Origin of the sequence: Salinarimonas sp. NSM (assembly GCF_052380005.1) — a bacterium.
Classification (GTDB): domain Bacteria; phylum Pseudomonadota; class Alphaproteobacteria; order Rhizobiales; family Beijerinckiaceae; genus Salinarimonas.
The window spans coordinates 1-92,888 of sequence record NZ_JBQTCJ010000009.1 but is presented as its reverse complement, the minus strand read 5'-3'; the positions used below and the strand labels follow the sequence as shown (position 1 = coordinate 92,888).

At 72.2% G+C, this 92,888-nt stretch carries 99 protein-coding genes and 1 riboswitch; of the genes, 52 read left to right on the top strand and 47 right to left on the bottom strand.

Going from position 1 to position 92,888, the window contains the following annotated elements:
- Nucleotides 1-223: 223 nt before the first annotated feature.
- The 3 genes from ACTZWW_RS06055 to ACTZWW_RS06045 all read right to left on the bottom strand — a co-directional run bounded on the left by ACTZWW_RS06055 (nucleotide 224) and on the right by ACTZWW_RS06045 (nucleotide 2,147).
- Entirely contained in the window at nucleotides 224-658 is a 435-nt protein-coding gene (locus ACTZWW_RS06055; RefSeq protein WP_444780041.1) for a PRC-barrel domain-containing protein, read from the bottom strand.
- 114 nt (nucleotides 659-772) lie between these two features.
- Entirely contained in the window at nucleotides 773-1,645 is an 873-nt protein-coding gene (locus tag ACTZWW_RS06050) for a patatin-like phospholipase family protein (RefSeq protein ID WP_444780040.1), read from the bottom strand.
- 25 nt (nucleotides 1,646-1,670) lie between these two features.
- Complete coding sequence (locus tag ACTZWW_RS06045; RefSeq protein ID WP_444780039.1) at nucleotides 1,671-2,147, bottom strand: MarR family winged helix-turn-helix transcriptional regulator; 477 nt, start codon at nucleotides 2,145-2,147, stop codon at nucleotides 1,671-1,673.
- Between the two features lie 286 nt (nucleotides 2,148-2,433).
- On the opposite strand from ACTZWW_RS06045, the gene rpsF reads away from it, so the two are divergent.
- From rpsF to rplI, 4 genes are all read left to right on the top strand, one after another.
- Nucleotides 2,434-2,904, top strand: a complete 471-nt coding sequence (gene rpsF, locus ACTZWW_RS06040; RefSeq protein ID WP_444780038.1) for a 30S ribosomal protein S6 — start codon at nucleotides 2,434-2,436, stop codon at nucleotides 2,902-2,904.
- A gap of 2 nt (nucleotides 2,905-2,906) precedes the next feature.
- The gene (rpsR, locus tag ACTZWW_RS06035; RefSeq protein ID WP_029032376.1) at nucleotides 2,907-3,152 is read left to right on the top strand and encodes a 30S ribosomal protein S18; all 246 of its coding nucleotides are present in this window, start codon (nucleotides 2,907-2,909) and stop codon (nucleotides 3,150-3,152) included.
- Between the two features lie 123 nt (nucleotides 3,153-3,275).
- A complete protein-coding gene (locus ACTZWW_RS06030; RefSeq protein ID WP_444780037.1) occupies nucleotides 3,276-4,241 on the top strand; it encodes a DUF2232 domain-containing protein in 966 nt (321 codons plus the stop codon).
- 5 nt (nucleotides 4,242-4,246) lie between these two features.
- The gene (gene rplI, locus ACTZWW_RS06025) at nucleotides 4,247-4,852 is read left to right on the top strand and encodes a 50S ribosomal protein L9 (protein WP_444780036.1); all 606 of its coding nucleotides are present in this window, start codon (nucleotides 4,247-4,249) and stop codon (nucleotides 4,850-4,852) included.
- An 87-nt stretch (nucleotides 4,853-4,939) separates the two neighbouring features.
- On the opposite strand, the gene ACTZWW_RS06020 is transcribed toward rplI, so the two are convergent.
- Both ACTZWW_RS06020 and ACTZWW_RS06015 read right to left on the bottom strand, forming a co-directional pair.
- Nucleotides 4,940-5,128, bottom strand: a complete 189-nt coding sequence (locus ACTZWW_RS06020; protein ID WP_444780035.1) for a DUF3008 family protein — start codon at nucleotides 5,126-5,128, stop codon at nucleotides 4,940-4,942.
- Nucleotides 5,129-5,252: 124 nt separating this feature from the next.
- On the bottom strand, nucleotides 5,253-5,510 hold the full coding sequence (locus tag ACTZWW_RS06015; protein WP_444780034.1) for a DUF1127 domain-containing protein: 258 nt from the start codon (nucleotides 5,508-5,510) through the stop codon (nucleotides 5,253-5,255).
- A 118-nt stretch (nucleotides 5,511-5,628) separates the two neighbouring features.
- Between ACTZWW_RS06015 and ACTZWW_RS06010 the strand changes: the two genes are divergently transcribed.
- Nucleotides 5,629-6,510, top strand: a complete 882-nt coding sequence (locus ACTZWW_RS06010; protein ID WP_444780033.1) for a LysR family transcriptional regulator — start codon at nucleotides 5,629-5,631, stop codon at nucleotides 6,508-6,510.
- Between the two features lie 274 nt (nucleotides 6,511-6,784).
- On the opposite strand, the gene ACTZWW_RS06005 is transcribed toward ACTZWW_RS06010, so the two are convergent.
- The 5 genes from ACTZWW_RS06005 to yajC form a co-directional block, all read right to left on the bottom strand.
- Nucleotides 6,785-7,678: a phytoene/squalene synthase family protein gene (locus ACTZWW_RS06005; RefSeq protein ID WP_444780032.1), complete on the bottom strand. Its 894-nt coding sequence runs from the start codon at nucleotides 7,676-7,678 to the stop codon at nucleotides 6,785-6,787.
- Between the two features lie 34 nt (nucleotides 7,679-7,712).
- Nucleotides 7,713-8,114 carry an Mth938-like domain-containing protein gene (locus tag ACTZWW_RS06000; protein WP_444780031.1) on the bottom strand — a complete coding sequence of 134 codons (402 nt, stop codon included), beginning with the start codon at nucleotides 8,112-8,114 and terminating at the stop codon, nucleotides 7,713-7,715.
- Between the two features lie 13 nt (nucleotides 8,115-8,127).
- Nucleotides 8,128-9,087 (bottom strand): protein translocase subunit SecF, encoded by a 960-nt coding sequence (gene secF / locus ACTZWW_RS05995; protein ID WP_444780030.1) that lies wholly within the window; start codon nucleotides 9,085-9,087, stop codon nucleotides 8,128-8,130.
- Nucleotides 9,088-9,102: 15 nt separating this feature from the next.
- On the bottom strand, nucleotides 9,103-10,707 hold the full coding sequence (gene secD / locus ACTZWW_RS05990) for a protein translocase subunit SecD (protein WP_444780029.1): 1,605 nt from the start codon (nucleotides 10,705-10,707) through the stop codon (nucleotides 9,103-9,105).
- A 97-nt stretch (nucleotides 10,708-10,804) separates the two neighbouring features.
- Nucleotides 10,805-11,101 carry a preprotein translocase subunit YajC gene (gene yajC, locus ACTZWW_RS05985; RefSeq protein WP_372426049.1) on the bottom strand — a complete coding sequence of 99 codons (297 nt, stop codon included), beginning with the start codon at nucleotides 11,099-11,101 and terminating at the stop codon, nucleotides 10,805-10,807.
- Nucleotides 11,102-11,862: 761 nt separating this feature from the next.
- On the opposite strand from yajC, the gene ACTZWW_RS05980 reads away from it, so the two are divergent.
- The 3 genes from ACTZWW_RS05980 (at nucleotide 11,863) to ACTZWW_RS05970 (ending at nucleotide 14,975) form a co-directional block, all read left to right on the top strand.
- Nucleotides 11,863-13,566: a glycine/sarcosine N-methyltransferase gene (locus ACTZWW_RS05980; RefSeq protein ID WP_444780028.1), complete on the top strand. Its 1,704-nt coding sequence runs from the start codon at nucleotides 11,863-11,865 to the stop codon at nucleotides 13,564-13,566.
- Between the two features lie 91 nt (nucleotides 13,567-13,657).
- Nucleotides 13,658-14,542 carry an ATP-binding protein gene (locus ACTZWW_RS05975; RefSeq protein ID WP_444780027.1) on the top strand — a complete coding sequence of 295 codons (885 nt, stop codon included), beginning with the start codon at nucleotides 13,658-13,660 and terminating at the stop codon, nucleotides 14,540-14,542.
- Between the two features lie 115 nt (nucleotides 14,543-14,657).
- Nucleotides 14,658-14,975: a hypothetical protein gene (locus tag ACTZWW_RS05970; RefSeq protein WP_444780026.1), complete on the top strand. Its 318-nt coding sequence runs from the start codon at nucleotides 14,658-14,660 to the stop codon at nucleotides 14,973-14,975.
- A gap of 21 nt (nucleotides 14,976-14,996) precedes the next feature.
- Here the strand turns inward: ACTZWW_RS05970 and ACTZWW_RS05965 are convergent, their stop codons facing one another.
- Entirely contained in the window at nucleotides 14,997-15,395 is a 399-nt protein-coding gene (locus ACTZWW_RS05965) for a DUF2306 domain-containing protein (protein WP_444780025.1), read from the bottom strand.
- Nucleotides 15,396-15,534: 139 nt separating this feature from the next.
- Between ACTZWW_RS05965 and ACTZWW_RS05960 the strand changes: the two genes are divergently transcribed.
- The 4 genes from ACTZWW_RS05960 to groL all read left to right on the top strand — a co-directional run bounded on the left by ACTZWW_RS05960 (nucleotide 15,535) and on the right by groL (nucleotide 18,829).
- Complete coding sequence (locus ACTZWW_RS05960; protein WP_444780045.1) at nucleotides 15,535-15,648, top strand: helix-turn-helix transcriptional regulator; 114 nt, start codon at nucleotides 15,535-15,537, stop codon at nucleotides 15,646-15,648.
- A gap of 74 nt (nucleotides 15,649-15,722) precedes the next feature.
- Complete coding sequence (locus ACTZWW_RS05955; protein ID WP_444780024.1) at nucleotides 15,723-16,631, top strand: DMT family transporter; 909 nt, start codon at nucleotides 15,723-15,725, stop codon at nucleotides 16,629-16,631.
- Nucleotides 16,632-16,781: 150 nt separating this feature from the next.
- A complete protein-coding gene (gene groES, locus ACTZWW_RS05950; RefSeq protein WP_029031320.1) occupies nucleotides 16,782-17,072 on the top strand; it encodes a co-chaperone GroES in 291 nt (96 codons plus the stop codon).
- Between the two features lie 101 nt (nucleotides 17,073-17,173).
- Nucleotides 17,174-18,829, top strand: a complete 1,656-nt coding sequence (gene groL / locus ACTZWW_RS05945; protein ID WP_444780023.1) for a chaperonin GroEL — start codon at nucleotides 17,174-17,176, stop codon at nucleotides 18,827-18,829.
- 110 nt (nucleotides 18,830-18,939) lie between these two features.
- Here groL and cobU read toward each other — a convergent pair whose 3' ends face one another.
- The gene (gene cobU / locus ACTZWW_RS05940) at nucleotides 18,940-19,476 is read right to left on the bottom strand and encodes a bifunctional adenosylcobinamide kinase/adenosylcobinamide-phosphate guanylyltransferase (RefSeq protein WP_444780022.1); all 537 of its coding nucleotides are present in this window, start codon (nucleotides 19,474-19,476) and stop codon (nucleotides 18,940-18,942) included.
- A gap of 32 nt (nucleotides 19,477-19,508) precedes the next feature.
- Nucleotides 19,509-19,698, top strand: a riboswitch (cobalamin riboswitch).
- A 114-nt stretch (nucleotides 19,699-19,812) separates the two neighbouring features.
- Here cobU and ACTZWW_RS05935 point away from each other — a divergent pair.
- The 8 genes from ACTZWW_RS05935 to cobJ are packed head-to-tail and all read left to right on the top strand — an operon-like array spanning nucleotide 19,813 to nucleotide 28,821.
- Nucleotides 19,813-20,451, top strand: coding sequence for a HupE/UreJ family protein (locus tag ACTZWW_RS05935; protein WP_444780021.1), 639 nt, complete (start codon nucleotides 19,813-19,815; stop codon nucleotides 20,449-20,451).
- 8 nt (nucleotides 20,452-20,459) lie between these two features.
- Entirely contained in the window at nucleotides 20,460-20,876 is a 417-nt protein-coding gene (locus ACTZWW_RS05930; protein WP_444780020.1) for a DUF1636 family protein, read from the top strand.
- A 10-nt stretch (nucleotides 20,877-20,886) separates the two neighbouring features.
- Nucleotides 20,887-21,933, top strand: a complete 1,047-nt coding sequence (gene cobW / locus ACTZWW_RS05925) for a cobalamin biosynthesis protein CobW (RefSeq protein ID WP_444780019.1) — start codon at nucleotides 20,887-20,889, stop codon at nucleotides 21,931-21,933.
- 19 nt (nucleotides 21,934-21,952) lie between these two features.
- Complete coding sequence (cobN, locus tag ACTZWW_RS05920; protein ID WP_444780018.1) at nucleotides 21,953-25,270, top strand: cobaltochelatase subunit CobN; 3,318 nt, start codon at nucleotides 21,953-21,955, stop codon at nucleotides 25,268-25,270.
- Nucleotides 25,267-26,673, top strand: coding sequence for a precorrin-3B synthase (gene cobG / locus ACTZWW_RS05915; RefSeq protein WP_444780017.1), 1,407 nt, complete (start codon nucleotides 25,267-25,269; stop codon nucleotides 26,671-26,673). Before cobN ends, cobG begins: the two co-directional genes overlap by 4 nt.
- Nucleotides 26,670-27,299 (top strand): precorrin-8X methylmutase, encoded by a 630-nt coding sequence (locus ACTZWW_RS05910; RefSeq protein WP_444780016.1) that lies wholly within the window; start codon nucleotides 26,670-26,672, stop codon nucleotides 27,297-27,299. Before cobG ends, ACTZWW_RS05910 begins: the two co-directional genes overlap by 4 nt.
- Entirely contained in the window at nucleotides 27,296-28,045 is a 750-nt protein-coding gene (locus tag ACTZWW_RS05905; RefSeq protein ID WP_444780015.1) for a precorrin-2 C(20)-methyltransferase, read from the top strand. The genes ACTZWW_RS05910 and ACTZWW_RS05905 overlap by 4 nt, the downstream gene beginning before the upstream one ends.
- A gap of 11 nt (nucleotides 28,046-28,056) precedes the next feature.
- A complete protein-coding gene (cobJ, locus tag ACTZWW_RS05900) occupies nucleotides 28,057-28,821 on the top strand; it encodes a precorrin-3B C(17)-methyltransferase (RefSeq protein WP_444780044.1) in 765 nt (254 codons plus the stop codon).
- Here the strand turns inward: cobJ and ACTZWW_RS05895 are convergent.
- Complete coding sequence (locus ACTZWW_RS05895; protein WP_444780014.1) at nucleotides 28,803-29,552, bottom strand: cobalt-precorrin-6A reductase; 750 nt, start codon at nucleotides 29,550-29,552, stop codon at nucleotides 28,803-28,805. The two genes, cobJ and ACTZWW_RS05895, sit on opposite strands and share 19 nt — an antisense overlap.
- Between ACTZWW_RS05895 and cbiE the strand changes: the two genes are divergently transcribed.
- Genes cbiE through cobM form a run of 3 tightly spaced genes read left to right on the top strand, consistent with a single transcriptional unit; the run spans nucleotide 29,551 to nucleotide 31,918 of the window.
- Nucleotides 29,551-30,774 carry a precorrin-6y C5,15-methyltransferase (decarboxylating) subunit CbiE gene (gene cbiE / locus ACTZWW_RS05890; protein ID WP_444780013.1) on the top strand — a complete coding sequence of 408 codons (1,224 nt, stop codon included), beginning with the start codon at nucleotides 29,551-29,553 and terminating at the stop codon, nucleotides 30,772-30,774. The two genes, ACTZWW_RS05895 and cbiE, sit on opposite strands and share 2 nt — an antisense overlap.
- Nucleotides 30,771-31,151 carry a cobalamin biosynthesis protein gene (locus ACTZWW_RS05885; protein WP_444780012.1) on the top strand — a complete coding sequence of 127 codons (381 nt, stop codon included), beginning with the start codon at nucleotides 30,771-30,773 and terminating at the stop codon, nucleotides 31,149-31,151. The genes cbiE and ACTZWW_RS05885 overlap by 4 nt, the downstream gene beginning before the upstream one ends.
- Nucleotides 31,148-31,918 carry a precorrin-4 C(11)-methyltransferase gene (gene cobM / locus ACTZWW_RS05880; RefSeq protein ID WP_444780011.1) on the top strand — a complete coding sequence of 257 codons (771 nt, stop codon included), beginning with the start codon at nucleotides 31,148-31,150 and terminating at the stop codon, nucleotides 31,916-31,918. Before ACTZWW_RS05885 ends, cobM begins: the two co-directional genes overlap by 4 nt.
- A 161-nt stretch (nucleotides 31,919-32,079) precedes the next feature.
- On the opposite strand, the gene ACTZWW_RS05875 is transcribed toward cobM, so the two are convergent.
- Nucleotides 32,080-33,264, bottom strand: coding sequence for a cobalt-precorrin-5B (C(1))-methyltransferase (locus ACTZWW_RS05875; RefSeq protein ID WP_444780010.1), 1,185 nt, complete (start codon nucleotides 33,262-33,264; stop codon nucleotides 32,080-32,082).
- A gap of 74 nt (nucleotides 33,265-33,338) precedes the next feature.
- Between ACTZWW_RS05875 and cobA the strand changes: the two genes are divergently transcribed.
- Nucleotides 33,339-34,136 (top strand): uroporphyrinogen-III C-methyltransferase, encoded by a 798-nt coding sequence (cobA, locus tag ACTZWW_RS05870; RefSeq protein WP_444780009.1) that lies wholly within the window; start codon nucleotides 33,339-33,341, stop codon nucleotides 34,134-34,136.
- Nucleotides 34,133-35,464: a cobyrinate a,c-diamide synthase gene (locus tag ACTZWW_RS05865; protein WP_444780008.1), complete on the top strand. Its 1,332-nt coding sequence runs from the start codon at nucleotides 34,133-34,135 to the stop codon at nucleotides 35,462-35,464. The genes cobA and ACTZWW_RS05865 overlap by 4 nt, the downstream gene beginning before the upstream one ends.
- Here ACTZWW_RS05865 and ACTZWW_RS05860 read toward each other — a convergent pair.
- The gene (locus ACTZWW_RS05860; RefSeq protein WP_444780007.1) at nucleotides 35,427-37,283 is read right to left on the bottom strand and encodes a cation:proton antiporter; all 1,857 of its coding nucleotides are present in this window, start codon (nucleotides 37,281-37,283) and stop codon (nucleotides 35,427-35,429) included. The two genes, ACTZWW_RS05865 and ACTZWW_RS05860, sit on opposite strands and share 38 nt — an antisense overlap.
- Before the next feature lie 170 nt (nucleotides 37,284-37,453).
- Between ACTZWW_RS05860 and ACTZWW_RS05855 the strand changes: the two genes are divergently transcribed.
- Nucleotides 37,454-37,849 carry a VOC family protein gene (locus ACTZWW_RS05855; RefSeq protein ID WP_444780006.1) on the top strand — a complete coding sequence of 132 codons (396 nt, stop codon included), beginning with the start codon at nucleotides 37,454-37,456 and terminating at the stop codon, nucleotides 37,847-37,849.
- Between the two features lie 20 nt (nucleotides 37,850-37,869).
- Here the strand turns inward: ACTZWW_RS05855 and ACTZWW_RS05850 are convergent, their stop codons facing one another.
- Both ACTZWW_RS05850 and ACTZWW_RS05845 read right to left on the bottom strand, forming a co-directional pair.
- A complete protein-coding gene (locus tag ACTZWW_RS05850) occupies nucleotides 37,870-38,850 on the bottom strand; it encodes an ATP-grasp domain-containing protein (protein ID WP_444780005.1) in 981 nt (326 codons plus the stop codon).
- 106 nt (nucleotides 38,851-38,956) lie between these two features.
- Nucleotides 38,957-40,126 carry a mandelate racemase/muconate lactonizing enzyme family protein gene (locus tag ACTZWW_RS05845; RefSeq protein ID WP_444780004.1) on the bottom strand — a complete coding sequence of 390 codons (1,170 nt, stop codon included), beginning with the start codon at nucleotides 40,124-40,126 and terminating at the stop codon, nucleotides 38,957-38,959.
- A 189-nt stretch (nucleotides 40,127-40,315) separates the two neighbouring features.
- Between ACTZWW_RS05845 and ACTZWW_RS05840 the strand changes: the two genes are divergently transcribed.
- The 3 genes from ACTZWW_RS05840 to ACTZWW_RS05830 all read left to right on the top strand — a co-directional run bounded on the left by ACTZWW_RS05840 (nucleotide 40,316) and on the right by ACTZWW_RS05830 (nucleotide 41,752).
- The gene (locus tag ACTZWW_RS05840) at nucleotides 40,316-40,543 is read left to right on the top strand and encodes a hypothetical protein (protein WP_444780003.1); all 228 of its coding nucleotides are present in this window, start codon (nucleotides 40,316-40,318) and stop codon (nucleotides 40,541-40,543) included.
- Complete coding sequence (locus ACTZWW_RS05835; RefSeq protein ID WP_444780002.1) at nucleotides 40,533-41,021, top strand: hypothetical protein; 489 nt, start codon at nucleotides 40,533-40,535, stop codon at nucleotides 41,019-41,021. The genes ACTZWW_RS05840 and ACTZWW_RS05835 overlap by 11 nt, the downstream gene beginning before the upstream one ends.
- Nucleotides 41,022-41,167: 146 nt before the next feature.
- A complete protein-coding gene (locus ACTZWW_RS05830; RefSeq protein WP_444780001.1) occupies nucleotides 41,168-41,752 on the top strand; it encodes a hemerythrin domain-containing protein in 585 nt (194 codons plus the stop codon).
- 59 nt (nucleotides 41,753-41,811) lie between these two features.
- Here the strand turns inward: ACTZWW_RS05830 and prfB are convergent.
- From prfB to ACTZWW_RS05815, 3 genes are all read right to left on the bottom strand, one after another.
- Nucleotides 41,812-42,940 (bottom strand): peptide chain release factor 2 gene (gene prfB, locus ACTZWW_RS05825; protein ID WP_444780000.1). Its coding sequence is split into 2 segments (ribosomal slippage): nucleotides 41,812-42,870 and nucleotides 42,872-42,940, totalling 1,128 coding nucleotides; the frame shifts between segments, so codons are not numbered across the junction.
- 109 nt (nucleotides 42,941-43,049) lie between these two features.
- Nucleotides 43,050-43,442 carry a hypothetical protein gene (locus tag ACTZWW_RS05820; RefSeq protein ID WP_444779999.1) on the bottom strand — a complete coding sequence of 131 codons (393 nt, stop codon included), beginning with the start codon at nucleotides 43,440-43,442 and terminating at the stop codon, nucleotides 43,050-43,052.
- Nucleotides 43,443-43,481: 39 nt separating this feature from the next.
- Nucleotides 43,482-45,275, bottom strand: a complete 1,794-nt coding sequence (locus ACTZWW_RS05815) for an ABC transporter ATP-binding protein (protein ID WP_444779998.1) — start codon at nucleotides 45,273-45,275, stop codon at nucleotides 43,482-43,484.
- 370 nt (nucleotides 45,276-45,645) lie between these two features.
- Here ACTZWW_RS05815 and ACTZWW_RS05810 point away from each other — a divergent pair, with 370 nt between their 5' ends.
- A complete protein-coding gene (locus tag ACTZWW_RS05810; protein WP_444779997.1) occupies nucleotides 45,646-46,866 on the top strand; it encodes a urate hydroxylase PuuD in 1,221 nt (406 codons plus the stop codon).
- 135 nt (nucleotides 46,867-47,001) lie between these two features.
- On the top strand, nucleotides 47,002-48,108 hold the full coding sequence (locus ACTZWW_RS05805; protein ID WP_444779996.1) for an AbrB family transcriptional regulator: 1,107 nt from the start codon (nucleotides 47,002-47,004) through the stop codon (nucleotides 48,106-48,108).
- Here the strand turns inward: ACTZWW_RS05805 and ACTZWW_RS05800 are convergent.
- Nucleotides 48,077-49,777: a SulP family inorganic anion transporter gene (locus ACTZWW_RS05800; RefSeq protein WP_444779995.1), complete on the bottom strand. Its 1,701-nt coding sequence runs from the start codon at nucleotides 49,775-49,777 to the stop codon at nucleotides 48,077-48,079. The two genes, ACTZWW_RS05805 and ACTZWW_RS05800, sit on opposite strands and share 32 nt — an antisense overlap.
- 147 nt (nucleotides 49,778-49,924) lie before the next feature.
- On the opposite strand from ACTZWW_RS05800, the gene ACTZWW_RS05795 reads away from it, so the two are divergent.
- The 7 genes from ACTZWW_RS05795 (at nucleotide 49,925) to pncA (ending at nucleotide 57,100) form a co-directional block, all read left to right on the top strand.
- Nucleotides 49,925-50,896: a quinone oxidoreductase family protein gene (locus ACTZWW_RS05795; RefSeq protein ID WP_444779994.1), complete on the top strand. Its 972-nt coding sequence runs from the start codon at nucleotides 49,925-49,927 to the stop codon at nucleotides 50,894-50,896.
- Nucleotides 50,897-50,909: 13 nt separating this feature from the next.
- Entirely contained in the window at nucleotides 50,910-52,502 is a 1,593-nt protein-coding gene (locus ACTZWW_RS05790; RefSeq protein ID WP_444779993.1) for an ABC transporter ATP-binding protein, read from the top strand.
- Nucleotides 52,502-53,581, top strand: coding sequence for an ABC transporter permease (locus tag ACTZWW_RS05785; RefSeq protein ID WP_444779992.1), 1,080 nt, complete (start codon nucleotides 52,502-52,504; stop codon nucleotides 53,579-53,581). Before ACTZWW_RS05790 ends, ACTZWW_RS05785 begins: the two co-directional genes overlap by 1 nt.
- Nucleotides 53,578-54,495, top strand: coding sequence for an ABC transporter permease (locus tag ACTZWW_RS05780; protein ID WP_444779991.1), 918 nt, complete (start codon nucleotides 53,578-53,580; stop codon nucleotides 54,493-54,495). The genes ACTZWW_RS05785 and ACTZWW_RS05780 overlap by 4 nt, the downstream gene beginning before the upstream one ends.
- 15 nt (nucleotides 54,496-54,510) lie before the next feature.
- The gene (locus ACTZWW_RS05775; RefSeq protein ID WP_444779990.1) at nucleotides 54,511-55,251 is read left to right on the top strand and encodes a 3-keto-5-aminohexanoate cleavage protein; all 741 of its coding nucleotides are present in this window, start codon (nucleotides 54,511-54,513) and stop codon (nucleotides 55,249-55,251) included.
- Between the two features lie 37 nt (nucleotides 55,252-55,288).
- On the top strand, nucleotides 55,289-56,362 hold the full coding sequence (locus ACTZWW_RS05770; protein ID WP_444779989.1) for a BMP family ABC transporter substrate-binding protein: 1,074 nt from the start codon (nucleotides 55,289-55,291) through the stop codon (nucleotides 56,360-56,362).
- Nucleotides 56,363-56,449: 87 nt separating this feature from the next.
- Entirely contained in the window at nucleotides 56,450-57,100 is a 651-nt protein-coding gene (gene pncA, locus ACTZWW_RS05765) for a bifunctional nicotinamidase/pyrazinamidase (protein ID WP_444779988.1), read from the top strand.
- 24 nt (nucleotides 57,101-57,124) lie between these two features.
- Here the strand turns inward: pncA and ACTZWW_RS05760 are convergent, their stop codons facing one another.
- On the bottom strand, nucleotides 57,125-57,562 hold the full coding sequence (locus ACTZWW_RS05760; protein WP_444780043.1) for a PaaI family thioesterase: 438 nt from the start codon (nucleotides 57,560-57,562) through the stop codon (nucleotides 57,125-57,127).
- 132 nt (nucleotides 57,563-57,694) lie between these two features.
- On the opposite strand from ACTZWW_RS05760, the gene ACTZWW_RS05755 reads away from it, so the two are divergent.
- Together ACTZWW_RS05755 and ACTZWW_RS05750 are read left to right on the top strand one after the other, a co-directional pair.
- Nucleotides 57,695-58,507, top strand: coding sequence for an enoyl-CoA hydratase (locus ACTZWW_RS05755; RefSeq protein ID WP_444779987.1), 813 nt, complete (start codon nucleotides 57,695-57,697; stop codon nucleotides 58,505-58,507).
- Nucleotides 58,504-59,061: a CoA-binding protein gene (locus ACTZWW_RS05750; RefSeq protein ID WP_444779986.1), complete on the top strand. Its 558-nt coding sequence runs from the start codon at nucleotides 58,504-58,506 to the stop codon at nucleotides 59,059-59,061. The genes ACTZWW_RS05755 and ACTZWW_RS05750 overlap by 4 nt, the downstream gene beginning before the upstream one ends.
- 33 nt (nucleotides 59,062-59,094) lie before the next feature.
- Here the strand turns inward: ACTZWW_RS05750 and ACTZWW_RS05745 are convergent, their stop codons facing one another.
- From ACTZWW_RS05745 to ACTZWW_RS05710, 8 genes are all read right to left on the bottom strand, one after another.
- Nucleotides 59,095-60,054, bottom strand: a complete 960-nt coding sequence (locus tag ACTZWW_RS05745) for an HpcH/HpaI aldolase/citrate lyase family protein (RefSeq protein WP_444779985.1) — start codon at nucleotides 60,052-60,054, stop codon at nucleotides 59,095-59,097.
- Entirely contained in the window at nucleotides 60,051-61,130 is a 1,080-nt protein-coding gene (locus tag ACTZWW_RS05740; protein ID WP_444779984.1) for a cysteine protease StiP domain-containing protein, read from the bottom strand. Before ACTZWW_RS05740 ends, ACTZWW_RS05745 begins: the two co-directional genes overlap by 4 nt.
- Entirely contained in the window at nucleotides 61,130-61,903 is a 774-nt protein-coding gene (locus tag ACTZWW_RS05735) for a hypothetical protein (protein WP_444779983.1), read from the bottom strand. Before ACTZWW_RS05735 ends, ACTZWW_RS05740 begins: the two co-directional genes overlap by 1 nt.
- Nucleotides 61,900-63,012 (bottom strand): phosphoribosyltransferase domain-containing protein, encoded by a 1,113-nt coding sequence (locus ACTZWW_RS05730; RefSeq protein WP_444779982.1) that lies wholly within the window; start codon nucleotides 63,010-63,012, stop codon nucleotides 61,900-61,902. Before ACTZWW_RS05730 ends, ACTZWW_RS05735 begins: the two co-directional genes overlap by 4 nt.
- 7 nt (nucleotides 63,013-63,019) lie before the next feature.
- Entirely contained in the window at nucleotides 63,020-63,559 is a 540-nt protein-coding gene (locus ACTZWW_RS05725; RefSeq protein WP_444779981.1) for a DUF1523 family protein, read from the bottom strand.
- Nucleotides 63,556-63,804: a hypothetical protein gene (locus ACTZWW_RS05720; RefSeq protein ID WP_444779980.1), complete on the bottom strand. Its 249-nt coding sequence runs from the start codon at nucleotides 63,802-63,804 to the stop codon at nucleotides 63,556-63,558. The genes ACTZWW_RS05725 and ACTZWW_RS05720 overlap by 4 nt, the downstream gene beginning before the upstream one ends.
- 173 nt (nucleotides 63,805-63,977) lie before the next feature.
- Entirely contained in the window at nucleotides 63,978-64,364 is a 387-nt protein-coding gene (locus tag ACTZWW_RS05715; RefSeq protein ID WP_444779979.1) for an excalibur calcium-binding domain-containing protein, read from the bottom strand.
- A gap of 66 nt (nucleotides 64,365-64,430) precedes the next feature.
- Complete coding sequence (locus tag ACTZWW_RS05710) at nucleotides 64,431-65,165, bottom strand: HAD hydrolase-like protein (protein ID WP_444779978.1); 735 nt, start codon at nucleotides 65,163-65,165, stop codon at nucleotides 64,431-64,433.
- Nucleotides 65,166-65,315: 150 nt separating this feature from the next.
- Between ACTZWW_RS05710 and ACTZWW_RS05705 the strand changes: the two genes are divergently transcribed.
- On the top strand, nucleotides 65,316-65,846 hold the full coding sequence (locus tag ACTZWW_RS05705) for a VOC family protein (protein ID WP_444779977.1): 531 nt from the start codon (nucleotides 65,316-65,318) through the stop codon (nucleotides 65,844-65,846).
- A 63-nt stretch (nucleotides 65,847-65,909) separates the two neighbouring features.
- On the opposite strand, the gene ACTZWW_RS05700 is transcribed toward ACTZWW_RS05705, so the two are convergent.
- Complete coding sequence (locus ACTZWW_RS05700) at nucleotides 65,910-66,668, bottom strand: alpha/beta hydrolase (RefSeq protein WP_444779976.1); 759 nt, start codon at nucleotides 66,666-66,668, stop codon at nucleotides 65,910-65,912.
- 352 nt (nucleotides 66,669-67,020) lie between these two features.
- On the opposite strand from ACTZWW_RS05700, the gene ACTZWW_RS05695 reads away from it, so the two are divergent.
- The 9 genes from ACTZWW_RS05695 (at nucleotide 67,021) to ACTZWW_RS05655 (ending at nucleotide 75,275) form a co-directional block, all read left to right on the top strand.
- On the top strand, nucleotides 67,021-68,187 hold the full coding sequence (locus ACTZWW_RS05695) for a cysteine desulfurase family protein (RefSeq protein WP_444779975.1): 1,167 nt from the start codon (nucleotides 67,021-67,023) through the stop codon (nucleotides 68,185-68,187).
- Between the two features lie 62 nt (nucleotides 68,188-68,249).
- The gene (sufB, locus tag ACTZWW_RS05690) at nucleotides 68,250-69,722 is read left to right on the top strand and encodes a Fe-S cluster assembly protein SufB (RefSeq protein WP_444779974.1); all 1,473 of its coding nucleotides are present in this window, start codon (nucleotides 68,250-68,252) and stop codon (nucleotides 69,720-69,722) included.
- Between the two features lie 110 nt (nucleotides 69,723-69,832).
- Nucleotides 69,833-70,585 (top strand): Fe-S cluster assembly ATPase SufC, encoded by a 753-nt coding sequence (gene sufC / locus ACTZWW_RS05685; protein WP_444779973.1) that lies wholly within the window; start codon nucleotides 69,833-69,835, stop codon nucleotides 70,583-70,585.
- A complete protein-coding gene (gene sufD, locus ACTZWW_RS05680; protein ID WP_444779972.1) occupies nucleotides 70,585-71,889 on the top strand; it encodes a Fe-S cluster assembly protein SufD in 1,305 nt (434 codons plus the stop codon). Before sufC ends, sufD begins: the two co-directional genes overlap by 1 nt.
- Nucleotides 71,890-71,942: 53 nt before the next feature.
- Nucleotides 71,943-73,196: a cysteine desulfurase gene (locus tag ACTZWW_RS05675; RefSeq protein ID WP_444779971.1), complete on the top strand. Its 1,254-nt coding sequence runs from the start codon at nucleotides 71,943-71,945 to the stop codon at nucleotides 73,194-73,196.
- Nucleotides 73,197-73,212: 16 nt separating this feature from the next.
- Nucleotides 73,213-73,614 carry an SUF system Fe-S cluster assembly protein gene (locus ACTZWW_RS05670; RefSeq protein ID WP_444779970.1) on the top strand — a complete coding sequence of 134 codons (402 nt, stop codon included), beginning with the start codon at nucleotides 73,213-73,215 and terminating at the stop codon, nucleotides 73,612-73,614.
- A gap of 104 nt (nucleotides 73,615-73,718) precedes the next feature.
- Complete coding sequence (locus tag ACTZWW_RS05665; protein WP_444779969.1) at nucleotides 73,719-74,048, top strand: hypothetical protein; 330 nt, start codon at nucleotides 73,719-73,721, stop codon at nucleotides 74,046-74,048.
- Nucleotides 74,049-74,500: 452 nt separating this feature from the next.
- The gene (sufA, locus tag ACTZWW_RS05660; protein ID WP_444779968.1) at nucleotides 74,501-74,890 is read left to right on the top strand and encodes a Fe-S cluster assembly scaffold SufA; all 390 of its coding nucleotides are present in this window, start codon (nucleotides 74,501-74,503) and stop codon (nucleotides 74,888-74,890) included.
- Nucleotides 74,891-74,906: 16 nt separating this feature from the next.
- Nucleotides 74,907-75,275 carry a TfoX/Sxy family protein gene (locus tag ACTZWW_RS05655; protein ID WP_444779967.1) on the top strand — a complete coding sequence of 123 codons (369 nt, stop codon included), beginning with the start codon at nucleotides 74,907-74,909 and terminating at the stop codon, nucleotides 75,273-75,275.
- 10 nt (nucleotides 75,276-75,285) lie between these two features.
- Here the strand turns inward: ACTZWW_RS05655 and zigA are convergent, their stop codons facing one another.
- Nucleotides 75,286-76,512 (bottom strand): zinc metallochaperone GTPase ZigA, encoded by a 1,227-nt coding sequence (gene zigA / locus ACTZWW_RS05650; RefSeq protein WP_444779966.1) that lies wholly within the window; start codon nucleotides 76,510-76,512, stop codon nucleotides 75,286-75,288.
- A 113-nt stretch (nucleotides 76,513-76,625) separates the two neighbouring features.
- Between zigA and ACTZWW_RS05645 the strand changes: the two genes are divergently transcribed.
- A complete protein-coding gene (locus ACTZWW_RS05645) occupies nucleotides 76,626-77,843 on the top strand; it encodes a hypothetical protein (RefSeq protein ID WP_444779965.1) in 1,218 nt (405 codons plus the stop codon).
- A gap of 42 nt (nucleotides 77,844-77,885) precedes the next feature.
- Here the strand turns inward: ACTZWW_RS05645 and xth are convergent, their stop codons facing one another.
- The gene (xth, locus tag ACTZWW_RS05640) at nucleotides 77,886-78,668 is read right to left on the bottom strand and encodes an exodeoxyribonuclease III (RefSeq protein WP_444779964.1); all 783 of its coding nucleotides are present in this window, start codon (nucleotides 78,666-78,668) and stop codon (nucleotides 77,886-77,888) included.
- A gap of 193 nt (nucleotides 78,669-78,861) precedes the next feature.
- On the opposite strand from xth, the gene ACTZWW_RS05635 reads away from it, so the two are divergent.
- Nucleotides 78,862-79,650 carry a ceramidase domain-containing protein gene (locus tag ACTZWW_RS05635; protein ID WP_444779963.1) on the top strand — a complete coding sequence of 263 codons (789 nt, stop codon included), beginning with the start codon at nucleotides 78,862-78,864 and terminating at the stop codon, nucleotides 79,648-79,650.
- A gap of 38 nt (nucleotides 79,651-79,688) precedes the next feature.
- Here the strand turns inward: ACTZWW_RS05635 and ACTZWW_RS05630 are convergent, their stop codons facing one another.
- From ACTZWW_RS05630 to ACTZWW_RS05565, 14 genes are all read right to left on the bottom strand, one after another.
- Nucleotides 79,689-80,876 carry a pyridoxal phosphate-dependent aminotransferase gene (locus ACTZWW_RS05630; protein WP_444779962.1) on the bottom strand — a complete coding sequence of 396 codons (1,188 nt, stop codon included), beginning with the start codon at nucleotides 80,874-80,876 and terminating at the stop codon, nucleotides 79,689-79,691.
- Between the two features lie 99 nt (nucleotides 80,877-80,975).
- Nucleotides 80,976-82,205: a cell wall hydrolase gene (locus tag ACTZWW_RS05625; RefSeq protein WP_444779961.1), complete on the bottom strand. Its 1,230-nt coding sequence runs from the start codon at nucleotides 82,203-82,205 to the stop codon at nucleotides 80,976-80,978.
- A 300-nt stretch (nucleotides 82,206-82,505) separates the two neighbouring features.
- The gene (locus ACTZWW_RS05620) at nucleotides 82,506-83,330 is read right to left on the bottom strand and encodes a hypothetical protein (protein WP_444779960.1); all 825 of its coding nucleotides are present in this window, start codon (nucleotides 83,328-83,330) and stop codon (nucleotides 82,506-82,508) included.
- 30 nt (nucleotides 83,331-83,360) lie between these two features.
- On the bottom strand, nucleotides 83,361-84,482 hold the full coding sequence (pufC, locus tag ACTZWW_RS05615) for a photosynthetic reaction center cytochrome PufC (protein ID WP_444779959.1): 1,122 nt from the start codon (nucleotides 84,480-84,482) through the stop codon (nucleotides 83,361-83,363).
- Complete coding sequence (pufM, locus tag ACTZWW_RS05610; protein WP_444779958.1) at nucleotides 84,479-85,456, bottom strand: photosynthetic reaction center subunit M; 978 nt, start codon at nucleotides 85,454-85,456, stop codon at nucleotides 84,479-84,481. The genes pufC and pufM overlap by 4 nt, the downstream gene beginning before the upstream one ends.
- A gap of 16 nt (nucleotides 85,457-85,472) precedes the next feature.
- Nucleotides 85,473-86,300, bottom strand: a complete 828-nt coding sequence (pufL, locus tag ACTZWW_RS05605; protein WP_444779957.1) for a photosynthetic reaction center subunit L — start codon at nucleotides 86,298-86,300, stop codon at nucleotides 85,473-85,475.
- Between the two features lie 141 nt (nucleotides 86,301-86,441).
- Nucleotides 86,442-86,624, bottom strand: a complete 183-nt coding sequence (gene pufA / locus ACTZWW_RS05600) for a light-harvesting antenna LH1, alpha subunit (RefSeq protein ID WP_029031395.1) — start codon at nucleotides 86,622-86,624, stop codon at nucleotides 86,442-86,444.
- Between the two features lie 11 nt (nucleotides 86,625-86,635).
- Entirely contained in the window at nucleotides 86,636-86,866 is a 231-nt protein-coding gene (gene pufB / locus ACTZWW_RS05595) for a light-harvesting antenna LH1, beta subunit (RefSeq protein ID WP_444779956.1), read from the bottom strand.
- A 190-nt stretch (nucleotides 86,867-87,056) separates the two neighbouring features.
- Entirely contained in the window at nucleotides 87,057-87,314 is a 258-nt protein-coding gene (locus ACTZWW_RS05590) for a hypothetical protein (protein ID WP_444779955.1), read from the bottom strand.
- On the bottom strand, nucleotides 87,311-88,762 hold the full coding sequence (gene bchZ, locus ACTZWW_RS05585; RefSeq protein ID WP_444779954.1) for a chlorophyllide a reductase subunit Z: 1,452 nt from the start codon (nucleotides 88,760-88,762) through the stop codon (nucleotides 87,311-87,313). Before bchZ ends, ACTZWW_RS05590 begins: the two co-directional genes overlap by 4 nt.
- Entirely contained in the window at nucleotides 88,762-90,360 is a 1,599-nt protein-coding gene (gene bchY / locus ACTZWW_RS05580; RefSeq protein ID WP_444779953.1) for a chlorophyllide a reductase subunit Y, read from the bottom strand. Before bchY ends, bchZ begins: the two co-directional genes overlap by 1 nt.
- Nucleotides 90,361-90,373: 13 nt before the next feature.
- Nucleotides 90,374-91,318 (bottom strand): chlorophyllide a reductase iron protein subunit X, encoded by a 945-nt coding sequence (locus ACTZWW_RS05575; protein WP_444779952.1) that lies wholly within the window; start codon nucleotides 91,316-91,318, stop codon nucleotides 90,374-90,376.
- Entirely contained in the window at nucleotides 91,315-92,271 is a 957-nt protein-coding gene (bchC, locus tag ACTZWW_RS05570; RefSeq protein ID WP_444779951.1) for a chlorophyll synthesis pathway protein BchC, read from the bottom strand. Before bchC ends, ACTZWW_RS05575 begins: the two co-directional genes overlap by 4 nt.
- Before the next feature lie 137 nt (nucleotides 92,272-92,408).
- Complete coding sequence (locus tag ACTZWW_RS05565; RefSeq protein WP_444780042.1) at nucleotides 92,409-92,843, bottom strand: methyltransferase; 435 nt, start codon at nucleotides 92,841-92,843, stop codon at nucleotides 92,409-92,411.
- Nucleotides 92,844-92,888: the final 45 nt, after the last annotated feature.

Sequence of the window (92,888 nt, the reverse complement as noted above, 5' to 3'; positions counted from 1 at the left end):
CGATCGTCCCGATGTTGCAGTGCGGCTTGGTACGCTCGAATTTCGCCTTGGCCATCGCTCTCTTCCTGACGTGCGCTCGATGTGCCCTGCGCACGCGCGCGCTCGCGCGGCTTCGGGCGACGTGGCCGCCCGCTTAGCCGCGTTCGATCCACGATTCAAGGGGGTTGTTCACGTGGCGTGCCCGCGTGCGCGGGCACCCGCGGTCGGCCGTGGCGGCGCGGTCTCAGCCGTCCGTCCCTTCCGGCATCGCCTCCTCGAGGACCTCGAACCCGTCGCTCGCGGTCACCTCCGACAGCGGCCGGGAGAGGGTCGCCCGAGCCGTCTCGCCCCGATCCGCGAGCTTGATCGCCGGGAAGGGCACCGGCACCCGTGCGCCGTCCGGCGTCTCGACCAGCGCCGCGACGAGGCGCCCGCCCGGGACGACGACGAAGTCACGCACGGTGCCCGCCGTCTCGCCGGAGGGCTCCGCCAGCTCCATGCCGAGCAGGTCGCGCACCAGGAGCGCGTTCTCGCCGGCGTCCTCGAGCGCGGAGGCGGCGTCGGAGATCGCACCCCCGAGGTCCTGCAGCGGCCTCGCGTCCTGGGCGAGCGTGGGCGCGGCGGCGAGCGGCGCGGCGCCGGCGAGGAGCGCGGCGAGGAGCAGGCGGCGGGCGGGCATGGGAGGCTCCATGTCTCTCGGGAAGAGTTCATCTCGGGATCAGGCCTGCCAAAGCGCGCCGCCCCGACGAGTTCCCGCTCGCCGCTCGACGCCGCCCCTCGCCCCTGCCCGGCCTCACCCGGCGGCGTGCGCGCCCTCCCCGGCCCGCAGCCCGGCGACGAAGGCCGCGCCGTCCGCGCGCCCGAGCGCATACGTCTCCTCGATCGCCTCGGGGCGCGTCACGTCGAACTGGCCCACCGCGATGCGCCGCGACGGCTGAACATAGGTGCGCCCCGGCACCTGCGGGAGCCGCGCGTAGCGTCGCGTGACGAGCACGAGCGTGCGCCCGCCGCGCGCCTCCACCGCGGTGAGCGGCTCCACCGGCACGTTGTCGACGAGCCCGCCGTCGAGCGCCGGCGCGCCGGCGACGAGGCCGACCGGCATGATCGGCGGGACGCTCGCGCTCGCGAGCAGCGCGGCCACGAGCGCCTGCGGGCTTTCGAGATCGCGCACGCGCACGAACTCGGAGCGGAAGCCGAGCCAGCGCCCGCCGCGCGGGTGGACCGGCTTGGCGACCGCCTTCTCGAGCTGGTAGACGAGCATGCCGAGCGGCACCGCCAGCGACAGCGGCAGCCGGCGCGGCGGGCGCGCGACGGCGATCAGCACGTCGGGCGCCTCCTCGGCCGTCAGCCGCGCGAAGGCGTTCGTGTCGAGGATCTCGGTCAGGAGCTCGGTGTACATGGCGCGCACCGGGAACGCCGGCTCGCCACGGCGGAGCGCCGAAAAGTCGAGGTTCGGCGCGCCCCGCGAGCAGCCCTCGACGACCATCGTACGCACGCTCTCGCCGAAACCGAGCATCGAGTAGCAGGCGGCCCAGGCGCCCGCGCTCACGCCCACCGCGAGCGCGGGTGCGCCGAGCGCCGGGCCGGCGACGTCCCAGAACCCGCCCTGCCAGTAGCAGCGGTTGCCCCCGCCCGCGAAGGCGATCGCGTCGAACGTGCCCGGCATCGCTCCCGTTCCCTCGCCCCCGCCTTCAGAGCGTCTCGCGGGCGACGTCGCGCCAGGCGCGCAGGATGCGGTCGAGCTCCGCCACGTCCTCGTCGGGCAGGCACCCCAGCGTACGCGCGACGAAGGCACGCTGCGCGGCGATGCCTTCGGTCGCCCGCGCACGCCCGGCGGGCGTCAGGTGGAGCGCGTGCGAGCGCCGGTCCCCGGGGATCGGCCGCCGCTCAACGAGCTCGGCTTCGACCAGCCGGTCGACGAGGCCCGAGACATTCCCCTTCGTGACGTAGAGGCGCTGCGCCAGCTCGCCCTGGGTGATTCCCTCCCGCTCGGAGAGTGTCGAGATCAGGTCGAACTGCGGGATCGACAGCCCGATCCCGCGCAGCTCCGCGGCGATGCCGTTCGAAAGCCGCTGCTGCAGCCGCACGAACCGCAGCCAGACGCGCAGGGCGTCGGGCGTCTCGCCGGAAGCGGGCGCGGGCTTGTCGATCATCTGCGTCGCGGTCATGCCGCACTCTAGGCGGGAGGATGGTTCACGTCAAAACCGATGCACCGGTCGAGCGGGCCGGTCGCAGGCCTTGCAAACCGCGCCCGGTTGGCGTATGCCCGCCGCCTCGCGTTCGCTCCGGCCGGGGGCTGAACGGACGGTCGCTCGCGTCCACTCGGCGTCGGCGGCAGGGGTGCAGGTGCCCCGTCGTCCCGTGTCTCCGCCTTCGAACAATCGCTTTGGGCCTTAGGCAGGCTCGGAGGGCTTGGCGCCGATCGGACGCGCGAGAACGAGAGAAAGGCCACAGATGGCATTGTACGAGCACGTCTTCCTGGCACGTCCCGACGTGACGAGCCAGCAGGTCGAATCGATGGTCGAGACCTTCAAGGGGATCATCGAGGGCAACGGCGGCAAGGTCGAGAAGGTGGAGCCCTGGGGGCTCAAGACCCTCGCCTACCGCATCAAGAAGAGCCGCAAGGCCCACTTCACCCTCCTCAACATCGACGCGCCGCACCCTGCGGTGGCGGAGATGGAGCGTCAGATGCGCCTCTCCGAGGACGTCCTGCGCTTCATGACCATCAAGGTCGAGGCCCTCGATCCCGAGCCCTCCGCCATGATGCAGAAGCGCGACCGTGACGATCGCGGGGAGCGTGGGGACCGCGGCCCGCGCGGCGACCGGGATCGTGGCGAGCGCGGTGATCGCGATCGCGGCGAGCGGTTCGGCGGCGAGCGCCGCCGGCGCGACGAGGAGACGACGACCCAGGGCGAGGAGAGCTGATCATGGCCGGTGGTGCTGCCGGGGGCCGTCGCCCCTTCTTCCGCCGTCGCAAGACGTGCCCGTTCTCGGGCGCCAACGCGCCGAAGATCGACTACAAGGACGTCAAGCTGCTCTCGCGCTACGTGTCGGAGCGCGGCAAGATCGTCCCCTCCCGCATCACGGCGGTGTCGGCCAAGAAGCAGCGCGAGCTCGCCCAGGCGATCAAGCGCGCGCGCATCCTCGGCCTGATCCCCTTCGTGATCAAGTGAGCGCTTCTCGAGGCGCATGACCCCCCTCGCCCGGCGTCCGCGCCGGGCGCGCTGGGGCGGCCGGGCCCGGTGTCGGGCCTTCGAGCCGTCCCTAACCTCGCGACACCGCGACGGGACAGCGACGTGCATCATTTCATCCCCATCGGCATCGGCGCCGGGCTCGTCTCCGCGCTGCTCACCGCGACGGTGATCCAGGGCAGCGCCATCGCGCTGCTCCTGTACCTGCTCGCGCCGATCCCGATCCTCGTCGCCGCGCTCGGCTGGGACCACCGCGCAGGCCTCGTCGGCGCCGTGGTCGGCGGCATCGCGCTCGCGATCGCGCTGGAGCCGGTTTCCGGGCTGGGCTTCGCGCTCGCGAGCGGCCTGCCCGCCTGGTGGCTCGCCTATCTCGCGCTGCTGGGCCGCGCGAATGCCGACGGCACGATGGAATGGTATCCGCTCGGCCGGCTGCTGGCGTGGATCGCCGCCGTCGCCGCGCTGACCTTCGTCGCCGCCGCCGCCGTCCCCGACTTCGACTACGCCACCTACCAGGAGCGCGTGCGCGAGGCGACGGCCACGTTCTTCGCCGCCGACCCGTCCCTTTCGGGCGCCGAGGGCGTCGATCCCGACGCGCTCGCCGGCACGATCGCGGAGCTCGCGCCGGTGTTCGCGGCGCAGGGCTTCACCGTCATCCTGGTGCTCTACCTCTGGCTCGGCGCCAAGATCGTGCAGATCTCCGGGCGCCTCGCCCGGCCGTGGCCCGACATCCCCTCCACCCTGATGCCGCGCGCGTCGGTCTTCGCCTTCCTCGGCGCGGTCCTCGTCGCGAACCTCGTCGGAGGCTTCGTCGGCGTCTTCGCAGCCGCGCTGACGGGGGCCTTCGTCATGGCCTTCGCGCTGCAGGGCCTCGCGGCGATCCACGACATCAGCCGCGGGCGTCCCGGCCGCGGCTTCCTGCTCTTCGGCACCTACCTGCTGATCCTGTTCAGCCAGGGGCTGATCCTCATCGCGATGCTGCTGATCGGCATCGCCGACAGCGCGTTCCGGCTGCGCCGGCGCTGGTTCTCGGGCGGCCCGCCCACGATCGTCAGAAAACCTCCCAAGGAGTGAGACCGATGGAAGTCATCCTTCTCGAGCGCGTTCCCAAGCTCGGCCAGATGGGCCAGACCGTGCGCGTGCGCGACGGCTACGCCCGCAACTACCTGCTCGCGCAGGGCAAGGCGCTGCGCGCCACGGCGGACAACAAGTCCCGCTTCGAGCAGCAGCGCGCCCAGCTCGAGGCCCGCAACCTCGAGCGCCGCAAGGAGGCCGAGGAGGTCAACGCCAAGCTCGACGGCGAGAGCTTCGTGCTCATCCGCTCGGCGGGCGAGTCCGGCGTGCTCTACGGCTCGGTGGCCACCCGCGACCTCGCCGACGTGATCACGGGCGCCGGCTTCACGGTCTCGCGCCAGCAGATCCAGCTCTCGCAGCCGATCAAGACGCTCGGCCTGCACAAGGTCGCGATCCTCCTCCACCCGGAGGTCGAGGCCAAGGTGACCGTCAACGTCGCCCGCTCGCCCGACGAGGCCGAGCGCCAGGCCCGCGGCGAGGACGTCTTCGCCCGCGAGGAGCTCGATCTCGACGAGCTCGGCCTCGAGGTCGGCGCCGCGCTCGAGGAGTACGAGCGCCCGGGCCGTGGGGGCTCCGACGAGGACGCGCCGCAGACGGGCGAGGAAGCCTGATCCCGCGTCCGCGCAGGGTCATGATGATGCGTGCGAGGGCGGCCTGAGGGCCGCCCTTTCCGTTTGCGCATCGCCGGCGCGCGACCGTCAGTCCTCGGAGGCCTTCTCCGGCAGGTTCTTGCGGTCGGTGTGGGCCATCTTCTCGAGCTCCTGCTCGCTCATCGAATTGACCATCGACTTGGAGGCGCCCTGGAGCTCGGACTTCTTCTTCTCTCCCCGCTTTGCGGAGAGCGCCGCACCAGCGGCCATCTGCTGCTTCTTCGACTTGGCGGGCATGCAGAGCCTCCCTCGTGAGGCCGCATCGCTGCGGCGACGATCGGGAACGCGGTGCCCCGCGCGAGGGTTCGCGCGCTGGCGCCCGCTCCACGAGCCGATCGCCGCGACCTGCGCGGGGAACGCCTCAGCGGCGATCCTCGCGCCAGGCGCGACCGTTGCGAATGGCATCCGGGATGTCCCCGCGGGCGAGGCCGATGTCCGAGAGCAGATGATCGGGCATCGCCTCGAGCGTGCGCGCGGCCCGGCGCAGCCGGATCTCCCGGAACATGCGGGCGATCAGGCCGGCGAGCAGGCCCGGCTCCCCGCGCAGCCGGCGGGGCACCAAGGGCACGCTCGTCTGCACGCGATCCGAGCAGGTATGTGACAGGCAGGTTGCGGACATGGCTCGTCTCCTCTGGCTCGCCCGTGCGGCGATGAGGAAAGGCTAGCGAAGGCGCTTGCATCATGGAAACGAATGGTCATGATGCACATGATAACGACCCATTATCCCGGAGCGCGTCATGGCCCGCAACCTCGACACCGCCTTGCTGCGCGCCTTCGTCGCCGTCGCCGAGACCGGCGGCATGACCGCGGCGGCGGGCGTGCTCAACCTCACGCAGGCGGCCGTGAGCCAGCAGATCAAGCGGCTCGAGGAGAGCTTCGGCGGCCTGCTGTTCGAGCGCGAGCGCCGCGGCCTCGCCCTGACCGCGCAGGGCGAGCGCCTGCTGGGCCTCGCCAAGCGCCTCCTCGCCATGAACGACCAGATCTGGGCGGAGATGACCGCCCCCGTCGAGACCGGCGAGATCCGCCTCGGCTTCCCCTACGATCTCGTGCCCGGCTACGCGGCACCCGTGCTCAAGCGCTTCGCGCGCTGCTGCCCACGCGTACGCGTGCGCCTGTTCAGCCACGCCTCGCGGGAGATCAGGGAGGCCGTCGAGCGCGGCGAGATCGATCTCGGCATCGTCGAGGAGGTGGCGACCGAGCCGCACGGCGAGACGCTGATGGTCGACCGCCTCGTCTGGGTCGGCGCCCGCGGCGGGGACGCGTGGCTGCAGCGGCCGGTGCCGATCTCCATCGGCTCGGAGACCTGCTCGATCCGCCCGCCGACGCTCGCCGCGCTGCGCGCCGCGGACGTCGATTGGCGCCCCGTCGTCGAGATCGCCAACGTCGACGCGCTCAACGCCACGGTGCAGAGCGACCTCGGCGTGACGACGATGCTCGCCTCGGCCGTGCCGTCCAACCTCGAGATCCTGCCGCCGGACTGCGGCCTGCCGCCGGTGCCGCCGCTGTCCGTGAGCCTCTACCAGCGCCGCGACCACGGCATGCGCGCCGTCGACGACCTCGCCCGCATCATCCGCGAGACCTTCTGTCGCCGACCGTCGGCGGCGGCCGTGGCGGCGTGAGCGCCGACGTCAATCGGGCGCGAACAGGGGCGCCAGCGCACGGCTCTCGCGCAGGGGCCGCTGTGGAGCCAGGCGCTGCTGCTCGGGGCGACGACGAGCGGGCTGTGCCTCGTCCTCTACTTCGCCGCCGGCCTCTTCGCGGATGCCGGCAGCCGGCGCTGGGTCGGAAGCCCGCGCCGCCGTCGGCTGGTGGCGCGGGGCGCCGGCGCCGTGCTCCTCGTCGCCATCGTCCTCGTCGCGACGACGCGCTTCCCCGCCGCGTGAGGCGCGGACCTCACATGCGCCGCGACGCCCACCACAGCGCGACCTGCCGGCGCCATTGCGGGATCTCGACGACGCTGCGGTAGGGGTCGAAGCCGGGCCGCTCCATCGCCTTCAGGGTCGGCTCGACGAGCGCCAGCGGCAGGAACGCGGGCGCGATCGACCGGGGCGCGCCGACGAGCGCCGCCCTCGCGTCGGCGAGGTGGCGGCGCGCCAGCGCGCGCATGTCTTGCAGCGCCGCCTGGAGCGGCAAGCCGCCCTCCCCCGCCAGCACGCGCTCGCGGGTCAGCCCGTGGCGCGCGAGCGTCTCGACCGGCGGCACGTAGAGCCGGCCGTCGCGGACGTGCCAGGGGAACGAGCGCATCAGCCCCGCGAGCGCATAGGCGACGCCGCCGTGCCCTGCCGCGTCCGCGTGGCCGGGGTCGGCGCCGCCGGCCAGGATCAGGCTCGCGAGGCGAATCAGCACGGAGGACGTCTCGCCCGCGTAGCCCTCGAGGTCGTTCACGGTGGCGATCGGGTCGTCGTAGAGGTCGTGGATGCGCGCCTCGACGAGGCCGACGAGCGGCGCGCGCGGCAGGCGATGGCGTGCGATCGTCTCCTCCAGCTCCGCGAAGACGGGGTTGGCACGCGCCTCCTCCGCCCGCGTCCCCTCGAGCGCGTCGCGCCACCATTGCAGGCGGATCTCGCCCGGCAGGGGCTCGCGGGCGCGCTCGGGCACCCGCGCGACCTCGGCGGCGAAGGCGTAGAGGGCGAAGAGCGCGGGGCGGGCCTCGGCGGGGGCGAAGAGCGTGGCGAGCCAGCGGTCGCGGTCGTCGCGCCGCACGATCCGCTCGCATTCGCGCGCGTGCGCAGCGGCGTCCGCCGGGAGCACGCCGTCGGCCGGAGGCCCGGCCGCGTCCGCGCTCATGGTGACCTCCGCGGGATCCGAAGCGGGCCGGTCCTCAGGGGACGGCGAGCAGCGCCGCGCCGACGCGGCGCCTCTCGCCGAGCAGGATCGTATAGGTGCGCGCCGCCGCACCCGTCTGCATCACCTCGACCCGCAGGCCTCTCTCGCGCAGTCCCCACATGACCTCCTCCGGCAAGAGCACGAGATCCGCCCCGACGCCGACGAGCAGGAGCTCCATCGCGTCCGCCTCCCGAAGAGCTGGGGCGAAGGCGGCGAGCGTCAAATCCGCGGGCGTCGCCGGGTCCCAGGCGTGAACGCCCGACGGCAGCGCCAGGATCGAGCCGCGATGCGACATGTCGGCGAAGCGGAAGCCGCCCGCTCCGTAGGCGTCGATCGCCCAGCGACCGGGGACGAAGCCGTCGTGCAGCGAGGCGCCTCGGCGGTCGTCCGCGGGCATGGCGTCGCGCCCCTTACTCGGCCGGCTGCGCGCGCGCCGCCGCCTCCGCCTCGGCGATCTCGCTCGCCGGGCGCACGCCGAGATAGATCAGGATCGGCGCGGCGATGAACACGGACGAATAGGTGCCGACCACGAGGCCGAAGATCATGGCGTAGGCGAAGCCCTTGATCACCTCGCCGCCCAGGATCGCGAGCGCCATCAGCGCCAGGAAGGTGGTGACGCCGGTCAGGATCGTGCGCGAGAGCGTGGCGTTGATGGCGACGTCGAGCACCTGGTGGACGGTGAGCCGCTTGTACTTGCGCAGCGTCTCTCGGATGCGGTCGTAGACCACCACCGTGTCGTTGAGCGAGTAGCCGAGGATGGTGAGGATCGCGGCGATCGAGGTCATGTTGAACTCGATCTGCGTGATGGCGAAGAAGCCGATCGTCAGCACGAGGTCGTGCAGCGTGGCGATGACGGCACCCACCGCGAAGTGCCACTCGAACCGGAACCAGAGGTAGACCAGCACGCCGAAGATCGCGAACACGACGCCGAGCGTCCCGGACTGGACGAGCTCGCCCGAGACGCGCGGGCCCACCACCTCGACGCGGCGGAAGGTGTAGTCGTCCTCGAAGGCCGCGCGCAGGTCGGCGACGACCTCCTGCTGGACCTCCTCCTCGGTGAGGCCGTCCCGCGCCTCCTGCACCTGGACGCGCAGCGAGACGTCGCGCGGGGTGCCGAACTCCTGCACCTCCACCTGCCCGAAGCCGAGCGCGTTCGCCTCGTCGCGGATCTGGGCGATGTTCGCCGGCCCCTCGCGCGACTGCAGCTCGACGAGCGTGCCGCCGCGGAAGTCGATGCCGAAGTTCATGCCCAGCCCGAAGAAGGCCGCGACGCACAGGATCGAGAGTGCCGCCGAGAACGGGAAGCTCCAGCGCCGATAGCGCATGAAGGAGTACTTCGTCTCGACGGGGATGTAACGGACGAGCCACATGGCCGGTGCTCCTCCTCAAACCGCGAGCGACTTGGGCCGGCGGACCCGGAACCAGGTCGCGACCATCAGGCGGGTGAGGGTGTAGGCGGTGAAGACGGTCGTGATGATGCCGAGCGACAGCGTCACGGCGAAGCCGCGCACCGGGCCGGTGCCGAGGAAGAACAGCACCGCAGCGGCGATCAGCGTCGTGATGTTGGCGTCGAGGATGGTGCCCAGCGCCCGCGAGAAGCCCGTGTCGAGTGACGACACCGCCGAGCGGCCGAGCCGTTCCTCCTCGCGCACGCGCTCGAAGATCAAGACGTTCGAATCGACCGCCATGCCGATGGTCAGCACGATGCCGGCGATGCCCGGAAGCGTCAGTGTCGCGCCCAGCGCCGAGAGCAGGCCGAGGATCAGGATCACGTTCACCGTGAGCGAGATCGTCGCCAGCACGCCGAAGAAGCCGTAGGACGCGACCATGAAGACCACGACGAGGAGCGCGCCCACGATCGCGGCGGTGACGCCCGCGCGGATCGAATCGGCGCCGAGCCCCGGCCCGACGGTGCGCTCCTCGACGATCGTGAGCCGCGCCGGCAGCGCGCCGGCACGCAGCAGCACCGAGAGGTCGTTCGCCTCCTGGACGGAGAACTGACCGGAGATCTGCCCCGAGCCGCCGGTGATGGGCGACTGCACCCGCGGGGCGGAGATCACCCGGTCGTCGAGCACGATGGCGAGCTGGCGGCCGACGTTGCGCGTCGTCGCGTCGCCGAAGCGCTGCGCGCCGGAGACGTTGAAGCGGAAGTTGACGATCGGCTCGTTGGTCTGCTGGTCGAAGGCGGGCTGGGCGTCGATCAGGTCCTCGCCGCCCACGATGATCTGCCGCTCGACCGCGACGGGCTCGCCGCCCAGATCCTCGGAGGGCAGCATCTCGACGTCGCTGTCGCCGGGGTTGGCGAGGAAGCGGAACTCGAGCTGGGCCGTCTCGCCGAGGATGGTCTTGAGCCGCTCGGGATCCTGCAGGCCCGGCACCTGCACGAGGATGCGGTCCTCACCCTGGCGCTGGATGTTGGGCTCCGTCGTCCCGAGCGCGTCGACGCGCTGGCGCAGCACCTCGATCGCCTGGGTGACGGCGCGCGACACCCGCTCGACGACACCGGCTTCCGTGAAGCTCGCGCTGATCAGCCCGCCCGGCCCCTCCGTGACGACGACGGCCGTGCCCGCCTGGCCGATGGCGGCGTTCTCGAGCGGGACCTCGAGCTCCTCCAAGAGCGGCAGCAGCTGGGCGCGCGCCGCGTCGTCCGGCACCCGCACGCTGACGCCCTGCGTCGTCGTCTGGATGCCGCCCTCCAGCGGCGTGCGGGTCTCGCGCAGGGTCTGGCGGACCTGGTCGCGCAGGTTCTGCGCCTCGCGGCGCATCAGCTCCTCGACATCCACCTCGAGCAGGACGTGCGATCCGCCCTGGAGGTCGAGCCCGAGCACGATGCCCTGGGTCGGCACGAGGAAGGAAGGCACGAAGCTCGGCGTCGCCGCCGCGAGCGCGTCCCGCTGGCTCTGCGACAGCAGGTTCGGCATGGCCAGCAGCATGCCGAAGGCGACCGCCGCCAGGATGGCGATCGTGGTCGAGGTCTTGAAGCGCAACATTCCCGAACGAACCTTCCTCTCGCGCCCGAGGCCCGAAGCCGACGCATGGACCCACGGGCGGTCCCGGGCGCCCGGCCTCAGCGGGCCGAATCGACGCTCACTTGTCGATCTTCACCGGCTCGCTCTTCGAGCGGACCTCGGTCACCATCCCGCGCACGATGCGAACCCGCACGCCCTCGGCGATCTCGACCTCGATCTCGGCGTCGTCGACGACCTTGGAGATCTTGCCCACGATGCCGCCGGAGGTGACGATCTGGTCCCCGCGGCGCAGCGCCTTCACCATCTCCTGATGCGCCTTCACCCGCTTCTGCTGCGGGCGAATGATCAGGAACCACATGATGACGAAAATGAGGATGAAGGGGACGAGCTGCAGGAAGACGTTGGGTTCACTCATGGCACGCTGGCTCCATTTCGGAAGCGCGCGGCGCGGCCCGCGCCGGCGGCGCTGATCGGAGGGACGCATCCGCTCGACGAGGTCGGAAAGCGGCGCGGACTATAGCGACCGAGCGCACGAAAGCAATTCGCGAGCGCCGCGCCGCGGTGGACGGGTCGCGACCCGCGCGCGCGGGTCGCAGGCGCCCGGCCGCGGGGACGCCCGCGCCGGGCGGCGCGAGCCGGAAAACACGCTCCGCATGCCGCAGAAGAGCCGCACCGGGCAAGCGCTTTCGCCGGCTTCGCATCACGGCCCCAGGCTATCCGCAGAGAACGCGCGAAGTCTCCTTCAGCGCTTGCTCTGTAATGGATTCGCGGCAGCCTCGGCGCCACAAGGCGCGTCTCCGCGCTCGACTTCGCTGCGGCGCGACAAATTCTGTGTGATCGTCCCTCATAGCACAAAGAAATCGCAGATGTAAGCCTGACAATTCCTGTGAAGCGGCGTAGTGTCCTATCCGTCCAGCGCGTGGTTCGCGCCGCCCCGTCGAGCGGGCGCCGTCCGGCGGCTCCCTCGAGGTCGTCCTACCAGTGTGTCCGTGGCTTCGCCGCGGCCACGTCGCCCGCCTCGATCGGCCCGTTCCGGCCGCCACGCGCACCCGCCGATGCGCGGCAGACGCCGCGTTCCCCAAACGGCCGTCCGGCCGCGTCCGCAGCAGCGGGCGCGGTGGATCTCGGCCGCCCCGAGAACGACCGCTCGAAGAACGACGACGGAAGGAAGACGCCATGAACGCCCGCACGACGGCAGCCCGCATGCTCGGCAACGCGGACATCGTCCCCGACGAGCAGCTCTACGGCGACGACCCGATCGCCAAGCGCGAGACCGGCCACTACAAGGCCGAGTACGTGAAGAGCTTCGTCGAGAAGTGGGACGAGCTGATCGACTGGGAGGCGCGCGCCGAGAGCGAGGGCGACTTCTTCATCGACGTGCTGCGCTCGCGCGGCAAGCACAAGATCCTCGACGTCGCCTGCGGCACCGGCTTCCACTCCGTGCGCCTCGCGCAGGCCGGCTTCGACGTCACCTCCGTCGACGGCTCGGCCGCGATGCTGGCGCAGGCCTTCGAGAACGCCAGGGCCCGCGACATGATCCCCAAGCTCGTCCAGGCGGACTGGCGCTGGCTCAACCGCGACATCCAGGGAAAGTACGACGCCATCATCTGCCTGGGCAACTCCTTCACCCACATCCACGACGAGGGCGACCGGCGTCGGGCATTGGCGGAGTTCTACGCCGCGCTCAAGCACGACGGCATCCTGATCCTCGACCAGCGCAACTACGACGCCATCCTCGATCAGGGGTTCTCGACGAAGCACAAGTTCTACTATTGCGGCGACAAGGTCAGCGCCGAGCCGGAATACGTCGACGACGGGCTGGCGCGCTTCAAGTACACCTTCCCGGACGCGTCCGAGTACACGCTCAACATGTTCCCGCTGCGCAAGGCCTACACGCGCCGCCTGATGGAGGAAGCCGGCTTCCAGCGCATCCGCACCTACGGCGACTTCCAGGAGACGTTCGAGGACACCGAGCCGGACTTCCTCATCCACGTCGCCGAGAAGGCCTTCCTGCGCGCCGACGCGCCACCGACGCCGACGGCGATCTCGTCCGCGGCGGAGAAGTCGGTGAGCCGGATCACCGAGGACTATTACGACAGCCCGGAGGCGGACAATTTCTACTTCAACATCTGGGGCGGCGAGGACATCCACGTCGGCATGTACGAGGAGACGGCCGACATCCGCACCGCCAGCCGGCGCACCGTCGAGGCCATGGCCGAGCGGCTGACGAGCCTGTCCGAGCGCACCCGCGTGCTGGACATCGGCGCCGGCTACGGCGGCTCGGCGCGCTATCTCGCCAAGGCGCACGGCTGCGACGTCGTCTGCCTCAACATCTCGGAGGCGCAGAACGACACCAACCGCTTCCTCAACCGCCGCCAGGGGCTCGCGCGGCTGGTCAGCGTCGTGCACGGCTCCTTCGAGGACATCCCGCGCCCGGACGCCTCCTGCGACGTGGTCTGGTCGCAGGACGCGATCCTGCACTCGGGCGACCGCGAGAGGGTCTTTGAGGAGGTGAAGCGGGTGCTGCGCCCGGGCGGCGAGTTCGTCTTCACCGACCCGATGCAGGCCGACGACGTCCCCGAGGGCGTGCTCCAGCCGGTCTACGACCGCATCCACCTGCGCAGCCTCGGCTCCTTCGGCCACTACCGCGCGCTCGCCGAGCGGCTCGGCTTCGAGACGCTGTCGCTCGACGACCGCACGCCGAACCTGCGCCGGCACTACGAGCGCGTGGGCGAGGAGCTGCGCGCGCGCTACGACGAGATCGTCGCCGTATCCTCGGCCGCCTTCGTCGATCGCATGCTGGTGGGGCTCGACAATTGGGTGAAGGCGGCGGATTCCGGCTGGCTCTCCTGGGGCGTCCTGCACTTCCGCAAGCGCTGATCCGCCGGCCGCGGCGGGGGCGGGAGAATTGAACCCGCTCCCGGGCTCGGCTAAGCACCGGATGCGCAACGCGCCAGGGGAGCGCATCCGGATGACGACCGACACGCCAGACCTACCAGAGCTCGCGAGCCTCACCCGTCGCATCGCGGAGGCGCTCGAGCGGCTCGCGCCGCCGGCGCCCGCGCCGTTCGACCCGACGGCCGCGGACGCCTTCGTCTGGAAGCCCGACCGCACTCGCCTGGCACCCGTGGCGAAGGTCAACCGCGTCCCGATCGCGCTGCTGCACGGCATCGACCGGGTGCGCGACACGCTGCTCGACAACACGCGGCGCTTCGCCGACGGGCTGCCGGCGAACAACGCCCTCCTGTGGGGCGCGCGCGGCATGGGCAAGTCCTCCCTCGTCAAGGCGGTCCACACCGAGGTGAACGAGCGTCGCATGACACGCCGCGAGCCGCTCAAGCTCGTCGAGATCCACCGGGAGGACATCGAGAGCCTGCCCGACCTGATGAACCTCGTGCGCGACGACGCGCACCGCTTCCTCGTCTTCTGCGACGACCTCTCCTTCGACGCCGACGACACGTCCTACAAGGCGCTCAAGGCCGTTCTCGAGGGCGGCGTCGAGGGGCGGCCCGAGAACGTGCTGTTCTACGCCACCTCGAACCGCCGCCACCTGATGCCGCGCGACATGGTCGACAACGAGCGCGCGACCGCCATCAACCCCGGGGAGGCGGTGGAGGAGAAGGTCTCGCTGTCGGACCGGTTCGGGCTCTGGCTCGGCTTCCACAAGTGCTCGCAGGACGAGTACCTCGCCATGGTCTTCGGCTATCGCGACGCGCTCGGGCTCCAGACGGCCGATCCCGAGGCCGTTCGGCGCGAGGCGCTCGAATGGGCGACGACGCGCGGCGCGCGCTCGGGGCGCACGGCCTGGCAGTACATCCAGGACCTCGCCGGGCGCATGGGACACCGGCTCGGATGAGCCTCGCGCGACGGCGCGGGAACGGCTAGGCTTCGCGACGGCAGAACCAGACTCGCCCCCCGCGGGTTGAGGAAAGCCGCGCGCCCGCCGGCGCGCTCCCCCGAGAGGCCGATCGATGACCCGCACCGCCCTCGCCTCCTTCGCACGCCTCCAGCGCCCGTGGCTCGACCTCTGGCTCGCCTCGACGCGGCTCGGGCTCGAATCGCAGGCGGTCATCGGCCTGAGGCTCTTCGGCATGGCGACGGGCGCGCTGCCCGCCGCGCGCGAGGCCGGCCTGATGGTGCCCGAGAAGCTCGGCGCCCTCGCCGACGCGCAGTACCTCGTCGCCCGCGCCGCCCTCACCGGCCGCGGCCCCGCCACCGCCGAGGACGTGGTGCGGCTCTACCGCCGCCGCGTGCGCGCCAACCGCAGGCGGCTGACGCGGGTGGGGTGAGCGCGCCGAGCGAAAGCGGGATCAACCGCCGAAGACGACCGCGTGCATGATGCGCCCCGGCAGCAGCGTGAAGGCACCGGTGACGACGAGAGCGAACCAGAACAGCATCAGCATCGTCGTACGGTGCGCCTGCACCCTGTGCCGCCGCGCCTCCCAGGCGCCGACCGCGACCATGGCGACGGTGAAGGCCGACAGGCCGTGGATCCACGAGAAGCGGCCGATCAGTGGATCGTAGACGAACCCGAAGGACGAGATCGCCACGACCAGCATGAGCGAGATCCAGATCCAGCCGACGAGGCGATGCCCGCCACCGCCCTTCGGCCGGAGCAGCTGGAAGACGCCCAGCAGGAGCGCGGCGATGGCCGCGACGGCGTGGACCTGGACGAGGGGCGGAGCGGCGAAGAGCGGGGCGAGGGACAATGCACAGACCTGATGGGACACCGTCCCGCCAGACCACCACGCCCACCGTCGGCGTGTCCACCCCGAGCGGTCAGCCCCCACCAGCGTGGAGCAAGCCCGCGCCGCGATACGCGCCGGCACCGCGCCGGCGTAGGCCGCACTGGCACAAGCCGCGCTCGCCGCCGGCTTCGCCGACCAGAGCCACATGACCCGGCGGTTCAAGGCGGCCTACGGGATAACGCCGGAGCGGTGGCGGCGAATGATCGCCGCGTGAGCGGCCGCGCAGGCCTACCGCGTCGGCCCGGCGCGTGCGAGAACGTCGTCTCCCCGAACCGGACCCCGCTCCCCATGCCCTCCCCCACGGCCCTCGACGCGGCCCCCGCCTCCCTCCCCCGCGCGATCCGCGACGCGGTGCTCGGCATCGGGCTCCTGTCGGGCATGGACGCCGCCGTGAAGCTCGCGACCGCGAGCCTGCCGGTCGTGCAGGTGACGTTCCTGCGCTTCGCCTTCGGGGCGTTCGCGATCGCGGCGGTCGTGGCGTGGACACGCCCGCGGGTGCCCACCCTGGAGACGCTGCGGATCAATTTCGTGCGCGGGCTCCTCGTCGTGGCGACGGGCCTGAGCTTCTTCACCGCCCTCTCCCGGCTGCCGCTCGCGGAGGCGACGGCGCTGTCGTTCCTCGCGCCGGGCTTCATGGCGCTGTTCGGCGCGCTGATCCTGAAGGAGCGGGTCGGCGCCCGCGCGCTCGCGGCGCTCGCCATCGGCTTCGCCGGCATGCTGGTGATCGTGTTCGGCCAGGAAAGCCTCTCTCGAGGCTTCTCTCGCGGTTTCGCGTCCGGCGTGACGCTCGATCCGCTCGGCGTCGCGGCCGGGCTCGCCGCGGCCGTGTTCTACGCGCTCGCCATGGTGCTGGTGCGTGCGAGGGCGCGCATCGACGGGGTCGTCACGATCGTGGCGCTCCAGCACCTGTTCCCCGCCCTCGTGCTCGCGGGCCCCGCGGTCTACGTCTGGGAACCGCTCACGGGCGACCTCGCCCTCCTGTTCTGCCTCGTCGGCACGCTCGGCGTCGGCGGCCACCTCCTGCTGGCGCGCGCCTTCCGCTCGGCGGAGGCCGCGCGCATCGCGCCGATCGACTACACGGCGCTGGTCTGGGCGGCGGCCCTGGGGCTCGTGCTGTTCGGGGAGGTGCCGGGCTGGGCGACGCTCGCCGGCGCGGGGCTGATCGTGGCCGGGGCGGTGGTGGCGACGCGGCGATAGGCGCGTCGTCCTTGACAGCACGCCCCATCCCGCCTATCTCGCGGGCATGCTTTGGCACTCCCTTCGCGTGAGTGCTAACAGCCACGAGCAACCCTGACGGCGGGCGTGTTCTATCCGACCGCGCCCCGCCTGCATAGAGGACGCCACCCCATGAACTTCCGTCCCCTGCACGACCGCGTCGTCGTCCGCCGTATCGAGGCGGAGGAGAAGACGAAGGGCGGGATCATCATCCCCGACACCGCCAAGGAGAAGCCCCAGGAGGGCGAGATCGTGGCGGTCGGTCCGGGCGCCCGCGACGAGACCGGCAAGGTCCAGCCGCTGGACGTCAAGGCCGGCGACCGCGTGCTGTTCGGCAAGTGGTCCGGCACCGAGGTGCGCATCGACGGTCAGGATCTCCTGATCATGAAGGAGAGCGACATCATGGGCGTCGTCGCCGCGTAAGCGGACGGCACCCGCGTCGACTCCGTCCGAACGATCGACCCTCGCCGCGCGCCGGCCTCCGCGCCGGCCCCGAGGGCCGCACATGCAAGGAAAATGAGCACATGGCAGCCAAGGAAGTGAAATTCTCGGCCGACGCCCGCGAGCGCATGCTGCGCGGCGTCGACATCCTCGCCGACGCGGTGAAGGTGACGCTCGGCCCGAAGGGCCGCAACGTCGTCATCGAGAAGTCGTTCGGCGCGCCCCGCATCACCAAGGACGGCGTCACCGTCGCCAAGGAGATCGAGCTCGCCGACAAGTTCGAGAACATGGGCGCCCAGATGGTGCGCGAGGTGGCCTCGAAGACCAACGACCTCGCCGGCGACGGCACGACGACCGCGACCGTTCTCGCCCAGTCGATCGTCAAGGAGGGCGCCAAGGCGGTGGCCGCGGGCATGAACCCGATGGACCTCAAGCGCGGCGTCGACATGGCGACCGCCGCGGCCGTCGCGGACATCCAGGCCCGCGCCCGGAAGGTCGCCTCGACCGGCGAGGTCGCCCAGGTCGGCACCATCTCCGCCAACGGCGACGCGCTGATCGGCGAGATGATCGCCAACGCGATGCAGAAGGTCGGCAACGAGGGCGTCATCACGGTCGAGGAGGCGAAGACCGCCGAGACCGAGGTCGACATCGTCGAGGGCATGCAGTTCGACCGCGGCTATCTCTCCCCGTACTTCATCACGAATGCGGAGAAGATGATCGCCGAGCTCGACGATCCCTACATCCTCATCCACGAGAAGAAGCTCTCCTCGCTCCAGGCGATGCTGCCGATCCTCGAGTCGGTCGTGCAGTCGGGCAAGCCGCTGCTGATCGTCGCCGAGGACATCGAGGGCGAGGCGCTCGCCACGCTCGTCGTCAACAAGCTGCGCGGCGGCCTCAAGGTCGCGGCCGTCAAGGCCCCGGGCTTCGGCGACCGCCGCAAGGCGATGCTCGAGGACATCGCCATCCTCACGGGCGGCACCGCCGTCTCCGAGGACCTCGGCATCAAGCTCGAGAACGTGACGCTCGACATGCTCGGCCGCGCCAAGCGCGTGCGCATCGAGAAGGAGAACACCACGATCATCGACGGCGCCGGCTCGAAGGACGACATCGAGGCCCGCGTCCAGCAGATCAAGGCGCAGATCGAGGAGACCTCCTCGGACTACGACCGTGAGAAGCTCCAGGAGCGTCTCGCCAAGCTCGCGGGCGGCGTGGCCGTCATCCGCGTCGGCGGCGCCACCGAGGTCGAGGTCAAGGAGAAGAAGGACCGCGTCGACGACGCGCTGAACGCCACCCGCGCGGCGGTCGAGGAAGGCATCGTCCCCGGCGGCGGCACCGCGCTGCTGCGCGCCAAGAAGGCGGTCGAGAAGCTCACCTCCGACAACCCGGACATCCGCGCCGGCATCAAGATCGTGCTGCGCGCGCTCGAGCAGCCGATCCGCCAGATCGCCGAGAACTCCGGCGTCGAGGGCTCGATCGTCGTCGGCCGGATCCAGGACAACGCCTCCGAGACCTACGGCTTCAACGCCCAGACCGAGGAGTACGTCGACATGCTGCAGGCCGGCATCGTCGACCCGGCCAAGGTCGTGCGCACCGCCCTCCAGGACGCCGCCTCCGTGGCGGGCCTGCTGATCACCACCGAGGCGATGATCGCCGAGGCGCCCAAGCGCGAGTCCGCCGGCGGCGGCGGTGGCGGCGGCGGCATGGGTGGCATGGGTGGCATGGGCGACATGGGCTTCTGAGCCCGGCGCCCCTCCCGCACCGCGCGAGGATGATCAGGAGGCCCCCGGGGAGACCCGGGGGCCTCTCTCTGTTCGGGCCGGGGCGCAGCGCACGGCTCGGCGCCCGCTCCTCACTTCACCCGCATCGGCAGGCCCGCCACCATGAACGTCACGGCGTCCGCCGCGGCGGCGAGCCGCTGGTGCAGGCGGCCCGCCTCGTCGCGGAAGCGCCGGGCCAGCGCGTTGTCGGGGACGATGCCGAGCCCGACCTCGTTCGACACGAGCACGACCGGCCCCGGCGCGCCCCGGCAGGCGGCCTCGAGCGCCGTGCCGGCCGCGGCGACGTCGCGCTCGGCGAGGATCAGGTTCGTCACCCACAGGGTCAGGCAGTCGACCAGGATCGGCGCCCCCGCCGGCCCCTCGCGGATCGCCTCCGGCAGGTCGAGCGGCGCGTCGCGCGTGATCCAGCCCTGCGGCCGGCGGGCGCGGTGCTCGGCGATGCGCGCCTCCATCTCCGAATCGAAGGCCTGCGCGGTCGCCACGTAGACCCACGGCGGCGCGCAGGCCTCGACCAGCGCCTCGGCGTGCCGGCTCTTGCCGGAGCGCGCGCCGCCCAGGACGAAGGTCGAGCGGGGCAAGGCGCCCCGTAAGGGCTTCTCCGGGGTCATGCGCGAGGCCGTTGAAGTTCGAGGGCGCGACGGCTAATCATGGTGGCGACGGTGCCCCGGCGACGGGGTGAAAAGGGAATGCGGTGAGACACCGCAGCTGCCCCCGCAACTGTGAGCGGAGAGCCCGTCGCTCTCATAGTCCACTGGGTCCGTCCCGGGAAGGCTGAGCGACAAGGGCCGCGACCCGCGAGCCAGGAGACCTGCCGTCGCAGGCTTTCATGGGCTTTCCGGCCGGGGTGCGCCGGGGAGTTCGCCGGTCGATCGGCATCCGCCGCCGGCCGCGTCTCTCCGTGGAAGCGAGAAGCACGAGCGCCGCCGGCGCCGACGGAGAGCGACATGACCGGACGAAGCACGCCGAAGACCCGTATCCTGCTGATCGCCGCGGGCCTCCTCGCCGCGACGCCGGCGCTCGCCCACCATCCGATGGGCGGCACCACGCCCGCGACGTTCACGGAGGGCCTGCTCTCCGGCTTCGGCCATCCGATCATCGGCATCGATCACCTCGCCGCGCTGCTGGCTGTCGGCCTGATCTCGGCGCGCTTCGGGCGGGCCTTCACGCTCCCCGCCGCCTGGCTGCTGGCGATGGTCGCCGGCGTCGGCATCCATGCCGCCGCCGTCGACCTGCCGCTCGGCGAGGCGCTCGTCTCGCTGTCGCTCGTCGCGCTCGGCCTCGTCGCGGCGCTGCGCCCGACCCTGCCCCTCGCCGCCGCCGCGACCCTGTTCGCGATCGCCGGCCTGATCCACGGCCACGTGCTCGCGGAGACGATCATCGGCGCCGAGACGACGCCGCTCGCGGCCTATCTCGGCGGGCTCGTCGTGGTGCAGGGCGCGATCATGGCCGGCGTGTCGCTCGCCGCGCAGCGCATCTGGGCCGGCATCGCCGCGACTCCGCCGGCGGCCGCGCGCCTGGCCGGGCTCGCCGTGGCCCTCGTCGGCGCGGGCTTCCTCGCGACGAACCTCGGCGCCTTCGCCTGAGCCCGGCGATGAGCGTCCCCCCGGCGGAGATCGTCGTCCACGTCTGCACCACCTGCCGTCCGGCAGGCGGGCCGGACGCGACGGAGGACAGGCCCGGCGCGATCCTCCTGCGCGCGCTGGAGGACGCTCTCACCGCCCGCGCGGCGGCGGGCGCGCCGCTGCCGGTGCGGCTCGAGCCGGTCGCGTGCCTCTCCGTCTGCAAGCGCCCCTGCACCGTCGCGGCGACCGCGCCGGATCGCTGGACCTACGTCTGGGGCGACCTCGACCCGGCGACGCACGTCGACGAGATCCTCGACGGGCTCGCCAGGTACGCCGCGAGCGTCGACGGGATCGTCCCGTGGCGCGAGCGCCCGCAGATCTTCAAGACGGGCGTCGTCGCCCGCATCCCCCCGCTGCCGGGCGACGCCCCGGCGGCCGCCGAATAGGAGCCGCCCCATGGCGAGCCTGTCCAGAGCACTGACGAAGATCCCCTGCACGGTCCTCACCGGCTTCCTCGGCGCCGGCAAGACCACCCTCGTGCGCCACCTCGTCGAGAACGCCGGCGGCCGGCGCATCGCCGTCCTCGTCAACGAGTTCGGCGATCTCGGCTTCGACGGCTCGTTCCTCGAGGGCTGCGGCATCGCGGGCTGCACCGCCGAGGACATCGTCGAGCTGCCCAACGGCTGCATCTGCTGCACGGTCGCCGACGACTTCGTGCCGGCGCTGACGAAGCTCCTCGACCGGGCGAACCCGCCCGAGCACATCCTCATCGAGACCTCGGGCCTCGCGCTGCCCAAGCCGCTGGTGAACGCCTTCAACTGGCCCGCCATCCGCTCGCGCGTGACGGTCGACGGCGTCGTCGCCGTCGTGGACGGTCCCGCCGTAGCGTCCGGGCTGTTCGCGCACGATCCCGCCAAGCTCGCAGCGCAGCGTGCCGGGGACGCGTCTGTCGACCACGACAACCCGCTGGAGGAGGTGTTCGAGGACCAGCTCGCCTGCGCCGACGTCGTCGTGCTCAACAAGGTCGACGCGATGTCGGTGGACGAGCGCCGCCGGGTCGCCGCCGACATCCGCGAGCACCTGCCCCGCGCCGTCGAGATCCTCGAGGTCGCCCACGGTCGGGCGGACCCGGCCGCGCTGATCGGGCTCGGCGCCGCCGCGGAGGGAGACCTCGCCGCCCGGCCATCGCACCACGACGACGCGGGCGAGCACGATCACGACGATTTCGAGAGCGTGGCCATCCCGGTCCCAGCGGTCGAGAGCCCCGAGGTCCTCATGCGGCGCGTGGCGAAGGCCGCCGAGATCGCGGGCGTGCTGCGCATCAAGGGCTTCGTCGAGGTCACCGGCAAGCCGATGCGCCTCGTCGTCCAGGGCGTCGGCACGCGGGTGTCGCAGAGCTACGACCGGCCGTGGAAGCCGGGCGAGCCGCGCGCGGGGTCGCTCGTCGTCATCGGCCTGCACGATTTCGACCGCGACGCGGTCGCGCGCGCGTTCGCCGGCTGAGGGACGCGGGCCGCCCGCCATGCACCTCCTGCCCGCGAGCACGGTCTCCCTCGACGAGGGCGAGAGCGCCGTCGACCTGGCCCAACCGCCCGGCGACGTCCTCGTGCTCTCCTTCGCCGATTCGGACCTCTCCGCGCTCGCGGCGGCGCGGGGTGCGACGCGTGCCGGCACGCCGGGGGAGCCGTCCCTGCGCCTCGCCTCCCTGAGGCGGCTCAAGCATCCGCTCTCGGTCGACCTCTGGGTCGAGAACACGGCCGCGAAGGCGCGCTTCGTGCTGGTACGCTGCCTCGGCGGGCTCGACTACTGGCGCTACGGGGTGGAGCGGCTCGCCGAGACCGCGCGGGCGAACGGGACGGCGCTGGCGGTGATCCCCGGCGACGACCGCCCGGACCCGCGGCTGGCGGATTTCTCCACGGTCCCAGAGGCCTGCTGCGACGCGCTCGAAGCCTACTTCACCGCCGGCGGCGTCGAGAACATGGGCCGGCTGCTGGCCGGGATCGACGCCTGGCTCGCCGGCCGGCGCGGGGCGGTCCTTCCGCCGATCCCGACGCCGCGGGGCTTCGCCTGGTCGCCGGAGCACGGGCCGGAGGCGCCCGAGGCGGCGCTCTCCCGCCTGCCCACGGACCGTCCGCTCGCGCCGATCCTGGTCTACCGCTCGGCCGTTCTCGCCGGCGAGACCGGCCCGGCGCGGGCGCTCTCGGAGGCGCTGGCGACACGGGGGCTCGCTCCGCTCGTGCTCGCGGTGTCGAGCCTGAAGGACCCGGAGGCGGTCGGCGTGCTGCGCCGGGCGCTCGCCGCCCGCAAGCCCGCCGTGATCCTCGCCACCACCGCCTTCTCCGCCCGCGAGGGCGCGGGCTTCGTTCTCGACGGCGCCGATTGCCCGGTGATCCAGGCGATCCCCGTCGGCACGACGCGGGACGCCTGGGCGGCGTCCGAGCGCGGGCTCTCGGCGGCGGATCTCGCCATGCAGATCGCGCTCCCCGAGTTCGACGGCCGCATCGTCGCCGGGCCGATCGCCTTCAAGGCCGAGGCCGCGCCGGACCCGGCGCTGGCCTTCGCCCGGCGCGAGAGCGCGCCCGACCCCGCCGGGATCGACGCCGTGGCGGACCAGGCCGCCGCCTGGGCGCGGCTCTCCGCGACGCCGCGGGTCGAGCGCCGGCTCGCGCTCGTCCTGTCAGACTACCCCGCCCGTGGCGGCCGCACCGGCTTCGCGGTGGGACTCGACACGCCGGCGAGCGCGGCGGCGATCCTCGATCTCCTCGCGGATGCCGGCTACGACGCCGCGCGCGCGGTGGACGCCAAGGCGCTGATCCCGCTTCTTCTCGCGGGGCCGGAGACGCTGCGGGTCCCGCTCCCCGCCTACGAGACCCGGCTCGCCCGCCTGCCCGCCGCCCGCCGGGCGGAGCTCGCCGAAACCTGGGGCGCACCCGCCGACGATCCGGCCTGCGAGGGCGACGCGTTCGTCTTCCGCGTGATCCGCGTAGGCAAGCTGCTGATCGCCCTCCAGCCCGATCGCGGACGCGGCGACCGCAAGGACTCCTACCACGACCCCAACCTTCCCCCGACCCACGCCTATTGCGCCTTCTACGCCGCCCTCGCCGAGCACGAGCGCATCGACGCGCTGATCCATCTCGGCACCCACGGCACGACCGAATGGCTCCCCGGTAAGGCCGTGGCGCTCGCCCCCGACGACTGGCCGCGGCTCCTCACCGGCGCGACGCCCGTCGTCTACCCGTTCGTGGTCGACGACCCCGGCGAGGCGGCTCCCGCGAAGCGCCGGATCGGCGCGGTGACGATCGGCCACTTGACGCCCGACGTCGCCGAGGCGGGGCTCGACGGGGAGACCGCGGCGCTGAAGGAGCGGGTGGAGGAGTTCTCGTCGGCCCAGGTGCTCGACCCGCGCCGCGCCGCCCTCGTCGCCGCCGACATCCTCGAGCGCGCCCGGGCGAGCGGCCTCGCGCAGGCCTGCGGCGTCGACGCCGGCACGCCCATGGACGAGGCGCTGACTCGGCTCGACGCCCACCTGTGCGACCTCGCCGAGACCGCCTTCCGCGACGGGCTCCACGTCTTCGGCGTGTCGGGTGACCGCGCGAGCGCCGTCGGCGAGCGCGCGGGCCTGCTCGCCGCCCTCGACGGCCGCTTCGTCCCGCCCGGCCCGGCGGGCTCGCCCTCGCGCGGGCGTGTCGACGTGATGCCGACGGGGCGCAACCTCACCACCCTCGACCCCCGCGCCATCCCCACCCGCGCCGCCGCGGAACTCGGACGCCGCGCCGCCGCCGAGATCGTGCGACGGCATCAGCAGGAGGAGGGCGACTACCCACGCCGCATCGTCATGGACCTCTGGGCCTCGCCGACGCTGCGGACCGGCGGCGAGGACATCGCCCAGGCGCTCGCGCTGATGGGCGTCGCGCCCGTCTGGGACGAGGCCACGACCCGGGTGACCGGCTTCGAGATCCTGCCGATCGCGAAGCTCGACCATCCCCGCGCGGACGTGACGGTGCGCGTCTCCGGCGCCTTCCGCGACACGTTTCCCGACCAGCTCGCGCTGCTCGACCAGGCGGCCCGCGCGGTCGCGGCGCGCGAGGAGGCGGACGACTGGAACGCGCTCGCCGCCGCCCGCCGCGCCGGCGCGTCGCTCGCGCGCGTCTTCGGCCCGGCGCCCGGCGACAACGGCGCGGGGGTGGCGAGCCTCGCGCTCGACGGCAGCTGGGAGACCCGCGTCGATCTCGGCCGCGCCTACCTCGTCAACACCTCACACGCCTACGGGGCGGGCGGCGCCGGGGCGGCGGAGCCCTCGTTCGACGCCCGCGTCGCGGCGGCCGACGCCTTCGTCCACACGACGGACGTCGCCGAGCGCGACCTCCTCGACGGCGACGCCATACCGGATGCGGTCGGCGGCTTCGCCGCCGCCGCCGAGATGCTGGGCGCCGCGCCGGCGCTCTACAGCCTCGACACGACCCGCGCGGCCCCGAAGGCCCGCACGGTGCCCGAGGACATCGACCGGATCGTACGCGGGCGCCTCACCAACGCGCGCTTCATCGAGGGCTGCCTGCGACACGGCTGGCGCGGGGCCGCCGAGCTGGCGCAGGGGGTCGACGCGCTCTACGCCTTCGCGGCGACCACGGACGCGGTGTCCTCCCACGCCTTCGAGGCGGTGTTCTCGGCACTGGTGGCGGACGAGGCGGTGAACGCCCGGCTGCGGGAGGCGAACGCCCCGGCGGAGGCCGCCATCCGCGAGCGCCTGGCGGACGCGCTGCGGCGGGGCCTGTGGGTGACGCGCTCGAACTCGGTCGCGGCGGCGCTCGCCGGTGGCGCGAACCGGGAGGCCGCGGAATGAGCGCCGTCTCGATGCGACGCGGCTGGTGCCCCGGGGCGCGCCGCCCGATGGAGACCGGCGACGGCCTCCTCGTACGCGTCCACCCACCCGGCGGCGTTCTCTCGGCGGCGCAGGCGCAGGGGCTGGCCGACACGGCGGAAGCCTGCGGCAGCGGCCTCCTCGACGTCACCGCCCGCGGCAATCTTCAGATCCGCGGCGTGAGCGAGACGACGCATGCCGCTGTGCTCGAACGACTTTCGGCGATCGGGCTGCTGGAAGGCGACGGCGCTGGACCCTACCGCCTGACGCTGGTCTCGCCGCTCTCCGGCATCGACCCGGCGGCGGCGTTCGACTCCGCGGCGCTGGCGGCGGAGATCGAGGCGCGGATCGGGGACGTCGCCGCGGATCTGCCGGCGAAGTTCTACGTCGCCGTCGACGACGGCGGGACGCTGCGGCTCGAGCCGGGGGCGGACGTGTGGGTCGCGGCGGCGGCGGGCGGGGTCGCGATCGGGCTCGCGGCGGGGGACGGGTATGTGTGGCATGGGCCCGTTCCGCTCGCCGATGCGGCTGGGGCCGTAGCCGGCATCGTCTCCGCGTTCGCCCATGATCGCGGCGACGCCCGCCGGATGCGCGATCTCGCGAAGCCGGCGCGAGAGACGCTCACCCGGAAGGTCGCTGCGCTCGCCCCGGGCGCGACGCTCTCCCCTCTCCCTCGTGGAGAGGGGTCGGGGGTGTGGGGAGTGCAGGACGATGGAAACGCCGATGCTGCGCCGTATCAGCCACCGCGACCATCCACGCCCGTCGAACCCGGCCCGACGCCCCACACCCCCAGCCCCTCTCCACGAGGGAGAGGGGAGCGCGTCGCGGGCTTCATCGGCGCCTGCGCCCTCCTCCTCGCCCTTCCCTTCGGGCGCGCCACCGCCGCGCAGCTGCGCCTGGCCGCGGGGTGGGCCGAGGCGCACGGCGCAGGCGAGGTCCGCCTCTCCGTCACCCGCGGCATCCTGATCCCGCATCTCGCTTCCGGCGCCGCCGAGCGGATCGCCCGCGCGGCCGAGAACGCCGGCTTCGTCACGAATCCCGCCGACCCCCGCCTCGCGCTCGTCGCCTGCCCCGGCACGCCGGCCTGTGCCCGAGGGAACACGGCCGCGCCGCGCGACGCGCTTGCTCTCGTGAACGACATGAAGCCCCTCGCCGCGGCGGGCGCGCGCATTCACCTCTCCGCCTGCCCGAAGGGCTGCGCGCATCCCCGCGCGGCGGATCTCACCCTGGTAGGCCGGCCGGACGGGCGCTACGACGTGATCCCCGGCGGCGCGGCGGGCGACGCGCCCATGATCGCCCTCCCCCTCCACGCCATAGCCGCCGTCCTGCGGCGCACGAGCGACCCGCGCGGCCTCGCCGCCGCATTCGGAGACCACGAGCCTTGAGCGGTCACGACTACATCCGCGACGGCGGCGCGATCTACGCACGCTCCTTCGCCATCATCCGCGCGGAGGCCGATCTTTCGCGCTTCGAGGGCGCGGCGGAGCGAGTCGTGGTGCGCATGATCCACGCCTGCGGCATGACGGACCTCCCCAAGGACGTGGAGATGTCGCCGGATTTCGCGCAGGCCGGGGTGGCGGCGCTCGCGCGGGGGGCGCCGATCCTGTGCGACGCCAAGATGGTGGCGAACGGCGTCACCCGCGCGCGGCTGCCCGCGGGCAACGACGTGATCTGCACCCTCGACGACCCACGCACGCCGGGTCTCGCCGAGGCCATCGGCAACACCCGCTCGGCCGGCGCCATGGAGCTGTGGCGCGGGCACATGGAGGGCGCCCTCGTCGCCATCGGCAACGCGCCGACCGCGCTGTTCCGGCTGCTGGAATTGCTCGACGCCGGCTGGCCGCGGCCGGCGGCCGTGATCGGCATTCCCGTCGGCTTCGTCGGCGCGGCGGAATCGAAGGAGGCTCTGGCAAGGGACGGGCGCGTGCCCTTCGTCGTCGTCCACGGCCGCCGCGGCGGCTCGGCCATGACGGCGGCGGCGATCAACGCGCTCGCGAGCGCGGTCGAATGAGCGAGCGCATGAGCATGGGCGCGCCGATCGTCGGCATCGGGCTCGGGCCGGGCGACCCGGACCTGATGAGCGTGCGCGCCCGCACGGCCCTCGAGCGCGCGGACCGGCTCGCCCACTTCTGCAAGGCGGGCCGGCGGGGCAACGCCCGCACGATCGCGGACGCCGTGATCGGCGTCGATCCGACGCGCGAGATCGCCATGGTCTACCCCGTCACCACCGAGATCGCGGTGGAGGACCCGGCCTATGCGCAGGCGCTCGCCGGCTTCTACGAGGACTGCATCGCGCGCCTCCTCGCCGAGCGGGAGGCCGGGCGCAGCGTCGGCGTGCTCTGCGAGGGCGACCCCTTCTTCTACGGCTCGTGGATGCATCTCTGGCGGCGGCTGAAGGACCGCGTCCCGGTCGAGACCATCCCCGCGATCACCGCCATGTCGGGCGCGTGGACGGCGGCGGGCGCGCCGATCACCTGGGGCGACGACGTCCTGACCGTACTCCCCGGTACGCTCCCCGCGGCCGAGCTGGCGCGGCGCCTGCGGGAAACCGACGCCGCCGTGGTCATGAAGCTCGGCCGCAACTGGCCGAAGGTCCGCGAGGCGTTGACCGAGGCGGGGCTCGGGGGCCGGGCGGTCTACGTGGAGCGCGCCACGATGGCGGCGGAGCGGGTCGTTCCGGTCGCGGAGGTGCCGGACGACCACGTCGCACCGTATTTCTCGCTCGTGATCGTGCCGGGCGACGGGAGGCGGCCGTGACCGATCCTCTCGTGCATGGGCGCCTCACCATCATCGGCCTGGGCCCGGGCGACCCGGACTGGATCACCCCCGCCGCGCAGCGCGCACTGGACGAGGCGTCGGACGTCGTGGGCTACTTCCCCTATGTCGACCGCCTGCCCGACCGTCCCGGGCTCACGAAGCACGCCTCAGACAACCGCGTCGAGATCGACCGCTCCCGCCACGCGCTCACGCTCGCCGCGGAGGGTCGGCGCGTCGCGGTCGTGTCGGGCGGAGATCCCGGCGTCTTCGCCATGGCGGCGGCGGTGTTCGAGGCGCTGGAGGCGGGCGATCCCGCCTGGCGGGCGCTCGACGTCCGCGTCGAGCCCGGCATCTCCGCCATGCTCGCCGCCGCCGCGCGGCTCGGCGCGCCGCTCGGCGGGGATTTCTGCGCGCTGTCGCTCTCCGACAACCTCAAGCCCTGGGAGGTCGTGGAGAAGCGGCTTCGCCTCGCGCTGGAGGCCGATCTCGCGATCTGCCTCTACAACCCGATCTCGAAGGCCCGCCCCTGGCAACTCGGCCGCGCCTTCGAGATCGTGCGGGAGGTGCGCGCGCCCGAGCACCTGATCCTGCTGGCCCGCGCCGTCGGCCGCCCGGACGAGCGGCTGACGATCCGCACCGTCGCCGAGGCCCGCGCCGAGGAGGCGGACATGGCGACGCTGGTGATCGTCGGCGCCTCGACGACCCGGCTGATCCCCCGCCCCGGCGATGCTCCACCCTGGGTGCTGACGCCGCGCAGCTACGGAGCGGGCACATGAACGCGTTCCAGCCACGCGAGCGCATCCTCCGGGGCGGCGATTGTCTCGACTCCCTCCGGGCGCGGCGGGCGCGCGACGACGACCACCGGCAGGCCGAGCGCGCGCGCGGCATCGAGCTTCGGGCGGGTCGCGGCGGCGCCGGAATTCTTGGTGACGAGCACGTCGATGCGCTCGGCCAGCATCAGCGCCCGCTCCGCCGCCTCGTCGAAGGGCGGGCGATCGCGGATCTCGACGAGGCTCGGCAGCGCGACCGCGCCCACGGGATCGATGGTGCGCACGAGATAGGCGTGCTGCGGCGCGGCCTCGAAGGCCGCGAGCTCGAGCCGCCCCACCGTGAGGAACACGCGCTTCGGCGCCTCGCCGAGCGCCGCGACGGCACCCGCCATGTCCGGTACGATCGTCCAGCGATCGCCGGGGCCGGGCGCCCATTCCGGTCGCACGAGGGCGAGGAGCGGCACGCCGGCGATGCGGCAGGCCTGCGCCGCGTTGCGGGACATCCGCGCCGCGAAGGGATGCGTCGCGTCGACCACGGCGCGGATCCTCTCTCGCCGCAGGTGGGCGACGAGCCCCTCGACGCCGCCGAAGCCGCCGATGCGCGTCGCGATCGGCATGGCGCGGGGCGCGCTGGTGCGGCCGGCGAGGGAGAGGATCGCGGACAGGTCCGGGCGCGCGGCGAGGAGATGCGCGAGCGCGGTCGCTTCCGTGGTGCCGCCGAGGAGGAGGATCGTCATGCCCGACATATCATCTGACGCGCGCTGGCTGTCCATCGTCGGCATCGGCGAGGACGGGCGCGCCGGCCTCTCCCCCGCCGCCGCCGCGGCGCTCGACGCGGCCGGGCTCGTAGTGGGCGGCGCGCGCCATCTCGCGCTCGCGGCGCCGCTCCGCGCCGAGACGCTGACGTGGCCGAGCCCGATCGCGGACGGCTACGCCGCCATCGAGGCCCGCCGCGGCCGGCCGACCTGCGTGCTCGCCACCGGCGACCCGTTCCACTACGGCGTCGGCGCCGAGCTGGCGCGCCGCATCCCGGCCGCGGAAATCGCGGCCTATCCGCAAGCCTCGGCCTTCTCCCTCGCGGCGGCGCGGCTCGGCTGGTCGCTGCCGGAGGTCGCCTGCGTGAGCCTGCACGGCAGGAGCTTCGAGCGGATCGTGCCGCACCTCCAGCCCGGCGCGCGGGTGCTCGCTCTGTCGTGGGACGAGACCACCCCCGTGCGGCTCGCGGCGCTCCTCGTGGAGCGCGCCATGGGCGGCTCGGAGGTCGTCGTTCTGGAGGCGATGGGCGGGCCGCGCGAGCGTGTGCGCCGGGCGCGCGCGGAGGGCTTCGGGCTGGAGGCGATCGACCCGCTCAACACGGTCGCGATCACCGTCACGGCGGGGCCGGACGCGCGGATAGTCCCGCTCGTCCCAGGGCGCGACGACGATTGGTACGAGAGCGACGGCCAGCTGACCAAGGCGGAGATTCGCGCGATCACCCTCTCCGCCCTCGCCCCCCGCGCGGGCGGGCTCCTGTGGGACATCGGCGCCGGCTCGGGCTCGATCGGCATCGAATGGATGCTCTCGCACCCGACGAACCGCGCCGTCGCCATCGAGGCGCGGGCGGACCGGGTGGAGCGGATCGCCGGAAACGCCGCGCGGCTGGGTGCGCCCGACCTGCGCATCGTCGCCGGCCGCGCGCCCGACGCCCTCGCCGGCCTGCCGGCGCCGGATGCGGTCTTCATCGGCGGCGGCGCGACCGTTGCGGGCGTGGTCGAGGCCGCCTGGGCGGCCCTCCCCGCAGGCGGGCGGCTCGTGATCAACGCGGTGACGCTCGAGACCGAGGCGCGGCTCGCCGCGCTGCACGCGCAGCACGGCGGGACCATGCGCCGCCTCGCCGTCTCGCGGCTCGAGCCCGTCGGCGGCATGCACGGCTGGCGGGCGGCGATGCCGGTGACGCAGTGGATCGGGGTGAAGCCGTGATCGTGGCGGGCGTGGGCTTCTCCTCCGCGGCGAGCGCGGCCGAGATCGCGGATCTGGTGCGCGAGGCGCTGGCGCGCGCCGGGACACGCGCCGACCGACTCGCGACGGCGCAGGCGCGGGTGGCGCTCCCCGCCTTCGGGGAGGCGGCGGCGCTGCTCGGGCTCTCCATCGAGTCCGTCCCGCCCGAGGTCCTGCGCAGCGCGTCCGGCGGGGTCGTCTCCTGCTCCACCCGCGCGCAGGCGGCGCACGACGTCGGCTCCGTGGCCGAGGCGGCGGCGCTCGCCGCCGCCGGCGCGGGCGCGACGCTGCTCCTCGCGCGCATTGCCGGCGCGCGGGTCACCTGCGCGCTGGCGCGCTCCCGGGAGGACGAGCCGTGACCGTGCATTTCATCGGCGCCGGCCCCGGCGCGGCGGACCTCATCACCGTGCGCGGGCGCGCCCTCGTCGAGCGCTGCCCCGTCTGCCTTTTCGCCGGCTCGATCGTCCCGCCGGAAATCCTGGCCTGGTGCCCGCCGGGCGCGCGCATCGTCGACACCGCGCCCCTCGACCTCGACGCCATTCTCGCCGAGATCGAGGGGGCCCATGCGGCGGGACGGGACGTGGCGCGGCTGCATTCCGGCGATCTGTCGGTGTGGTCCGCCATGGGTGAGCAGATCGCGGCGCTGGACGCCCGCGGCATCCCCTGGACGGTGACCCCCGGCGTCCCCGCCTTCGCCGCCGCCGCCGCTGCGCTCGGGCGCGAGCTGACGGTGCCGGAGGTGGCACAGTCCGTCGTGCTCACCCGCACGCCCGGCCGCGCGTCGCGGATGCCCGAGACCGAGCGGCTCGCGACCTTCGCGCAGTCGCGGGCGACCCTCGCGATCCACCTCTCGATTCACGTGATCGAGGACGTGGTCGACGACCTCCTCCCCGCCTACGGGCCGGACTGCCCGGCGGCCGTCGTCTGGCGCGCCTCCTGGCCCGACGAGCGCGTGATCCGCGCGCCCCTCGCGGAGCTGGCCGCGGCGGTGCGCGCGGCGAAGCTGGAGCGCACCGCGCTGATCCTCGTCGGTCCGGCGCTGGCGGGCGCGGGCGAGGCCCGCTCGCGGCTGTACGCGGCGGATTACGACCGGCGGTTCAGGCCGGGATGGGAGGGCGGAGCGTGACCTCGATGCCACGCCCGACTCCGCGTCCTCCCCGCAGGGGAGGAGTCCGCGCGAAGCGCGGGCGGTGGGGCCGTTCGACCGTCCCGGCGAGCGGCATCGCCGCCCGCCCCACCCTCGGGCCTGCGGCCTCCGTCCTCCCCTGCGGGAAGGTGGCGCGTGCCCTAGACGACCGGGTGGAACGGCATGCGTCCCACGAGCGCTCCGTCGCGGTCGAAGACCACGACCTCCAGCGCGATCGGCGCGCCGCGCAGGGCCTTGGCGGCGGTCTTCCAGGCGTGCGCCGCGACGACGTCGCCGAGCGGCAGGCCGAGCCCCCGCGCGAGGCGCAGGACCTCGAGGGCGGTATTGGCCTCACGTGCTCGCGTCACAACCTCGGCGGGCGCGCCGGCCTCCGCCAGGCGCTCGGCGAGCCACGCCATGTCCACCGGCCCCGCGCGGGAATGCAGGTCGAGCATGCCCTGGCCGAGCTTCGCGAGCTTGGCGACGCCGCCGGCGATCGTCACCCGCGGCACGGGGTTCTTGCGCAGGTACTTCAGCATGCCGCCGGCGAAGTCGCCCATGTCGATGAGCGCCTGATCGGGAAGCCCGTGCAGTCGCTTCACCGCCTCCTCCGAGGTCGACCCCGTCGCGCCCGCGACGTGGACGAGGCCGCCCGCGCGGGCGACGTCGATGCCGCGGTGGATCGAGTGGATCCAAGCCGCGCAGGAATAGGGCACGACGATGCCCGTCGTGCCGAGCACCGAGAGCCCGCCGAGCACGCCGAGCCGCGGGTTGAGCGTCTTCAGCGCGATCGCCTCCCCGCCGGGAATGGCGATCTCGACGTCGACGTCGGGCGACCCCTCCCCCGTCGGATCCTCGCCCAGCGCGGCGGCGGCCTCGGCGAGGTTGGCGCGGATCATCTGCCGGGGCATCGGGTTGATCGCCGGCTCGCCCGGCGGGATCGGCAGGCCGGCGCGGGTCACGGTGCCCACGCCCTCGCCGGCGCGGAACACGACGCCGCTGCCCGGCGGGCCCGGGCGTACCGTGACGCGCACCTCGACGCCGTGGGTGACGTCGGGATCGTCGCCGGCGTCCTTGATCACCCCCGCGACCGCGCCCCCCTCCCCCGACTCGTGACGCGCGAGCGCGAAGGCGACGCGCACGCCCTGCGGGAGCACGATCTCCACCGGATCGGGAAACGCCCCCGTGCGCAGAGCGACGAAGGCGGCCTTCGCCGCCGCCGTCGCGCAGGTCCCCGTCGTCCAGCCGCGCCGCAGCGGCCCCGGGGGCGGCGCGCCGAGGGCGGCGTCGGGATCGGAAGGGCTCTGCGCAGCCGTCTCGCCGCTGTCGCGGGATGGATCGCTCATGCGCGGTCCTGTACACGAAGCAAGGCGGGACTTCACCGCCGAAATCAGCGCACGCAGCCGGTCCGGAGGCCCGCATGACAGACCTCTCGCGCCTCACCCCCGTCTTCTCGCCCGGTACCGTCTGGCTCGTGGGCGCCGGCCCCGGCGACCCGGGACTGCTCACCGTGCACGCGCTCAACGCCCTCGCCCAGGCCGACGTCGTCGTCCACGACGCGCTGATCGGCGAGGGCGTGCTCGGCCTCGCCCGCGAGGGCGCGGTGCTGGAATACGCCGGCAAGCGCGGCGGCAAGCCCTCGGCGCGCCAGGACGCGATCTGCGATCGGCTGATCGCGCTCGCCCGGTCCGGCAAGCGGGTGCTGCGGCTCAAGGGCGGCGACCCGTTCGTGTTCGGGCGCGGGGGCGAGGAGGCGCTCGCGCTGGCGCAGGCAGGCATCGCGTTTCGGATCGTGCCGGGCGTCTCGTCGGGCCTCGCGGCGCTCGCCCAGCACGGCGTGCCCGCGACGACGCGCGACACGAACCACGCCGTGATCCTCGCGACCGGTCATTGCGCGGAGGACGACGAGAGCGTCGATTGGGCCGCCCTCGCCCGCGCCGGCGTGCCGATCGTGCTCTACATGGCGGTGGCCAACCTCTCGCCCATCGCGCGCGCGCTGATACGCGGCGGGCTCTCGCCGGCGACGCCGAGCCTCGTCGTCCACGGCGCGACGACCGCGCGCGAGACGCTGCTCGAGGCTCCGCTCGCGGAGCTGCCGTCCCTCGCGGAAGCGGGCGCCGTCGCCTCGCCGGCCATCGTCGCCATCGGCGCGATCGCGGCCTTCCGGCAGGCGATCGCGGCGCATCTCGAGGACTTCCGCGCGGCGGTCGGCGGATGACGGCGCGAGCGCCCCGGGGCCTTCTCGTCGCCGCCCCGCGCTCGGGCTCGGGCAAGACGACCGTCACTCTCGGCCTGCAGCGCGCGCTGGCGCGCCGCGGGCTCGCCGTGCGCGGCGTCAAGAACGGGCCGGACTACATCGACCCCGCCTTCCACGCCGCCGCGACGGGCGCGCCGAGCGTCAACCTCGACTCGTTCGCCATGGCCGACGCCACGATGACGACGATCGCCGCGCGGGCGCTCGCGGGCACGCAGATCGTGATCGCCGAGGGCTCGATGGGCCTGTTCGACGGTGTGCGCGGGGAGACGGGCCGCACCGGCGCGAGCGCGGACCTCGCCGCGCTCTTCGGCTGGCCGGTCCTGCTCGTGCTCGACGTCTCGGGCCATGCCCAGTCCGCCGCGGCGGTTGCGCTCGGCTGCGCGCGGCTCGATTCGCGCATCGCGATCGCCGGCGTCGTTCTCAACCAGGTCGCGAGCCCGCGGCACCGCCGGCTCGTCGAGGACGGGCTCGCGCGCATCGGCATGCCGGTGCTCGGCGCGCTCGCCCGCGACAGGGAGCTCGCCCTGCCGGAGCGCCATCTCGGCCTCGTCCAGGCGCACGAGACCGCCGACCTCGCGGCGCGGCTCGACACGCTCGCCGACACGGTGGCGGCGAGCGTCGACCTCGACGCGGTGTTGGCCGCCGCCGCCCCGACCCGCGGACTCGCGGAGGCCGCCGACGCCGCCGCGATCCCCCCGCCCGGGCAGCGCATCGCTCTGGCGCGCGACGACGCCTTCTCCTTCGTCTACCCGCACCATCTCGCGGCCTGGCGGGCGGCGGGCGCCGAGATCGTGCCGTTCTCGCCGCTGGCCGACGAGCCGCCGCCGGCGGATTGCGACGTCTGCTGGCTGCCCGGCGGCTATCCGGAGCTCCACGCCGGCCGCCTTTCCGCGGCGTCGCGCTTCCGCGCCGGGGTGCGGGCCTTCGCGCGGACGAAGCCGGTCCACGGCGAGTGCGGGGGCTACATGACGCTCGGCCGCGCGCTGACCGACGCGGACGGCGTCGCCCACGAGATGCTCGGCCTCCTGCCCGTCGAGACGAGCTTCGCCAGGCGCAGGTTCAACCTCGGCTACCGCCTCGCGACGCTGCTGGAAGACGGCCTCCTCGGCGCCGCCGGCACGCGCCTCGTCGGCCACGAGTTCCACTACGCCTCGATCGTCGCGCGCGAGGAGGCGCGCGAGGTCGCGTTCGCGGACATGGTGGACGCCGAGGGCGGCGATCTCGGCGCCGCGGGGCACCGGGTGGGCACCGTCAGCGGGACGTTCTTCCACGCGATCGCGCGGCGTTGAGCGGCTCGGTCGTGCCCACGGGCTCGGCCCCGGCGTCCTCTGCGCGCGTCACGGTCGCCGGCGGCAGGAACACCACCGCGATGCCGTCCTCGAGCCCGGAGCCGTCCTTCTCCTCGCGGCTCTCGAACAGCACGCGCCCGCCCCGCACCCACACGAGCCCGGCCTCGTCCGTGTCCGGCGCCATCGCGCGCGCGGCCGGCTCCGCGGCGAAGCGCCAGCCCTCCTCCCAGCGCCGCTCGTACTCGGCGAACGGCATGCGCCCGAAGAGCTTGCCACGCCAGTCCCGGTCGAGCTCGTGGGCGAGGTCGAGCGTTCCCGCCGCGGGGAGCTGGAAGACGCGCTCGCGACCGAGGTCCGGGCCGAGCCGGGCGCAGACGAGCGCGTTGTAGACGTCGTCCCTGGTGGCGACGAGGGCGTAGTCGATCGGGCTCTCGGCCAGGCGCTCCTCCGCCTCCTCCGAGAGGATCTGCGTCGTGATGGCGGAGAGCCCCGCGCGCCGTGCGCGCCGGGTGGCGCCGCTGAACGTGTCGAGGAGGACGACGCGCACGCCCGCCTGCTTCAGCGCCCGCGCCAGGTCGACCGCCCAGGGCGAGGCACCGATCATGGCGACCGCCGGCTCGTCGCCGGTGGAGAGGCCCAGCGCCCGGGCGAGCGGCGGCAGCGCGAAGCCGTGGATCACGACCGTGGTGGCGATCACGGCGAAGACCATCGGCTCGATCACCGCGGCCTCGACGTAGCCCACCTCCGCCAGCCGCAGGCCGGCGAGGCCGGCGACCGCGGCGGCGACGATGCCGCGCGGGGCGATGGCGCCGACGAGCACCCGCTCGCGCCAGTCGAGGTCGCTGCCCAGAGTGGCGAGGACCGTGGCGATGGGGCGCACGACGAGCAGCATCGCGAGCGTCAGCAGGAAGATCGGCCAGGACAGCGCGCCGAGGACGTCGGTGTCGAGATCGGCGACGAGCACGATGAACAGCGTCGAGACGATGAGGACGACGAGCCCCTCCTTGAAGCGCTTGAGCTCGGAGAGTCCCGGCACGTCGATGTTGGCGAGCGTGACCCCGAACACGGTCGCCGCCACGAGGCCCGCCTCGCTGATGGCGATGTTCGCGATGGCGTAGACGCTCAGCGCCAGCGCGAGCAGGATCGGCGTCTTGAGGATCTCCGGCGTCAGGTCCGCCACGAAGAGGCGGCGCACCAGGAAGGCCGCGCCGACGCCGAGCGCGACGCCGAGCGCGAGCCCGACGCCGAGCCGCAGCCCGACCTCGAGCAGCGCCTCGTCGTCGCCCCAGCGCAGCAGCAGGATCAATTCCAGCACCGCGGCGGCGAGGATCGCGCCGACGGGATCGTTGACGATCGCCTCCCACTTGAGGAAGGAGGCGGGGCGGCGCTTGAGGCGCGCCTGGCGCAGCAGCGGCAGGATCACGGTGGGGCCGGTGACCACCATGATCGCCCCGAACAGGATCGAGGGCCCCCAGTCCAGCCCGCCGATGAGCCGGGCGGCGAGCGCGCCGAACAGCCAGTTCAGCGGCAGGGCGAAGACGGTGAGGCGCACGACCCCCTGCCCCGCCGCGCGCAGCTCCTTGAAGTTGAGCGCGAGCCCGCCCTCGAACACGATGAGCGCGACGGCGAGGCCGACGAAGGCGTGGAGGTTGTGCCCCATCGCCTCGGACGGATCGATCAGGCCGAGCCCGGGCCCGACCGCCAAGCCGGCGGCGAAGAGGATGACGATCGCCGGCAGCGCGAAGCGGAAGGCGAGCCATTGCGCCGCCACGCCCCCGGCCACCAGAACGACCACGGCGAGCGCGACGTCCTGCTCCATGTCCCCTCGCTGCTCCTCCGGCTGCCTCGGCGAGCGGGATGAACGCCGCGGGCGGCGCACCGGTTCGTCCGCGCACGCTCCCGGCGCGCGACCTCGCGACGCATGGCGGCGGCGGGCGTGCGGCGGTTCTCTCCCGGCGCGTCGCATGAAGAGGAAGACGGAGGGACGGGATGGCGAAGGCGATACACGCGATGATCCGCGTGCTGGACGAGGCGCGCTCGGTGGAGTTCTACGCCCGTGCCTTCGGGCTCGCGGTCGCGGACCGCTTCGTCTTCGACGGCTTCACGCTCGTCTACCTGCGCAACGACGAGGCCGACTTCGAGCTCGAGCTGACCATCAACCACGGGCGCACGGAGCCCTACGCGCTGGGCGACGGCTACGGCCACGTGGCGTTCGCGGTGGACGATCTCGACGCCGAGCACGCCCGCTTCGAGGCGCTCGGCCTCGCGCCGCGCAGGATCGTGGCCTTCGAGCGCGAGGGCGCGCTGATGGCGCGCTTCTTCTTCGTGGCGGACCCCGACGGCTACCAGATCGAGGTCCTCCAGCGGCACGGCCGCTACCGCTGAGCGCAAGCCCGGCGGCCGCCTCAGGCCGCCGCGCGGCGCAGGCCCGCGAGCAGCCCGTCGAGGTGCCGGGCGATGGCGCGCATGCCGGAGACGCCGGCTTTCGCCTCCGCCTGGGGATTGTAGTTCGTGTTCGTGTTCACGTCGTAGGCGAAGCGCCGGCCCTCCGCGTCCTCGATCACCTCGATGCCGGCGACGCCGATGCCGTTCTCCGCCAGCATCCGCTCGAGCGCGGGGATGTCCGGGTTCTCGTAGCCCGGCACGACGGTGAACTTGTCCGCCGGCGCCACCGCCGGGCAGGCCGCGTCCCCGATCGCCGCCGCCTCGCGGGCGGCCTCCACCGTGCAGGCGTCGGCCGGGCAGAGCTCGAAGCCCTCGGACGTGTCGACCCGCACCGCGTAGAGGAAGCGCCCGCCGACGAACTCGAGGCGGGTGACGAAGGGCTCGGGCGCCTTCACGTAGCGCTGCACGAGCGTGATCCCGTCGAGCGGCTCCTCGAAATCCTCCGAGGCGAGGTGCTCCGCGAGCGCCGGCGCCGACAGGAAGAGTCGCACGCCGAGCCCCTTCCCGCCGCGGTTGTGCTTGAGGATCAGGGGGAAGCCGAGCCGCTCGGCGGCCTCCGCGATGCCCTGGCGACCGACGACGGCGAGCGTGTCCGGCGTCGCGACGCCGTGGGCGGCGAGCGCCTCGTACTGCGCGACCTTGGACACCTCCATCCGCAGCGCGCGGCTGTCGTTCACCACCGTGCGTCCGTGGCGCTCGAGCCAGGCGAGCACGGCGGCGGTGTATTCCGGCGCGTAACGATGGCCGCGGGTGTGCGACGAGGCGCTCATGCGGTTGTAGAACACGCCCTCCGGCGGGGCCTCTCGCAGGTCGAGCACGCCGCGATCGAGGAACCACTCCTCGTAGGGCGTGCCCAGCTCCGCGAAGGCCGCGCGCAGGGGCACGACCCAGGCGTCGTTCTCGTGGATGACGTGAACCTTCGGGGTGCGGGCGGCGGGCATGGCGTCTCTCCTGTGGCCGGCAGGAGATAACGCGCACACGGCCGGAATTGAAGAGTAAATCCGATCACGAACGTGTTTTGTATAATTTCACTCACACGATCGGATTTTACCCCTCCCCCAGCGGCCGCATCACGTCCCACAGCGCGCTCTTCGCCTCGAACCCGACGCCCGGCACCTCCGGCATCGCGATGCGGCCGTCGGCGACGGGCGTGCCATCGGCGAAGCCGCCGAAGGGGGCGAACACGTCCGGATAGCTCTCGTTGCCGCCGAGCCCGAGCCCCACCGCGATATTCAGCGCGAACTGATGCCCGCCATGGGGCACGCAGCGCCGGCGCGACCAGCCGTGGGCGGCGAGCACGTCGAGGGTGCGCAGGTATTCCACGAGCCCGTAGGAGAGCGCCGGGTCGAACTGCAGGATGTCGCGATCAGGCCTCAAGCCCCCGTGGCGGATGAGGTTGCGCGCGTCCTGGTGCGAGAACAGGTTCTCGCCCGTCGCCAAGGTCGGCGCGTAGAGCGTGGCGAGCGCGGCGTGCTCGAGGTAGTCGAGCGGATCGAGCGGCTCCTCGTACCAGCGCAGGCCGTAGGGTGCGATCGCGTGGCCGAAGCGGATCGCCTCCTCGAGCGAGAAGCGGCCGTTGACGTCCACGCACAGCCGCGACCCGTCCCCGCCGAGCACGTCGAGCACGGCCTCGATGCGGGCGAGGTCCTCCGCGAGCGGCACGAGACCGACCTTCATCTTCACGGTGGAATAGCCCCGGTCGAGATACGAGCGCATCTCGTCGCGCAGCGCGTCGAGCCCCTTGCCGGGATGGTAGTAGCCGCCCGCGGCGTAGACCCAGGCGGTCTCGTCGGCGCGCCCGCCATTGTAGCGGTCCGCGAGGAGCCGCCAGAGCGGCACGCGATGCGCCTTCGCCAGCGCATCCCAGAGCGCCATGTCGAGCACGCCCACCGCCACCGAGCGCTCCCCGTGCCCGCCGGGCTTCTCGTTCTTCATCATCAGGCCCCAGGCCTTGTGCGGGTCGATGAACCCGTCCGCCCCCTGGTAGGCGTCGGGCGCGGCCTCGCGCAGGCGCGGGATGAAGCGCTCGCGCAGGAGCCCCTGCGGCGCATAGCGACCGTTCGAGTTGAACCCGTAGCCGACGACGCGCCGCCCCTCCACGACGAGATCCGTCTCGATCGCCACAACCGAGGCCGTCATCAGCGAGAAGTCGATGTAGGCGTTGGCGATCTGCGACTTGATCGGCGCGACGACGTCGCGGATGGCGGTGATCTTCATGTCGGGCGGGCTCCGGGCGGGGGATGGGTGTGGTGCCGGAGCCTAGGGGGGCGCGGGCGGCGGGGGAAGGCGAAGGGGTGGGGAGACGGGGTTGGGATGGGGCGTGAAGGTGGGCGCGGGATTGCATTAATTCGCTTGCTACCAACCGGCGCGCATGTCAGTCTGATTTCGACGTCGACAGGAGCAGGAATGATGTTGCCTCTCGTTCACCGCGTGATGCGCTCCTCCGGCGGCGAGACCGGCGGCGAGACCGACGTCGGGCCGCCACGCCCCTCGGCAGCGATCCGCGCGAACGTCGCCGCAGGGCGTGACCTTCATCGGGAACGCAAGGACGCGCTGATCCAGCGCGTCGAAGCCGCTCTTCGCGACGCCAACGATCGTCACCACCTCTTCAAGCTCGACGGCCATGCCCGCTAGCGAGCGCGAGGTCTACGAGCACCTGCTCGCGCGAGCCGATTCCGCGCGGGCCGTGACGATGATCGCCTACGCCGTCTTCGCGGAAGAACGGAAGCACTGGATCGACCTCTTTCGCGCTCGAGCGGGGCGAGCGCCGACGCAGAGCGAGATCGACGACTGGGTCGCCGATCTGCCGGAGGTCCGCTTCAAGAAGCTCCTCGACGAGGCCGCGACGTATTTCGACGATGCGGCACGAAGCTATCTCAAGACGGAGATGGACGGGCTGCGAGACCGGATTCTCCAGTCCCAGATCATCCGGCAGGTCCGCGCCGCGAGCGGCTGGTGGCGGCAGCTCGCCATCGCGCTGATGACGGCGATCCTCGCGCCGCTGATCATCGGCGCCGTCATCGTCTCGGCGCTGGCCTGGGGCACGGCCCTCCCGAGCCTCGTCGATATGTCGGTCGGGCTGCGCGAGTTCGTGCCGGCCGTCGGGGAGTGATGCGACCGGAACGGGGCGATCACGGCCGCCCGCGTGCGAGGCGACGCCGTCTTGCGCCCAGGCAAGACGATCCCTGCACGCCCCCGCCGGGCCTTTCATCGGGCACGGGTGCTTGCTACGTCGAGGAGAACGTCGCCGGAGCACGCATGACCGAGCACACCCCCCTCTCCCTCGACACCCGCCTCGGCTGGCCCGCCGACCTGCGCGTGCTGCTCGACCGCTACCCGCGGGAGGTCTGGCCGGCGCATCCGAATCTCGGCGCCACCGCGCGGTTCTGGATCGCCAAGCACGACATGTTCCGCGAGCTGGGCGGCGCGCTCCAGGGCGCGACGACGGCGCTGCGCGAGGGCGAGGTGGCGGCGGGGCCGTTCCGGGGGTGGTTCGCGCCGCGGCTGCGGCTCTTTCTCGGCGAGCTGGAGGGGCACCACCAGATCGAGGATCACGCCTACTTCCCGCTGTTCCGCGCCGCCGACGCGCGGCTCGTGCGCGGCTTCGACGTGCTGGAGGGCGACCACGAGGCGATCCACCACGCGCTCGAGGTCACCGCCGAGCGCGCCCGCGCCCTCCTTCTCGAGCCCGAGACCGACCAGGACGCCCTGCGCCGTTCGGCGGACGCCTACGCCGACCAGGCGGACCGCCTGCTCGCCGGCCTGCTGCGCCACCTCGACGACGAGGAGGACCTGATCATCCCGATGATTCTCGACCGGACGGAGGGCGGGCTGGGGATGTGAGGGACTGGGGATGTGAGGGACTGGGGAGGCGACGCGAAACGGGCGTCGCCCCTTCCCCGTCAATCCACGTCCTCGACGTCCGCCGTCGTGCCGTACACCCGCTGCGCGAGTGCCGCCTCCATGAACGGATCGAGGTCGCCGTCGAGCACGTCGTCGGGGCTCGTCGACTGGGTGCCGGTGCGCAGGTCCTTCACCAGCTGGTAGGGCTGGAGCACGTAGGAGCGGATCTGGTGGCCCCAGCCGATGTCCGACTTCGACGCGGTCTCGGCGTTGGCCTTCTCCTCGCGCTTCTTCAGCTCGGCCTCGTAGAGGCGCGCGCGCAGCATGTCCCAGGCCTTGGCGCGGTTCTTGTGCTGCGAGCGCTCCTGCTGGCAGGCCACCACGATGCCGGTGGGGAGGTGGGTGATGCGCACGGCCGAGTCGGTCGTGTTGATGTGCTGGCCGCCGGCGCCGGAGGCGCGATACGTGTCGATGCGGCACTCGCTCTCGTTGACCTGGATGTCGATGCGGTCGTCGACGACCGGGTACACCCAGACCGACGCGAAGGACGTGTGCCGCCGCGCCGCCGAATCGTAGGGCGAGATGCGCACGAGCCGGTGCACGCCCGATTCGGTCTTGAGCCAGCCGTAGGCGTTGTGGCCCTTGATCATCACGGTCGCGCCCTTGATGCCGGCCTCCTCGCCCTCGGAGAGCTCCATCACCTCGACCTTGAAGCCGTGCTTGTCGGCCCAGCGCATGTACATGCGCTGGAGCATCTGGGCCCAGTCCTGGCTCTCGGTGCCGCCGGCGCCGGAATGGACCTCGAGGTAGGTGTCGTTGGCGTCCGCCTCGCCCGAGAGCAGGCTCTCGACCTGCCGGCGCTGCGCCTCCGCCTCGATGCCGCGGATGGCGGCCTCGCCCTCCTGGACGGTCGCCTCGTCGTCCTCGGCGTCGCCGAGCTCGATGAGCGTGATCGCGTCGTCGAGCTCCTGCTCGAGGCGGGTGATGGCGGAGATCGAATCCTCGAGCGAGGTGCGCTCGCGCATCAGCTTCTGCGCGGCCTCCGGGTCGTTCCAGAGCTCGGGGTTCTCGGACGCGGCGTTCAGCTCCGCGAGACGGCGTTGTGCGGTATCCCAGTCAAAGATGCCTCCTCAGCAGCCCTATGGACTGCTTGGCGGTCTCGACCAGCTGTTCGATCTCGGCGCGCATGGGCTCGAAGCTCGTCCTGTTGCGGTGTAGAAACGAGGGCGCGGCCCCTTCAGGCCGCGCCCGCAGGTGATACAAGGATCGTGGCGAGGGTGTAAACCCATCGATCGGTTCACGATCCCAACGCCGCCGACGCCGCGAAGGTGATGAGGCCGTTCAGCAAGGCGAGCGCGGAAAGCACGGCCGTGTGCCCGACCCAGGCCGGCGCCGGACCGGAGCGGCGCTCCCACCGCCTGACGACGAGCCATCCCGCGCAGAATACCAGGATGAATGGCAGGAATGCGGAGATTGGATCCGAGCCGAGAATGCGCGCCAGGATCATCGGAAGAACGATCGTCGACGTCGCGCACGACGCGGCGATGAGCCCGACGACCCATGAGCTTCGAGCCCTGGTCGTCGACGAGCCGCTGCTGGGGCGATCGATACTCACGAACGCCGACAGGTAGGCGATACCGAAGAACCCCACCGCCAGCACTCCCACATGGTACAGCAGTTCCACACCCATACCAGCTCTCCTCGCCTCCACGTGTTCGAACGTCACGAGTCACGCCGCCCGTGTCATGTCCTCGGCCTGCGCCTCGAACAGCCGGCGATACGCCCCGTCCGGCACGACGAGCAGCGCGCCGTGCGGCCCCTCCTCGACGATGCGCCCGCGGTCGAACACGAGGATGCGGTCGAGCGTGCGCACGGTCGAGAGCCGGTGGGCGATGACGATCGCGGTGCGTCCCTTCATCAGCCGCTCCATCGCCTCCTGGATGAGCCGCTCGCTCTCCGAATCCAGGCTCGAGGTCGCCTCGTCCAGGATCAGGATCGGCGCGTCCGCCAGGAAGGCGCGGGCGAGCGCCACGCGCTGGCGCTCGCCGCCCGAGAGCTTCACACCCCGCTCACCGACATGGGTCTCGTAGCCCTTCGGCAGGCGGGAGATGAAGTCGTGGGCGTTGGCGAGCCGCGCCGCGGCCTCGATCTCGTCGAGCCGCGCGCCCGGGCGGGCGTAGGCGATGTTCTCCGCCAGCGAGCGGTGGAACAGGATCGGCTCCTGCGGGACGATGGCGATCTGCCCGCGCAGGGAGCCTTGCGTCGCCGCCGCCACGTCCTGCCCGTCGATGGCGACGCGGCCGGACTCGATGTCGTGCAGGCGCTGGATCAGCTTGACGAAGGTCGACTTCCCCGAGCCCGAGCGCCCGACGAGCCCCACCCGCTCGCCCGGCGCGATGCGCACCGAGAGGTCGCGGAAGAGCGGCGTGTCGTGCCCCTTGTAGTGGAAGGTCACGCGCTCGAAGGCGATCTCGCCGCGGGAGATCGCGATCGGCCCCGCGTCCGGCCGATCGACGACGCCGAGCGGCGCCTGCATGATGGCGACGAGCTCCTCCATCTCGTTCACCGACTGGCGCAAGTTGTTGAGGTGCATGCCGACCTCGCGCAGGTACCCGTTCACGACCAGGAAGGCGGTGAGCACGTAGGCGATGTCGCCGGCGGTGGCCTGCCCGCGCCACCACAGCCACAGCGCGATGCCGAGCACCGCCGCGCGCAGCACGACGAGGATCGCGAGCTGCGTGCTCCAGGTGGTCGAGTAGCGCATCCAGGCGCCGCGGGTGCGCGCGCGCCACTTGTCGAGAAGCCGCTCCAGCCGGACGTCCTCGCGGTCCTCGGCGCCGAAGGCCTTGACGACGGCGTTGCAGCCGATCGCATCCGCGAGGAGCCCGCCCATGCGGGTGTCCTGCGCGTTGGCGAGCCGGGCACGCGGCGCGACCCAGCGGCTCGACATGAGCGCCACCGTGCCGACGTAGGCGATCGCGCCCACGAGCACCACCGCGCCCATGACCGGCCAGTGCACGCTCATGAGCAGGATCGTGCCCACCAGCACCACCGCCGACGGGAGCAGTGCGACGAGCACGGTGTCGCTGAACGTGTCGATCGCCCAGATGCCGCGGGTGATCTTGCGCACGGTCGAGCCCGCGAAGTTGCTCGCGTGCCAGTCCGACGAGAAGCGCTGGACGCGCGCGAAGCTCTCGCGGGCGACGTCGCTCATGACGAAGATCGTGAGCCGCTCGAGGCCACGGAAGGCCTTGTGGCGGAAGGCGACCGACACGATGCCGAGCGCCACGGTGGCGATCAGCGCAATCAGCGCCGCGCGGCCCGCTCCGGGCGCCTGGGCGCCCAGCGCGACGGCGTCGATCATCCGCCCGGCGAAATAGGGGACGGCGATCTCGGCGAGCGTCGAGAGGATCATGCCGCCGACGATGACGAGCGTGGCGGGAAGCCGACGACGCCAGTGCGCGCCGACGAAACGGACGATGTCGCGCAGCGGGTCGCCGCGACGTTCGGTACGGAGGGACATCGATGCATCCGGCCGCGGGGCCGGCTCCTGACGGACGAGGCGGGCGCGAGGCGCGCCGCCCGGGATTCGGATTCGTGCTGCGAAGAGAGTGGCCGGACACGCGGTCCGCGGTCCGGCGCGGGCTCAGCGAGGGATGCGGTCCCGGAAGACTCGATCCATCGACGGCAGCGCCGGGAGGATGATGTTGCACATGTCCATGCGCACCTCCCGATCCGTCAGGTTTCAACGGAGGTCGTCCTACACGAGGCCGCGGCGGAGGGCAAGACACCTCTGTCGGCGCGCGACGACGTCCGCGCGCGAAAACGCCCACTTCCCCCGCGCGCGCCGCTTCTCTAGGCTCGCCTCTCCCGTACCGCAGCGCAGCACCGCCATGATCGACGCCGTCACCACCGAATGGGCGAGCCAGCTCGGCCGCTGGATCCACGTCATCGCCGCCGTCGCCTGGATCGGCTCGTCCTTCTACTTCATCGCGCTCGACCTCTCGCTGAGGAAGCGCGACGGGCTGCCGAAGGGCGTGGGAGGCGAGACCTGGCAGGTGCACGGCGGCGGCTTCTACCGCATGCAGAAGTACCTCGTCGCGCCCCCGGAGCTGCCGAGGGAACTGACCTGGTTCAAGTGGGAGAGCTACGCCACCTGGCTGACGGGCTTCTTCCTGCTGGTGTGGATCTACTACGTCCAGGCGGACCTCTACACCGTCGACCCGGAGAAGCTCGCGCTCGCGCCCTGGCAGGCGGCGCTCGTGGGCATCGGCGCGCTGGCGCTCTCCTGGCTCGTCTACGACGGGCTGTGCAAGTCGCCGCTCGGGCGCAACGACGTCGCGCTGGGTGTGGTGCTGTTCGCCTTCATCATCGCGATGAACGTGGCCTTCCTGCAGGTCTTCTCGGATCGCGCCGCCTTCCTGCACACGGGCGCGATGATCGCGACCTGGATGTCCGCCTCCGTCTTCCTCGTCATCATCCCCAACCAGAAAATCGTCGTCGCCGACCTGATGGCCGGGCGCGAGCCCGATCCGGCGCTCGGCAAGCAGGCCAAGCAGCGCTCTCTGCACAACAACTACCTCACCCTGCCGGTGCTGTTCCTGATGCTCGGCACGCACTACCCGCTCGCGTGGACGAGCGCGTACGCCCCAGCGATCGTCGCCATGGTGATCGTCGCGGGCGCACTCGTGCGGCACTTCTTCAACACGATGCACGCCGGCAAGGGCTACGTCTGGTGGACCTGGGGCGGGGCGGCGGCGGCACTCGCGATCGCGGCCTTCCTCTCGGTCGCCGGGCGGCCGAGCTTCGCGACGGTGGACTGGAATGCCGGCGCCGATCGGCCGGAGGCGCAGACGGCCGCCTTCCAGGAGGCCATGCTCGTCGTCCAGGGGCGCTGCGCCATGTGCCACGCCACCGAGCCCGCCTGGCCGGGCCTCGCCTCGGCGCCCAAGGGCATGCGGTTCGAGAGCCCCGAGGACATCCTGCGCCACGCCGGCGCGATCCGCGCGCAGTCGGTCCTCACCGACGCGATGCCGCCCAACAACATCACCGGCATGACGCCGGACGAGCGCCGCCTCGTCGCCGCGTGGCTGGAGGAGGTGGCGGCGCGCTGAGACGCCGGCCCGAGCCTTGCATCGAGTGCATGCCCCTTCCGCAAGGGCACTCCGATAGGGTGCGTTCCGCCGGCGGCTCCGCTAGAGGGTCGGGCGGGTGGATGACGCACGCGGGCGCGACAGGGAGAGACACGGGTGGGCAGCTTCCTCGGCGAGCTTCGCAGCGGCTTCGCCGAGATGGCGCCGTCGCGCTTCCCCTACGCGCGCTTCCTCGCGGCCCTCGTGCTCGGCACGATCGGCGGGTACCTCTTCTTCAGAGCCGGCCTGCCGCTGCCCTGGATGCTCGGGCCGATGACGGTCTGCACGCTCGCGGCCCTCGTACGCGCGCCGATCTCGGCGCCGCCGGTCGTGCGCCCGCCGATGAGCGCGGTCATCGGCGTGCTGCTCGGCGCCGCCTTCACGCCGGACGTGATCGGGCGCCTCGACGAGTGGGTGATCTCGACCATCGGGCTCGCCGCCTTCGTCGCCGTCTCGGGCCTCGTCGTCGTGACCTACTTCCGCGTCGTCGCGCGCTTCGATCCGGTGACCGCCTACTTCTCCGGCATGCCCGGCGGGCTCGTCGAGATGGTGATCGTCGGCGAGGCGAAGGGCGGTGACGGGCGCACGATCGCGCTCATCCACTCCGCGCGCATCCTGCTCGTCGTCATGACGCTGCCCTTCCTCGTCCAATGGGTCGAGGGCGTGGCACTGGGCGCGCGCCCGGCGGCGGGTCCCTCGGTGCTCGACGCGCCGCTGTCGGCGGAAGCCTGGATCCTGGTCTGCGGCCTCGTGGGCACCTTCCTCGGCCACGTTCTGCGGCTCCCCGCCAAGGTGCTGCTCGGCCCGATGCTGGTCAGCGCCGCCGTGCACGTGACGGGGGTGAGCGACTTCCGCCCGCCGGTGGAGATCGTCGCGGGCGCACAGGTCGTGCTCGGCGTGACGATCGGCGCGCGCTTCCTCGGCACCCCGCCGCGCGAGATCCTGCGCATCCTCGTCCTCTCCGTCGGCTCGACCGTGATCCTTCTGGCGCTGACGCTCGCCTTCGCGAGCGTGGTGGGGCGGATCATGGGGCTCGGCACGGTGCCGCTGATCCTCGCCTATTCCCCCGGCGGGCTCGCGGAGATGAGCCTCGTCGCCATCGCCGTGCAGACGGAGGTCGCCTTCGTCGCGGCCCATCACATCATCCGCATCGTCCTCGTCATGGCCGGTGCGGGGCCGGTCTTCGCGCTCATCAACCGGGGCGGTCGCTCGGGGAGGACCTGAGCGCGCGCTCGGCGTCCGCCCGCGCGGCGGCGACGCTCGCGGCGTAGCGCACCACCGGCGGCTTGAGCCCGACGCGGGCGAGGAAGCGGCGCAGCTCCGGGCGCGCGCCGGCGACGATCACGAGCGCGCCACGCCCGCGCACCCGCGAGACGAAGCTCGCGAGCTCGTGCGCCGCGGACGAATCGACGAGCGGAACCGCGGAGAGGTCGAGCACCACGGCCGGCGGCACCCGCCCGATCCGCTCGAGCGCGGCGGCGACCGTCGAGGACGCGGCGAAGAAGAGCGGTCCCGTGAAGCGGTAGACCATCACGTCGCGCCCGCTCGCGGTCTCGCTCTCGTCGGGCGGGACGTCGGGGGCATCACCCGTCTCGCCCTCGACGCCCACCATCGTCGCCATGCGGTGCATGAACACGAAGGCGCCGAGCACGACGCCGACGAGGATGCCCTCGGTGAGATCCCGGAACACCACGACGAGGAAGGTCGCGAGCAGCACCACGGCCTCGGAGCGCGAGCGGCGCAGGATGGCCGCGAACTCGTGCTTCTCGGCCATGTTCCAGGCGACGAGAACGAGCACCCCCGCGAGGGCGGCGAGGGGCACGTAGGAAGCGAGCGGCGCGGCGACCACCATGAAGCCGAGCAGGAAGCCGGCGTGCAGGATGCCGGCCACCGGCCCCACCGCGCCCGAGCGCACGTTCGTCGCCGTCCGCGCGATCGTGCCCGTGACGCACAGGCCGCCGAACAGCGCCGAGCCGATGTTGGCCGCGCCCTGCGCTACGAGCTCCATGTTCGAGCGGTGCCGCCGGCCGCTCATGCCGTCGGCCACCACCGCCGAGAGCAACGATTCGATGCCGCCGAGCAGCGCGATGGCGAAGGCGTCCGGCAGGACCTCGATCACCCGCTCCCAGGACACCGCCGGCAGTGCCGGCGCCGGCAGGCCGCTCGGGATGCCCCCGAAGCGCGTGCCGATCGTCTCGACCGGCAGGTCGAGCGCAGCCGTCGCCGCCGCCGCGAGCGCCACCGCGATCAGCATGCCGGGCGCGGTGGGCCGCAGCCGCTTGACGCCGAGGATGACCGCGATCGTGGCCGCCGAGAGCGCGATCGCGAGAGGGCTCGCGCTCCCCGCCGCCTCCGCGAGGACGGCGAGCTTGTCGAGCACCGGTCCGGGCGCCGGCCCCGCGAGGGTGATGCCCAGCAGGTCCTCGAGCTGGCTCACGAAGATGATCGCCGCGATCCCGGCCGTGAAGCCGACGATCACGGGATGGGGGATGTAGCGGATGTAGGTGCCGAGCCTGAGTGCGCCGAGGGCGACGAGGATCACGCCCGCGATCATCGTCGCCAGCAGGAACCCGTCGTAGCCGTGGCGCGCGATGATGGCCGCGACGAGGACGATGAAGGCGCCCGCCGGTCCGCCGATCTGGTAGCGCGAGCCGCCGAGCGCCGAGACGATCGCGCCGCCCACGATGGCGGCGTACAGCCCGCTCTCGGGGCTCGCGCCGGACGCGATGGCGATCGCCATCGAGAGCGGCAGGGCCACGATCGCGACCGTGAGCCCGGCGAGCGCGTCTCGCCCGAGCGCCGCACGCCCGTAGCCCTCGCGCAGCACGGTCACGAGCTTGGGCGTGAAGTCCCGCGGCCAGGACGCCTCAGCGGCGCCCCGAGGCTCGATCATGCGCATCGGCCGAGCTCCCCCTTCTCGCAGGCATCATGGCACGACAGCTGCGTCTTTCGCAGGTGCGTCGTGCGGCCCGTCCGCTTCGGCATTGCCGCGCAGCCCGCCCCCTCCCTATGATCGCGGAGGAACGAGGAGATCGTGTCGATGACGAAGGCGATTCGGATTCATGCCGTGGGCGGGCCGGAGGTGATGGCGCTCGAGGACGTCGAGATCGGCGCCCCCGGGCCGGGCCAGGTGCGCGTGCGGCACACGGCGATCGGCGTCAACTTCATCGACGTCTACTTCCGCACCGGCGCCTACCCGGCTCCCCTGCCCTTCACGCCCGGCAACGAGGGCGCGGGCGTGGTCGAGGCCGTCGGAGAGGGGGTGAGCGACCTCGCCCCCGGCGACCGCGTCGCCTACGCGGCGGGGCTCGGCGCCTATGCGCAGGCACGGCTGATCGACGCCGACCGGCTCGTGAGGGTGCCGGACGCGATCACGGACGAGCAGGCCGCCGCGATGATGCTCAAGGGCATGACGGCGCAATACCTGCTGCGGCGCACCTATCGCGTGAAGGCGGGGGACACCGTGCTCGTGCACGCCGCCGCCGGCGGCGTCGGGCTCATCCTGGTGCAATGGGCCAAGCACCTCGGCGCCACCGTGATCGGCACGGTCGGCTCGGCCGAGAAGGGCGAGCTCGCCCGCGCCAAGGGCTGCGACCACGTCATCGACTATTCCAAGGAGAGCTTCCCCGAGCGCGTCGCGGAGATCACGAAGGGCGCCAAGTGCCAGGTCGTCTACGACGGCGTCGGCAAGGCGACCTTCCCCGGCTCGCTCGACTGCCTCGCCCCGCTCGGGATGTTCGCGAGCTACGGCTCGGCGTCGGGCAAGATCGAGGCCTTCGACATAGGGCTCCTCGCCCAGAAGGGCTCGCTCTTCGCCACGCGGCCGACGCTGTTCACCTACGTCGCCGCGCGCGACGACCTCGTCGCGACCGCGCAGGACCTGTTCGACGTCGTCGCGAGCGGCGCCGTCGAGATCCCGGTCCACGCCCGCGCGGCGCTCGCCGACGTCGGCGACGTGCATCGCGCGCTCGAAGGGCGCAAGACCACCGGCGCCACCGTCCTCACGCCCTGAGATCGCCACGACCTTGGCCGACGCTCTTCCCGCCTCCCCCGCCGCCGCCGCCGCCGTCGCGCCCGCCGACGACGCGCCCGCGCTGGTCTCCCTGCGCGGCGTCTCGAAGCGCTACGGCGACCTCCTCGCCAACGACGGCGTGGACCTCGCCCTGGCGCCCGGCGAGATCCACGCGCTCCTCGGCGAGAACGGCGCCGGCAAGTCGACCCTGGTGAAGATCCTCTACGGGGTGATCGAGCCGACCGCCGGCGAGATCCTGTGGGAGGGGCGTCCGGTCTCGATCCCATCCCCCGTCGCCGCCCGGGCGCTGGGTATCGGCATGGTGTTCCAGCACTTCTCGCTGTTCGAGGAGATGACGGTGGCCGAGAACGTCGCCGTCGCGCTGCCCGAGCGCGCCTTCGACGCGGTGCGCACGGAGCTCGCGGAGGTCTCCCGCGGCTGGGGCCTCGCGCTCGAGCCGGACCGGGCGGTGTGGACGCTCTCCGCCGGCGAGCGCCAGCGCATCGAGATCGTGCGCTGCCTGATGCAGAAGCCGCGCCTGATCGTCCTCGACGAGCCGACCTCGGTGCTCACGCCCCAGGAGAGCGAGCGGCTGTTCGAGACGCTGACGCGCCTCTCCGACGCGGGGACGGCGATCCTCTACATCTCCCACAAGCTCGAGGAGGTGCGCCGGCTGTGCCGGGCGGCGACGATCCTGCGCGGCGGCAAGGTCGTCGCGACGCTCGATCCGCGGGCGAGCAGCGCGCGCGAGATCGCCGCCCTGATGGTCGGCAGCGAGGTCGGCGAGGTGCGCGCGCATCTCTCCAAGGGCACGGGCGAGGAGGTGCTGCGGGTGGAGTCCCTGTCGCTGCCGCCGGAGGCGCTGCACGGCAAGTCGCTCGTCGACGTCGCGCTCTCTGTGCGCGCCGGGGAGGTCGTCGGCATCGCGGGCGTCGCCGGCAACGGCCAGAGCGAGCTCTTCGCCGCGCTCTCCGGCGAGCGGCTCGCGCCGAACGCGGGGGACGTCGTCGTCGCCGGCACAGGCGCGGGACGGCTCGGAATCGACGCCCGCCGGCGGCTCGGCGCCGCCTTCGTGCCGGAAGAGCGCCTCGGCCACGCCGCCGCGCCAAGCCACGGGCTGTCCGACAACACGGTCCTTTCCCATCACGCGACGAGCGGGCTCGTGAAGGCCGGCTTCGTCGCCTTCTCGGAAGCCGCGCGGATCGCGCGCTCGGTCGTCGGGCATTTCGACGTGCGCACGCCCTCGGACGACCCCGCCGCGCGCAAGCTCTCGGGCGGGAACCTGCAGAAGTTCGTCGTCGGGCGCGAGATCCTGCGCGGCCCGAAGCTCCTCGTCGTCGACCAGCCCACCTGGGGCGTCGACGCCGGCGCCGCGCGGCTGATCCGCCAGGCGCTCGTCGACCTCGCAGCCAAGGGAGCCGCCGTGCTCGTGATCAGCCAGGATCTCGACGAGCTCTTCGAGATCGCCGACCGCATGGCGGTGATCTCCGACGGGCGCCTCTCGCCGCTGCGCTCCGCCTCCGCCTGGACGCGCGAGGCCATCGGGCTCGAGATGATCGGGGCGCACGACGAGGCGGACGCGGCGCTGGCGCGGGAGCCCGCCTGATGCGCATCGAGCTGATCCCCCGCTCCGATCCGTCGCCGGTGGCCCGCGCGCTGGCGCCGCTGGCCGCGCTCGTCGTCGCCTTCCTGATCGCCGGGCTCGTCGTGGCGCTGATGGGCAAGTCGCCGGTCTCGGCCTTCGAGGTCTACATCCTCCAGCCGCTCGGCGACCCCTGGTCGCTGCGCGCCATGCTGGTGAAGGCGACGCCGCTGATCCTGATCGCCATCGGCCTGTCCTACTGCTTCCGCGCGGGCCTCTGGAACATCGGCGCGGAGGGGCAATTCGTGATGGGCGGCATCGCCGGCTCGGCGCTGGCGCTCGCCACCCACGGCAGCGATCCCGGCCCCTGGCTCCTGCCCGCGATGATGCTCGCCGGCATCGTCGGCGGCGCAGCCTGGGGAGCGGTTCCCGCCTTCCTGAAGGTGCGCTTCGGCGTGAGCGAGATCCTCACCTCGCTCTTCCTCGTCTACGTCGCCGAGCTGTTCCTCGACTGGCTCGCCCGCGGCCCCTGGCGCGACCCCGGCGGCTTCAACTTCCCGCAATCGGTCGTGTTCGAGAGCGCGGCGCGCCTGCCCGAGATCCCGGGCCTCGACCGGGTGCACGTCGGCGTCGTCTTCGCGGTGATCGCGGTCGTGATCACCGCCGTCGTGCTCGGCCGCACGCTCTTCGGCTACCGCCTCAAGCTCACCGGCGACGCGCCGCGCGCCGCGCGCTTCGCGGGCTTCGACGCGAGGCGCACGACGCTGATCGTCTTCCTGATCTCGGGAGGGCTCGCCGGGCTCGCCGGGATAGCCGAGGTGTCGGGCCAGATCGGGCGCGTGCTGCCGGACATCTCGCCCGGCTACGGCTTCACGGCGATCACGGTGGCGTTCCTCGGACGGCTGAACCCCTGGGGCATCCTCGCCGCGGGGCTGGTGCTGGCGCTCACCTTCATCGGCGGCGAGAACGCGCAGATCCTGCTGCGCCTGCCCTTCGACCTCACGGTCGCCTTCCAGGGCCTCGTCCTCCTGTGCGTGCTCACGGCGGATGCGCTGGTGAGCTATCGGCCGAGGCTCGTGAGACAGGCGGGGGCGCGCGCATGACGACGTTCGAGGCCATCCTCTTCACCATCGTCGCCGCATCGACGCCGCTCCTGATCGCCGCCATCGGCGAGCTCGTGGCGGAGCGCGCGGGCGTGCTCAACCTCGGCGTCGAGGGCATGATGGCGATGGGCGCGGTGTGCGCCTTCGCCGCCGCCTTCACCTTCGATTCGACGCTCGCCGGCATCGCCATGGGCATGCTGGCGGGCGGGCTGATGGCCGCCCTCTTCGCGCTGGCGGTGCTCGGCTTCGCGGCGAACCAGGTCGGCGCCGGGCTCGCGCTGACGATCTTCGGGCTCGGCCTGTCCGGCCTGATCGGCGCGCCCTTCGTCGGGCAGACGCGCCCGCGCGTCGAGGAATGGCCGATTCCCTTCCTGTCCGAGATCCCGCTCGTCGGCCACGCGCTGTTCTCGCAGGACCCGCTCGTCTACGTCGCCTTCGGCCTCGTCGCCGGCGTCGCCTTCTTCCTGGCGCGCACGCGCACCGGCCTGCGCCTGCGCTCGATCGGCGAGAACCACGTCTCCGCCCACGCGCTCGGCCTGCCGGTCCTGAAGACGCGCGTCTGGGCGGTGATCTTCGGCGGGCTGTGCGCCGGGCTGGCGGGCGCCTACCTGTCGCTCGTCTACACCCGCTTCTGGTCGCCGAACATGACCGCGGGGCGCGGCTGGATCGCGGTGGCCCTCGTCGTCTTCGCCGCGTGGCGGCCGACATGGGCGCTCGTCGGCGCGCTCGTCTTCGGCACGGCGACGGTGCTCCAGCTCCACGCCCAGGCCGCCCAGGTCGCCCTCCCCTCCCAGCTCCTCGCCGCCGCGCCCTACATCGCGACGATCCTCGCGCTGGTGCTGCTGTCGATCCGCCGCGGGAGGGCCGTGGGGGCGCCGGGGTCCCTGGGGACGCCGTTCGTGCCGGATCGGTAGGGGACGGGACGTCTCATGCTCTTGCGCACGCCGCTGATCCAAGCCGCCCTCAACGGCGCCCGCAGCCGCGCCGAGCACCCCGCGATCCCGCTGACGCCGGAGGACCTCGCCGCCGATGCGGCGGCGGTCGTCGCGGCGGGGGTCGGTGCGCTGCACGTGCATCCGCGCGACGCCGCGGGCGCCGAGACGCTGGAGGGCGAGGCCGTCGCCGCGGCGCTCGTCGCGATCCGCGCCGCCTGCCCCGGCATCCCCGTCGGCGTCTCCACCGGCGCCTGGATCGCGCCCGGCGGCGCCGAGCGGATCTCGGCGATGCGGGGCTGGCGGGTGCTGCCGGACTACGTCTCGATCAACCTTTCCGAGGACGACGCGCCCGAAGTCGCGGCACTCGCCCAGGAAATGGGCATCGGCATCGAGGCCGGCCTGTGGTCGCGCGGCGACGTCGCGCGCTTCCTGCACGAACCGTGGGCGCACCGGGTGCTGCGCGTGCTCGTCGAGATCACCGAGCAGGGCACGGACGCGGCGCTCGGCGCCTTCGAGGGCGTGGTCGCCGAGCTCGACGAGGGCGGCTGGTCGGGGCCGATCCTCTCGCACGGGCTCGACACCGGCTTCTGGCCGCTCCTGCCCGTCGCACTGCGCGCCGGGCACGATCTTCGCATCGGGCTCGAGGACGTGCTCGTCCTGCCGGACGGGTCTCCCGCCCCCGGCAACGCCGCGCTCGCCGAGGCGGCGCGCCGCCGTTGCACGGTCGCGGGATGAGTGCCAAAGTCGGTTACCCCCAGAACAAGAGGTCGTCATGAGGACAGGGACTTCGCTGATCGCCGCCGTCGCGGCGCTCGCAATCGGTGCGACGGCTGCCGTCGCGCAGCAGGACACCGCCAGGGTCGGCTTCATCTACGTCGGCCCGGTGGGCGACCACGGCTGGTCCTACCAGCACGACCAGGGCCGCCAGGCCGTCGAGGCCGCCTTCGGCGACCGCGTCGAGACGACCTTCGTCGAGAGCGTGCCGGAGTCCGACGCCGAGCGCGCCATCGAGCAGCTCGCCCGCACCGGCCACGACATCATCTTCACGACCTCCTTCGGCTTCATGGAGCCGACGCTCGCGGTGGCGCAGCGCTATCCGGACGTGAAGTTCGAGCACGCGACGGGCTACAAGCGCGCCGACAACCTCGCCACCTACGCGGCGAAGTTCCACGAGGGCCGCTACATCATCGGCCAGATCGCGGCACGGATGTCCGAGAGCGGCGTCATCGGCTACGTCGGCGCCTTCCCGATCCCGGAAGTCATCGCCGGCATCAACGCGTTCATGCTCGGCGCGCAGTCCATCAACCCGGACATCGAGCTGCGGGTCGTGTGGGTGAATTCCTGGTACGACCCCGCCCGCGAGGCGGACGCCGCCACCGCGCTGCTCGACCAGGGCGTCGACGTGATCACCCAGCACACCGACAGCCCCGCCCCGCTCCAGGCGGCCGCGGACCGCGGCGCGCTCGGCTTCGGCCAGGCCTCGGACATGGAGCGCTTCGCGCCCGAGGCGCAGCTCACCGCCATCGTCGACAACTGGAACGACTACTATGTCGAGCGAGTCCAGGCCGTGCTCGACGGCACCTGGGCGTCGCAGGACGTCTGGGGCGGCATCGATTCCGGCATGGTTGAGATGTCCGAGTACAAGAACATGCCGGACGACGTGAAGGCCATGGCCGAGGCCACCGAAGCCGCCATCGCCTCCGGTGAGCTGCATCCCTTCACCTGCCCCGTCATGGCGCAGGACGGCACGGAGGTGCCGTGCGAGGGCGACGGCGTTCTCTCCGACGGGCAGATCCTCGGCATGAACTTCTACGTCCAGGGCATCGACGCCCAGCTGCCTAACTGACGCGCCGCACGCGACCGGCACCCGCGCGCGCGGCGCCCGGCGCCGCGCGCGCTTCCTCGCAGAACGAAGACGCCGAGGGAGCGCCCGATGGACCTGACGCTCTGCGAGGAGGACGTCCTCCTCGCGATCGACGTGCAGTACGACTTCCTGCCCGGCGGGGCGCTGGCGGTGAGCGACGGCGACGCCGTGATCGCCCCGATCGACGCGCTCGCGCGGCGCTTCGCCAGCCATCGCGGCCATCTCGTGCTGACGCAGGACTGGCACCCGCCCCACCACGCCTCCTTCGCCTCGAGCCATCCCGGCCGGGCACCCTTCGAGACGATCGAGATGCCCTGGGGGCCGCAGGTCCTGTGGCCGGACCATTGCGTCCAGGGCTCCCGCGGCGCGGAAATCTCGCGCGCGCTCGAGTGCGCCAGCGCCGCCGAGCTCGTCATCCGCAAGGGCTTCCACCGGGACGTGGATTCCTACTCCGCGTTCCGCGAGGCCGACCGGCACACCCACACCGGCCTCGCCGGCTACCTGCGCGAGCGCGGCCTGAAGCGCGTCTTCTGCGCGGGGCTCGCCACCGACTTCTGCGTCGCCTGGACCGCGCTCGACGCGCGTGCCGAGGGCTTCGAGACCGTGGTCGTGCTCGACGCCTGCCGCGCCATCGACAAGGACGGATCCCTCGCCGCGGCGCTCTCCGACCTGGAGCGCGCTGGCGTCGTGATCTGCCGGACGGGCGACCTCCTCGCCTGAGGTCCCTCCGCGACGGCGCCCGCCTCAGCCCGGCAGCGCGTACGTTCCCGTGGCGTGGCACACGGGCTCGCCCGCGCCGTCCGAGCGGATCGTCACCTCGCCGACCGCGAGCCGACGGCCGAGCTTGAGCAGCCGGGTGTCGGCGACGAGCGCCGCCTGGGGCGGCTTGCGCAGGAAGTTGAAGGAGAGGCTCGTCGTCACGGCCAGCGCGACCGGGCCGACGTTGGCGAGGACCGCCACGTAGAGCGCGAGGTCGGCGAGGGTCATCATCGACGGGCCCGACAGCGTGCCGCCCGGGCGGACGTGGCGCGGGTGGAAGTCGAGCCGCATCCGCGCCGTGAGCGGCCCCACCGCCTCCACGTGCCAGATGCGGCCGTCGAGATAGATCTCCGGGAACTCGCGCTCGAGGAAGGCCTCGACCTCGGGCGCGCTCATCACCGGCCGGGTCGCGCCCTCGCGCATTGCCGGAGGCTCGCTCATCGGGCACTCTCCCCTCGCACACGACGGGTCTCGCGCCCGCTCGACCCATCCAAGCCCGTGCGCCGGGCGAGATCAAGCGCGGGCGCAGTCCCACCATACGCCGCGGAGGAGAGCATGAACGCCCATACCGGCCGCGACGCGCCCCCGGTCCGCCGCAGCGACGTGGACGGCGTCTGCACGCTCGTCCTCGACCGCCCGCGCTCACGCAACGCCTTGTCGGACGCCACGATCGCCCTCCTGCACGAGAGCCTCGACGCGATCGCGGCCGACCGCTCCGTGCGCTGCGTGGTGCTCGCGGCGGAGGGGCCGGCCTTCTGCGCGGGGCACGACCTCAAGGAGATGACGGCGCGCCGCGGCGATGCCGACCGCGGCCGGGCCTATTTCGAGGACCTGATGCGGCGCTGCTCGGCGATGATGCAGGCGATCGTCGCGCTGCCCCAGCCGGTGATCGCCGCGGTGGAGGGCGTCGCCACAGCCGCCGGCTGCCAGCTGGTCGCCACCTGCGATCTCGCGGTCGCCGGCGAAGGCGCGCGATTCGCCACGCCCGGCGTCCATATCGGGCTGTTCTGCTCGACGCCGATGGTCGCGCTCTCGCGCAACCTCGCGCCCAAGCACGCGATGGAGATGCTGCTTCTCGGCGAGCCGGTCGACGCCCGCGAGGCGCACCGGCTCGGCCTCGTGAACCGCGTCGTCCCCGCCGGCGGGGCGCTGGAGGCGGCGCAGGCCCTCGCCCGCTCGATCGCCGGGCGCTCGACGCTCACCGTGGCCACCGGCAAGCGGGCCTTCTACCGGCAGGCGGAGATGGGCCTCGCCGAGGCCTACGACTACGCGGCGCGGGTGATGGCGACGAACATGATGGCGCGCGACGCGGAAGAAGGTATCAACGCCTTCGTCGAGAAGCGCCCGCCCGCCTGGGAAGACAGATGAGACACGAGACCTCCGCCGGAACCGCATCCACCCCGCTCGCCTATCCCGATGCCCTGATCCGCGAGATCCTCACCACGACGCGGTCGATCGCCCTCGTCGGCGCGTCGAGCAACCCGGCGCGGCCGAGCTTCATCGTGATGAAGTACCTCCTCGGCCGCGGCTTCGCGGTGATCCCGATCAACCCCGGCCAGGCCGGCGGCGAGATCCTCGGCCAGCGCGTCTACGCGAGCCTCGCGGATCTCGACCAGCCGGTCGACATGGTCGAGATCTTCCGCAACTCGGCAGCAGCCGGCTCGATCGTCGACGAGGCTCTGGCGCTCGAGCCGAAGCCGCGCACGATCTGGATGCAGCTCTCCGTGCGCAACGACGAGGCCGCCGCCCGGGCCGAGGCCGCGGGGGTGCGGGTGGTGATGGACCGCTGCCCCAAGATCGAGTTCGGCCGCCTCTCGGGGGAGATCTCCTGGCAGGGCGTCAACTCGCGCGTCCTCTCCGCCAGGAAGCCCACCCGCGCCGCGGGCGGCGTGCAGAAGCTGACGCTCGGCCCCAAGCGCTGAGGAAGAAGCGCCGAGGCGGCCTCGCCCGATGGCTCACCCCGTCGCGTCCGCCGCCCAGGCCTCCTCCGTGACGCCGTAGAGCGCGGCGCGGGCGACGACCCGGCGGGCCCAGGCACGGTGGACGGTCGGCTCGCACATGGCGCCCGCGTGCTGGAACACGGCGCGAGCGTCCTCCTCCAGGATCGCCCGCGCGCTCGCCAGCTGGTCGGCGCCCACGGCGTAGGCGGCGTGGATGATCGCCACCTGCATCGGGTGGATCGCCGTCTTGCCGGAGAGCCCGAAAGCGACGTCGCGCGCCGCCTCGCGGGCGAGCGTCGCCGGGTCGCGCACGATGTCGAAGACGGGCGCGGTCAGCGCGAACCCGGCGGGGATCATCAGCCCCGCGAGCTGCGCGACGAGCGGCCCGAGCGGCCCCTCGTAGAGCGTCTCGCCGGGCATGCGCCGCAGGCCGAGGCAGGCGAGGAGGTCGTTGCCGCCGATGCGCAGCGCCAGCACGCGCCCGCGCGCGGTCGCGACGAGCTCGTCGCGCAGGTCGCGCATGGCGAGCGGGTCGAACACCTCGGGCGTCTCGAGCGTCGGCATCAAGAGGAGGTCGCGCCCGCCGAGCGCCGCGACCCAGGCGGCGACCGCACCGGGGCGCACCTTGGGTGCGACGAGGCCGGTGAGGCGCTCGGCCCCGGGCAGCGCGGCGATCTCGCGCGCCATGGCGAGCGAGCGCGGGCGCACGAACAGCAGCGGCGCGTCGGGCGTCGGGGCGTCGGAGCGCGTCAGCGCGGCCAGGAGCCCGCGCAGGTTCGCCAGCGCGTCCCCGATGTCGGTCTCGGCGACGGCGTCCTCGAGGCACAGCACGATCGAGCGCAGCCCCGACAGCTTGGCGCCGGTCGCGACTGCCCAGATGTCGGGCCGGGTCGCGGGGACGTAGAGCGTCGCGCCGAGCGCGAGCGGGTCGATGCCGCCGGCGCGGGAGAGGTCGCAAGGCGCGGTCTTCGTCACGACACCCTCCGGATCAAGGTCAGCGCGCGGTAGGGGGCGATGGCCTCGCCCGCCTCCTCGAGCGGAACGTCGCGCTCGCGCGCGAGGTGAACGAGCGCCGCGCAGTCGGGGTCCGCCGCTGACGCCACGAAAACCCGCTCGGGCACACGGCGCAAGACCGCGCGCGTCGCCTCGGCGATGCCAGGCTTGATGCGGTTGAGGTTGTCCACGTCGAACCGCGCGGCGACGGACGCCACCACCGCACGCGAGGCCTCCCGCCGCCGCGCCCGGTCCGGGTCCTCCGGGCGGATCGGCAGCACGCCGGGATCGCGCAGCGCCGGCGCGACGCACGCCCAGAGCGCCTCGACGTGATCGCGGGTGACGTCGTGCGCGGCGAGGTGGTCCCAGACGCGGCAGCCGTGGAAATCGTCGGCGCCGATGGCCTCGTTGAGGATCGTGCGCGAGACGAGGCCCGAGACCGTGGCGCCGAGGATGCCGGACGGGATCAGCCAATCCTCGCCCGAGGCGGAGAGCCAGGCGCGGCCGCAGGGGTCGGCGAGCGTCACGAGGCGGGGCGCGTAGTCGCTGCGCCCCGCGAGGGTGCGCGCGAGCTCCCCGGCGATCGCGCCCTTGCCGGTCCAGCCGTCGACGAAGACGGCACCGGCGGACGGCCGGCGCCGGGCGACGTGGGCGAGCGCGACGGCGTCGATGCCCCGGTCGCGGATGATCGAGATGCCGGCATGCGCCACGTCGCGCCCCAGCGCGACGAGCGCACGCTTGAGCAGCACGCCGAGCGGCGCGCCGGCGCGCACGAGGCTGAGCAGCGTGATCGGCCCCTCGATCGCAGCATCGAGGCCCTTCGCCAGCCCAGCGATCTCACGACCCGCCCGCGCCGCGTGGCGGGCGAGCGCGTCGGCATAGAGCGCGCGGTAGGCGGACGAGGGCGGCTCCTCGCGGCCGATCATCTCGGAATAGTGCCGGGCGCCGGACTGGATCGCCCGCTCCTTGTCCTGCGTCGGCGTCTCGGCGAGCGTCAGCGGCGTGAGCAGGAAGGCGATGTCGCCCTGGGCGAAGGAGCCGGGAAAGCCGCCGTCCATCACGCCCCTCCCCGGTGCGGCGGATCGCCCGAGCCGAGCGCCCTCGCGAGCTGGCTCCGCGCCGGGACGCCCCAGAAATCGCACTCCGCGAGGAAGGGCAGGTCCGTGAGGCTGTCGCCGAGGCCGAGCGCCGGCCGATCCGGCTCGCCCGCGCGCAATCGCTCCAGCAGATGGACCACCGCCCGGCGCTTCGAGAGCGCCGGCGGCAGGAGGCCGAGATTGTTGCCGTTGTGGTGGACCGTCCAGCCCGCGAGATCGAAGGCTGCGGCGAGTGCATCCGCGATCTCGGGAAGGCGCCCGCCGTCCCCGTCGTTCTGCTTGAACACGGTGTAGGCCGAGACCGTCTCCTCCGTCACGATCCAGGAGCGCGCATCGATCCCCGCCGTCTCGGCCGCCGCGCGGCCGTGGGCGAGGAGCGCGGCCAGCGCCTCCTCGTGGGCGCCGAGATCGCGCGCCATCACCGCCGCCCAGTCGGGATCGGGCACGCCGGCGGCGTCGAGGATCACCGCGCCGTTCGAGACGATCGCGAAGGAGGCGAAGGGGATCGCCACGCGGGAGTAGGCCTCCCGCGAGCGGGCGGTGACGGGGATCGTCTCCCCCGTTCCGATCAGCCAGTCCACGAACGCCTTCTGGCGGCGCGTCATCATCGAATGGGCGCCGTTCGTCGCGCGCGCGGCCAACGTCAGCGTATCCTCGGGCGCGTCCGGCGGGCACTTTGGGCGTGTCTGGAAGAGGGTGTCGTCGAGATCGACGAACACGATGGGCCGGCTCATGGCAGGATCTCCGCGTCCTCGAGGACCTGCGCCCCGAGCGCCGCGACGAGCGCCGGGTCGAGCGTCGTGCGCCCGGTCTCGACGCACACGAGGATGCGATCGTAGGGCTCGCGCGTGACGTTGTAGAGAAAGTTCGGGATGCCGAGGCCGTAATTGTCGCCGAAGGCGAGCGCCGTCTCCACGGCGTGGCCCACCGCGATCGGCGAGCGCGTGATCGCGGAGAAGCGCACGTCGGCCCCCGCCGCCTCGAGCGCCTCGGCCAGCAGGAAGGGCGGGAAGACGTACTCGCCCGTCCCCAGCACGAGGATGCGCTCGCCCGGGCGCGGCGCGAGACCGGCGAGCGCGGGGCGGCGGTGCGCGCGCACGCCGAGGCGTCCCCAATCCCGCGCCGGATCGGGCGAATGCGCGCCGCGCGCGGTGACGTCGACCGCAGGCATCTCGGGGAGCGGCGCGCCGGGGGTCGGCCGCCACTCGTAGCGTCCCTCGAGCAGCGTCGCGTTCGACGCGCCGAGCGCGCGCGCCGCCTCCCCGCCCGACCAGTCGGTGAGCGTCGCGAGCACGATCCGCTCGGGCGCGAGGCCCGCCTCGCGGAAAGCGTGGGCGAGGTTGAGGAAGGTCTTCCCGGTGGAGGCCTCGTCGTCGACGAGCACGAGGCTCCTCGCCCCGCGTGCGAGCGCCGCGAGCGCCGGATCGACGGGGGCGTGGACGAGGTGGCGCGTCGCGTGGCTGTGCTCCTCCTCGAACGTGAGCCACAGGGGCGAGCCGAGCGGGTGGCGCGTGGTGGGCAGGTAGACGACGTCCGACCGCCCGGTCGCTTCGACATAGTCCTGCTGCACGCCGGCCCCGAGCGCGATCGCGGTCTCGGCCATGCCGACGACGAGCACAGGCCCGGGCAGGTCCGCCGGGATCGCCCCCGCGAGGTCGCGGGTCGCCGCGCGCATGATCGACGGCGCCACGGGGATGTGGCGCCCGAGCACCTTCGAGACGAAGAGGAAGGCGCGCTTGGGATTGCGCCGCTCGGCGAAGCCGAACAGGTCCTGCGGCGCGCGCAGGCTCCGCGCGACGGTGACGCCGATCGTCCCCGTCGCGAGCCGTGCCTCGAGCCTCATGCCGGGATCAGAGGGAGGCCGTGCGACGGCGGCGCCAGCGCGCCACCGACCACCAGACCCAGGCGATCACGCCGGCGAGGAGGATGAAGAAGACGATGTTGAACCACGGGATCGGCGTATGGCCGGGCTCCACGCGCTCCACCGACACCGCGTTGGGGAACCACGAGAACATCGGGACGCGCCAGCCGTAATGCGTGACGAGGGCGCGGTTGTCCGGCTCACGGGCGATCGCGCCGGCGCGCTGATGGACGTTGGCCGAATCGAACTTGAAGTACCAGGGGAAGCCCCAGCCGGTGTCCTCGTTGTAGTAGACGCGCGCGTCGCCGCTGTCCGGATCCTCCGCGAAGATCACGTAGACGTCGCGCGTGGCGCCCGGCAGCTCGTTGTTGGCCGTGTCGCCGTCGCGATCGACGCGCCGGATGTCGGTCGAGGTGATGCGGACGACGTCGTAGCCGGGCAGGTTGTAGTGCAGGAAGGCGCCCAGCGGCAGGAGCACGATCAGGAGAAGCAGCACCTTCACCAGCGTGCCGCGAAACATGTCCTTCATCCGTAGACTCCGACCAAGATGAGAATTCCGAGGAGCAGGAGGGGGACGCCCACCAGGTGGATCCAGAGGCGCCGCCCGGTGGAGCGTCGCCATTGCGCGATGTCGTGTTCCAATGCCGCGCCGTCAAGCTCGTCGGAGAGCCGCGCGCGCCCGCGCCGGCGAATTTCGCCGAGCGTCAGCACCGCCTCGCGGGTGAGCGTGAGGAGCGCCGCGAGCACGAGGAAGACCGTGAGCCAGCGCGTCACGCGCCCGCCTCCGTCCTCGTCCGCGCGTCGCGAACTCCCGCCGAGAGCCGCCCCGAAAGCCGCCCCATGCGCCGCCTCCCCTTCGCGCCTCGTTGTCGCACGACGCACCCGACCGCGCCACCCCCGCCGGGCGGACGCGAGGTCGCGACGGTCCATGGGTCAAGCGCGCGTGCTCAGCAGCCGATGGCGCGGCGGATCTCGTCGACCTGGGCGCGCGAGCGGCAGACCGTCTCGCACGGGATGCCGTCGTTGTCCCCATCGGCGCGCGAGTAGCCGCCGCACCACATCTCGACCGCCTCGCGGCAGGAACGGGCCGAGCGGCAGGTGCGGCGCTGGGCGAGGATGATGGGCGCGCCCTGCGTCCGCAGGATCTCCAAGTCCGCGAGCACGTGGTCCGCGAGCACGTGGTCCGCGAGCACATGGTCCGCGAGCACTCGCGCGACCATGTCCACGGACGGAACCGGCATGGAGGGCGCGGAGCGGTCCTCGGCGGCGGCGAGGGAGGCGACGGCGGCGACGAGGCCCGCCAGGGCGAGCCGACGGGCGATGCGGGCGAGCATGAGCGATCTCCAGAAGGACCCTACCTGGAGTTTTGCAATTAACGCTCGTCGTCACAACCCTGGAATCTACATACCCGCTACGCGCGTCATGCGCGCATCCAGGTCCGCGCCCGGGACCAATGCGGCCGCGATGTCGGCGACCTCCTCGAAGCGGTGCGCCTCGGGCAGCGCGCGGGCCAGCGCCTCGGGCGTGTTGTAGCCCCATGCGACCGCTCCGAAGGCGAGTCCGGCGTCGCGAGCGGCTTCGCCATCCCGGATCTCGTCGCCGATGCAGATCACGCGCGGCGGCACGACGCCCGCGCGGCGGGCCACCGCGCGGAACACCCGCGCCTTGCCGAAGAGCTTGGCGCCGCAGGCGAACTGGCTCACCCGCGCGGCCTCCTGCACACCCAGAGCGCGGCGCACCGCCGCCTCGCCGTTCGAGCTGACCACCGCCACGGCGACGCCCGCGTCGTGCAGCGCGGCGAGCATGTCCCGGATGCCGGTGAAGAGCGCGATCTCCGAGCGCGCGGCGCGCGCGTGGACGTGCCGCGCGATGGCCGGGAGCTTCCAGGCGGGGATGCGCAGGAGCGCAACGATCTCGCGCGCCGAGAGCCCGCGCATGGCGTCCAGGTCGAGCGGGCGCGGCAGCGCGATCGCGAAGCGCTCCGCGATGTCGTCGAGCTGGGCGAGGAACCAGGGCAGCGTGTCGGCGAGCGTACCGTCGAAATCGAAGATCGCGAGCGCGAAGGGCGGCTCGGGCGAGCGGGCGCTCGTCCCGGATCGGATTCGTCGCGTTGCTTCGGCGGTACGCAGCGTCATGACGATCCCTCTCGCGGACGTCCTGGCGGAGCCTTCCGGGGGATTGTGCACCGCACAAGCGCGGGCCGCAACCCGGGACAGCCCGGATGAACAGGGCACCCTTGCATCAACGCAATTGTCTCGTGGAGAGAGTGGGCGCATCATCGGCAGATGAGCAACGAACCCGTCTCCACTCCCCTTTCCGCGCAGGCCGCTGCCGCGGCCTCGGGCTCGATCGCGCCGGGCGCGCGAATCGGCCACGTGCACCTCAAGGTCGCCGACCTGGAGCGCGCCATCGGCTTCTACCGCGACGTGCTGGGCCTCTCCGTCACGCAGCGATACGGCCGCGACGCGGCCTTCCTCTCCGCCGGCGGCTACCACCATCACATCGGCCTCAACACCTGGCAGAGTCGCGGCGGTGCCCGGCCGGCGCCGGGGACGGCGGGCCTGTTCCACGTGGCGATCCTCTACCCGAGCCGCGCTGACCTCGCGGCGGCGCTGCGTAGGGTGCTGGCGGCGGGCGTGGCCCTCGCCGGCGCCTCGGACCACGGCGTCAGCGAGGCGCTCTACCTCGAGGACCCGGACGGGAACGGCATCGAGCTCTACTGGGACCGGCCGGAGGAGGACTGGCCGCGCGACGCCTCGGGGGGGCTCGCGATGACGACCCGCCGGCTCGACCTTGACGGACTGCTCGGGGCCTGACGCGAGGGGACCGCTCGGTGCGGTTCTCCCGTGCGGCATCCGACCCCGCAGGCGCGGCGAGCCTCAGCCGTCGTCGTCCTCGCGCGGCTTCGCGGCCGCCGGCAACGCGCTCTGCGCGGCCGCGGCCTCGGCCTCCTCGCTCGGCACGGCGGGAGCGGGCTGCCGGGCGGCCTCCTCGGTCTTGGGCCCGACGCGCCCGTCGAGATAGCCGCCCACCGCCTCCATCAGCTCGTCGATGCGGCCGTCGAAGAAGTGGTTCGCGCCCTCGATCACCGCGTGCTCGATCTGGATGCCCTTCTGCGTCTTCACCTTCTCGATGACGCTCATGACCTCCTTGACCGGCGCGACGCGATCCTCCGAGCCGTGCACGAACAGGCCCGAGGAGGGGCACGGCGCGAGGAACGTGAAGTCGTAGCGGTTGGCCATGGCGCCGATGGAGACGAAGCCCTCGATCTCCGGGCGGCGCATCAGGAGCTGCATGCCGATCCAGGCGCCGAAGGACACGCCCGCGATCCAGCAGGAGCGCGCGTCCGGGTTCACGGACTGCGCCCAGTCGAGCGCCGCGGCGGCATCCGAAAGCTCGCCCGCGCCGTGGTCGAAGGCGCCCTGCGAACGGCCGACGCCACGGAAGTTGAAGCGCAGCACCGAGAAGCCGCGCTGCACGAAATCGTAGTACAGGTTGTAGACGATCTGGTTGTTCATCGTCCCGCCGAACTGCGGGTGCGGGTGCAGCACGATCGCGATCGGCGCGCCCTTCTTCTTGGAGGGCTGGTAGCGGCCCTCGAGCCGCCCGGCGGGGCCGGCGAAAATTACCTCAGGCATGCCTCGTCCTCTCGACACGGGTCGCCACGGCCGCGGGCCCGGAACGCGCTCCCGGGCCGCCGCGCCCGCCGCCGCGCCGGAAAACGCGTCGGCGAGCCTTGACTTGCCGCGGGATGCTTCCCTAAATCACTCTTAGAATAATTCTAACCGCTTAGAACCGTTCTAAAGAGGGCGTCGCCGGCGGTCCGATCGGGACCGTCGTGGTGTGGTCCGCAGGCTCTAGCACGGCAAGCGGGGTGAAGAGCAAGGCTTTCGTCGCGAGGCGCGCGGAGACCAAGGCTTTCGTCGCGAGGCGCGCGACGGGGCGTCGACGGGGCGGGTTTCGCGGGGCTGGGAGGCGACGGACACGGGAATGGACCGAGCAGCGCGCATCTATCTCGACTGGAACGCGACCGCTCCCCTCAGGGAGGCGGCGGCGTGCGTGCTCGTCCAGGCGATGGCGTCGTGCGGCAACGCATCCTCCGTCCACGCCGAGGGCCGGGCGGCCCGCGCCGCGCTGGAGAGCGCCCGCGCCGAGGTGGCGCGGCTCGTGGACGCGCGGGCGGACGCGGTGATCTTCACGAGCGGCGGCACCGAGGCGAACGCGCTCGCGCTCTCCCCCGGCTTCGGCCCGGTGGGCGCGCCGCGCGCCGAGGTGCTGCTCGTCGGCGCGGGCGAGCATCCCTGCGTGCTCGACGGTCACCGCTTCGCGCCCGACGCCGTCGAGCGCATCCCGCTGTCCGCGGACGGCGTCGCCGATCTCGCCTGGCTCGAGGCGCGGATCGCGGAGATCGCCCCGCGCCGGGCGCTCGTCTCGCTGCAGCTCGCCAACAGCGAGACGGGCGTGATCCAGCCGGTCGCCGAGGCGGCGCGGATCGCGCACGCCCACGGCGCTTCGATCCATACGGACGCCGTCCAGGCGCCGGGCCGCATCCCCGTGTCGATCCGGGCGCTCGGGGTCGACGCCCTGACGCTGTCGGCCCACAAGATCGGCGGTCCGCAGGGCGCGGGCGCGCTGGTGCTGGCATCCGGCGCGATCGCCGTCGATCCGCTGCTGCGCGGCGGCGGCCAGGAGCGCGGGCGACGCGCGGGGACCGAGAACGTCCCGGCGCTCGTCGCCTTCGGCGCGGCGGCGCGCGCGGCCCGAGAGGGGCTCCCCACCGAGAGCGCGCGTCTCGCGGCGCTGGGCCCGGCCTTCGAGGCCGCGATCCGCCGGACGGCGCCGGGCGCCGTGATCTTCGGGGAGCGCGCCCCGCGCCTGCCCAACACGATTCTCTTCGCCGTCCCCGGCCTTCGGGCCGAGACGGCGCTCATCGCCTTCGACCTCGGCGGCGTCGCGCTCTCCTCGGGCTCGGCCTGCTCGTCGGGCAAGGTGCGGCGCTCGCACGTGCTCGACGCCATGGGCGTCGAGCCGGCGCTCGCCGAGGGGGCGCTGCGCGTCTCCTGGGGATGGGCGACGGACGACGAGGCGGTGATCCGTTTCGCGTCCGTTCTCGAAGACGTAGAGGAAAGGCGCGCACGCCGATCTCAGGCGGCGTGAGCGCGTTGCGTAGTACAGCAGAACCGTTCCGCGGTCCTTGAAACCGTGAGAGGAGGGTGACGATGCCGGCAGTTCAGGAGACGATCGATCGCGTCAAGGCCATCGACGTCGATCAGTACAAGTACGGATTCGAGACGGTCCTGGAGGTCGACAAGGCCCCCAAGGGCCTGAACGAGGACATCATCCGCTTCATCTCGGCGAAGAAGGACGAGCCGTCCTGGATGCTCGACTGGCGCCTCGACGCCTACAAGCGCTGGCAGACCATGCAGGAGCCGAGCTGGGCGCGGGTCTCCTACGACAAGATCGACTACAACGACATCTACTACTACGCTGCGCCCAAGATGAACGCGGCGCCGAAGTCGCTCGACGAGGTCGATCCCGAGATCCTGAAGGCCTACGAGAAGCTCGGCATCCCGCTGCGCGAGCAGGAGCTGCTGGCCGGCGTCGAGCCGCAGAACCGGGTCGCTGTGGACGCCGTGTTCGACTCGGTGTCGGTGGCGACCACCTTCAAGAAGGAGCTCGCCGAGGCGGGCGTGATCTTCTGCTCGATTTCCGAGGCGATCCGGGAGCATCCGGAGCTGGTGAAGAAGTACCTCGGCACGGTCGTGCCGGTCACCGACAACTTCTTCGCCACGCTGAACGCCGCCGTGTTCACCGATGGCACGTTCGTCTACGTGCCCAAGGGCGTGCGCTGCCCGATGGAGCTGTCGACCTACTTCCGCATCAACGAGAAGAACACCGGCCAGTTCGAGCGCACGCTGATCATCGCCGACGAGGGCTCCTACGTCAGCTACCTCGAGGGCTGCACGGCGCCCCAGCGCGACGAGAACCAGCTTCACGCCGCCGTGGTCGAGCTGATCGCGCTCGACGACGCCGAGATCAAGTACTCGACCGTGCAGAACTGGTACCCCGGCGACGCCAACGGCAAGGGCGGCATCTACAACTTCGTCACCAAGCGCGGCGATTGCCGCGGCAGGAACTCGATCATCACCTGGACCCAGGTCGAGACCGGCTCGGCCATCACCTGGAAGTATCCGTCCTGCATCCTGCGCGGCGACGGCTCGCGCGGCGAGTTCTACTCGATCGCGGTGTCGAACGGCATGCAGCAGGTCGACTCGGGCACGAAGATGATTCATCTCGGCAAGAACACGACCTCGCGGATCATCTCCAAGGGCATCTCGGCCGGCCGCTCGCAGAACACCTATCGTGGCCTCGTCTCGGCGCATCGCAAGGCGTCGGGCGCGCGCAACTTCACGAATTGCGACTCGCTCCTCATCGGCAACCAGTGCGGCGCGCACACCGTGCCCTACATCGAGTCGAAGAACGCCTCGGCGGTCTTCGAGCACGAGGCGACCACCTCCAAGATCTCCGAGGACCAGCTGTTCTACTGCATGCAGCGCGGCCTCGACGAGGAGGAGGCCACCGCGCTCATCGTCAACGGCTTCGTCAAGGACGTCATCCAGAAGCTGCCGATGGAGTTCGCGGTCGAGGCGCAGAAGCTGATCGCGATCTCGCTCGAGGGCTCGGTGGGCTGATCGCCCGCCCCGATCTTCGCCGGCCGGTCGCGGCCGAGCGCACGAGGCTGGCCCTCGCGGCGCTCCCGCCGGGTGGCCACCAAGTCATCTGAACGTACGGACCAAACGTCATGCTCGAAATCAAGAACCTCGTCGCCGAGATCGAGGGCAAGCGCATCCTCGACGGCCTGACCCTCACCGTCCACGACGGCGAGACCGCCGCCATCATGGGCCCGAACGGGTCCGGCAAGTCGACGCTCTCCTACATCATCGCCGGCAAGGAGGACTACGAGATCCTCGACGGCGAGATCCTGCTCGACGGCGAGAACATCCTCGAGATGGAGGCCTCCGAGCGCGCCGCCGCCGGCGTGTTCCTGGCCTTCCAGTACCCGCTCGAGATCCCCGGCGTCGCCACGATGACCTTCCTCAAGGCCGCGCTCAACGCCCAGCGCCGCGCCCGCGAGGAGACGGAGCTGACCACGCCCGAGTTCATGAAGGCCGTCCAGGACGCCGCCGCCAAGCTCGAGATCCCGCGCGACATGCTCAAGCGCGCGCTCAACGTCGGCTTCTCCGGCGGCGAGAAGAAGCGCATGGAGATCCTCCAGATGGCGCTGCTCGAGCCGCGCATGTGCATCCTCGACGAGACCGATTCCGGGCTCGACATCGACGCGCTGCGCATCGTCTCGGAGGGCGTGAACGCGCTCAAGTCCGACAAGCGCGCCTTCCTCGTCATCACCCACTACCAGCGGCTCCTCAACTACATCGTGCCCGACACGGTGCACGTGATGGCCAACGGCAGGATCATGCGCTCGGGCGGCAAGGAGCTGGCCCTCGAGCTCGAGGCGAGCGGCTACGCCGACTACAAGGCCCAGGAGGCCGCGTGATGGCCGAGGTCGCCACCCTGAAGACGCAAGCGGAGACGGCGCTCGCCGATCTCTTCGCGCGCTCGAAGAGCCTGCTCCCCGGCGACGCGCGCTCGCGCGAGGACGCCTTCCATCGCTTCGCGGAGAAGGGCCTGCCCCACCGCCGCGTCGAGGAGTGGAAGTACACGGACCTGCGCGCGCTGATGCGCGAGGCCGCGCCGCTGGCGGAGAAGCCGTCGGAGACCGACGTCGCGCGGGCGCTCTCGGTCGAGAGCGTCTTCGCCGCCGCCGAGCCGGCGACGATCGCCTTCGTCGACGGCCACCTCGCGAAGGCCGACGCGATGCCCGCGGGCATCACGGCGGTGCCGTTGGCCCAGGCCCTCGCCGAGGGCCATCCGCTGCTGGCGAAGCTCGGCGCGGTCTCGGACGCCGAGGGCAACGCCGCCTACGCGCTCAACGCCGCCTTCATGACGGACGGCGTCGTGCTGCACGTCACCGGCGCGGTCGAGGGGCGGGTCGCGCTGCGCTTCGTCACGGCGTGCGCGCGTCCGGCGGCGACCGCCACACGCGTCCTCGTCGTGGTGGAGCCCGACGCGGCGATCTCGCTGCTCGAGACGCACGAGAGCCCGCACGGCGTTGCGCATCAGCCGAACTCAGTCCTCGAGTTCGTCGTGGGCGACCGCGCGAAGGTCGCGCACGTTCGGCTCAACGCCAACGGCGACAAGGCGCTCGCGCTCTCGACGATCACCGCGCATCTCGGCGCGGAGGTCGCGTTCGGCACCCGCAACGTGGTCGGCGGCTCGGCCGTGTCGCGCCACCAGGTCTGGATGACCTTCGCGGGTGCGGGCTCGCACGGAGCGGTGCGCGGCGCGACCATGCTGTCGGGCGACCAGCACGCCGACACGACGCTGGTGGTCAATCATCTGGCCACCGGCTGCGAGAGCCGCGAGCTGTTCAAGCACGCCATCGACGGGCGCGGCACCGGCGTGTTCCAGGGCCGCATCAACGTCGCGCCGGGTGCCCAGAAGACCGACGGCAAGATGATGTCGGCGGCCGTCCTCCTCTCGGAGGAGGGCACGATGATGAACAAGCCCGAGCTCGAGATCTTCGCCGACGACGTGCAGTGCGCCCACGGCGCCACCTGCGGCGAGCTCGACGACGACGTCCTGTTCTACCTCATGGCCCGCGGCCTGCCGCGGCCGGAGGCGGAGGCGCTGCTCATCGAGTCCTTCCTCGGCGAGGCCGTCGAGGAGGGCCTCGCCGACGAGCTCGTCGGCGAGGCCCTGATGGGCATCGTCGAGGCCTGGCTGAAGGCGCGCGGCTGACCCCCTCACCCCTGCCCCTCTCCCGCCCGGGAGAGGGGTTTCGGAGGCGAACCATGGACACGAAGACGACCGCCCTCCCCTACGACGTCGAGGCCGTGCGCCGGGACTTCCCGATCCTCGCGCAACAGGTCTACGGCCGGCCGCTCGTCTACCTCGACAACGCCGCCTCGGCCCAGAAGCCGAAGGCGGTGATCGAGGCGATGTCGCACGCCATGGAGACGGGCTACGCCAACGTCCACCGCGGCCTGCACTACATGGCGAACGTCGCCACCGAGGGGTTCGAGGCCGCGCGCGAGACGGTGCGCGCCTTCCTCGGCGCCGGCTCCGTCGACGAGATCGTCTTCACCCGCAACGCCACCGCGGCGTACAACCTCGTCGCCGACTGCTTCGGACGCATGGGCGGCCCCCACGGCATCGGCGAGGGTGACGAGATCGTGCTCTCGATCATGGAGCACCACTCCAACATCGTGCCCTGGCACTATCTGCGAGAGCGCAAGGGCGCCGTGATCAAGTGGGTGCCGGTGTCGGACGAGGGCGAGCTCCTGTTCGAGGAGTACGAGAAGCTGCTCGGCCCGCGCACCAAGATGGTGGCCATCACCCAGATGTCGAACGCGCTCGGCACCATCACACCGATGAAGGCGATCATCGAGGCGGCGCACGCCCGGGGCATCCCCGTGCTCGTCGACGGCGCGCAGTCGGCGGTGCACATGGAGGTCGACGTCCGGGCGCTCGACGCCGACTTCTTCGTCATGACCGGCCACAAGCTCTACGGCCCCACCGGCATCGGCGTGCTCTACGGCAAGAAGGAATGGCTCGACCGCATGCCGCCCTTCGAGGGCGGCGGCGAGATGATCGAGACCGTGACGACCGACGGCGTGACCTACAACGAGCCGCCCCACCGCTTCGAGGCCGGTACGCCGGCGATCCTGGAGGCGATCGGGCTCGGCGCGGCGCTGCGCTACATGACGGCGCTCGGACGCGAGAACATCGTCGCCCACGAGACGATGCTGCGCGACTACGCCCAGGCGCGGCTCGGCGAGATGAACTCCATCCGCCTGATCGGCAGGGCCCGGGACAAGGGCGCGATCTTCTCCTTCGAGATGAAGGGCGCGCACGCCCACGACGTCGCCACGGTCATCGACCGGCAGGGCGTCGCGGTGCGTGCGGGCACGCATTGCGCCATGCCGCTCCTGCAGCGCTTCGGCGTCACCTCCACCTGCCGGGCGTCGTTCGGCCTCTACAACACGCGCGAGGAAGTCGATATGCTCGTCGACGCGTTGCGCAAGGCCGAGACCCTGTTCGCCTGACGCGAGGAATTCCCCCATGAGCGAGACCCCCGTGACGGACACGCCCCACCCCAACGAACCGCAGGTCGCCACCACCGGCGATTCGGGCGGCGCCGGCCTGCCGCCGGAGGAGATCGATCGCCTCACCGACGACATCGTCGCCGCGCTCAAGACGGTCTACGACCCCGAGATCCCCGCCGACATCTACGAGCTCGGCCTGATCTACCGCGTCGAGATCTCCGACGAGCGCAAGGTCGCCATCGACATGACGCTCACCTCGCCGGGCTGCCCCGTGGCGGGCGAGATGCCCGGCTGGGTGGAGAACGCGGTCTCGGCCGTTCAGGGCGTCCAGGAGGTCGACGTGCAGATCGTCTTCGACCCGCCTTGGGACCAGAGCCGCATGTCCGACGAGGCCCGCGTCGCGCTCGACATGTGGTGAGCCGAGATTCGCGCCTTGCGTGTGCTTCTTCATGCGATGCGATCGGGGTTGTGTTCACGTTCGTTCTCGTGCATGATCTCTCCAATGCCACGGAGGGACGGTAGATGACGACGCGCGATCCGGATGGAGGGTTCTGGGAGAGGCCGCAGGCGCCGTTCGACGCGGATGCGTTCGACCTGAGCGACCCCGACCTGCTGGAGGCGCTCGACTGCGTCGCCCAGGAGCCCGGCGCTTCGGGCGGGCATCCGCCGGCCTCGCCGGAGGGGCGGCGGGCGCAGCTCGCTTACTTGAACGCGCTGATCGAGGAGGGATTGCGCGCGAGCGAGGCCGGCGACGTTCTCGGTGCGGAGGAATCCGCGGCCGTGCTGGAAGCCCTCGCCGAGGGGCGTGCACCTCCGATTCCCGACTGGGTCATCGAGATGTACGGCCCCTGAGCGCTCCCGTTCGTGAAGATCGGCCGCCTCCTGCTCACCGCTCCCGCCACAGCGGACTTGGGGCGGGCGTTCCTCTGGCTCACACAGCCGTGAGCGGGGTCCGGGGCCGCGACCCGGCTCTCTGCCCTCACCAGCGCGCTCCACGACCTCCCGGACACACCCTACCGCTGGCCGCTCCATCGAGGCTCGGTGGTTCTGCGTCGGCGGTCCGTGCGCGGCGGGTACGTCGTGCTGTATCGTGTGCTGGAGGATCATCCCGAGGTCTCCCCTGGAGAGCTCGTGATCGAGGTCGTTAGCGTCGTCGGCCCCGGCGAGGGCCGCGGGCGCCGCGGCAGCGCCGCCTGACCAAGCCTCGGCATTTTCCCGCCCCTCGACCTGCGCCGCGCCCATGACTATGTTACCGGTGAAACCTCGCGAAGCCTGGGCCTTGAACCCGGTGGGAGAGAGAGCGGATGTTCGGAAACCTCAAGGTCGTGACGCTGACCGATGCGGCGGCGGCTCGGATCAAGACGATCGTCGGCAAGTCCGGCGAGGGCGCCTCCGGCAAGCCCGTGGAGGGCCTGCGCGTCGGCGTGAAGAACGGCGGCTGCGCCGGCATGGCCTACGTCATGGACCTCGTCGACAGCCCCCAGCCGGGGGACGAGGTCGTGGAGGACAAGGGCGCCAAGGTGTTCGTCGATCCCAAGGCGGTGCTGTTCCTGCTCGGCACCGAGATGGACTTCAAGGTCGACAAGCTCTCCGCCCAGTTCGTCTTCAACAATCCCAACCAGACCTCGGCGTGCGGATGCGGCGAATCGGTCGCCCTGACGCCCGCCAGGCTCGACGACGCGGACGCGCTCTGAGCGAGGAACCCGCGCCATGGACGAGGCGGCGATCCAGGACCTGTTCGCCGCCGCCCCCGAGCTCTCCCCGATCCGCACCCGGCGGATGTTCGGTGGGCTCGGCGTCTACGCGGGCGAGGCGATGTTCGCGCTCGTGGCCGTCGGCGAACTCTACCTGAAGGTGGACGCCGAGACGAAGCCCGCCTTCGAGGCAGCCGGCGCACGCCCCTTCGTCTACGAGGCGAAGGGCACGCGCTCGGAGATGAGCTACTGGTCGCTCCCCGACGCCGCGCAGGACGAGTCGGACGAGGCCGCCCGCTTCGGCCGCCTCGCGCTCGCCGCCGCGCGCCGGGCGCTGGCGGCTCGCAGGCCGCGCCGCGAGCCGCGCGGGCGCGTCATCGCGTGACGAGCATCGTTCACGGCGCCCGCGTCCCCCAGGCCGGGAACGGATCCTCGAGATCGTGGTAGGCGGCCGGGTCGAAACCCGCGTCGACCACCGAGCCGAGAAGACACGCATCGAGCGCGGTGCGGATCGCCGCCTCGTCGAGCCCCACCCCGATGAAGACGAGCTCCTGGCGCCGGTCGCCCCAGGCGGGCGTCCAGTGCCGCTCGACGATGGCGCGGCTCTCGGGATCGTCCGGCCAACGTTCCCGCGGGACGGCCGCCCACCAGGCGCCGAGACCCGAGACGCGCTGGATCGCTCCGGCGATCGAGAGTTCGCCGACCCACTTCGGCCGTGTGGCGAGCCAGAAATGCCCCTTCGCCCGCACGAGCCCGGGCCAGGCCAGGTCGAGAAAGCTCTTGAACAGGAGGGGATGGAACGGCCGCCGCGCCCGGTAGACGAAGCTCGTGATGCCGTATTCCTCGGTCTCGGGGACGTGAGCGTGCGACTCGTGGAGTTCCTTGAACCAGAGCGGATGCGACGCGGCGCGCTCCTCGTCGAACAGGCCGGTGTCCAGCACGGCATCCAGAGGGACGCGCGCGAAGGACGCCTCGACGATCCGCGCGTCGGCGTTGAGCGCGCGCACCACCCGGTGGACGAGCGCCCGCTGATCGCGGGACACGTCGTCCGCCTTGTTGATGACGACGACGTCGGCGAACTCGATCTGCTCCACGAGCAGATCGACGAGCGTCCGGTCGTCGCCGTCGCCCGCGGTCTCGCCACGGTCGCGGAGAAACTCGTGGGAGCCGTAGTCGCGAAGCAGGTTTACGGCGTCCACCACCGTCACCATCGTGTCGAGCCGCGCCACGTCGGAGAGGCTCGCGCCCTCGGCATCCCGGAAGGAGAACGTCGCCGCGACGGGGAGCGGCTCGGCGATGCCGGTGCCCTCGATGACGAGGTGATCGAACCGCCGCTGCGTCGCGAGGCGGCGCACCTCGGCCAGGAGATCGTCGCGCAGCGTGCAGCAGATGCAGCCGTTCGACATCTCGACCAGCGTCTCCGTCTTGCGTGAGAGGCCGGCATCGCCGGCGCGAACGAGGTCGGCGTCGATGTTCACCTCGCTCATGTCGTTGACGATGACGGCGACGCGCCGGCCCTCGCGGTTGTTCAGGATGTGCTGGAGGAGCGTCGTCTTGCCGGCCCCGAGGAAGCCGGAGAGGACGGTGACGGGCAGGCGGGCGTCGGCTGGTTCGGTCGGCACGGATCATCTCTTGGCAAATGTAATGTTATAACGTAGCTCTACTGTGCGGCCGCTCGGCGGTAAAGGCCGGGCGTCGGCTGACCGTGCGGGCGACGAACACAAGGAGACTCGTCATGACAATCAGCGCTCGGACGGCGCCCCTCGCGCTCGCGCTGTCCCTCGCCTGCTCACCGGCCGCCTTCGCGCACGGCGACCACGATCACGGGCACGACCACGATACCCCGACGGCGGTCCGCGCCTTCGTGGCCGACGCGGTCGCCGGGACCGTGCGGGCTTTCGACATCGAGAGTGCCGAGCAGATCGGCGCCTTCACGCTGGATGCGCCGGCGCGGCTGCATCGCGGTGCGACGACGGGGACGATCGTCGCGTCGATGCCGACCGCCGACGCGGTCGCCTTCATCGGCACGGGCGTGGCTCTGGAGGACCACGGCGATCATGCCGATCGCGTGCTCACGGCGCCGACGCTGCTTCCGGCCAGACTTACCGGAGGCCGCCCGGCACACGTCAACCGAGACACGAGCCGGATCGCGGTCTTCTTCGACGACGACGGCGCAGCGCAGCTCCTCGGCGAGGCGGAACTGACCGAGGCCGACGTGGCGGTCGAAACAGTCCCCGCCGGCGTCGCGCATCATGGCCTGGCGAAGCCCGTCGGTGGCTTGCTCGCGATCTCGGTGCCCGTCGAGGGCGAGCGCCTGCCGGTCGCCGTGTCGCTCCTCGGCGCCGAGGGCGCGCCGCTCGTACGGGCGGAGTGCGCACGCCTTCACGGCGAGGGGCAGAGCGGTTCGGTGCTCGCCTTCGGCTGCGCGGACGCGGTCGCCTTCGTCGACACGGCGGCGAGCCCGCCGCGCGCCTGGCGCCACGCCTATCCGGCGGGGTACGGCGGCGAGCGCATGGTGCGCAACATCCAGGGCGCCGCCGCCTTTCGCAGCTTCCTGGCCGACTTCGGGCCCGACGGCATGGTCGTCGTCGACCCGAGCGCAGAGGACGGCTTCGCCTTCGTCCAGCTGCCCGCGCGGCGCATGCATTTCGCGCTCGACGCCGACCCCGGTGACACCGGCTGGGTGGTCGTCGAGGACGGCCGGCTCCTGAAGCTCAATGCGCTCACGGGTGCGATCCTGGGCGAGGTCGCCGTCACCGATCGGTACTCCATGGAGCAGGGCGTCGTCCGTCCGCGGCTCTCGGTCGCCGGCGGGCACGTCGTCGTAACGGACCCCGCAGCGGGGGAGCTGGTCGTCGTCGACGGTGCGACGATCGCAGTCGAGCGGCGCATCGCCGTGGGCGGCGAACCGGGCGACGTCGTGCTCGTGGCCGCGAGCGGCGCCGGGCACTGACGGCGAGCCGGCGCAGCGGGGAGGCCCCGCCGCGCCGGCATCTCACGCCTTCAGCCGCACCGTCACCGGAACGTGATCCGACGGCTTCTCCTTCGCCCGTTCCTGCTTGTGGATCGTCACGCCCTCGAGCCGGTCCGCCGCCTGGGGCGAGAGCAGGAGATGGTCGATGCGGATGCCCTTGTTGCGCTGCCAGGCGCCCGCCTGGTAGTCCCAGAACGTGTAGCGCCCCTCCCCCTCGTCGCAGGCGCGCAGCGCGTCCGTGAGGCCGAGCGCCAGCAGCGCGCGGTACTTGGCGCGCGTCTGCGGGAGGTAGAGCGCATCGCCCTCCCAAGCCGCCGGATCGGCGGCGTCGCGCGGCTCCGGGATGACATTGTAGTCGCCCGCGAGCACGAGCGGCTCCTCGAGCCGCATCAGGTCGCGCGCATGCGCGATCAGCCGGTCCATGAAGGCGAGCTTGTAGGGGTACTTGGCGCTGTCGACCGGGTTGCCGTTCGGCAGGTAGATCGAGGCGACGCGTACGACGCCGCCGCCGACCGAGATCACGCCCTCGACGTAGCGGGCTTGGCTGTCCTCGGCGTCGCCGGGCAGCGCCTCGCGCACGTCCGCGATCGGATACCGCGAGAGCAGCGCGACGCCATTGAAGCCCTTCTGCCCCACCGCCGCGACGTTGTAGCCGGCATCCTCGATCTCCGCGCGCGGCAGGTTGTCGAGCGTCGTCTTGAGCTCCTGCAGGCAGACGACGTCCGGCGCCTGCTCCCTGAGGAAGTCGAGGAGATGCCCCTGGCGCTGCCGAATGGAGTTGACGTTCCAGGTCGTGATGCGCATCGGGGCCTCGGGCGAGCGGTCTGTGGCGCGGAAGGCGCGGCGGGAGCGTCCTTGATCGGGCACCCGGACCGCGATGGCAAGAGCCCGCTGCCTGTCGTCGGCCCCGCGTCCGCCGCCGTGCGCGGGCGTGTTGCGCATCATCCGCGTCCTGCTACTTTCGTCGCAACCAGAACCTCCCGGGGGAACGAGGGCGATGGACGAGACCGGCTGGTGCGCCCCGATCGACCTCTATTGCGAGCGCGCCGGCGTGGGGTTCTGGGCGGAGCCGGTGAACGCCGTCTCGAACGCGGCCTTCCTGGTGGCCGCCTTCCTCGCGCTCTCGCTGTGGCGGCGCGCCGGCGGGCGGGACGTCTGGGCGCTCGTGCTGATCGCCATCGTGGCCGCGACCGGGATCGGCTCCTTCCTGTTCCACACCTATGCGAACCGCTGGTCGCTCCTCGCCGACGTGATCCCGATCACGCTGTTCATCTACGGTTTCTTCTTCCTCGCCATGCGCCGCTTCCTGCGCCTCGGCGCCGTGGGCGCGGGCGTCGCGACCGGAGCCTTCCTAGCGGCGGGCGCCGCCTTCCCGGCGGCGTGGGGCGCGCTCTTCGGGCCGGGAGCGAACGCCAACGGCTCGGTGTCCTACTTCCCGGCGGCGCTCGCGCTGATCGGCGTCGGCGGGCTCCTCGTGCTGCGGGCGCGTCGCGCCGAGACGGTGCTCGCCAACCGCAAGAACCGCGCCTGGGCCGGCGCGGAGGACGACGACACGCGCGCCCGCGCCTTCCTCGACAAGGTCGTGGCGCCGCACACGGCCGGCACGGCGCTCCTCGTCGCGGCGGCGACCTTCGCTCTCTCCCTCGTCTTCCGCTCGATCGATGTCGCGGTCTGCGGCTGGCTGCCGCTCGGTACGCACTTCCTCTGGCACGTGCTCAACGCGGTGGTGCTGTTCCTGTGCGTACGGGCTGCGATCGGAGCGCGCTCCGGGGTGGCGGCCGCGTAGAGCATCGCTCGCGACGCGATCCCATCGGGCCGCGAGGCTCAAGAGGCCGCCGGCCGCTCCTCGCGCAGGAACCGCTCCATCCGCCCCAGCGCCTCCTCGATGGCGCTCTCGGACGCCGCGTAGGACAGCCTCAGGTAGCCCTCGCCGTACTCTCCGAAGTCCGGCCCGCCGATCGTCGCGACGTGCGCGCGCTCGAGCAGGGCGGAGGCCAGCGCCTTGGCGCCCCAGCCGGTGTCGCGAATGCTCGGGAAGGCGTAGAACGCGCCCTGCGGGGTCACGCAGGAGACGCCAGGCAGCGCGTTCAGGCCCTCCACCACGAGCCGCCGGCGCCGGTCGAAGGCGGCCATCATGGCATCGACCGCGTCCTGCGGCCCCGTGAGCGCTGCGATGCCGGCGTGCTGGGTCGCGGCGTTGACGCACGAGAACGAGTTCACGGCGAGCTTGCGCGCCGCCTCGTAGAGCCCGTCGGGCCACACCGACCAGCCGAGCCGCCAGCCGGTCATGGCATAGGTCTTCGACGCGCCGTCGAGGTGGATCAGGCGGTCGCGGATCTCGGGGAAGGAGAGCAGCGAGACGTGCTCGGCGCCGTCGTAGGTCATCGAGCCGTATATCTCGTCGGAGAGGATCACGACCTTTGGGTGCGCTGCGAGCCCCGCCACGAGCGCCTCGATCTCCCCGCGGGGCGTGACGCCACCCGTCGGGTTGGCCGGCGAGTTGAGGATCACGAGCCGGGTCTGCGGGCCGATCAGCGAGAGCGTTTCCGCGGCGGAGAAGGCGAAGCCGTTCTCCTCGCGGATCGGGATCGGCACCGGGCGTGCGCCGGTGAAGGAGATCATCGAGCGGTAGATCGGGAACCCTGGGTCCGGGTAGAGGATCTCGGCGCCGGGCTCGCCCAGCATCAGGATCGCCATGAACATCGTGACCTTGCCGCCGGGCACGACCAGCACGCGATTGGGATCGACCGCGGCGCCCGTGCGCCGGGCGAGATCGGCGCAGACCGCCTCGCGCAGGGGCGCGATGCCGGTCGCGGGCGTGTAGCCATGGTGCCCGTCACGCAGGGCCTTCACCCCCGCCTCGACGACGTGGGCGGGCGTGGCGAAGTCCGGCTGGCCGATGCCGAGGTTCACCACGTCCGCGCCTCCCTGCGCGAGCGCGGTCGCCCGCGCCAGGACGGCGAAGGCGTTCTCCTCGCCGAGACGGGTGAAGGCTTGGATCGGGGTCGGCATCGGGACGCTCCGGCGGCGAAGGATCGGGGCGCGGATTGTGCGCGGGCGCGCGGCGGGGTCAAGCGCGGGTGCGTCGCCCGCGCGCCGTCGCCACAACGCTCACCGCTGCCCCGGCCGCAGCTGGTAGAAGATGTGCCGGCCGATCGTGTCGGCGTGGCGCAGGCGGCTCGCCCAGCGGGGGCGGACGTAGTCGGCGTGGTAGTGCGTGGCGTTGCCGACCGCGGCGAGATAGGTCTCGCCCTCGAGCACCGCCGCCGCGATGCGCCGCGCACGGTCCCAGGCCGCCGGCTCGGTGATGCGCAGGCTCTTGCCCTCGCAGGTGAAGGTGAACTGGCAGGCGAGGTGCCGGTGGCTGTTCTGGAAGACGACGCCGCAGATCGTGTTCGGGTAGAGGCTCGACTTGACGCGGTTGAGCACGACCTGCGCCACCGCGGCCTGGCCCTCCTCGGGCTCCGAGCGCGCCTCGAAATACACCGCCTGCTCGAGGCAGCGGCGTTCGCGTGCCAGATGCGTGGGGTCGACGAGATCGAGGAATCGCGGCGCGCCGGCCATGACGGCGGGCGGCAGCGAGACGGGGGCGGCGGCGACCTCGACGGGCGACCAGGTCCGCGCCGTGGGCGTCGAGGAGGCGAGCGAGGCGGCGCGGGCGACGCCGGGCGTCGCGCCCTCCCGGGCCTCCGCGACGCCGCGGGCGAGGCCGCGGCCGGTCGAGCCCTGCGCGGCGGCCGCGGGCGAGAGCGCCGCGGTGGCGATCTCGGTGGCGGTCTCCTCGTGGCGCTCGAACACCCCCGCGGTGACGACGAGGATGGGCATCGCCTCGCCGTGGGCGAGGCGCTCGGCGGGCAGGCGTGCCGCGTCCGGTGCCAGGAGCGAGAAGGACGGCCCCTCGAGCGCGCGACCGAGGCGCCCCAGCGAGACCGGGACCGCGCCGGCCGCGTCTCCCTTGCCCTCCCGGTTGACCCGTGCGGGAAGGTCGCCCTCCGCGAGCGGCTTGCCCTCGAAGCGCGGGGACGCGGCGATGGGCCCCTCGCCCGCCGGCGAAGCGGGTGCGCGTGCGGCGAGGCCCGCCTCGGTGAAACGGGTGGCGCTCGTCTCCAGCGCGAGCGCGAGTCGGCCCAGAAGGTCGGGGGCGACGGGCGCGACGAGATGGTCGAGCGCGGCGAGGCGCTCGGCCGGACGCGGCGTCTCGATCGAGCGGCCCGCCTCGATGTTGACGCCGGCGGTCGCGGTGAAGGAGACGAGCAGGCCCGCCCCGAGCGCCCAGGGGGCCGCGGTGGCGCAGACCCAGCGCATCCGGTCGATCTTGCGAGGGCGGCGGCGCAGGCGCACGGTGAAAACTCCACGAACGGCCGGCGAGCCGCCCGCCGGCATCCGTGAGAATCGCGCCATCGAGTTGAGGATGAGTTAACCGTCCGGAGAGACGGCGCCGCGCTGTGGCCGGAGCGCCACGGGCATGCACCACCTCCTCGGGTCCACGCCCGAGACGCGCGCCTCCCGCATCGCGTCAGTCGGGGGGAGGTGCCGGAGGCGACGAGACGGAGGGGATGCGCCGGCAGGCGCGTCGGCGACAGCCGAGACCACCGGCGTCGGCGGTACGAGGACCCGACCCAGGCTCGCTCACGCGCGCCGTCAGGCCGGCGCCTTGCGGTACGGGGCCGGCTCCGCGTGCATCTCGGCGAGCGCGCGGGCCTGGGCGACCCAGCGCTCGCGCTCGATGCGCCCGGGGAAGGCGAGGTAGGTGCCGACCCAGCGCACCTGCGCCTCGTCCCAGCCGGACATCTGGTCGAAATGGTAGATGCCCAGCGCGTTGAGCTTCCTCTCGTTGGCCGGGCCGATGCCGTTGATCCGCTTGAGATCGTCGGCCGTGCCCCGCGGCGCGTCGAGCGCCGAGGGACGGGTGCCCACCGTATCGGCCTGCGCCTCGGCGACCGCTGGCGCGGGCGATGCCGCGCCGGGCGCGACCGCTGCGGCGTCAGACGACGATGCGGACTCCCCGATCGGCTCACTCTCGGCAGGGGCGGCGGGCGCCGGATCCCGGGCGGGCGCGGCCTCGGCGAACGACGCCGGCTGAGCCGGGCTCGCGGATGCGGTCGGCGGCGCGGCATGCGCCGCTTCCGTGCGGACCGCATGGAACGGCAGGACGACCGCCGGCATCTCGGGCGAGCCTACGCCCTCGGGGCCGGCGAGCACGTACGAGCCGAAGCGCGCGCCCGTTCCGGCGCGCGCCCCCGTCCCCACCCCGTCGCTCCCGCCCTCGCGGGAGAGATCGCGCCACATCACGTAGTCGACGACGCCGATGGTGACCGCACCCATGACCAGGACGAGGAGCCCCGCCCCGAGGTCACCGAGCCCGGCGACGATGCTGGCCGCCGCCACGTAGGCCAGCATCGCGAAGACCGCGGCCGCGGCACCCTTCGGCAGCTTCCCGCCGCTGTCCACGATGGTCATGATCATGCCGCGGTCCCCCTTCTCATGCGCTCTCGCTCACTGGCTGGTCGCGGGCGAAGCCTCTCCGCCGGTCCCGTCCGCGGCCGGCATGGGCATCGGCGGGTCCTGCAGCTCGGGCGGGCCGTAGGCCGCGAGCGAGGGGTAGTCGCCGATCATCGAGTAGCCGTAGAGGGGCTTGTAGGCGCCCTGGTGGCACGTGGCGCAGTTCGCCTTCGGCGCATCGCCCGTCGGCCCGAGCCGGATCGCCGGGTACTCGCCCTGGAGCGGGTCGAGATAGGTCTCGTTGAGCGACGAGACCATGCGCAGCCCGTGCCAGGCCGTCGTCCGCTGCGCGGGGCTCTGTTCCCAGTCGGAGAAGGATCGACTGTTGTGGCAGAAGGTGCAGTTCACGCCGAGCGACGTCGACATGTGCATCATGAGCGAATAGGTCCACTCGGTCTGCTTGATCGACGTGCGATTGCCGTCGGGCAGCGCCTCCAGGCCGGCCACGCGGATGTTCGCCGGATCGTCCTGCAGGAAGGCGACGAACGGGTCCGCCGGCAGCGACGAGAGGCCGGCGGCCGTCGCCGGCATGTTCTGACCCGCCGGGTTGCCGACGATCCCCGCACCACGCCACTGGCCCGGATCGAGGAACCAGATGTTGTCCGGTACCGGCTGGCCGCGGTGGCAGGTGTAGCAGGTGACGCCGGTCGGGGCGACGTGCTGGTCCCACTCCTGGTTCACGGTCATGGTCATCTGGATCATGCGCCGGGCCACGCGCTTGGTGTAGAGGCTGTCGGACGACAGCGCCTCGCCCTCCGCGTGGCAGTACAGGCAGCCCTGCTCCTCCGGCGCGACCCAGCTCGTGATCGCGAGCATGAGCCGGTTGAAGTCGGCGACGTCGAGATGGCCCAGGACCTGGACGTTCTCGTAGATCTCCCCGGCCGAGAGGCCGAACGGCTCGTCGACCGGTTCGGGCTCGGGGAAGCTGGTTTCCGCGACCTGGTTGGCGAGGGCCACCTGGTTGTAGACCTGCACCATGCCGTTTCCGCGGTGCCCGACCTGGACGGACTCCGTGTCCGGCCATTCGAAGGTGGAGACGATCCCGACACCGACCACGGCGGCGACAGCGCCGCCGAGGCCGAGCCAGAAGTTGCTCCATGCGGTCTTGTCGTTCATTGCGCACCTCCGATCAGGCTCGCCGGGTCGGGCAGGACGGGATAGGCGACCGGGGTCGGCGGCGCCACGCCGTGCTTCACCGCCCACAGGTACCAATTGTCGACGACCGTGCCCGTGAGCAGGATGCCGATGCCGCCGGTGATCGGCGTGAGGACGGCGAACCACCAGGCCCACCGGTGGATCGACTCGGCCGTGGCGCAGAAGCCCATGGTCCAGCGCCAGAACAGGCCGCCGCGCTCGAAGGCGGTGCCGCGGTCGACGATCTGCTCGACCTCGTGCTCCGAGCCGTAGCGCGTCGTCGCCAGCACCGTGGCGCCGTGCATGGCGAAGAGCAGCGTCGATCCGTAGAGGAAGACGATCGAGAGCGCGTGGAACGGGTTGTAGAAGAGGTTGCCGTAGCGGATCGAGAAGGCCGCCGTCCAGTCCAGGTGCGGGAAGATGCCGAAGGGCACCGCCTCGCCCCAGGAGCCCATCATGATCGGCCGGATGAAGCCGAGCACGAGGTAGAGCCAGATCGCCGCCGCGAAGGCCCAGGCGATGTGCGTGCCCATGCCGAGCATCCGCGCCCGGCGATAGACCCGCAGCCACCAGAGCAGGATCGAGGTGGTGAGGAAGAAGCCGGCGAGAAGCCACCATCCGCCCTCGTTGAGGGGCGGCAGCGACAGGCCGTAGGCCGGCGGCGGCGGCTCGAGCGCGAGCCACGGCAATTGCCGGACGAACTCGATCGGGTCCCAGTTCACCGAGGCCCACATGTTGAGCCCGATGATCTCGATGGCGATGAAGCCGCACAGGATCGAGGCGAGCCCGAGCCAGCCGAGGTAGACCGGCCCCACCTGCGCATCGCCGATGCGCCCGAGCAAGTGGACGAAGCCCGGCTTGTTGGACCGAACCCACGGGCCCCGGGCGATCGGCACGCCCGCGTAGGCGGGGCCGCGCACCTGGACCTGGGTGAAGATGTTCTGATAGTCGGCCATGTCGCGACCTCCTCGCTCAGGACCAGATCGGAAGGTTGAGCCACCAGCCCCACCATTCCGGCCAGCCGCGGCTCCAGAAGGGGCCGGAGATGATGATGCAGACCGCGCTCCAGAACCCGGCGGAGAGCGCCAGGAACAGGCCGAGCCGGTGGATGCCCAGCGTCCCGATCGACCAGCCGATGATGTCGCGGAAGTAGGTGTTCTCGTGCTCGGCCGTCTTGACCACGCGGTCGTTCTTGGGCGGGTTCGCCGCCGAGAGGACCAGGCCGCCGTGCATGGACAGCGCCAGCGTCGTCGTGAAGAAGAACGTCACCGCGATCATGTGCGCGGGGTTGTAGTGGAAGTGCAGGTATTGATAGCCGACGTTCGAAACCCAATCGAGATGGCTGAAAATGCCATAAGGAAAGCCATGGCCCCAGGCGCCGAGCAGCACCGGCCGGATCACGACGAGGGAGATGTAGGCGAAGACGGCGACGGAGAAGGCGACCGGCACGTGGTAGCCCATGCCGAGCTTGCGTGCGATCTCGGCCTGCCGACCGACCCAGGACCCGAACGCGCCGATCGCGCAGATGGTGATGAGCTGCCACAGCCCGCCCTCCTTCAAGGGAGCGAAGCCGAGGCCGTAGCTGAGGTCGGGCGGATCGATCGAGATCTGCCAGATGTTCCAGGTGGGACCGATCGCGGCGCCGTAGACGATCAGGCCGGTGCCGAGGACGGAGAAGAATATCGTCGTGACGCCGAAGAAGCCCACGTAGAACGGCCCGACCCAGAAATCGAAGAGATCTCCCCCGATCAGGGTCCCGCCACGGACGCGATACTTCTTCTCGAAGCTTAGCATGGACATTTTGGTGATCCCCCATCGTGGGAGCGTGCGAGCATGTGGCACCGCTGCGCGACGGCGCATCGGGTTCAGCGAACGGGGCGGGATCGTGGTGCGACCCCGTCCCGTTCGCGACGGCTCAGGGAGCGGCTCCCTCGCCCGGCGTCAGCCGGGCATCGGGGAGTTCTGGGGCACCTCCATCATCACCGCCGCCCGCGGTCCCTCGAGCCAGTTGAACCGGTCCGTGGACAGCAGGATGAAGTGGATCAGGAGAGCCAGGGTGAAGAGGAACGTGAACAGCGCGATCAGCGTGCGACGCGGATCGAACAGCAGCCAAACTCGCCACATGATGGACCTCCTTACCCGATCATCGGGGTGATGGACGCGATGAGCTGCGTCGCGCCGTCGAGCGCGGCGTAACCGTCGGCCCCGGGGAGCCAGGGGCGCCACATCCAGGCGAGGATGTGGGCGATCAGGGCGATCACGGTGAAGGCGATGAAGCTCGACATGAAGATCGAGTGGAATTCCTTCGCTTCGCCTTCCGTGAGGCCCGTGAGCGTGCCCCTGACGGGTGTCGTCGACTCTGCCATTGTTACCTCCTGGTCATGAGTCTTCGGCTTCGGTCGCGATCAGTCCCCGCGACCCTGGACGCCGCGGGGCACCCCGCGGCAGGCCTCCGTCGGCGTCGCGAGACGTCGGCGGAATTCTTGCGGCCGGTGCGCAGGCCGCCCGACGTCTGCCGTCGGGCCGGGCGCGCCGGCCTTGAAGGTTCTCGGCGCGCTAGCCCATGAAGGCCAGCGGCACGGCGCGGCAGGCGGCGGCCTTCGCCTCCTCCCACACCGGGCCGCGTCGCGCGGTTCCCCCGGCGCCGCGGGGCGCGAGGCGAGAGGCGATCTCGATGACGAGGAAGACGGGGAGGAGCCCGGCCAGGATCAGCCGGTACTCCAGCGCATCGCCCTTGCGGGCCAGCAGGACCTCGCGGCGCGCGGCGTCGGGCGCCGGGTCGGCGCGGGTGTCGATGGTGGGTGTCATCGTCATGCGAGCTCCCCTTCTCCGAGACGGGCGTGGGCGTGAGCCAGCCTCTCGGTGGTGACTGTGTCCTCGCCCGCGCGTCGGGCGTCGCGCTCGGCGCGGTCGCGCAGCCGCTTGGCCGCCGAGATGCGCACGAGCACGGGATGGTCCTCGACGAGCCGGTCGAGCATCTGCTTGGCCTCGCGCTCCCAGGGGAGCGGGCGCTCGAGCCGCGAGGGCGTCGCCTCGACGCGGTCGAGGTCCTGGCCGAGCGGAAGGATGTGGAAGAGCGCGTCGAAGAGCGCGTTGCAGACCTCCTGCACGAGGTAGGTCGCGCCCGCGTAGCCCATGAACGGCGTGCCCGTGTGCCGGCGCACGATCGCGCCCGGGAAGCTCGCGGGGATGAAGGCCGCACGCCCGCCCTTCTCGGCGAGGTACATGCGTTCATTGTAGGAGCCGAGCATCACCAACGGCGGCTTCTCGTGGCAGAGACGGCGCACTTCGGCGTTGTCGGTCTTTCCGCCGGGCTTGCGCTCCACCGCGAAGGCGCAGGGCAGGCCCATCTCCTCCTCGAGGAACTTGCGGATGCCGCGGGCATAGGTCTCGTTGGCGACGATCGCGAAGCTCGCGGTCGCGAAGAAGTCCTGCGTCACCGAGCGCCAGAGGTCCCAGATCGGCTTGATCGTGGTGTGCTTCTCGCGCGCGATGAAGGGCTCCGGATCGAGCCCGAGCTCGGCGCCGAGCGCGCGCAGGAAGGCGGTGGTGGCGCCGAGCCCGATCGGGGCCATCAGCCACGGCCGCTCGAGCGCCTCGCAGAGGAGCCGGCCGTACTCGCGGTGCAGGCACACGTTGACCTGCGCCTCGGAGAGCTTCGGCACGTCCGCCACGTGGGAGCCGAGCGGGAAGGTCATGTTGACCTCCGCACCGATGCCTTCGATCAGCCGGCGGATCTCGGCGAGGTCCGACCAGGTGTTGAAGGTGCCGTAGATCGGCCCGACGATGTTGACCTTGGGCTTCTGGCCCTCGGCGACGGTCTTGGCCGGCTTGACCTTCTTGGGGCCGAACTCGCGCCAGAGCCAGAGCATGGCGCGGTTGGCGCTCTGCCACTGGTCCTCGTCGATCGTGCGCGGCAGGAAGCGCTTGATGTTGGTGCCTTCCGGCGTGACGCCGCCGCCGATCATCTCGGAGATCGATCCGGTGACGACGACCGCGGGAAGGTCGGGGTCGAGCGTGGAATAGGCGCGCTTCATGGCGCCTTCGGTGCCGGTCTGGCCGAGCTCCTCCTCGCCGAGCCCGGTGACGACCACCGGCAGCTCGTGCGGTGGCAGCGCGTCGGTGTAGTGCAGCACCGCCGTGACCGGCAGGTTCTCGCACCCGACGGGCCCGTCGATGACGACCTGGAGACCCTTGATGGCGGTGAAGACGTAGACGGAGCCCCAGTAGCCGCCGGCGCGGTCGTGATCGAGGACGAGCATCAGATCATCTCCCCGGTCGGCGCTTCGGCCTGCTTGCGCTGGCGGTTGAGCGCCTCGCGCTGCTTGCGGTAGCGGTCGCGGTACCCCGGGCGGGAGATCGGCTCGCCCTCCCAGATGCCGGCGGTGTCGCCCTCGCCGACGCCCTCGAAGAAGGCCTTCATCCCGTCCATGCGGGATTTGCCGGCGATGGCCGCGTTGACGACCTGGGCGAGCGAGCCCGCGCCGGCGGCGCCCATGAGCGGGCGCGCGGAGATGAGGTTCGTGAAGTAGAGCGACGGAATGCCCTGCGCCTTCGCCTTCTGCACGACCGGCGTCGTGCCGACCGCGAGGTCGGGACGGTGGTATTCCATCGCCGCGAGATCGTCCTCGAGCGAGGCGCGGAAGCGTACGGTCACGCCGCGCGCCTCGAGCCAGGCGCGATCGGCCTCCGCCCACGTCGTGCGCGGGCAGGCGGTGCCGACATAGGGCACCTCGGCACCGCTCTCGATGAGGAGGCGCGCCACCAGCAGCTCCGAGCCCTCGTAGCCCGAGAGCGTGATCTTCCCCGCGATCGGCTTCGCAGCGAGCGCGGCTTCGATGGCGTCGAGCGCCTGGGCCTTCGCCGCCTCGATCAGATCGGGCGCGACACCCGCGGCCTCGCCCACGGCCTGGAGCCACGCCGCGGTGCCGTCGCGGCCGACGGGGGCGGAGCCGACGACCGGCCGGCCGGCGGCCTGGAGCTCGCGGATCGAGGCCGTGTAGAACGGGTGGATCGCCGCGACCGCCACGCAGTCGAGCGCGGCGTAGAGCTCGCGCCACTCGCGGGTGGGCACGACCGGCCCGGCCGCGAGGCCCATGGGGGCCAGCAGCGCGTCGATCGTGACCGGATCGACCGGGAACATCTCGCCGAGCAGCGTCACGGTGGGGCGCTCGGAGCGGCCGCCGCGGGGCGCCTGGACCGGGCCGTGCTCGGCCTCGGAGCGGGCGAACTTCAGCATCGCGCCGGCGAGCACGTCCTTCGCCTCGGCGTGCGTCGGCACGCCGAAGCCCGGGACGTCGATGCCGATGATGCGCACCCCGTTGATCGTGTCCGGCAGGAGCCGCAGCGGCACGCCGGACGCGGTGGGGACGCACAGGTTGGTGACGACGATCGTGTCGTAGAGCGCCGGGTCCGCCATGTCGTGCACGGCGTCGCGGATGTCCTCGAAGAGCTTGCCGGTGACGAGCGTCTCGGAGTTGAAGGGCACGTAGCCCACCGTCCGCTTCGCGCCGTAGAAGTGCGAGGTGAAGGTCAGGCCGTAGACGCAGCAGGCCGAGCCCGAGAGGATGGTGGCCGTGCGGCGCATGCGCAGGCCCACCCGCAGCGAGCCGAAGGCCGGGCACATCGACTGCGGCTGGTCGTGCGGGCCGGTCGGATAGTCGGCCGCGTACTGCTCGAGCGTCTCGTTCAGGCCCGCGGCGCGGGCGGCGGCGCGCATCGTCTCGGCTCCGCCGTGGCAGCCCGATCCCGCCGCCTCGACCGACCCCGGCGCGGCCGGAGCCGCAGGGGTCGCGGGGCGCGCGACGGTCTCGATGAGCGTCGTCGTCCTGCGGGGCGTTTCGTCGAGGATGGTGGTCATCGATCTACCCCGCTCAGCCGTCGTAGACGATTTCGAGGGAGGGCTTGGTCACCGCATCGACGCCGCACATGTCCTCGTAGGACGCGGGCTGAAGCACGACGTCGCGGCCGACGGTGTCGGACGAGAACAGGTCGAGCAGGCCCTCCGGGGAGAGCGGCGTCGGGTGCATCGGCGGCGCCTCGGCGACAGCCATGCCGAGCTGCTCGAACAGCGAGGCCCACTCGCCACCGGGGCGGCCGATGATCTCGTAGTTGGCGCTCTTGCGGCGGATGTCCTCGTGGGCGGGGATCGCGGCCAGAACCGGGATGCCGACCGCCTGCGCGAAGGCCTGCGCCTCGCCGGTGCCGTCGTCCTTGTTGATGACGAGGCCGGCGACGCCGACGTTGCCGCCGAGCTTGCGGAAGTATTCCACCGCGGAGCAGACGTTGTTGGCGACGTAGAGCGACTGCAGGTCGTTCGAGCCGACGACGATGACCTTCTGGCACATGTCGCGGGCGATCGGCAGGCCGAAGCCGCCGCAGACCACGTCGCCCAGGAAGTCCAGCAGCACGTAATCGAAGCCCCAGTCGTGGAAGCCGAGCTTCTCCAGGAGCTCGAAGCCGTGGATGATGCCACGCCCGCCGCAGCCGCGGCCGACCTCCGGCCCGCCGAGCTCCATGGCGAAGACGCCGTCGCGCTTGAAGCAGACGTCGGAGACGGTGATGTCCTCGCCGGCGAGCTTCTTCTTCGAGGAGGTCTCGATGATCGTCGGGCAGGCCTTGCCGCCGAAGAGCAGCGAGGTCGTGTCGCTCTTGGGGTCGCAGCCGATCAGCAGCACGCGCTTGCCCTGCTGGGCCATCATGTAGCTGAGGTTAGCCAGCGTGAAGCTCTTGCCGATGCCACCCTTGCCGTAGATCGCGATGATCTGCGTCTCCTTCTTGGCGGGCGGCTCTTGCTCGATCGGGGTCACGGCGTTCATGCGGTGCGCCTCCAGTCCAGGATCATCTTCAGGCACGAGGCGTCCTCGAAGGCGGTGCGGTAGGCCCGCGCCGCATCCGAGGCGTTCTCGCGGTGGGTGATCAGGCCGTCGAGGGACAGCGCTCCCGAGGCCACGGCGGATACCGTGGCGTCGAGATCCGCCCGCTGCCATTCGGCCGCGATGCGGATGTGCGCCTCCCTCATGAAGGCCGGGGGAAACGAGAAGCCGAGCGGCTCCGAGTAGAAGCCCGCGAGCACCACCTCGCCGCGGGGGGCGAGGCGCGAGATCAGGGTGTCGAGCAGCTTGCCGTCGCCGGAGACGTCGACGATGGCGCGGTAGTCGCGGCGCGGATCGTCCGCGGAGGCGACCACCCGGTAGCCGAGGGCGCCGTCCATGCGAGCCGGGTTGGTCTCCCACACGGTGGGCGCGCCGCCCTTCGCCACGACGATTCGTGCGATCAGCCGCCCGAGCGCGCCGTGGCCGACGACGAGATCCGGCGTCTCGCCGGCGATCTCGACGGCGTGCCAGGCGGTGGCGGCGAGCGCCAGCAGCGTGCCCTGGGCGAGTCCGTCCGGCCGATCGAGGAAGGCGTCCGGCAGCGGCGTGAGCCGCGCACCCGGGCTCACCAGCCGCGCGGCGGCGCCGCCGAACAGGCCGCGGATCTCGCCGTAGCACCGCGCCCCGGGCACGTAGACGCCCTGCCCGACCGAAAGCCCGCTGTGCGGACCGGCCTCGACCACCCGCCCGACCGATTCGTAGCCGGGCACCAGCGGATACCCCATGCCGGGGAAGGCGGGCATGCGACCCGTATAGAGGAGGCGCTCGGTGCCCGTGGAGATACCCGAGAAGGCGACATCGACGACGACGTCTTCCGGTCCGGGGGCGTCGAGGGCGACCTGCTCGAGGCTCAGGCGCTCGGGCTCGTGAAGAACGACCGCGGTGGTGACTGACATCCTCTGGCCCTCCCTGTTCCGAGCCTCTTGCTTGTGTATGTCAATCTAGCCTGACAGTCTTTGATGTCAATCTAAACCAACACCCGTTGCGGCTACTCCTGACCCCCCGTGTCTCGGGCGTTACGCCTTGACCATGCTCAAACGGTCGCGACGATCAGGCTCGCGACGAGCGGCATCCGGGTTCGTACGAAGCGCGATCGGGAGAAGCCGGCGCGCCCGAGGAGATCGGCGTTCTCCGCAGGGGTCCGCGGGCGTCCGGAGCCCATGGCGAAGAGGTAGAGGCCGAAATAGGCCTGCGTGACCGCGCGCGCGCCGGGCGTCTCGGCCATCGGCTCGCCGACGAGGAGCGTGCCGCCCGCAGGCAGCGCCGCGCGCACGGCCTTCAGGATCGCGAGGGCCTCGTCGTCGTCGTGGTCGTGCAGGATGCGCACGAGGGAGATCGCGTCGGCGCCCATGGGCAGCGGATCGCCGAAGACGCTGCCGCCCACCGTCGCGATTCGGTCGCCGAGCCCGTCGGCGGCGAATCGCGCCGGGGGCGGGCGGGGCCGCGCCGGGCGGGGGGCAAAGTGCAGCGTGGGAGAGGGGGCCCCGCCCCCCCCCCCCCCGCCCGGAAACCC

Coding starts and splice junctions, on each gene's coding strand:
- ACTZWW_RS05845 (WP_444780004.1), bottom strand. CDS start 40,126: ATGAAGATCACCGCCATCCGCGACGTCGTCGCGCCGATCAAGTCGCAG.
- ACTZWW_RS05750 (WP_444779986.1), top strand. CDS start 58,504: ATGAGACACGAGACCTCCGCCGGAACCGCATCCACCCCGCTCGCCTAT.
- ACTZWW_RS06050 (WP_444780040.1), bottom strand. CDS start 1,645: ATGCCGGGCACGTTCGACGCGATCGCCTTCGCGGGCGGGGGCAACCGC.
- bchZ (WP_444779954.1), bottom strand. CDS start 88,762: ATGCTCGTCCTCGATCACGACCGCGCCGGCGGCTACTGGGGCTCCGTC.
- ACTZWW_RS05930 (WP_444780020.1), top strand. CDS start 20,460: ATGAGCGTCCCCCCGGCGGAGATCGTCGTCCACGTCTGCACCACCTGC.
- ACTZWW_RS05780 (WP_444779991.1), top strand. CDS start 53,578: ATGACGACGTTCGAGGCCATCCTCTTCACCATCGTCGCCGCATCGACG.
- ACTZWW_RS05725 (WP_444779981.1), bottom strand. CDS start 63,559: ATGAAGGACATGTTTCGCGGCACGCTGGTGAAGGTGCTGCTTCTCCTG.
- ACTZWW_RS05590 (WP_444779955.1), bottom strand. CDS start 87,314: ATGACGATGACACCCACCATCGACACCCGCGCCGACCCGGCGCCCGAC.
- cobW (WP_444780019.1), top strand. CDS start 20,887: ATGGCGAGCCTGTCCAGAGCACTGACGAAGATCCCCTGCACGGTCCTC.
- ACTZWW_RS05630 (WP_444779962.1), bottom strand. CDS start 80,876: ATGCCGACCCCGATCCAAGCCTTCACCCGTCTCGGCGAGGAGAACGCC.
- cbiE (WP_444780013.1), top strand. CDS start 29,551: ATGCCCGACATATCATCTGACGCGCGCTGGCTGTCCATCGTCGGCATC.
- sufB (WP_444779974.1), top strand. CDS start 68,250: ATGCCGGCAGTTCAGGAGACGATCGATCGCGTCAAGGCCATCGACGTC.
- ACTZWW_RS05865 (WP_444780008.1), top strand. CDS start 34,133: ATGACGGCGCGAGCGCCCCGGGGCCTTCTCGTCGCCGCCCCGCGCTCG.
- secD (WP_444780029.1), bottom strand. CDS start 10,707: ATGTTGCGCTTCAAGACCTCGACCACGATCGCCATCCTGGCGGCGGTC.
- ACTZWW_RS05665 (WP_444779969.1), top strand. CDS start 73,719: ATGACGACGCGCGATCCGGATGGAGGGTTCTGGGAGAGGCCGCAGGCG.
- cobA (WP_444780009.1), top strand. CDS start 33,339: ATGACAGACCTCTCGCGCCTCACCCCCGTCTTCTCGCCCGGTACCGTC.
- groL (WP_444780023.1), top strand. CDS start 17,174: ATGGCAGCCAAGGAAGTGAAATTCTCGGCCGACGCCCGCGAGCGCATG.
- rpsF (WP_444780038.1), top strand. CDS start 2,434: ATGGCATTGTACGAGCACGTCTTCCTGGCACGTCCCGACGTGACGAGC.
- ACTZWW_RS05935 (WP_444780021.1), top strand. CDS start 19,813: ATGACCGGACGAAGCACGCCGAAGACCCGTATCCTGCTGATCGCCGCG.
- ACTZWW_RS05705 (WP_444779977.1), top strand. CDS start 65,316: ATGAGCAACGAACCCGTCTCCACTCCCCTTTCCGCGCAGGCCGCTGCC.
- ACTZWW_RS05820 (WP_444779999.1), bottom strand. CDS start 43,442: ATGGGTGTGGAACTGCTGTACCATGTGGGAGTGCTGGCGGTGGGGTTC.
- pufL (WP_444779957.1), bottom strand. CDS start 86,300: ATGTCCATGCTAAGCTTCGAGAAGAAGTATCGCGTCCGTGGCGGGACC.
- ACTZWW_RS05815 (WP_444779998.1), bottom strand. CDS start 45,275: ATGTCCCTCCGTACCGAACGTCGCGGCGACCCGCTGCGCGACATCGTC.
- xth (WP_444779964.1), bottom strand. CDS start 78,668: ATGCGCATCACGACCTGGAACGTCAACTCCATTCGGCAGCGCCAGGGG.
- yajC (WP_372426049.1), bottom strand. CDS start 11,101: ATGAGTGAACCCAACGTCTTCCTGCAGCTCGTCCCCTTCATCCTCATT.
- ACTZWW_RS05895 (WP_444780014.1), bottom strand. CDS start 29,552: ATGACGATCCTCCTCCTCGGCGGCACCACGGAAGCGACCGCGCTCGCG.
- ACTZWW_RS05635 (WP_444779963.1), top strand. CDS start 78,862: ATGGACGAGACCGGCTGGTGCGCCCCGATCGACCTCTATTGCGAGCGC.
- sufD (WP_444779972.1), top strand. CDS start 70,585: ATGGCCGAGGTCGCCACCCTGAAGACGCAAGCGGAGACGGCGCTCGCC.
- bchC (WP_444779951.1), bottom strand. CDS start 92,271: ATGTCAGTCACCACCGCGGTCGTTCTTCACGAGCCCGAGCGCCTGAGC.
- ACTZWW_RS06010 (WP_444780033.1), top strand. CDS start 5,629: ATGGCCCGCAACCTCGACACCGCCTTGCTGCGCGCCTTCGTCGCCGTC.
- sufA (WP_444779968.1), top strand. CDS start 74,501: ATGTTCGGAAACCTCAAGGTCGTGACGCTGACCGATGCGGCGGCGGCT.
- ACTZWW_RS05810 (WP_444779997.1), top strand. CDS start 45,646: ATGATCGACGCCGTCACCACCGAATGGGCGAGCCAGCTCGGCCGCTGG.
- cobN (WP_444780018.1), top strand. CDS start 21,953: ATGCACCTCCTGCCCGCGAGCACGGTCTCCCTCGACGAGGGCGAGAGC.
- ACTZWW_RS05655 (WP_444779967.1), top strand. CDS start 74,907: ATGGACGAGGCGGCGATCCAGGACCTGTTCGCCGCCGCCCCCGAGCTC.
- ACTZWW_RS05975 (WP_444780027.1), top strand. CDS start 13,658: ATGACGACCGACACGCCAGACCTACCAGAGCTCGCGAGCCTCACCCGT.
- ACTZWW_RS05850 (WP_444780005.1), bottom strand. CDS start 38,850: ATGCCCGCCGCCCGCACCCCGAAGGTTCACGTCATCCACGAGAACGAC.
- ACTZWW_RS05980 (WP_444780028.1), top strand. CDS start 11,863: ATGAACGCCCGCACGACGGCAGCCCGCATGCTCGGCAACGCGGACATC.
- ACTZWW_RS05715 (WP_444779979.1), bottom strand. CDS start 64,364: ATGCTCGCCCGCATCGCCCGTCGGCTCGCCCTGGCGGGCCTCGTCGCC.
- ACTZWW_RS05860 (WP_444780007.1), bottom strand. CDS start 37,283: ATGGAGCAGGACGTCGCGCTCGCCGTGGTCGTTCTGGTGGCCGGGGGC.
- ACTZWW_RS05970 (WP_444780026.1), top strand. CDS start 14,658: ATGACCCGCACCGCCCTCGCCTCCTTCGCACGCCTCCAGCGCCCGTGG.
- ACTZWW_RS05695 (WP_444779975.1), top strand. CDS start 67,021: ATGGACCGAGCAGCGCGCATCTATCTCGACTGGAACGCGACCGCTCCC.
- rpsR (WP_029032376.1), top strand. CDS start 2,907: ATGGCCGGTGGTGCTGCCGGGGGCCGTCGCCCCTTCTTCCGCCGTCGC.
- secF (WP_444780030.1), bottom strand. CDS start 9,087: ATGTGGCTCGTCCGTTACATCCCCGTCGAGACGAAGTACTCCTTCATG.
- ACTZWW_RS05800 (WP_444779995.1), bottom strand. CDS start 49,777: ATGATCGAGCCTCGGGGCGCCGCTGAGGCGTCCTGGCCGCGGGACTTC.
- ACTZWW_RS05645 (WP_444779965.1), top strand. CDS start 76,626: ATGACAATCAGCGCTCGGACGGCGCCCCTCGCGCTCGCGCTGTCCCTC.
- ACTZWW_RS06055 (WP_444780041.1), bottom strand. CDS start 658: ATGCCCGCCCGCCGCCTGCTCCTCGCCGCGCTCCTCGCCGGCGCCGCG.
- ACTZWW_RS05670 (WP_444779970.1), top strand. CDS start 73,213: ATGAGCGAGACCCCCGTGACGGACACGCCCCACCCCAACGAACCGCAG.
- ACTZWW_RS05795 (WP_444779994.1), top strand. CDS start 49,925: ATGACGAAGGCGATTCGGATTCATGCCGTGGGCGGGCCGGAGGTGATG.
- cobG (WP_444780017.1), top strand. CDS start 25,267: ATGAGCGCCGTCTCGATGCGACGCGGCTGGTGCCCCGGGGCGCGCCGC.
- ACTZWW_RS05775 (WP_444779990.1), top strand. CDS start 54,511: ATGCTCTTGCGCACGCCGCTGATCCAAGCCGCCCTCAACGGCGCCCGC.
- ACTZWW_RS05875 (WP_444780010.1), bottom strand. CDS start 33,264: ATGAGCGATCCATCCCGCGACAGCGGCGAGACGGCTGCGCAGAGCCCT.
- ACTZWW_RS05785 (WP_444779992.1), top strand. CDS start 52,502: ATGCGCATCGAGCTGATCCCCCGCTCCGATCCGTCGCCGGTGGCCCGC.
- ACTZWW_RS05730 (WP_444779982.1), bottom strand. CDS start 63,012: ATGAGGCTCGAGGCACGGCTCGCGACGGGGACGATCGGCGTCACCGTC.
- ACTZWW_RS06020 (WP_444780035.1), bottom strand. CDS start 5,128: ATGCCCGCCAAGTCGAAGAAGCAGCAGATGGCCGCTGGTGCGGCGCTC.
- ACTZWW_RS05955 (WP_444780024.1), top strand. CDS start 15,723: ATGCCCTCCCCCACGGCCCTCGACGCGGCCCCCGCCTCCCTCCCCCGC.
- ACTZWW_RS06000 (WP_444780031.1), bottom strand. CDS start 8,114: ATGCCCGCGGACGACCGCCGAGGCGCCTCGCTGCACGACGGCTTCGTC.
- ACTZWW_RS05835 (WP_444780002.1), top strand. CDS start 40,533: ATGCCCGCTAGCGAGCGCGAGGTCTACGAGCACCTGCTCGCGCGAGCC.
- bchY (WP_444779953.1), bottom strand. CDS start 90,360: ATGACCACCATCCTCGACGAAACGCCCCGCAGGACGACGACGCTCATC.
- groES (WP_029031320.1), top strand. CDS start 16,782: ATGAACTTCCGTCCCCTGCACGACCGCGTCGTCGTCCGCCGTATCGAG.
- pufC (WP_444779959.1), bottom strand. CDS start 84,482: ATGAACGACAAGACCGCATGGAGCAACTTCTGGCTCGGCCTCGGCGGC.
- ACTZWW_RS05620 (WP_444779960.1), bottom strand. CDS start 83,330: ATGATCATGACCATCGTGGACAGCGGCGGGAAGCTGCCGAAGGGTGCC.
- ACTZWW_RS05575 (WP_444779952.1), bottom strand. CDS start 91,318: ATGAACGCCGTGACCCCGATCGAGCAAGAGCCGCCCGCCAAGAAGGAG.
- ACTZWW_RS05855 (WP_444780006.1), top strand. CDS start 37,454: ATGGCGAAGGCGATACACGCGATGATCCGCGTGCTGGACGAGGCGCGC.
- pncA (WP_444779988.1), top strand. CDS start 56,450: ATGGACCTGACGCTCTGCGAGGAGGACGTCCTCCTCGCGATCGACGTG.
- ACTZWW_RS05740 (WP_444779984.1), bottom strand. CDS start 61,130: ATGGACGGCGGCTTTCCCGGCTCCTTCGCCCAGGGCGACATCGCCTTC.
- ACTZWW_RS05770 (WP_444779989.1), top strand. CDS start 55,289: ATGAGGACAGGGACTTCGCTGATCGCCGCCGTCGCGGCGCTCGCAATC.
- ACTZWW_RS05840 (WP_444780003.1), top strand. CDS start 40,316: ATGATGTTGCCTCTCGTTCACCGCGTGATGCGCTCCTCCGGCGGCGAG.
- pufB (WP_444779956.1), bottom strand. CDS start 86,866: ATGGCAGAGTCGACGACACCCGTCAGGGGCACGCTCACGGGCCTCACG.
- ACTZWW_RS05735 (WP_444779983.1), bottom strand. CDS start 61,903: ATGAGCCGGCCCATCGTGTTCGTCGATCTCGACGACACCCTCTTCCAG.
- ACTZWW_RS06015 (WP_444780034.1), bottom strand. CDS start 5,510: ATGTCCGCAACCTGCCTGTCACATACCTGCTCGGATCGCGTGCAGACG.
- ACTZWW_RS05830 (WP_444780001.1), top strand. CDS start 41,168: ATGACCGAGCACACCCCCCTCTCCCTCGACACCCGCCTCGGCTGGCCC.
- ACTZWW_RS05760 (WP_444780043.1), bottom strand. CDS start 57,562: ATGCGCGAGGGCGCGACCCGGCCGGTGATGAGCGCGCCCGAGGTCGAG.
- ACTZWW_RS05755 (WP_444779987.1), top strand. CDS start 57,695: ATGAACGCCCATACCGGCCGCGACGCGCCCCCGGTCCGCCGCAGCGAC.
- ACTZWW_RS06045 (WP_444780039.1), bottom strand. CDS start 2,147: ATGACCGCGACGCAGATGATCGACAAGCCCGCGCCCGCTTCCGGCGAG.
- ACTZWW_RS05710 (WP_444779978.1), bottom strand. CDS start 65,165: ATGACGCTGCGTACCGCCGAAGCAACGCGACGAATCCGATCCGGGACG.
- ACTZWW_RS06005 (WP_444780032.1), bottom strand. CDS start 7,678: ATGAGCGCGGACGCGGCCGGGCCTCCGGCCGACGGCGTGCTCCCGGCG.
- rplI (WP_444780036.1), top strand. CDS start 4,247: ATGGAAGTCATCCTTCTCGAGCGCGTTCCCAAGCTCGGCCAGATGGGC.
- cobU (WP_444780022.1), bottom strand. CDS start 19,476: ATGACCCCGGAGAAGCCCTTACGGGGCGCCTTGCCCCGCTCGACCTTC.
- ACTZWW_RS05905 (WP_444780015.1), top strand. CDS start 27,296: ATGAGCGAGCGCATGAGCATGGGCGCGCCGATCGTCGGCATCGGGCTC.
- pufA (WP_029031395.1), bottom strand. CDS start 86,624: ATGTGGCGAGTTTGGCTGCTGTTCGATCCGCGTCGCACGCTGATCGCG.
- sufC (WP_444779973.1), top strand. CDS start 69,833: ATGCTCGAAATCAAGAACCTCGTCGCCGAGATCGAGGGCAAGCGCATC.
- ACTZWW_RS05675 (WP_444779971.1), top strand. CDS start 71,943: ATGGACACGAAGACGACCGCCCTCCCCTACGACGTCGAGGCCGTGCGC.
- ACTZWW_RS05700 (WP_444779976.1), bottom strand. CDS start 66,668: ATGCCTGAGGTAATTTTCGCCGGCCCCGCCGGGCGGCTCGAGGGCCGC.
- pufM (WP_444779958.1), bottom strand. CDS start 85,456: ATGGCCGACTATCAGAACATCTTCACCCAGGTCCAGGTGCGCGGCCCC.